Source organism: Arthrobacter sp. YAF16 (genome assembly GCF_052113385.1).
Lineage (GTDB): Bacteria > Actinomycetota > Actinomycetes > Actinomycetales > Micrococcaceae > Arthrobacter.
Genome location: NZ_JBFRDC010000008.1, coordinates 1 through 113,705, shown reverse-complemented (window position 1 = coordinate 113,705; position 113,705 = coordinate 1). Strand labels below are relative to the sequence as shown.

Genomic DNA, 113,705 nt, shown 5'->3' with positions numbered 1-113,705 from the left:
TCCCGGGCGGAAAGGGCCGGCTCGGGCTTCCGGATCCGCCCCAGCAGCCGCGCGGCAACTTCCGGCGCCAGCGCTGTCTGACCCGCAGCGGCAGCCAAGACCGCCTGGCGGATCTGGTCCGGCGGCGCGTCCTTGAGCATGTACCCGCTCGCGCCCGCCTCCACGGCAGCAAGGATGTCCGCGTCGGAATCAAAGGTGGTGAGGATCAGCACGGGCGGCCCTGGCGTCCCGGCCTCGCCGGCCTTGATCCTGCCCGTCGCGGTGACCCCGTCCATGCCGGCGCCCATCTGCAGGTCCATGAGTACGACGTCGACCGGCTCGCCCAGGGTGCGCAGGCGCGCCAGCGCAGCCAGGGCGGCGGCTCCGTCCGCCGCTTCCGCGGCGACGGTGATGCCCTCGAAGTCCGTGAGCATGGCCCGCAGGCCGGCGCGGACGACGGGGTGGTCGTCGACGAGGAGAACGCGGATTTGGTTCACGGTTCTTCCTTCCCGAGCGGCAGCCGGATGGCCACTACCGTGCCGTCCCCGGGCGCGGATTCGAGGTCGATGGTCCCGGCCAGCGCTGCAACCCGGTCCCGCAACGATTTCAGCCCGTAGCCGGATCCGTCGGCCCGGTCCGGCACCGCAGAGGGGTCAAAGCCGTCGCCGTCGTCGAATATGTCCATGGCCACTTCGGTGCCCAAAAAGGACAGGGTTACGACGGCGGTGCGGGCGTCTGCGTGGGCCCACACGTTGGCGAGGCTGGCCTGCGCGGCGCGAAGCAGGGTGGTCCGGTACGGGTTGGGAAGTTCCGCCGGGGTTCCGTCGATTTCCAGGCGGCAGCGCAGGGCCTTGCCCCGGGCGGCCGCCTCTGTTTCGGTCTGTTCGCACAGCCGGCGCAGGCTGTCCACGAGCGGGTTTTGTTCAAGCTCGGGGGGCTGCAGGCCGCGGACAAAGTTGCGGGCCTCGGCCAGGTTGGCGGCCGCGGTTTCCTGGACGGTCCGGAGCCGGTTCCGGGCCGTCCCGGTGTCTCCGGCTTCCAGCGCCTGCTCGGCCGAGCGTCCCATCAGGATGATGCTGGAGAAGCCCTGGGCCAGGGTGTCGTGGATTTCGCGGGCCAGGCGGCTCCGTTCCGCCAGGGTTCCGGCGTCGTGCTGGCTGCGGGCAAGCTCCGCGCGGGTGCGGCGCAGTTCCTCAGCCGCGAGACGCTGATTTTCTGCCTCCGAGTACAGGGCACGGTAGGCCAGGCCGGTGACGACGGCGAATGCTGCTCCGAAACCCGGTCCGAGCAGCATCGGCAGCTGCAGGGCGTTCCCCGGACCGCCGTTGTGGAACCAAAGCGCCGTGACCACCAGCAGCGTGCTGGCGGCGATTGCGGCCAGAGCCGGACCCCTGGGCAGCAGGTGCAGCTGAAGGAAGAACAGCGGGAAGGCGAGCCAGACGAAGTCTGCGCTGCCCCAGACCAGCAGCAGCCAGAGCAGGCAGACAGCAGCCAGCCACCAGGTGGAATAGGGCCGCGGATCGAAGCGTCCCGGCCGGACCGAGTGGCGTTTCTCCAGCGCCGTGCCCGCAAGGTAAACACCGGCAAGGCACAGGACCAGGCCCAGGCTGAGCCAGCCGGCGCCGTGGATCCCGGCCGCGAGCAGCCTGACCAGCGCCACGAGCAGCAGCACGGCGAATCCCACGTGCAGGCTGACGCGCAGGACCCGCAGGATGACGGCCGCGTCCGTGGGGTTCCCCTCCGCCCCGCTGCTTCTGCCGTCCATGCTTTCAGCCTAGCGCCGGGCGGCCTCCCGTTCTCCGAAAACGGGCCGGAACCGGGGCCCGGCGGGCCAGGATCAACCTTTTGGTTGACTGCCGGACCAACCCGACGGCCGCGGCGGACCATCCCCAGGCCTGATGGCACGGCCGCCCCGCGCCGGGAGAGTGGAAGGGAGGCCAACAACCACCAGAAAAAGGACACCCATGTTTCTCGCCATCCGCGACATCCGCTTCGCCAAGGGCCGCTTCGCCCTGATGGGCGGCGTCGTCGCCCTCATCACCCTGCTGCTGGTGATGCTCTCCGGACTGACCGCCGGGCTCGGCAACCAGTCGACCTCCGCCATCGCGGGGCTGCCCGCGGACCAGCTTGTCTTCGGCGCACCCGCCGGCAGCAGCCCCGAGGCCTCCTTCACCGAATCCGAGGTCACCGGCGCCCAAGTTGCCGGCTGGTCCGACCGCGACGGCGTCAGCAAGGCCGAGCCCCTGGGCATCAGCCAGGGCCGGCTGCAGGTCCTCGGTGCCGGGGGAGTCCCGGCCGGGACGGCTAATGTGGCCGTCTTCGGCACCGGCGCCGGCAGCAGCCTCTCCCCGGCCCCGGCGGCCGAGGGCACCGTGGCCGTCGGGGCCGCTCTGGCCAAGGAGCTCGGCCTCACCGTCGGCAGCCGGGTCGCGGTGGGCGGCACCGAACTGTGGGTATCGGCCGTGGTGTCGGAGCAGTGGTACTCGCACACCGGCGTCGTCTGGACCACGCTGGCGGACTGGCGGAAGCTGGCCCACCTTGCCGGGAAAGAAGCCCTCGGCACCGTGATCGCGGTCAGCTTCGACGACGGCGCCGACGTCGATGTCGCCGCAGCCAACCAGGCCGCCGGAACAGTCAGCGCCACCCGGGAGGGCTCCTTCCAGGCGCTTGGCTCCTACCGCAGCGAGAACGGTTCGCTCATGCTCATGCAGGCATTCCTCTACGGCATCTCCGCGCTGGTGATCGTGGCCTTCCTGACCGTGTGGACTGTGCAACGCACGCGGGACATCGCTGTGCTCAAGGCCCTGGGCGGTTCCTCGAACTATGTGCTGAAGGACGCCATGGTGCAGGCCGCGGTCGTCCTCGTGGCCGGGGCAGCCGCCGGAGGCACGGCGGGTGCACTCGGCGGCCTGCTCGCCGCGCGGGCCGCCCCGTTCCTCACCACAGCGCAAACCACCTTGCTGCCGATCGCCGGGATCGTCGTCCTGGGCCTCGCGGGCGCCGCGCTGGCGGTGCGGGGCATCACCCGCATCGACCCGCTGCTGGCGCTCGGCGGCAACTGAAAACCCCGGCGCACACCGCCCTTCCCCGGGCACACGAACATTCCTTGAAAGGCATATGTATGGAAACCGCACTGAAGCTCAGCAACGTCACGCCGGAATACCCAGATGGCGAGGGGGTCTTGCGGGCCCTCGACGACGTCAGCCTGGAGGTGCACCGTGGCGAATTCGTCTCGCTGGTGGGGCCCTCGGGTTCGGGAAAATCGTCGCTGCTGGCCGTGGCCGCCACCCTGGTCCGGCCCACGGCCGGGTCAGTCATCGTGGCGGACCGCGACGCCGGCGCCGTTCCGGATGCGGGGCGGACCGCACTGCGACGGGACAGCATCGGCATCATCTTCCAGCAGCCGAACCTCCTGCCGTCCCTTACCGCGGCCGAACAGCTCGTGATCGCCGCCCACCTGCGGGCCGAGCCGCTCCGCGCTGCGAGGATCAGGGCCGCGGAACTGCTGGGACGGGTGGGCCTCGGATCCGTGCTCGACAAACGCCCGCACCAGCTCTCCGGCGGCCAACGCCAGCGCGTGAACATTGCCCGTGCCCTGATGGCCGACCCCGCGGTGCTGCTGGTCGACGAGCCGACGGCGGCGCTCGACCACGAGCGGAGCGCGGAGATCGTCCGGCTGCTCCGCCAGGTCACGGATGAGTTCGGCGTGGCGACCCTGATGGTCACGCACGACACCGGGATGCTTTCCTACACCGATGCCGTGGCGACGATGCGTGACGGCCGCCTTTCGGCCGCCGGAATGCTCGCGCCGGCACCCTAGGCGGGGTCGGCCGGGCCCTGACTGGCCTCTTGGCGGCCCAGCCCAGGGACCGGCATCCCGAAGATGTCTTTCAAGGCGTGCCTGGCGGCGTGGAGGCCGGGCATGCCGGTCACTCCCGGTCCGGGCGGCGTCGACGAGGAACAGAGGTACAAGCCCGGAACTGGGGTCCGCCACGGCACCGGGCTGAGCACCGGCCGGCGGAACATGCCCCGCAGGTCCATCGCCCCGGCACTGAAATCGCCGCCGACATAGTTCTCGTTGTACTCGGCGAGTCCCGCCGCCGTCGTCACGCGGCAGGCCACCACCAGCTCCCGGAAGCCGGGGGCGAAGCGTTCCAGCTGCGCGGTGACGGCCTCGCCCATGTCCACCGTGGACCCGGCCGGAACGTGGCAGTAGCTCCAGAGGATGTGCCGGCCGGCGGGGGCGCGGCCGGCATCGAAGCGGGAGGGCTGCGAGACCAGGACATACGGCCGTTCCGGGTGCCGGCCGGCGGCCACAAGGTGTTCCGCCTCGGCGGTTTCGGCCCGGGTGCCGCCCACGTGGACGGTGCCGGCGTCGGCGAGTTCCGCAGCGGCCCACGGAACCGGACCGGAGAGGATGAAATCGACCTTGCACGCGGCGTTGCCGAAGCGGAACGACTCAAGGGCGCGGGTATAGCCGGGCGGCAGGCGGTTGCCGGCAATCCGAAGCAGTCCGGGCGGTGCCACGTCCAGCAGGGTGGCCCGGACCGGAGGCAATTCCGCCAACGAGCCGATCCGCACCCCGGCCTGCACCACGCCGCCGTGGGCCTCGATGTCCGCCACCATCGCCCGCGCGATGGCTGCGGATCCGCCCACCGGGATCGGCCAGCCGCCAGCGTGCCCCAGCGCACCCAGCAGCAGGCCTGCGCCGGCCGCGGGCAGCGTCGGCAGGGGGGCCACGGCATGCGCGGCGACCCCGCTGAGCAGGGCCGGAGCCAGCTCGTCCCGGAACCTCGCGCCCCACCAGCGGGTACCCTGCTCGAGGGTGCGTAGTCCGAACATGGCGGCCGCCACCGGCTGCCGCGGTATCCGCAGCAGCTGGTTCAGCGTCAGATCGGAAACGCCCTCGAGCCGGTCCACCAGCGGGGACATGAGCCGCCGGTAAGCTTCGCCGTCGCGGCCCAGGGCCGCCACCGTCCGCTCCAGCGAGCGGTAACCCAGCGCCGCCCGGCCGCCGTCAAGCGGTGCACCATGGGAGAGTTCGGGTACCTCCAGCCGGATCCGCCCGGACAGCTCGAACTCGCGGAAGAAGGGCGAGGCCAGGGCCATCGGGTGCACGGCCGAGCACACGTCGTGGAAGTGTCCGGGCTCGATGAGTTCCGTGGTCCGGAGGCCGCCGCCAACGGAAGGAGCCGCCTCGTAGACGTGCACCGCGAGCCCCGCCCGGGCCATTGTCACTGCTGCGGCCAGCCCGTTGGGACCGGAACCGACGACGGCGACGTCAGGCACGGGACTCAGCGTCCGCATGGGCGCGCCGCCACGGCAGCACGGACGCTGCGGGGCGCCGCACGTCCAGCCGCAGCCAGTCGGCGGCGCCGTCGAAGGGGCCGCCGTGCGGGTCATCGGTGCCGCCGCGGCGGACGACGTCGTAGCTCGGGTCGAGGATGTCCCACACCACACGCGCCATGAGGTAGCCGGTGGCGAGCATGTGGGCGAGGACGGCAAGGACGTAGTACGGCATGTCGATGTTGTGCTGTGTGGCGCCGCCGCTGGTCACCTGGCCGAGGTACATCCAGATGGCGGCCCAGTGCAGGCCCTCAATGGACTGCCAGATCAGGAAGTCCCGCCATCTGGGCCGTGCCAGCGCCAGCAGCGGGATCAACCAAATCACGAACTGCGGCGAATACACCTTGTTGGTGAGGATGAAGGCGGCCACGATCAGGAACACCAGCTGGGCCAGCCTCGGCCTCTGCGGCGCCGCGAGGGCAAGGGCGGCGATCAGCACGCAGGCGAACAGGAAGAGGTTGAGGGCCAGGCCGTTGATGACCTCGGCTTCCAGCGGCTTCCAGCCCAGGCGTCCGGCCACCAGGTTGTAGGCGAACCAGGGTGAGCTGTAGCCCGCCGGGCGTGATTCGGTGAACTGGTAAAAGTACTTCCAGCCGGCCGGGTCACCCGCGGCGGCCGGGATGTTAACGGCCAGCCAGGTCGCGACGGCGGCGCCGGCGGTGACCAGGAAGGCGCGAATTTTGCCGGTGCGGAGCGCCAGCAGCAGGACCGCGCCCAGGATCAGCAGCGGGTAGAGCTTGGTCGCGGTGCCCAAGCCAATGAATAGGCCGGCAAGAAGCAGCTTGTTCCTGGAGAAGAAGTACATGCCCAGGGCCAGTAGCGCGACGGCCCACATGTCCCAGTTGATGAAGCCGGCGAGGACGATGCCCGGGGCCAGGGCCACCATGGCGGCGTCCCAGGACCGGCGTCGGGCGGTGCGGGCGGTGGCCAGCACGGTGACGATCCAGACGGCGGCGATCAGGGTCGCGTTGACGTCGAAGTAGGCCAGGATGCGGGAATTGCTGACGCCCTCACCGGGAACCAGGAGTGCAGTGGCGCCGGCGATGAAGCCCATCAGCACGGGATATTCGAAGAAGCTGCCTGCGGTGACAAATGGGAAAGCCCCGTCGCCCAGACCGCGGTTCTTGAACAGCTCGGGGAAGTCCGAGTAGCAGGTCGCGTAGAACTGGCCGGGGGATTCCCAGCCCTTGCTGCGGCAGTACCCCTTCAGCAGCAGCCCCACCAGGGCGGCCAGGACGGTGAGCAGGACGAGGACCCGTTCCACGGTGAAGAGCCCGGGGGAGACGACGCCGGGGGCCGTGCGGCGGCCGAGCGGGCCACCGATGAGTTCGGTGAAATTCCGCAGCAGCAGGTCGCTGCGGCTTGGGACTACCAGTCGGGTCCGCTTGCGGTTCTCCGGCGGCATTGTCTCCTGCATGCCTCGAGCTTACCGGGGCCGCCGGACTGTGCGGCGGCAGGACCCGGATGCAAGTCCGTGGATGGCCACGGCGGCAAGAACGGCGGTTAAATGGGGGAGCCCACGCGTCGCCGCGTGGGCTCCTTGCGGATCGGTTCCGATGCTTGTCATCAGCGGATCAGTCCCATCTGGTGCATGGCGAGGAAGATGTCTTCGCGCCGCTGCTCAAGCAGCTGGGCGTTGAACTGCGTCTTGTCCTTGCGCACCGGGTGCGAGTTGAAGATCAGTACGTCCTGCAGTTTTCGGATCATGGTGGTCACCTCCCCTCGGAAGTCATGGTGGAGACGTTGGTTCCGCGGGCCACGACGGGTGGCGGCGCGGGCGGTGGAGCTCGTTGCGATAGTCACGGTTGACCTTTCGTTGCTTTCGGAAATGGAAAGTAATTGGGCATGACAATTAAGGTCCCTGAAAATGGAAGAATAAGACCCTAATTAGGCAAAGAAATGCCCGGTATTAATTGAGGGATTCCGCAAAGCGGAAGAATGGCCCCTGGCCGCATGGCGCCGCAACCCCAACAAGAAGCTGGGTTCCGAACTATGGGGATGTTGCGCAACCGCGTGGTTCCGCTGGGTCAGACCGTTCCGTACAGGCCACCCCGGAGGGATGGCCTGGCAATCCTTCTGCGCCGGCTTCAGGCCGGGAGCGCGGAAATCAGCAGGCGGGCAGTCCGACTTTCGGGCGCGCGGCAGCGACAGAGGCCGGGGTGGCGGTGAAGGTGTACATCCATCCGCTAGTCAAAGTAATCATTTTCCCAACCTCCTTTTCTGTTCTGCCGTGGCTCCGGCTGACTGGCCGGGCGACGCGCGCCGTGACCCCGGCAAGTCGCTCTGGGGTCAGGAATAAAAATACATCATGAATGTGCCCGTTGGCCACCGAATTCATAAAGATTCTGCAAAAACTTTTCCAAGCGGGGTTTTATAGTCCCCATCTGACGACGGCGGGTGTCTTTTTGTCCCAGCCAAGCGTGCAGACTTTCGCGGTTCCAAGCACAAAGTGCCGGCCCTCGTGGGCGTCGAGTCCCAGCCAGCGGGCGGTAAGGATCCGGGAGAAGTGTCCGTGCGCCACGATCAGCACATTGTCCAGGCCGGACTCGAGCACGCGGGCCACGATCTTGTCAGCGCGGGCGGCTACGTCGTCGAGGGACTCCCCGTTGGGAACCCCGTGGGTCCAGATCAGGTAGTCGGGATTGTCCTTGCGGATCAGGTCGGAACTGATGCCCTCGTACTCGCCGTAGTCCCACTCCACGGCCAGTGGCTCCTGCTGGGCATCCGGGAATCCCGCGAGTTCCGCGGTCCGTCGTGCCCGGCGCAGCGGGGAGGTCAGGACGAGGTCGAAGTCGACGGCGTCGAGCACCTTCCGCGCCTCCACGGCCTGTTGCTCGCCTTCCACCGTGAGCGGAAGGTCGGTCAGGCCGGTGTACTGCCCGCTCTTGGACCACTCCGTTTCGCCGTGGCGCAGGATCCAGAGCTGCGGGCGGGGGGCGTTGGAAGGTGCAATCACTTAGGACTCCTCTGTTGGGGAAACGTCGACGGCGGCAGCTTCCGGCTGCGCCGCCCACCATTCGTGCAGCTTGGCTTCGGCCACGGCTGGCTCCAGCGGTCCGTGTTCCATCCGTTCCTCCAGCAGGAACTTGTAGGCCCGCCCCACCACGGGCCCCGGTTTGAGCCCCAGCAGCGCCATGATCCGGCCGCCGTCGAGGTCGGGGCGCACGGCCTCGAGGGACTCCTGCTCGCGCAGGGCGGCGATGCGCGCCTCAAGGTCGTCGTAGGCGAAGGCGAGCCTCTCGGCCTTGCGCTGGTTGCGGGTGGTCACGTCCGAGCGGGTCAGCCGGTGCAGGCGCTCCAGCAGCGGGCCGGCGTCGGTGACGTAGCGGCGGACCGCCGAGTCGCTCCAGCCCGCATCGCCGTAGCCGTAGAAGCGCATGTGCAACTCCACCAGCTTGGCCACAGCCTTGATGGTGTCGTTGTCGAAGCGGAGCGCCTTCATCCGCTTCGAGGTGAGTTTGGACCCCACCATGTCGTGATGGCGGAAGCTCACCGCCCCGCCGGGCTCGAAGCGGCGCGTGGCGGGCTTCCCGACGTCGTGCATGAGGGCAGCGAACCGCAACACGAAGTCAGGGCCGGGCACCGGCCCGTCAGCCTCCGATTCCAGCGCCGCGGCCTGTTCCAGGACCTGCAGGGAGTGTTGGTACACGTCCTTGTGGCGGTGGTGCTCATCGGATTCGAGGCGCAGGGCGGAGACCTCGGGCAGCACGAATTCCGCCAGCCCCGTCTCCACCAGCAGGTCCACGCCGGTCCGGGGCCGGGCGGCGCAGATGAGCTTGACCAGTTCGTCCCGCACGCGCTCGGCGGAGATGATCTTGATCCGCTCGGCCATTTTCGTCATCGCCTGGCGCACGTCCGGGTGCACGCTCACGCCCAACTGGGCGGCGAAGCGGGCGGCGCGCATCATCCGCAGCGGGTCATCGGAGAAGGAGTCCTCCGGCGAGCCGGGAGTCGCGAGCGTGGAGGAGTGCAGGTCCCGGACGCCGCCGAACGGATCCACTAGCTCCAGCGTCGGCAGCCGCAGGGCCATGGCGTTGATGGTGAAGTCGCGGCGCAGCAGGTCATCGGTGAGCGAGGATCCAAACGCCACCACGGGCTTGCGCGATTCCGGATCGTAGGCCTCCGCGCGGTAGGTGGTGATCTCGATCTGGAACCCGGCTTTGCGCATGCCGATCGTCCCGAAGGCGCGCCCGATCTCCCAGTAGTTGTCCGCCCACTTCTTGATCAGCGCAACCGTCTGGTCCGGCGTCGCGTCCGTGGTGAAGTCCAGGTCCGGCGAGACCCGGCCTAGGAAGAGATCGCGGACGGGTCCGCCCACCAGGGAGAGTTCGTGACCGGCGTCGACAAAGCGCTGCCCAAGCTCGAGGACCACCGGATCTACCTGGAAATCGACAGTGTGGGAGTCAGTCTGGTGATGTGCGTGCGCCATAGTCTCTTAAGCTTGTCAGAAATCCCGGCCAGCACCACACCATGGCGGTCCTCGATCCGCCGGTGGCCACGGTGCGAAGAGGCGGATGCGTCAATCCAGTTTTCCGCCCGGCCACTTTCCTGTCATGTTTAGGTCATCAAGTCCGGGCAAGAGTCGTTAGAGTGGACTTCATGGCCCATCCCGTACCGAGCGCTCCCGGCAGGAGGACAAACGCACCGTTGCCATCGGCAATCGGTGCCAACGTCGCGCCTGCGCAGCACCCGGGACAGGCTTCCCTGCCGACCGTCGAGGAAATCTCCGCCGGCGGCGTCGTGGTGGACACCTCCGACGCCGAGTTGCGGGTCGCCATCATCGCGCGCCTCAACCGGGGCGGCCGCCTCGAATGGTGCCTGCCGAAGGGCCACCCGGAGGGCAAGGAAAGCAACGAGGAAGCCGCGGTTCGTGAAATTGCGGAGGAAACCGGGATCGAGGGCAAGATCCTCGCACCGCTCGGCAGCATCGATTACTGGTTTACCGTCAGCGGGCACCGCGTCCACAAGACCGTCCATCACTATCTGCTGCAGTCCACCGGCGGGGAACTGACGATCGAGAACGATCCGGACCAGGAAGCCGTGGACGTCGCTTGGGTCCCCATCCACGAGCTCGCCCGCAAGCTCTCCTTTCCGAATGAGCGCCGCATCGCGGACCTCGCCCGGGAAGTCCTGCCCGAACACCGCTAAGGCTTCCGGCTGCGGCCTCTCCGCGCCGGACCACCGGCGGCCGGACGGCCGGCAACCCGCGCCGCCCGGGAGGCCGGATTACGCACAAAGGCGCGCCCGGGTGAGACGATGAAGATAATGTCTGCCGCCAAGCCCCATTCCGAAAAGTCCGTCACCTCCGGTCCTGCCGCCCCTCAGGCCGCCCACGCCGGAGAGGCGCGGTCCAGCGCCGTCATGGCCGCCGGAACCTTGGTTTCGCGTTTCCTGGGCTTCGGCAAGACCTGGATGCTGGGAGCCGCCCTGGGCCTCGGCTCCACGGTCACCGACACCTTCATCAACGCCAACAACCTGCCAAACCTGATCTTCCTGCTGGTGGCCGGCGGGGTGTTCAATGCCGTCCTGGTGCCGCAGATCATCAAGGCCAGCAAGGCGCCGGACCGCGGGGCGGACTACATCAGCCGCCTGCTGACCCTGGCCGTTGTCGTGCTGCTTTCCCTGACGCTGCTGGTGACCCTCCTTGCGCCGTGGGTGATTGAACTGACCACACAGGGCTATTCGCCGCAGCAGAAGTCGCTGGCTGTGGCCTTTGCGTTCTGGTGCCTTCCGCAGATCTTCTTCTACGGCCTGTACGCCCTGCTCACCCAGGTACTCAACGCCAACGGCGCCTTCGGTCCGGCCATGTGGGCGCCGATCCTGAACAATATTGTCGCGATTGCCGGCCTGGGCATGTTCATCGGAATCCTTGGCGCCAACGAAATAAATCCGCACACGCTCGACAACTGGGGCTCTTTCCAGACCTTCCTGGTGGCGGGGTTCTCCACGATTGGCGTGGTGGCGCAGACCGCTATCCTGCTGGTCCCGGTCTTCCGGCTGCGGCTGGGCCTGCGGCCGCGTTTCGGCTGGCGCGGGGTGGGCCTGGGCCAGGCAGCGAAACTGAGTGTGTGGACGCTGGCCACCGCGGCCGCGGGGCAGCTGGCGTTCCTCTATGTCATGCGCATCGCCACGATCCCGGGTGCCGAGCGGCTCCGGCTGGAACGCGCGGGGGACCACGCCACGGCGGCAACCCTGCCCGGCAACGCCGTGCTCGAAGTGGCCAGCCAGCTTTACCTGCTCCCGCACTCCATCATTGCGCTCTCGCTGGCCACGGTGCTGTTCAACCGCATGACCCGCGCCTCCCAGGACGGCAACCGGGCCGAGCTCCGGCGGGCCTTGTCCCATGGCCTGCGCACCATGGCCGTCGCCACGGTCTTCGGCGCACTGGCGCTCTTCGCCCTCGCGGGACCGCTGGGCATGTTCTTCTCGGGCGGCCACAAACAGGACGGCGTCATGCTGGCCCAGACGCTCACCATCCTGGCGCTCAGCACCCCGTTCATGAGCGCGAACTTCATGATGTCCAGGGTGTTCTACGCGAACGAGGATGCGCGGACCCCGTTCTTCATCCAGCTGGTGCTGGCCCTGGTCAACGTGGTGTCGGCGTTCTTCATCCAGTTCCTGCCCTTTGACCAGATCATCTTCGCGATCGCGGTTCTCTACACCGGCGGCAACATCCTCTCGGTCATGGTCAGCGCCTTCTTCCTGCGCCGGCTCCTCGGGCACCTCGACGGTCCGCGTGTGGCCAGCTCCTATATCCGCATGGGCTACGCCGCGCTCGGCTCGGCCATCGCCGGCGCTGGCGCCCTGTGGCTGATGGGCAGCTACCAGGCCGACGGCTTCGCCTGGAGCAGCCGGCCCGCAGCCCTGGTGACGGTCGTCGTCGTCGGGCCCGTCATGCTGGCCGTCTACTTTGTCCTGCTGAAAGTCCTCCGGGTTACGGAACTGCAGGACCTGCTGCAGCCGCTGCTGGGCCGCCTGCGGCGCACTCCCGCCGCCCCCGGCCCGGAAACCGCGCCGGAGCTTGGAGCCGAAGCGGGCGCCGGTGAAGCCGTCGCGCGCGAAGTTCCGGCACCGCCCCGCCCGGCGCCGGAACGCGCCACCACATCGGTGGATACCGGCCTGATTCCCCGGATCTCGGGCGAATTCGACGCCGCCTCCTTCCGTGCCGGCCCCGACCTGGGTAGCGGGGATGTCCGGGGCTGGGCGGCCGACGGCGGTTACCTTCCCGAGGAGGAACTCCCCGGCACCGCCCAGGGCAGCCAGGGCCGTGCCGAAATTCCGCTGCCGGGGCGCCGGACCTACCAGGGCCAGGCCGGTCACAACCCTTACTTCCCGTTCGACCGGCGAAGGAAGAAATGACGCCTTTCATGCGCCCGGCGCCGGGATCACGCGGCGCGGACACTGCATCGGCTAGGATCGAAGACTAACAAGGGGAGTTGCAGACCAAGGGTCAACCGGCTTTACCGGGGGCCTTAGGTGACTGACGAAGTCGCCGAGGCCGGCAGTTCCCGGACAGTCTAGGAGGAGCCCGTGTCCCACCCGATCGATGTCGGATCAGTACTTGGCGGCCGCTACAAGGTCACTGCCATGGTTCTGACCTCGCATGACCAGGATCTGGTGCTGGACGGAGTGGATCAGGTACTGAATCGGCCGGTGAGCATCCTCGTAGCCGGCCCGGGCAACGCCGACCAGGTCGCCCAGAGCGCCCGCGAAGTGGCGACCGGCGAGCGGCCCGGCCACGTCCAGATCCTTGACCTTGGAGTCAGCGACGCTGCCACCTACCTGATCACCAACCACACTTCGGCCGCGGACCTGCTGGACCTCGTGGTGAGTTCCAACCCGCCCTACGTCGAGCCTTTCTTCACCGACACGCTGGGCAGCGAAATCTTCGGCCAGCCACGCTCCAACGAACCTGAGACCTACGACGGACTCTACGACGACGAGGAAGTCGACGCCGGGTACATCAACTACGGAGAGCAGCAGCGCCAGGCCGGGCAGCTGCCCCCGACGTCGGCGGCGCCCGCGCAGCGCGTTCCTGCTCCGCCGACGGCCTCGCCGGCCGCCGGCGCCCGTGGTGCCGGAGCGGCAGCTGCCGGGGCCGCCGCCGGTGCTGCCGCGGCCAACGCTTCGAGCTCCCCGAAGACTGCGCCGCAGGAAGCTACCGCGCAGCCAACGGCCGCCCAGCCCGTTCAGGCCGCACAGCCCGTCCCGAGCGAGGCCGCCCCCGAGGCGCCGAAGGTCTCCCGCTGGGAGGACGACGACTACGACGACACCCAGCCTGATCAGCGGACGATGGCGATGCAGGCAGCCAGTGCGAAGGGCGCCGGCGAAGGTCGCGCGGCGGGAAGCTTCCCGGCTTTCGCGAAGAAGAGTGCCTCCGAGGACCGCTACGACGACTACGACAACGATGATGACGACGACGCACCCCGGCGCGAACCGCGGTCCCTGCGCTGGCTCGTCGGCGCCCTGCTGGCCGCCGTGCTGGTCATTGGCTTGATCTTCGCCGTCACCAACCTTGGCGGCCTCTTCAAGGGCAGCACGCCCCAGGCCGCCAAGACCACGGCGTCCACCAGCGCGCCTACGAAGTCGGACACGCCCTCCGCCACCCAGAGCGCGCCGCCGGCCGCGGTTCCCCCCGCTATCGAGTCAGTCACCCGGCAGGGCAACTTCGACTTCGCCGCTACCTACGACGGCGACCTGGTCAAGACCTACGACGGCAACGCCGCCAGCTACTGGTCCGACATGGAATTTGCCACCGACGGCTGGGGCGGCTTCGCTCCCGACGGCGTGCCGCTTGTCGTCAAGCTGAAGGGCCCGGCCCAGATCTCCTCGGTGACCTTGAGCCAGCTCGGCGCGTCCGGCGGCAACATCAGCATCTTCACCAACGACCGTCCCACGCTCGACGGCGCCAAGCAGGTGGGCAGCAACAGCTTCACGTCCCCCGAGCTCACCATGCCGCTGCAGGAACCGGTCAAGGCACAGTACGTGATCGTTGCCATCAAGAGCCTGCCCAAGCTGGCCGCACCCAAGACCCGCTACGGCTACGGCCTGCGCCTGGCCGAGATCAAGATCCAGTAACTGCCCCACGTTCCAGGCCGTAACCGCAGGAAAGCAAACGGTCCGAACCCGTGGCTACCGGTACCCTGAGTGGTGGGCGCGGCTGTGCCGCGCCCGGTGTGGGTGGAATATTCAGCTGCCCACATTAGTTGTGCCATGTGGCCGGCCACCCAGGCGGGCGCATCGACAAAGGAAGAGGTTCACCGTTTAGTGAGCAACGCAGAAAACACCGCGTCCGAAGTACGTGATGTCATCATCGTCGGCTCCGGGCCCGCAGGCTACACCGCCGCGGTCTACACGGCGCGCGCCAACCTGAAGCCGCTGCTCCTGGCAGGTTCCGTTACCGCCGGTGGAGAGCTGATGAACACCACCGACGTCGAGAACTACCCCGGCTTCCCGGATGGCATCATGGGCCCGGACCTCATGGAAAACTTCGAAAAGCAGGCCGAGCGCTTTGGCACGGAAATCCAGTTTGAGGACGTCACCGAACTGGATCTCGAAGGCGACATCAAAACCGTGACCATCGGCACGGGGGAGACCTTCCAGGCGCGGTCCATCATTCTGTCGACCGGCTCTGCCTACCGCGAGCTTGGCCTTCCGAACGAAAAACGACTCTCGGGCCACGGCGTGAGCTGGTGCGCAACCTGCGACGGTTTCTTCTTCAAGGATCAGGACGTTGCCGTCATCGGCGGCGGTGACTCGGCAATGGAAGAGGCGCTGTTCCTGACAAAGTTCGCGAAGTCCGTCACTGTGGTTCACCGCCGCGACACCCTCCGCGCTTCGAAGATCATGGCCGACCGCGCCCTCGCCCACGAGAAGATCAACTTCATCTGGAACAGCGGCGTAGAAGACGTGTTGGGAGGCGACAAGGTCACCGGCCTGCGGTTGAAGAACCTCATTGACGGCACCGAAACCGAGCTCGCCGTGACTGGAGTCTTCGTTGCGATCGGGAATGATCCCCGCACTGACCTCGTCAAAGGCAAACTGGATCTTTCACCCGAAGGCACCATTGCCGTCCAGGGCCGTACTTCCAAGACGAGCGTCAAGGGGGTCTTCGCTGCCGGTGACGTCATCGACCCGACCTACCGCCAGGCCATCACCGCTTCGGGTTCGGGCTGTGTCGCCGCGCTCGACGTCGAACACTACCTCGCAGACCTCCCCGCCTGATCGGCGAACGGCAAGCATCTAAGAGAAAGACAAGGTTATGAGCAACGCTAAAGATGTAACAGACGCTAGCTTCAGCACCGACGTGCTGGGAGCCGACAAGCCCGTCATCGTGGACTTCTGGGCCGAATGGTGCGGTCCCTGCCGCAAGCTTGGGCCGATCCTCGACGAGATCTCGGTCGAGTACAGCGAGAAGGTCAACGTCGTCAAGGTGAACGTCGATGACAACCCGGCCATCGCTGCTGAGTACGGCATCACCTCCATCCCGGCCGTGTACCTGTTCCAGGGTGGGGAAGTGAAGAGCACAGTCATCGGCGCCAGGCCGAAGCAGTTCTTTGAAAAGGAATTCGCAGACGTGCTGTCCTAGCCTGTAACGAACTTCCGGCCGGCCCGATTATGGGGCCGGCCGTAACGCTGGCCTCCACTCACTGAGTAGGGGCCAGCGTTTTTTGGTTCCCGGCACTGCGGGGCTCCGCACTGTCCTGTGCCGGCCAGCCGGATTGAAGGGCCGAAGCTCGGGACGCCGCGTCTGACGGGGTAACCCACTCTGCGGCTGAGTGCCGGAGGGAGCAATTACTTGGGTGCGTGCGGCGATCAAGATCCTGGGCTTATGCCACGGAGTCTTGGCGGCAGGTAGATGCCCGGGCGGGCGGGGATTGGGCGGACAGAGGACCAGGTCGGCCGTTGGATGGCCGGGCCGAGTCTGCATCAGGCCTAGTCCGTCGGGCTGACTAGGCGGCCAGGCGGACTAGGCCGCCGGGCGGACTAGACCGCCGGGTGCATGCCGGAGTTGGGCAGGGTTTGCCTGCCGCCGCCGGAGCTGCCCCTCTTGAGGAGTTCGCCCGTATACCTCCGGACCGCCCCGGGCCTGTCCCACGCCACCTCCGTGCCGATCTTTGCGCCTACTGCTGGAAAGCAACATTATCCCGTTGATTGATGCGGTGGTTTTAGCCTAAACAGCACGCGAATCTGTGCACGTGCCGGCCCAACCAGGGGTAGGCGCGATATTGCTGTTCGAATGGTTCATCCGGGGGGCCGGCAGTGGCTGGCCGACCGCGCGGGCTCGGAATCCCAATGTTGTGTCGGCGCCTCCGACCCCGAGCTGCGCGACGTCAAGCTGCGGCATCCTCCGGCTAGATCAGCAGTGTGCTTGGTGACTCGTGTGAATGGAGCGCTTCCCGCATTGCGCGGTACGAATTCGTGCGCCGTGGGCAATGTTTCACGTGAAACACGACCTTCACGTGCCGGTGGGGCGGGTGTGGTGCAAAAGAAACCAATCCGGGTCGGGATTGGCCCACTGACCGACCCTTCCAACTTCATTTTGATCGGAGCCAAGATTACGCAGCCCCGTACTCTACACGAAATGCCACCGCCGCCGAACATGGGTATGTTTCACGTGAAACCGACGCTCAGCTGCTGGTTCCAAGATGTGTCACGTTTTGCGCCTCTTCGTCGCGCCACCCGCGAATCCCTGCGCTGCAGGGTCTCTATTGCACCGGACGCCAGGACGTTGGAGAAGGACAGAGATGCTGTCCAAAATTGGCGCTCCCGCATCTCAACAAACTGTCACCGCACGCAGCCCTTCCGCCGGTCGTAGCGCGGAAACGGCGATCTGTCTCCCTGATGAAGGTGTTGCTAACCGATGGCACAGGGCCGAAAACCTCGTGACGGGCCCCATGTACCGCATCAATGCACGTTCCACGCCGCCGGATCATGTTTCACGTGAAACATGATCCTCCGGACACGTCGAACAATCTATTTCCGCTACCCCAGGAGACCAGAAGAAGAACAAACTTACATCCTTCCGCTCTTCTATTGGAGCTGTAACGGTAGTTCACTATCGATACCTAGCTATGGGTTCTCGGGCGCGTAGTGGCACCGTGCGCTCACCCGCAATGCAGCTCCTAGCCGGCCGCCGGATCGCGGTCCCATCCCACGCGATGCGGCCAACCGCCAGCGAAAGCGAAACAAGCAACACCCAGCGTAGTGACCCGTCTACGCAGCAAATTGCCCACTGAGCTTCCTTCCCTCCGCGTTGCGGATGTACCTCAGCGCCGATCACAGGCATCCCACCGCTTCGCAACCCTAGGCCCATCCGACGATGTTTCACGTGAAACGCCCGCTCGCCCACCCCCACTACCACCGCCTAGGAACCCCTTGGCAGTTCTCTTCCGCCCATTGGGTCTCCGCCAGGGCAGCAACGAGCAGCCGCCATGGGTCGGCCAGCAAACGCATTCCACGACGCACAGCCTCTAGGATGAATCGCCGAAGAGACCTTCCGGCTACCGGTCAGCTTCGGGGTGGTAGCGCTCAAGCGACCGCCCTACGTTCGACACCTCCTAGGCTCCTTGGATAGGCGGATGAATATCTTGCTGGGAAGACACCTGCCCTCGGCGCCAGGGGACTACGGTCCGTTCGGTCCCATTCCTGCGCAGCACCATCCGCACCCTGGCAGGCGCTATGTTCACCGCAAGGCTATCGATGGGGATATGACGCGCTGGCCTGCCACTCGGGCAGGAAACTCTGGGGAGGGCCCGCTGACAGGACGGACATGATCGGAAGGCGGGGCGCGCAATGATTTCCGGCGACACTCCGGAGAGCGGGCCGTGGTGGCTGCGGAAGGCATCTTCGGCGCTTGGCTACCTGCGTTCGCAAGCACCGTGAGGGATCCGCGGTCTGACTCAAACCAATCGACCGGCCGTTATAGTCCGACGATCTATACCAAATCTCGCAGCCAGAATCTGGACTCAACGAAGAAGACTATGGCCACTACCGGGAGCCAGGCCCGAAAGCTCACCAGGACAAGTGCAAGCTCGGATCGCTCTGGTCAGCTGGGCGACTGCGGCCCTCCGGCACGGGCCCGGACGCCAGCCCGATGACGTGCATTGAATTGCTCCCGGAGGACTTCTGTACGGCGAAGCAACAGCGCAGGCATCGCCCAGTGCGCCCTCGCGTACGCGGCCGGCACGGGGCTCACATGCTCGTCGGGAAGCAAGTATACGACGCCAGACACTGGGGACGTCATCCTTGGGCGGAAGCCGGAGCAATCCCTCCGTCAAATGGCCAGCCCAGAGAGGTACGAGCGCAGGAACCGTGCTAGAGGTCTGGAGTGTCCGTGTGCAGTAGGACCTATGGCGAAGCGACCGTTCCTGCCGGGCGGGGTCCCACGATCTGTCATAGCCCCTACGGGACCGAGAGCGTCCCTACGATCGAATTGGGACAGCAGCTGCGGACGCTGTCCTACCTGGCTGGGCGTGCCCGTGATCTTGAAATCCCGATCGCTGTACTACTGACCGGGTGTTGAGAGAGGGCGAGCGAGGGAGTTCACAGCTTCTTCCCCACAGAAGTTATGCACACAGTTATCCACAGGGCACTGAGACATTACACAGCGCTATCCACAGGGCCTTGGGCACCAGCCTCTGGGCTGTCAAGGCTCACATGTAGGCGTCGACAGGCACCCTGCCTTCAGCACGCCAGATCCGCAGACGTCGGGCAGCCTGCTTCACGACTCAGCGTTGCGTGGGACGGCCGTAAATTTAACCGGACTATGTGGATTTTGTAAGCATTCTCGGTCTTCATCCGTGGCGGCCGCATGTGGAGCGCCGTGTTTCACGTGAAACAATATGGCCAAACACGGTGGGCCATCGACCGGCGCATTATGTGGCCAAGACGCAGACCTGCCTCCAGGTCCCACCGTCCACTGGCGCCGGGGTCTAATCCACAAAGTTATCCACAGCGATATCCACCGCTCCAGTTACAGCGTGCGACGACTGCCAGTGCACCGCCAGCAGTGGAAACGCCGACCGGAGAACCATCAATTAGAGCACTAGCCCTGCCGGGAACGGCATTGGGGAGATTGGACCTACGATGGCTTCGCAGCCCGCATCGAGGAATGCCGACCGACTCACAGCGGATATACGCGATCCAGGAATATGCCCGGCCGTGCCAAGAGGGTGTCTAAGAGATGCATTGCTCCCGCTCCAGCCGGACGCGACATTGGCTTTCGACCCGGCTTCGCGGCTGTCCGACGGGACAGACCACGGTGCGATGGGGAGGACGGGGGAGTCAATAGCTACTGCCCGCACACCGCGCAGTATCGTCCCACACGTCCAGGCGGTGCCGTCACCACAGGTCGCCACCGCACCTGGGAAGCCTAGCGGCTGCCTGAATCCGGGGCATCTCCGCCTGCCGTACTGGACGATCCAGCGAAGACAGCAGCCACCTGCCGTCTACCGGCGGAGTGGGGAGCTTCGTCATGGCCAGGAAGAACACGCGGTAGGGCCGGTGAGGTCTCACGACACGCACGACCCCATACCGCCGAAAAGCTTTTCCTGCGGCGGGGTTCGTTCGGCGGCACACACGCACCTCCTACGACGGGATCCTTGGGCCGGCGCAAATGCATCTTGTACTACGGGGTCCTTGGGCGAACGCAAATGCATCTCCCACGGCCGGGTCCGTGGGTTGGCGCATGTCTAATGCGGCCAGCCAGGAGCTCCCAGCCCAGGCGCTTTGGCGCCACCTCGACGGATTGCGCCATGCTCACCGACGTTCGAGGGGCACTAACGTATACCCAGGTTCCGGTACGGGAGGGGGAGTGCAGACGCGATCGAGCACGTTACCCGGCCCCAATGCGGCTTTCGGGCCAATTCTCGGCTGAGCTCGGGCCGCGTTACGTCCAGGCCGCCCTCAAAAGTGATGCCACCCGGACGTGGGGGTAGTTGCCGTCGGTGTGATTCCATCAGCTGACACTATGTCGTCCGCGAAGCTGATCGAGCCTTCGGTATGAGGAGTCCGCATCCTCGGAATGTTTCACGTGAAACACCCGAAGATAATGGAGCGACGGCGGCCAACGTCCGATCCCATCTGTGGCGCTCCTACCGTGATCTGTGACTGCCGGCGAGAGCGGCCGCGGCTCACTACTACTGCGGTTAGGAGGCTGCGCCAGCCGCCCAACGTGGACCGAGCAGCGCAACGGAGATGCCCACCTTGGGCTGCTAGGGGAACAACAGCAAGACAATCAAACAGGCAAGCCGCTGCGGTTGAGCCCCCATCATGGCATCCATGGGGAGGCCAAAACAAGCTCGTAAGGACGGCAGGACGCCGATCCGGCCATGTGATCGGCTCGCAGCGACCACACCGGGGCCGTTGGTCCGACTTGGGCGTATCCAACTATTGCCACCCGCCCACACAGGATTTGCTAGCGTCGCGACATACTGCCGAAAGTGCCGCCAACGCGGTACTTTTGGTGGTCCGCCTTGCCCCGTTCGTCCCACACTGCTGGACTGCGCGCATCGCTACTACATTGCCCGTCTCGTCCCACGTGGTTTCACGTGAAACATACTGTATGGGCCCGCGAAAATATGTAAACCCTCCACCTGCCAGCTGAGGTCATTGCGGCGCGTTGCTGTGCATGCAAGGGGACAGCCTCCTGGCCGGCGCGCTCGACAACCGGGCCCAATGAACGACCGAAGGCGCTATAGGGACCATCACTCCCGCCCCGCAAGCGCTTTACGTACGTTGCTCCGCTCTGCAGTGCATCCTGCGTTCTGCGGCACCTTGGCCCGTACTTGAGACCATCCCAGAGCATCCTTTGGGGCAATGGAGACGTCCCAGCTGCCGCCGAGCACACGCGGGGCTCCACAAGCGGAACCGACGGGCCCTGCGGGGCCACGGGAGGGCCAAGAGGGGTCCGCGGGCCGGCCCCGCCAGCGTTGGCAGGTATCTGTGGGTGGACGATCCACACCTGGAACTCCCAAATGCACACAAACCGAGCGGTTGCCCAGAATGGCAATTCGGGAAACTGTATGCCATCAAACACACAAAAAAGGGCCTGTTTCACGTGAAACAGGCCCCATCTTGAGCAAGTGTGCTGAGAGTTAGCTCGGTGCCCCAGGGGTGAGAACGTCCATGATCCGGTTCAGATCCTCGACGCTGGCGAATTCGATGCTGACGCGGCCTTTACGGGCCCCCAGGGAAATCTTCACATTGGTGTCCAGGCGGTCGGACAACGAAGACGCCAGGTAATCGAGTCGTTCGTGGCGTGCCCCCGGACGGGGGATGTTGTTCTTCGTCGGCGCAGCGGGGCTCTGGTACAGCGTCACAGCCTCTTCCGTGGCGCGGACCGACATACCCTCTGCCACGATCTTCTGGGCAAGCCGTTCCATCGCAGCGGCGTCAGGAAGAGCAAGGAGGGCACGAGCGTGGCCGGCCGAAATCACGCCGGCGCCTACACGACGCTGAACAAGCGGCGGGAGTTTCAGCAGGCGGAGGGTGTTCGAGACCTGGGGCCGGGAGCGGCCGATCCGATCAGCAAGCTGCTCATGGGTGGTTCCAAAGTCCTCCAGCAGCTGCTGGTACGCCGCAGCCTCTTCCAGGGGATTCAGCTGGCTGCGGTGGAGGTTCTCGAGCAGGGCGTCACGAAGCAGGTCATCATCAGTGGTGTCGCGGACAATCGCCGGGATGGTGTCGAGTCCGGCGGCCTGTACGGCACGCCAGCGGCGCTCACCCATGACGAGCTCGTAGGGTTCGCCACCTTCTTCGGTTGATGTACGCACCACAATTGGCTGGAGCACGCCGATTTCACGAACCGAGTGCACCAGCTCCGCCATATCGTCCTCATCGAAGACGGAGCGCGGCTGTTTGCGGTTGGGGTGGATGTCCGAAACAGGGATTTCCGCGAAACGGACGCCAGGAACTTCAATCAGATCAACGCCGTTGTCATCGGCAACCGCGTCCGCCGCGGGCATCGGCCGGGAGTCGTTCCGGGCTGCGGAGTCCTTGGGCGCTGCGGCCTTCTTCGCAGCCGCGCCGCCGGTCTGGGCCGGGCCAGGCTGGTTCTTTGTCGCAGCCTTTGTCGCAGGCTTCGTCGCAGTCTTCGTCCCGGAGCGAACCGGCTCAGGCTTTCCAGCCGGCGCAGCGGTTTCGTCCGTGCCGGCAGTTTCGTCCGGGGCAGCCGTAGCCGCGGCAGCGGTCGCAGAAGAAGACGCCGTCGTCTTGTCTGCAGCGGCTTCCGTCGCTTCCGGGGTCTCTTCCGTCAGCATTGTGTCGGGGGTCCGCTTCCTGGCCTCAGGAAAAAACAGATCCACCGGCCGGGACGGGGCAGAACCGCTTCCGGAGGCGTTAGCCGAGGCGGAACTTGGAATCAGTGCGCCAAGTCCACGGCCAAGGCCGCGTCGCTTATCGCTCATGGATAAATCCCTCCAGTGGAAGAGCCCGGCTCAACCCGGCTCTGGCTAGTGCAATGTTGAGAAGATTCTAACGTTCAGCAATTTCCGCTGCGGCTTCCAAATAGGAAAGAGCGCCGCTGGAGGAAGGATCATAAGTCATCACGGTCTGCTGATAGCTCGGCGCCTCGGAAATTCGCACCGACCGAGGAACCACAGCTCCGAGCACCTGCTCCGGGAAGTGTTCACGGACTTCCGCTGCCACTTGGGCCGCGAGATTGGTACGCCCGTCGTACATCGTCAGCAGGATGGTGGAGACCACCAGATCGGCATTGAGGTGCTTCTGGATCATTTCAATGTTCTTGAGCAGCTGGCTCAGTCCCTCAAGGGCGTAGTACTCGCACTGGATCGGGATGAGGACCTCACCGGCCGCGCAGAAGGCGTTGACTGTCAGAAGTCCCAGGCTCGGCGGGCAATCAATAAAGATGTAATCGAGGCGTTCCTCGCCGTTCTTGGCGCGTTCCTTGGCGTAGACATCGATGGCCCGCCGGAGTCGCTGCTCACGGGCGACCAAGCTGACGAGCTCGATCTCAGCGCCGGCAAGGTGGATGGTGGCCGGCGCGCAAATTAGTTTGTCGATGTCCGGGCACGGTGCCACGACGTCCTGCAGCGGCACATCGTTGATGAGGACGTCATAGATGCTGTCGACGTCGGCGTGGTGTTCTATACCCAAGGCGGTAGAGGCGTTACCCTGCGGATCGATGTCGATCACCAGCACATTCAGGCCAGCGGCAGCCAAGGCAGCGGCGATGTTGACCGTGGTGGTTGTCTTACCCACCCCGCCCTTCTGATTGGACACGGTGAAGATGCGGGTCTTCTCCGGCTTCGGCAGTTCACGGCCCAGCAGTCGTTCCCGACGCTTGTTCTCATGCGCAAGCTCGCGGGCAATCGGGCTGGAATCGTCGATCGAGTCCAAGACGTTGCCGACGGACGCGACGGAGGTTTCACGTGAAACGCCGGCGGCGACAGTGACGTCCGCAACCGATTTAGCTTGTTTGGACGAGATATTGTGAGCGACCGCGGGCGCGGAAAAGGCCCGTGCTGACCCCAGGGACACAAACGGGGGGATCCGTTGTGTGGAGGCTTCGCTACTGCTCACTTGACACTCTCGCTCTCATTCGGCTTTTGCTGCCGGTTACTAGCCTAACCTCTTCCTAAACAAGACCGAGGGCACCGGGCGGGTGCTACGCAATCTTTCGAGGCTTGTTCACAACGATTCGGACTACGGTCGTGGGTTCCTCGAGGAGGTCTTCGCCGACGATCACAACAGAGGTCTCCACCCCGCCGAGTTTCCGGATGACCTTGGCGGCCTTCTCGATCTCTTCGCCGGCGCTACGCCCCTTGATGGCGACGACCTCGCCCTTGCCTCCGAGCAGCGGAATGGTGAGTCCGGCGAGGTTGGAGAGGGCAGAAACAGCCCGGGCAGTGACGACGTCGGCGCTCACGTGGCCCACGGCCAGTTCCGCACGGGTCCGCATCACGGTGACGTTTTCGAGCCCCAGGTCATCGACGACTTCCTGCAGCCAGATCACCCGCCGCTCCAGCGGTTCGATCAGCGTTAGTTCCAGGTCCGGCCGCGCAATGGCCAGGCAAAGACCCGGGAGCCCGGCCCCGCTGCCGACGTCGGCAACGTGGCTTCCCTGGGCAATCTCGCGTTCAATAACGGCACAGTTAAGCACGTGCCTGCTCCACAACCTGGGCACTTCGCGGGGCCCGATCAGCCCGCGTTCGGTGCCGGACGTGGCCAGGTGCTCAACGTAGCGTTTTGCCAGTTCAAGCCGGTCGCCAAAAATAGACTCTGCGGCCTTCAGTTCGGCCGCGGTAATTTCCACCATCAAGCTACTCCGCGGATTCAGTCTGCGGAGACAACGATGTGCCGGTCAGCGCCTTCGCCTTCGGATTCGCTGACGAATCCGAGATCGGCAACGGCGTCGTGAACAATCTTGCGCTCGTACGCGCTCATCGGTGCCAGCGCGACGGATTTGCCAGTGTCCTTGACCGAAGCGATGGCGTCTTCGGCGATCTGCTGCAGGTCACCGGCGCGGTCGGCACGGTAGCCGTTGATGTCCAGCACGAGGCGGGAGCGGTTCTCCGTGGCGGAGAGCACCGCAAGGCGGGTGAGTTCCTGAAGGGCTTCGAGCACCTCGCCGTCGGCGCCAACGAGGCTCTCCAGTCCCGAGGAGTCTTCCTCGGCAACGATGGAGATGTAGGTGCGGCCGTTTCGGACCTCAATATCGATGTCGCCGTCGATGTCGGCGATGTCCAGGAGCTCCTCGAGGTAGTCCGCGGCGACGTCGCCCTCTTCCTCCAGGCGGCTTGCCGAGGTGCCCTTTCCGGAACCGGCAGCGGCGTCCTGGGACTCGTCCCCGGCTTCCTGGTTGCTGTCTACCTGCACGTCGTCCTGGAAAGTGTCCTGATCGGGGGCTTCGGCGGAAATAGCGTGTTCGGTGCTCTCGGCAGACATTACTTCCTCTTCCTGTTCTTGCGCTGGGGCTGGATGCGCTGGCTCTTCGCGGCGACGGCGGCCGCCGCGGCGGCCGCTTCAGCCTCGGCGTCGGCCTTCTTGGCACCCATCAGGGGCAGGGACGGCAGTCCCTTGGCGGCACGGCGCTCGGCCAGGGCCTTCGCGGCGGGGGAGCCCGGCGTCGGCATCCGGCGGATCACGAAGAACTGCTGGCCCATGGTCCAAAGGTTCGTGGTGGTCCAGTAGATCAGGACACCGATGGGGAAGTTGATGCCGCCGACGCCGAAGACGAGCGGCAGGACGTACAGCATCATCTTCTGCTGCTTCATGAACGGGCTCGCCATGGCCTCTTCGGACATGTTCTTCGCCATGATCTGCTTCTGGGTGATGAACTGCGAGGCTGTCATCGCCAGGATCATCACGATCGAGAGGATCCAGACCGCCATCTGGTTGCCGCCACCGCCGTGCAGCAGGGATGCCGAAAGCGGGGCACCGAAAATGCTGGATTCGTCGAATTGCACCACCTGGTCGTGGCTCAGCGCGCCGATGCCCTTGCCGGTGGTCTTGGCGTTACTGATGCCGGAGAGAACCTGGAAGAGCGCGAAGAAGAATGGCATCTGGATCAGCATCGGCAGGCAGGCCGAGAACGGGTTGGTGCCGTGCTTCTTGTACATGGCCATCTGTTCCTGTGCCATGGCCTGGCGGGAGAGCTGGTCGGTCTTGCCCTTGTACTTGTCCTGAAGCTTCTTCAGGTCGGGCTGGAGCAGCTGCATGCCGCGCTGGGCTTTGATCTGCTTGACGAACACGGGGATCAGGGCGGCGCGGATGACCAGCACCAGCCCGATGATGGACAGCGTCCAGGTCCAGCCGTTGGCGGCCGGGAGGCCGATGGCGCTCAGTCCATCGTGGAAGCCCACCATAATGATGGAAACCAGCCACTTGAACGGAAACATGATTGTTTCAAAGAAGTCCATACGATATCCCTATTCGTCAGGCCGCCGAGCGGCCTTCTCCATCAGACTGAGCAGCCAGGTACTTATCCGGGTTGTTCAGCACAACAATTCTGGGGGTGTGGCCATCCGGCCACTCCCGGTGCCCGGCGGGGACGTGGTCCACTCCACCGGAATTCCATGGGTGGCAGCGCGCCAGGCGCCGGGCCGCGAGCCAGCTTCCCTTGACGGCGCCATGCACCGTGACCGCTTCCAGCGCGTACGCCGAGCAGCTGGGGAAAAACCGGCAAACCTGCCCGTACAGCGGCGAGACCACCTTGCGGTAGGCCATCAGCAGCAGGATCAAGATGTTGCGGGGCAGGTTCCAGACCGCAAGGCCGAGCCAGGCTACGGCCGCTTTGACGCGGGATTCAGAAACAGGGACGACGGCGGCAGTCGAGTTACGCACGCGGGGTCCCTTCCTGTGTTGTCTCGTAAGAAACTGTAGAAGCGGCCTGTGGAAGGCGGCTGCCCAAGCGTTTCATGGTCGTCTCCAAAGCGGCGTCATAGTCGCTGCACAGATCATCCCAGCCGGCGGCCGCAGAGGCGGGCAGTGCCCGGACCACGATAGCGAACCCGCTGGGATATTTCTGCAGCGACAAGGCGCCGGCTTCTCTTAGTCTCCTCTTAACGAGGTTCCTGACAACAGCGTTCCCAACACTCTTGGAAACGATGAAACCGATCCGGCTTGGTTCATCGGCAGCGAGAGCTGCCGTATATAACACTAAGTTCCGGCGTCCATTGCGGACGCCGGAACGTACAGTTGTTGAAAAATCGGTAGGGGTCCTCAGACGGTTCCGGGTGGCTAGCACCGTTCAACTCGCATAGGGATGGTGACCGACGAGTCAGTTATTTAGGCCGACAGCTCGGTGCGGCCCTTGCCACGACGGGCTGCCAGGATGGCACGGCCGGCACGGGTACGCATACGAAGGCGGAAGCCGTGCTTCTTGGCTCGACGGCGGTTATTCGGCTGAAAAGTCCGCTTGCTCACGTTAGTTACTCCAGTGGATCAAAGGTGCGCCCACCCGATCAAAAAAGGGGAAGAACTGGCCGACGCTAAGTTTTGTATGTGCCGCTACCCTCGACTCGCAAGACGCAGGCGTCGGGGAGAGATTCAATGAGGCGAAAAGCGGACACAAAGGACTTCACAACGTTAGGGGAAAAGCGCCCCCAGAGTCAAACCGGGAGGTGTTCAGCCGCCTGTCCCCAGCTGTGGTTAACCCGGTCGCCAGCCTGTGGATGAAGTGGGTCACGCCCCCGCATTTGGAACCACACCAGTGTAATTATCCACAGGGCTGATCCCAGCTATCTTCTAGTCTTTTCATCCCCTAGAGTGTCCCAGTAGCCGATTATCCACGGACTGTGCACAACCCTGTGGATTAAGCCGGGGCCAGCAGTCTGGTTCAGGCCTCGTGGCTGCAGGTAACGCAGGCAAGCAAGGTTTGAGGAACTGATTGATGACGGTAGACGAAGCCAACCAAGCAAACACCGTCGGAAGTTCCTGGCGGCGGGTTGTCAGCCTTCTTGAGAACGACCACCGGGTCACTCCCCGGCAGCGTGGCTTCGTGATCCTCGCCCAGGCCCAGGGACTGATCGGCTCAACCTTGCTGGTGGCCGTACCCAACGAACTCACCCGCGAGGTACTCCAGACCCAGGTCAAGGAAGCCCTCGACGACGCCCTGCGGGATGTCTTTTCCGACGAAATCCGCTGCGCGATCGACGTCGACACCGATCTGGTGCCACTGCATGTCGAGCCCGAACCAACGGCCGAACTGTCCCTGGTCGCCGACCCCATGGTGGAACTGAAGCCGCAGCCAATGCTGCCGAGCACTTCCCACGAATTCGGTCGGCTCAATCCGAAGTACGTCTTCGACACCTTCGTGATCGGTTCCTCCAACCGCTTTGCCCACGCGGCCGCCGTCGCCGTCGCCGAAGCGCCTGCCAAGGCGTACAACCCGCTGTTCATCTACGGGGACTCAGGTCTGGGCAAAACCCACCTGCTGCACGCGATCGGCCACTACGCCCGCCGGCTCTACAGCGGCATCCGGGTCCGCTATGTGAACTCCGAGGAATTCACGAACGACTTCATCAACTCCATCCGCGACGATGAAGGCACCAGCTTCAAGACCACCTACCGCAACGTGGACGTTCTGCTGATCGATGACATCCAGTTCCTGGCCGGCAAGGACCGGACGCTGGAGGAGTTCTTCCACACTTTCAACGCCCTGCACAACAACAACAAGCAGGTCGTCATCACCTCCGACCAGCCGCCCAAGCTGCTCGCCGGCTTCGAAGACCGCATGAAGTCCCGCTTCGAGTGGGGCCTGCTGACCGACATCCAGCCGCCGGAACTGGAAACGCGCATCGCTATCCTGCGCAAGAAGGCGCTGAGCGAAGGCCTGTCCGCCCCGGACGACGCACTGGAGTACATCGCTTCGAAGATCTCCAGCAACATCCGCGAACTTGAGGGTGCGCTGATCCGGGTCACGGCGTTCGCGAGCCTGAACCGGCAGCCGGTGGATGTGGCCCTGGCCGAAATGGTGCTCAAGGACCTGATCACCGACGACGGCGCCCAGGAGATCACCTCTGCGCAGATCCTCACCCAGACGGCCGACTACTTCAAGCTCAGCATGGAAGAACTCTGCAGCAAGTCCCGCACGCGGACCCTGGTCACCGCGCGGCAGATCGCGATGTACCTGTGCCGGGAGCTCACCGACATGTCCCTGCCCAAGATTGGCCAGGAGCTCGGCGGCCGCGACCACACCACGGTCATCCACGCGGACCGGAAGATCCGCGAACTGATGGCGGAGCGCCGCGTGATCTACAACCAGGTTACTGAACTGACCAACCGGATCAAGCAGCAGCAGCGCAATTCCTGAGTATCGGCGCCGCGCACTCTTACCTTATTAACAGGGGCCTGTGGACAACCCTGTGGATACTTAAGGGGACAACCGCGGTTAATGGGCTTAAAACCCTTAAGGCGCCTGTGGATCGGCGCAACGCCCGACAATGTTGTCCCCATCCACACCCTGTTTAAAACCTGCTCCACCCACAGTCCATGAACAGGGCTTAACCCCGGAAACGCACGGCCAGACCGAGTTATCCACAGTTTCCACAGCAGTTATTAACACTACTAATCCCAAGAAAATGAAATTCCCTCAAACAACAGTTTCCTTCCGACCCCCCACCTGCCAGCACAGGCCCTCCGGAAGCCCGGCCCGGAAGCCCGCTCCGGAACCACACTGGTGTAACCCGGGGATGGGAGAACTAGGATCTTGGGGCTAAGCTGTCTGCAGTGCGTCCGTCCCGGACACTCTCTTGTCATTCGCAACCCGGAAACGGACAGCGGCGGAGAAAGACCTGGAGTGCATGCACTTACCTTTTTGGCGGATCCGGCAGCGCGCCGGGGTCGCCATGGCCCTGTGAGTTTTAGCTTTTGTCAGCAGCAATGAAAGGCGGCACCCTTCCGTGAAGTTCAGAGTCGAACGGGACGTCCTGGCCGAAGCCGTGACCTGGACCGCCCGGTCGTTGTCTCCGCGGCCGCCTGTTCCCGTGCTTTCCGGTTTGCTCCTCAAGGCAGAAGCCGGCACTGTCAGCCTCTCCAGCTTTGACTACGAGACCTCGGCACGCCTGGAAATCCCCGCTGACATCACCACCGAGGGCACGATCCTGGTCTCCGGCCGCCTGCTCGCGGACATTTGCCGCAGCCTGCCCTCCGCCCCGGTCGAAATCGAAACCGACGGCAACAAAGTCACCCTGACCTGCCGCCGGAGCAGCTTCCACCTGGCCACGATGCCGGAGGCGGAATACCCGCCGCTGCCCGCGCTGCCCCCGATCAGTGGCACCGTGCCAGGCGATTCGTTCGCGCAGGCCGTTTCCCAGGTGATTATCGCGGCCAGCAAGGACGACACGCTGCCCATTCTCACCGGCGTCCGGATGGAGATCGAGGACGACCTCATCACGCTGCTCGCCACCGACCGCTACCGCCTCGCCATGCGCGAAGTGCCCTGGAAGCCCGCAACTCCGGGCATCTCCACCAGCGCCCTGGTGAAAGCCAAGACCCTCAACGAAGTGGCCAAGACACTCGGCGGCAGCGGCGATATCAACCTCGCCCTCGCCGATGACGACAGCCGGCTGATCGGTTTCGAGAGCGGCGGCCGCACCACGACGTCGCTCCTGGTCGATGGCGACTATCCGAAAATCCGGTCGCTGTTCCCGGATTCCACCCCGATCCACGCCACCGTGCAGACCCAGGAACTGGTCGAAGCCGTCCGCCGCGTCTCGCTTGTGGCCGAACGCAACACCCCGGTCCGGCTTGCCTTCACCCAGGGACAGCTGCACCTTGACGCCGGAACCGGTGAAGACGCGCAGGCCTCAGAAGAGCTCGAAGCCCAGCTGACCGGCGAAGACATCACCGTGGCCTTCAACCCCCACTACCTCATCGAGGGCCTGAGCGTCATCGAGACCAAGTTTGTGCGGTTCTCCTTCACCACGGCGCCAAAGCCGGCGATGATCACCGCCCAGCAGGACGCCGACGGCGAGGACCAGGACGACTACCGCTACCTGGTCATGCCGGTCCGTCTGCCCAACTAGTCCCCACCGCCACCCTCGCCTCGCAAGCTCGGCCAGGGAACCCTGGCGGCGTGGGCCCAGGCAGTTGTTGTCGTTCTGGGCCCCAAATCGACAACCGACACCCAATGCAGAAAGAGAACCCGCACTATGCACATTGGACTGATCGGCCTTGGAAAAATGGGTTTCAACATGCGCGAACGCCTGCGCAAGGGTGGAATCCAGGTCACCGGTTTCGACCGCAATCCGGATGTCACCGACGTGGCCACCGTTGACGAGCTGATCGCCGCACTGCCGGCGCCGCGTCTGATCTGGGTCATGGTTCCCGCCGGCGAGATCACCGACGCCGTCATCAGCGAGCTCGGCAACAAGCTCGACGCCGGTGACCTGGTGATCGACGGAGGCAACTCCCGCTTCACCGAGGACCAGAAGCACGCGGCTGCGCTGGCCGAAAAGGGCGTCCGTTTTGCGGACTGCGGGGTGTCCGGCGGGGTCTGGGGCCTGCAGAACGGCTACGGACTGATGGCCGGCGGTGATCCTGCCGACATCGAACGGGCACTCCCGGTCTTTGACGCACTCCGCCCGGAAGGCGACCGCGCGGACAGCTTCGTGCACGTGGGCGGCGTCGGCGCCGGACACTACGCCAAGATGGTGCACAACGGCATCGAATACGGCCTGATGCAGGCCTATGCGGAAGGCTACGAACTCCTTGCGGCGAAGGACATCGTGACCGACCTGCCCGGCACCTTCCGGGCCTGGCAGAAGGGCACCGTTGTCCGCTCCTGGCTGCTGGACCTCATGGTCAAAGCCCTGGACGAGGATCCCGGACTGGAATCCATTGACGACTACGTCGAGGACTCGGGCGAGGGACGGTGGACGGTGGAGGAAGCCATTGCCAACGCGGTGCCGGCCCCGGCCATCACGGCGGCGCTGTTCGCACGCTTCTCCTCCCGCGAAGACAGCTCGCCTGCCATGAAGATGGTGTCCGCCCTGCGCCACCAGTTCGGCGGCCACGCCACCCGGCCGGCCAAGTAGTCCCTGGAATCCTGCAACCGGCGTGTACCTCGAACAACTTTCGCTGACAGACTTCCGCAGTTACGCCCAGGTTGACCTCAGCCTGGAACCCGGTGTCACGGTGCTTGTGGGCTCCAACGGCATCGGCAAGACCAACCTGATGGAAGCCATCGGCTACTTGGCCACGCTGAGCTCGCACCGGGTCAGCACCGATGCCCCGCTGCTGCGGTTCGGCACCGAGCGTGCAATGATCCGCGCCAAACTGGTCCGCGGCGAACAGTCCACCGTGCTGGAGCTGGAAATCAACGGCGGCCGCGCCAACCGGGCACGCATCAACCGAAGCAACCCGGTCCGGGCCAGGGACATCCTGGGGATCTGCCAGACGGTTCTCTTTGCCCCGGAAGACCTCGCCCTGGTCAAGGGCGATCCGTCCAACCGGCGCCGTTTCCTGGATGAGCTCCTGGTCAGCCTCGTTCCCCGGCACGCCGCCACGCGCGGCGACTATGACCGGGTGCTGAAACAGCGCAACGCGCTGCTCAAATCCGGCCGTTCCGGCAAGTTCACCGCCGGCCACGAGGCAACGCTTGATGTCTGGGACCAGCACATGGCTCGGGCCGGAGCGGAACTCCTGCACGCCCGGCTTGAGCTGGTGGAACTGCTGCAGCCGCATCTTAGGAACGCCTACGCCCAGCTCACTGACGGGTCCAAGGAGGCCGGAGCGGTCTACCGCTCCACCTTGCAGGGGGTGCTCGACGACGACGGCGAAGCGTCAGCGGGCGGAGCCGCTGACGCCCCGGCCAGCCTCGAGGACCTCCGCCGGCTGAGTGTGGAGGAACTCACCGAACGCTACATCCAAGCGTTCGCGGCCTCGCGCCGCAAGGAACTGGAACGCGGAATCTCGCTCGTGGGCCCGCACCGCGACGAGCTGGAACTGGTCCTGGGGCAGGCACCCGCCAAGGGGTATGCCTCGCACGGGGAAACGTGGTCCATGTGCCTGTCCCTGCGCCTTGCCTCGTACTATGTGATGCTGGACGACGCACGCACCGGCGGCTCCGCTCCGATCCTGATCCTTGATGACGTTTTTGCCGAACTGGACGTCCAGCGGCGGCGTAAACTGGCGGCAATAGTATCCGGCGCGGAACAGGTCCTGGTGACCGCCGCCGTCGAGGAGGACATCCCGGCAGAATTGGCCGGACGGCGGGTGAAGGTCATTCCGGGAGGAATCGATGAGCCGGACATGCGATGAATAAGGATACCGACGGCGGCCTGCAGCCGGGCCGCGACCCCGATGACATCGACGCCGCCCAGGCAGCTTTGAACCGGATGCGCGATGCCGCGGCAGCCCGGGGAGAAATCCGCCGGAAGGCGCCCCCAAGGCCGGGCAGCACCCAAAAGCCGGCCCGCAGTGCCGGCACCCGCGGATTCAGCCAGTTCCACGGCACCGGACGGGACCCGCTGGGGCTCGGCAAGGTGGTGGGACGGCTCGTCGCGGAACGGGGCTGGAGCTCACCTGTGGCTGTCGGTTCCGTAATGGCGCAATGGCCGGCCCTGGTGGGACCGGAAATTTCCGCACACTGCACACCGGAGAGCTTTACCGACACGACCCTCCACGTGCGCTGCGATTCCACGGCCTGGGCCACCCAGCTGCGCCTGCTCAGTTTGAGTCTGCTGGAAAAATTCCGCATAGAACTGGGTGAGGGCGTCGTGACCAGCTTTCAGGTGCTCGGTCCCGCGGCGCCAAGCTGGCGCAAGGGTGCCCGGACGGTCAACGGCCGCGGCCCGCGCGACACCTACGGATAGCCCGCGGCGCGGTCCGCGGTCCAGTCAGCACCGCCGGGTATGAAGCACTTCTTCCAAGACTATTGAAAAATCCGCAAGCGCCGTGTAGGGCGCTCCAACGCCCCAGACGCGTATAGGAACCCAACCGGAGGACCCCGGGAGCCGTGCAGCCGGAGCCAACGGCCTCTCAGCGGCACTTTAGCTGCCGTTTGGGCCTCTGGAATGCGGGAATCCGTCCTATAACACGGTAGAATCGTGGTAGATAACTGGGCGCCGGTGAAACGTCGACTGAGTCCGTTTCCGACGCAATTTCTTTGCGCGGAATTGGCTGAGGCGATCCATGCAGCGGTGCCAACAGTGACGTGCCTGTTGGCGGTAACCGTTCCTCTTCGGAAGCGGCGACGGCCGGCCTTCAACGAACATAGAGGAGTCGAAAGCGCCTGTGGCTAACGACAATACAGATTTCCCGGCAGCGGACCCAGCGGCGGAAGGTGCTTCAGCGGCCACCCCTGCGGAGGCGGTGACCCCCCGCGAGTACGGCGCCAGCGACATCACGGTGCTTGAGGGCCTGGAGGCGGTTCGGAAACGCCCCGGCATGTACATCGGTTCCACCGGTCCGCGCGGCCTGCACCACCTGGTCTATGAAGTCGTGGACAACTCGGTCGATGAAGCGCTGGCCGGGTACTGCACGCACATCGAGATCGTCCTGCAGGCCGACGGCGGCGTCAAGGTCGTCGACAACGGCCGCGGCATCCCCGTGGACATGCACCCCACCGAGCACAAGCCCACGGTGGAGGTTGTCATGACCATCCTGCACGCCGGCGGAAAGTTCGGCGGCGGCGGATACGCGGTCTCCGGCGGCCTGCACGGCGTCGGTATTTCGGTGGTGAACGCGCTCTCCAGCCGCGTTGACACTGAGGTGCGCCGGCAGGGCCACGTCTGGCGGATGTCCTTCGCCGACGGCGGCAAGCCCCAGGGCAGCCTGGTCAAGGGCGAGGAAACCCAGGAAACCGGAACCACCCAGACGTTCTACCCGGACGGCACCATCTTCGAATCCACCGAGTTCGATTTTGAGACCCTGCGGGCCCGCTTCCAACAGATGGCGTTCCTGAACAAGGGACTGCGCATCACGTTGACCGACGAGCGCCGCGCGGCCGCGGAGCCGTCCGACGATGACGACCTGGATCTCGACGTCGTCGAGACCGAAGGTGAAGTCCCCGCGGAGTTCCACACCGTGGTGTACCAGTACGACGACGGCTTGCTGGACTACGTGAAGCACCTGAACTCCGGCAAAAAGGTCGACGTCGTCCACGAGGACGTCATCGCCTTCGAAACCGAGGACACGGAACGGCACATCGCCCTGGAAATGGCGATGCAGTGGACCAACGCCTATTCCGAGAGCGTCCACACCTACGCCAACACCATCAACACCCACGAGGGCGGAACCCACGAAGAGGGTTTCCGCGCCGCGATGACCTCGCTCATCAACCGCTACGCGCGGGAGAAGAGCATCATCAAGGAAAAGGACGACAACCTCACCGGCGACGACATCCGCGAAGGCCTGACCGCAGTCATCTCGGTCAAGCTCGCCGAACCGCAGTTCGAGGGTCAGACCAAGACCAAGCTCGGCAACTCCGAGGTCAAGGGCTTCGTGCAGCGCGTCGTCACCGACGGTCTCGGCGACTGGCTGGAACGCAACCCCGGCCCGGCCCGCGACGTGATCCGCAAGGCCATCTCCGCGGCCCAGGCCCGGATGGCCGCCCGCAAGGCGCGCGACAACGCGCGCCGCAAGAGCCCGCTGGAATCGTTCGGCATGCCCGGCAAGCTGTCCGACTGCTCCTCCAAGGACCCGCAGAAGTGCGAGGTCTACCTCGTGGAGGGTGACTCGGCCGGCGGGTCGGCCAAGCGCGGGCGCAACCCCGAGACCCAGGCCATCCTGCCGCTGCGCGGCAAGATCCTGAACGTCGAGCGTGCCCGGCTCGACAAAGCCCTCGGCAATGCCGAAGTCCAGTCCATGATCACCGCGTTCGGCACCGGCATCGGCGAGGACTTCGACCTGGCCAAGCTCCGGTACCACAAGATCGTCCTGATGGCCGATGCCGACGTCGACGGCCAGCACATCACCACGCTGCTGATGACGCTGCTGTTCCGCTACATGCGCCCGCTGATCGAGAACGGCTACGTCTATCTGGCCCAGCCGCCGCTGTACCGGATCAAGTGGTCCAACGCCCCGCACGACTACGTCTACAGCGACCGGGAACGCGACGCGAAGCTGGTCTCCGGCCAAGCCGCCGGCCGCCGTATCCCCAAGGACAACGGCATCCAGCGCTACAAGGGCCTCGGCGAGATGGACTACACGGAACTCTGGGACACCACCATGGACCCGGACCACCGCACCCTCCTGCAGGTCACCATGGACGACGCCCTGGCGGCGGACCAGACCTTCTCCGTCCTGATGGGCGAGGACGTCGAATCCCGCCGAAACTTCATTCAGCAGAACGCCAAGGACGTTCGGTTCCTCGATATCTAGCGGCCAAGGCCCTAAATATTCCAGAACCGATATATACCTGAAACGGAAAATATAGACTATGAGTGACGAAACACCCGAGGTTCCAGCCGCATCCGGCGCGGAACCCGTGCTCGAAGGCACCGTTCTTGACACCGATGTGCTGACCGACCGCGTCGAACAGGTTGACCTGCAGACCGAAATGCAGCGCTCCTACCTCGACTACGCCATGGCCGTCATCGTCGGACGAGCGCTGCCGGACGTCCGCGACGGACTCAAGCCCGTCCACCGCCGCGTGCTGTACGCGATGTTCGACGGCGGCTACCGCCCCGACCGGTCCTTCAACAAGTGTGCCCGCGTGGTCGGCGAGGTCATGGGCCAGTACCACCCGCACGGCGACACCGCGATCTACGACGCCCTGGTCCGCCTGATCCAGGACTGGACCATGCGCTACCCGCTGGCACTCGGCCAGGGTAACTTCGGTTCGCCCGGCAACGACGGCGCCGCGGCTCCCCGGTACACCGAAACCAAGATGGCACCGCTGGCCATGGAAATGGTCCGGGACATTGATGAGGAAACCGTTGATTTCCAGGACAACTACGACGGCAAGAACCAGGAACCGACCATTCTGCCGGCGCGTTTCCCGAACCTGCTGGTTAACGGTTCGTCCGGCATCGCCGTCGGCATGGCCACCAACATTCCGCCGCACAACCTCCGTGAGGTTGCCGACGGCGTCCAGTGGTACCTGGCCAACCCGACCGCCAGCCGCGAAGAGCTGCTCGAAGAACTGATCCAGCGGATCAAGGGTCCCGACTTCCCGACCGGCGCCACGATCCTGGGCCACAAGGGCATCGAGGACGCTTACCGGACCGGCCGCGGCTCCATCACCATGCGCGCCGTCGTCAACGTCGAGGAACTCCAGGGCCGCACCTGCCTCGTGGTCACCGAGCTGCCGTACCAAGCCAACCCGGACAACCTGGCGATCAAGATTGCCGAACTCGTCAAGGACGGCAAGATTTCCGGCATCGCCGACCTCCGCGACGAGACCTCGGGCCGCACCGGCCAGCGCCTCGTCATTGTGCTCAAGCGCGACGCCGTCGCCAAGGTGGTGCTGAACAACCTCTACAAGCACACCCAGCTGCAGGACAACTTCGCGGCGAACATGCTTGCAATCGTCGACGGGGTTCCGCGCACGCTCAGCCTCGACGCGTTTATCCGGCACTGGGTCACGCACCAGATGGACGTCATCGCCCGGCGCACCCGGTACCGCCTGCGCAAGGCGGAGGAGGAAGCGCACATCCTGCGCGCCCTCCTCAAAGCGCTGGACGCGCTGGACGAGGTCATCGCCCTGATCCGTGCCTCCACCACCACCGAAGCGGCCCGCGACGGCCTGATGGAACTGCTGGACATCGACGAACTGCAGGCCCGGGCCATCCTGGATATGCAGCTGCGCCGGCTTGCCGCCCTGGAGCGGCAGAAGATCCAGGACCGCCACTCGGAACTCGAAGCCCTGATCGCCGAATACAACTCGATCCTTGCCTCCGAGGAGCGCCAGCGCGAGATCATCAGCACCGAGCTGGCCGAAATTGTGGCCAAGCACGGCGACGACCGCAAGACCAAGGTCCTGATGGGCTACGACGGCGACATGTCGATCGAGGATCTGATCCCCGAAGAGGAAATGGTCGTCACGATCACCCGGGGCGGCTACGTCAAGCGCACCCGCAGCGACAACTACCGGTCGCAGCAGCGCGGCGGCAAGGGCATCAAGGGCGCCCAGCTGCGCGGCGACGACGTCGTGGAGCACTTCTTCGTCACCACCACGCACCACTGGCTGCTGTTCTTCACGAACCTGGGCCGCGTGTACCGTGCCAAGGCGTACGAACTGGTGGAAGCGGCCCGCGACGCCAAGGGCCAGCACGTGGCGAACCTGTTGGCCTTCCAGCCGGACGAGCACATCGCCCAGGTGCTGGACCTGCGCGACTACCAGCACGCCCCGTACCTGGTGCTCGCCACCAAGCGCGGCCTGGTCAAGAAGACGCGGCTGGAGGACTACGACACCAACCGCTCCGCCGGCGTGATCGCCATCAACCTGCGCGACGGCGATGAGCTGGTCTCGGCACAGCTGGTGTCCGAAACGGATGACCTGATGCTGGTCTCCCGCAAGGGCCAGTCGATCCGCTTCACGGCCACGGATGAGGCACTGCGCCCGATGGGCCGGGCAACGTCCGGCGTCACCGGAATGAAGTTCCGCGAGGACGACGAACTGCTGGCGGCCGACGTCGTACAGGACGGATCGTTCGTCTTCATCGTCACCGAAGGCGGCTTCGCCAAGCGGACCGCGGTGGAGGAATACCGTCTCCAGGGCCGCGGTGGACTCGGCATCAAGGTCGGCAAGTACCAGGAAGAACGCGGACACCTCGTCGGTGCCCTGATCGTCAACGAGGAAGACGAAGTCCTGGTGGTCATGGAAGGAGGCAAGGTGGTCCGCTCCTCCGTGACCGGGGTCCCCGCAAAGGGCCGCGACACCATGGGCGTGATCTTTGCCAAACCGGACAAGAACGACCGCATCATCGCGGTGGCCCGCAACAGCGAACGCGGCCTCGAGACCGACGAAACAGCCCTCGAAAGCGGCGATGAAAGTCGGGCTACGGAGCAGGATGACGTAACGTTGGCTGGAGAGACCGGATCACACGAGGGGTCCGCAGAGACAGAATCAGTACCGGCCCCGGAGTCAGATGAGTCATCAGGCCATGCCGAGCTGGACGAAGACAATACCGGAGGTAACGCGTGAGCAATTCCGACTCATATCCCAAGTCGAGCAGCGGCCCCGGCGGGATGCGGCAGCCGGCTGCCGCCCCGCGGGTGAACGCCCCGTCGCGTCCGCAGCAGCGACCGGCCGGCGCCGTCCCCGGCCAGCGTCCCGCTGTCCCAGGACAGCGGCCGGCCGCTCCGGGCCAGCGTCCCGCAGCAGCCGGACAGCGACCGGAAGCCTCCGGCCAGCGCCCTGCCCAGGGAACTCCGGGACTGGTTAAGCCGGCGCCGAAGGCGAAAGTCCGCCGCGCGCGCCTGCTGATCAGCAAGGTCGACCCCTGGTCCGTGCTCAAGATGGCTTTCCTGCTCTCGGTGGCGCTCGGCATCGTGACCGTCGTCGCCGCGATCGTGCTCTGGACCGTCCTGGACCTGACCGGCATTTTCGACCAGGTGGACGGGCTCCTCGGAACCCTGGCCGGCTCCGAAAGCGGCGGCTTCGAACTGAAGAAGGTCGCCTCCCTCGGCCAGGTTGCCTCCTTCGCGGTGATCATCGCGGTGATCAACGTGGTGCTGCTGACGGCCCTGTCGATGCTTTCGGCGGTGCTGTACAACATCGCTGCCACCCTCGTGGGCGGCATCGGCGTCACCCTTACGGACGACTAGAACCCGTAGTTTTCCCGGATATTCTCCGGGGAAATGCCTCGATTTGAGATCGGGCCGGGATGTGCTGTAAAGTCATATCTCGGCCCGATGAGGCATCGGGGCGTATAGCTCAGGCGGTTAGAGCGCTTCGCTGATAACGAAGAGGTCCCAGGTTCAAGTCCTGGTACGCCCACGGAACCTGTACTGGTTCCTGTAAAGGTCCACGTGAAACTGGACCGGAACGGGGTGCATGTGAAGAAGTTGCTGGTTGTTGCAGCCACGATCGCAGGCGTCCTGCTCTACAGGAAGGTGCAGGAATCCGAAGCCCGGAAGGCAGTCTGGAGCGAGTCGACCGACACGGTTGATTAGCCCGGAACCCCGGCAGGAAAGCTGGCAACGGCTCTCCGGCAGCGGGGTATGATTGACGGGTTGCTTCTTATGGGGGCATGGCGCAATTGGTAGCGCACCTGCTTTGCAAGCAGGGGGTTCGGGGTTCGAGTCCCCGTGCCTCCACCATAGGAAAGGTCCCGGCCAGCGGAAACGCTGGCCGGGACCTTTTGCGTTAAGCCCTCGAGGCTTCCCGTAACGGGCCGGCGCGGAACCTGGACGCCCCCGCCGGCACACTACTGTTGGAGCGTGAACTTCTTCCTCGCCGCCCTCGGCGTGCTGGGTGTCGCCTCCTCCGGCCCGTTGATCGCCGCCACCCTGGGCGCCACGTCCGTCAGCGCCCTCGCAATCGCTTTCTGGCGCAACGCCATCGGAGCGGCCGTGATGGCCGGGCCCGTGCTGGTTCGCCAGCCCCGCCAGTTCGGCCGGGTCACGGGCAGCGAGTTCCGCTGGTCGCTGGCGGCCGCGGTGGCACTGGCACTGCACTTCGCCTGCTTCATCACGTCCCTGCAGCTCACGTCGGTGGCGGCAGCGACCGCCCTGGTCTGCCTGCAGTCGGGCTGGATCGCCGTGTTCCAGCTCTTCCGCGGGGTCCGGCACCGCTGGCAGGTCCTCGCCGGCCTCGGCCTCGCTTTCGGCGGTGTTGTGGCCATCACCGGCTTTGACATGGGCAGCTCGCCGCAAGCCCTGGTTGGGGATCTTCTCGCCGTTGCCGGGGGCGTGCTGGCGGGCATCTACACGCTGGCCGGCGGCAAGGCCCGCCAGACCATGGGCACCGGCGTCTACACGACACTCTGCTACGGCATGTGTGCCGCCGTCGTGGCGGTGCTGGCCCTGGCCACCGGGCAGCCGCTCGCGGGCTTCGACGCGACCGGCTGGCTGGGCATCCTGGCCATCACCGTCTGCGCGCAGCTGGTGGGCCACACGGCGTTCAACCACCTGCTCGCCACGATGAGCCCGTTGCTGGTTTCAATGATCATCCTGCTGGAGATCCCGGGGGCGGCGCTGCTGGCGGCGGCCTTCCTGGGCGAGACGCTGCCGGCCGGAACCTATGCCGGCCTGGGCATGATCCTGGTGGGACTCGCCGTCGTCGTGATGGGCCAGCGACGCTCCCGCGCGGTGCGGCGTGCTGCCGCCCGGCTGGCGGAGCTGGGGACGGACTGACGACGGCGGCGGCCGCGGGTGCGCCGGCGAGCCTTACGGGCCCTACTGGCCGCCGCGGCGGGCCGGCTGGGCCGTGTTGACGGTGTGGATGGCGCGCAGCAGCTTCGCCGGGAAGTACACCGAGAAGAAGACCACCATGGGCGCTTTCAGAGCCATTTTCTTGACGTTGTGCGCCTTGTAGGTGCGGTCGAAGCGTGTGACGTAGTAACGGTAGTCGCGGGGCGAATCCTCGAGCCGGCGCGCTGACATCCCGGACACCATCTGCGGCCAGTACTGGATCCGCAGCTCGTGGTCGGCAAGGTGAAGGGAGAGATCGATGTCCTCATGCATCTCATCCTTCTCATCGCGGCAGGTCTCCAGCCGAATGGTCTCCCACGCGGAACGGCGCAGGGCCATGTTGGAGCCGAAGAGGAAGTGGTACTGGTGTTTGGCCAGCTTGAGCATGAGCTGGCGCATCTTGTCGTCGGCCTTAAGGCCGAAGCGTCGCATTGGCATGTCGTAGTAGACAACGGGCCCGGTGGCGGCATGCACTGACGCGTCCGCGAAGGCCTGCTGGACCTGTTCCACCCAGTCCGGTTCCAGCACCGAGTCGGCGTCGATCCTGCCCAGGACATCCCCGCTGGCGTGGTCCAGGCCGAAGTTCCGGGTCGGGATGAGGCCCTGGTCTGTGTCCTGGCTGAGCAGGATGATCGGGCTCTCCGGGTACTCCAGCTGCATCTGGCGGACGATCTCCGCGGTGCGGTCCTTAGACATGTTGTCCACCACGATGATCTCGTGCGCCGGGACGGACTGGTAGACGGCGGCAATCAGGCACTGCCGGATGACGCTTTCCTCGTTGTACGCCGGAATAACGATGGAGACAGCCGGGGGCTGCTCAGCATCGTGTGGGGCATCCACAGAGGGTTCATCGGGTGACATCCCCCCAAATTTAGCACCTGCACCGTTCTTGCGGCCTGTTGACGGGCATCCCGGGCGGCTAAAGGCAAACCAAAAGGAGGGACCCCGCCGGCAGCGGAACCCCTCCTTGAAGTGCAGTCCTCAGGCTGCCGGCTGGTTCACCGGCAGACCAGGAGCTACTTGGTCTTGTCGTCGCCGTTCAGGCTCGCTGCGATATTGCGAACCGCGGTCTTGGCGTCGGTCGCAACCTTCGCGGAGGAATCCCCCGACTTGGCTGCAGCGGCGTCAGCGGCATCCGCCGAAGCCTCGGCCGCCTTGTCGGCTGCGGCAACCGTCGCGTCGGCGGCGTCGCTGACGCTTTCCTTCACGGTCTCCTTGACGTCGCTGACCGTAGTGGCCGGAACTGGGGCCGGAGTCACGGGCGTGACCGGGGCCGGCGTCTTCCACGGGTCCTCGATCGGCTTGGATGCCTTCCAGGCGGCGACGCCGGCGGCCACGGCCGCGGCGATGACGCCGAAGATAAGGAAGCCGCGGTGCTTGGGCTTCTGCGGCTTGCCAAGCTCACCGGTGACGGCACGGCTGGCTTCGGCGGCGGCGGCCTTGATCTGCTGGCCGGCGGACTGCGCCTGCCCCTGGATGTTGTGGACAACACCGGAGTCAACCAGCCGCTGTGCCACAGCGTCCACGTGTGCCGGTGCGCCTTCCAGGGTGCGGTGCACGGCGTCGGAGGCGTGGCCGATCTGGTCCGAAAGCTTGGGCAGGTATTCGACGACGACGCGGTCACGGGCGTTGGCGATCACCGGGGTGGCCTTGTCCAGGGCATCGTGCAGCCGGGGGGTGGCGCTTTCGACGGCATCGTGGATCTTCGGCGCCAACTGGGCCAGCCCGTCCTGAATGCGGGGGGTCACAGTGGCCACGCCGTCGGCCAGGTTGTGGGCCGCCGACTTGAGGCCCTCCTGGATCTTGGGAGAAGCGGTGTCCAGGCCCTGCTGCAGACGCGGAACAGCCCAGTCGACTGCTGCTTCGACCCGCGGGCCTGCCCAGTCCTTGGCGTTTTCTACTGCGGTGCTGACTGACTGCTCCAGCTCACGGGCAATACGATCCGTTTTCTTCACAACTACCTCCCGATTAATGTGACGGTTCTGCAGTTAGCCTACGTGTCCGGGACCCCACCGGCTATTCTCAGGCCCGATTTCGGCTGGATTTCACCCAGCGCGGAACTGACTCTGCGGCCCTGTGCGCGAACCCCTGCCGTGGAAGAATAGGGCCATGACTGCCATCGCAACCGCAAAAGCAACCATTCACACGAGCCTGGGCGACATCGTCGTCAACCTCTTCGGTAACCACGCGCCCAAGACCGTCAAGAACTTCGTCGGCCTGGCCACCGGTGAGCAGGCCTGGACCCACCCGGAAACCGGTGAGGACAAGACCGGCACGCCGCTCTACAACGGCACCATCTTCCACCGCATCATCAAGGACTTCATGATCCAGGCCGGCGACCCGCTGGGCCGTGGCGTCGGCGGGCCGGGCTACAAGTTCGACGACGAAATCCACCCGGAGCTGACCTTCAACGAGCCCTACAAGCTGGCCATGGCCAACGCGGGCATCCAGATGGGCCGCGGCACGAACGGATCCCAGTTCTTCATCACCACCATCCCGACCGGCTGGCTGCAGGGCAAGCACAGCATCTTCGGCGAGGTCGCGGACGATGAGTCCAAGAAGGTCGTCGACGCCATCGAAGGTGTCCGCACGGGCATGGGCGACCGCCCGGTCGAGGACGTCGTCATCAACAGCATTGACGTAGAACAGCTCTAGCCCACGCCATGAGCTACGGAATTCCGGCGGCAGAGCCGTCCGCGCAGATCCCGGTGTGCCCCCGGCACCCGGACCGGCCCGCCTACGTGCGGTGCCAGCGGTGCGGGCGCCCTGCGTGCCCCGACTGCCAGCGGGCGGCCGCCGTCGGATTCCAGTGTGTTGACTGTGTCAACGAAACCAAACGTACGACGCCGACGGCCCGCTCGGTCTACGGCGGCGCCGCCGCCCTGGGGAAGCCGCTGGCCACCTTAGGGATCATCGCAGCCTGTGTCCTCGTCTACGTGCTGCAGTGGATAGTTCCCAACGACGGGATCTACCAGAACTTCGCCTTCGCCACGGTCTACGCCAACCCCGCCTACGGCGCCTTCGAACCTTGGCGGATGCTGACCTCGGCCTTCCTTCACTCGCAAGGCTTCATCCTCCACATCGTGCTCAACATGTACATGCTGTGGATGTTCGGCCAGGCGCTGGAACCCCTCCTCGGGCGTGTCCGCTTCCTGGCGCTCTATCTCTTGTCAGCCGTTGGCGGATCCGTAGGCTATCTGCTGCTGACACCGGCCTACGCACCGGGCCAGGCCCTCACCGGCGTTGTCGGTGCCTCCGGCGCCATCTTCGGCCTTTTCGGCGCCATGCTGGTGGTCCAGCGCCACCGCGGCGGCGACACCAGGCAACTATGGGTCCTGATCGCCATCAACGGCGTCATTGGCTTTGTCATCCCCCAGATCGCCTGGCAGGCCCACCTTGGCGGCCTCATCACTGGAGCGCTGAGCGCCGCGGTGATCGCCTACGTTCCGCGGGGCCGTCGCCAAGGGCTCCTTCAGGCCGCCGGACTTGCCGTGGTGCTGTGCCTGCTCGTCGCAGCCACCGCCCTGCACGCCGCGGCCACCTCGCTGCCGGCCTAGGCGACCCGCTCTGCGCTAGGGCCGTGGGTTTCCGCTACGGTTCCGGACGGAGGCGCCCCGGGTCCGGGATGCGCCGGTCCAAAACCGCCGCGCTTTTCCGTAAGCCCTGCCCCCGTATGTTACGCGCCATCTCCGGCGTGAAACTTTTCCACAGGGGTTATCCACATTGTTGGTAACTTACATGCCTGTAGTTCAACCGACGATGCCGGATCTGACCGCCACAGCTGGCAAATCCCGCGCAGCCCACCCGCCACTCTCCACACCTGTGGATAACTTGCTGGGGACCGCCTGTGGTTAAGTGGACAACCTCCGGCCGGACCCAGCGCGCCCGGGGACTCTCCGCGCGGACCCGCCACAACCGTCAGCCCAGGCGGACCCGTCTCCCCCGGCCAGCCCCTGCTCCAGCCGCTGCTGCCGCCGTCAGCCGCCAGGGCCGGAAACACCCTTCCAGGCCCTCCCAGTCCTGCACGCCAGGGGAGCCTAAGCGACTGCGATCGCGGGAGGGGTCCTATTTATCTGATTTATAGGCCGTTATTCACAGGGTTGTTCACATTGTTAATAACTTGATCCTCTGAGTTTCGCCGTGGAAAACGCGCCATTCCGGGCTTTTCCGGGGCTGCCGGGCGACGGCCAGCGGCCACTTATCCCCAGCTGTGGATAAGTTGTGGGTAGCGGCCTGTTATTAAGTGGACAAGTATCCCAAGGCACACCCGATGCAACCCGGTGCACAGAGTGGAGAGCTGGGCGACGGCGCAACCGGCCTGGCAATGGGTCGAAGGCGGCCACACTCGGCTCCGACTGCGGTTATCCACAGACCGTCCACAGTGTTAATAACTTACAGGTCTGTGATTCAGCGGAGGGACCGGGTCTCTATCCCCTGATTTGGGTGCGCGGGCGGGCCAGCGCGGACCGTTTTCCCCGGGCCGCGATCCGCCCGGGGTATCAACAGGCTGTGGATAACTTTGGGCTGCTTGTGCACAGCTGTGGACCCGGTGGGCTGCGACTAGCGGAGCCAGACGCCCGAGGTGCCGCGCCGGTGGCTGTCGAGCAGATGGGTGTCGACCATCCCGATGGCCTCCATCAGGGCGTACATCGTGGTGGGGCCGACAAACACGAAGCCGCGCTTGCGCAGGGCCTTGGACAACGCGACCGACTCCGGGGAGCTCGTGGGAATCTCTGTCAGGGCCGTCGGCTCCGGGGTGCTGTCAGGCTGGAAGCCCCAGACGAAGTCCACCAGCCCCCCGTCGTCCCTGAGGTCCACAGTGGCCTGGGCATTGGTGATCGTTGCCCGGATCTTGAGCCGGTTGCGGACAATGCCGGCGTCCTGCAGCAGGCGCTCGACGTCGTCCTCGGTAAAGGCGGCCACTGTCTCAGGGTGGAAGTCGGCGAACGCGGCGCGGAAGGCGGGGCGCTTGCGGAGGATCGTCGCCCAGGACAGGCCGGCCTGGAACGCCTCGAGGCTGATCCGTTCGTAGAGCCCCTGTTCGTCCCGGACCGGGAGCCCCCACTCGCTGTCGTAGTAGTCGCGCAGGAGCGGGTCTGTGGCTGCCCAGGCCGGCCGGGTCAATCCATCGTCGCCGATGATGCAGCCACTGACGTCGGGGGTCATCTGGAATCCTTTGCTGGAGAGTTTGCCTTCCAGCATTATCGCCCGACCAGCCGACGCTAACGGCGCGGGCTTAACGCAGCAGGCCGGCACACTCTGTGTGCCGGCCTGCTGCGAAGGGGAATGCGGGGTTCAGGAACGCCAACGCGTGGTCATCAGGAAGCCGACGATGGCGATGCCGAATCCGGCGACGATGTTCCACGACGCCCACTCCCTGACCGGGAGGGTGCCTTCGCTGATGTAGAAGGTGATGATCCACAGCAGTCCGATGATCATCAGGCCGAACATCACCGGCTTGAACCAGACGGGGTTGGGCTTATAGGCCTGCGTCGCAGAAGTCTGCTGCGCGACGCTGGCAGTCCTCTTTCGCGGCTTCGACTCGGGCACGGGTCCTCCTTGGCGGGCTGGATGAGGAGCGGGTGCCTCGGCTTGATATCCTGCAAGAAAAGGAACAGCCGGCGGTCAACGCGCTCTTGGTGGAGTTTGAAATCCTAATCGCAGCCAATTCTAGCTGTAGTTAAGGCCACACTCCGCCCGCTGCGAACGCCCAGAGGAGAGGCCACGGTGCTGCAGGAGAAGGCGGAATCCCTGGCCGCGCCTGCGCGGGGCGGCGGCGAAGTTCCGCGGAGCGCGGTGTCCCGCGCCCTTCAAGTTGCCGGGGAGTTGCTCCTGACGGCAGGGGTGGTCCTGCTGCTGTTTGTCGCCTGGCAGCTTTGGTGGACCAACCTCGACGCCGATGCCCGGCAACGCGAGGTCGTCAAGGATTTCGCGCGGGAGCTAAACGGACCGGGCGCCCCCCGGCCCAGTGGCGCGAGCACCGGCGTGGACGGTTCGGCCGGCCCTGCCTCCGCCGGCCCGGGTCCAGCCCCTGTCGCTTCCGAGCCGGCAGCCGGCACTACGATCGGCGTCGTTTACGTGCCGCGCTTCGGCGCCGGGTACACGCGGCCCGTCGTGCAGGGAACCACGCCCGAGGTACTGGACTCGCTGGGGCTCGGACACTACGACGGCACCGCGATGCCCGGCGCGGCGGGAAACTTTGCGCTGGCGGGGCACCGGCAGACCCATGGAGCTGTCCTGGACAATATCGACTCCTTGGTCCCGGGCGACAGGATCTACGTGCAGACCCGGGAGGGCTACTACGTCTACCGGTTCCGCAACAGCGAGATCGTTCTGCCTTCCGCCACGGACGTCCTGCTGCCTGTCCCGGCGCAGCCCTCGGCCAAACCGACGGAAAGCTACCTCACCATGACCAGCTGCAACCCGCGCTTCGGTTCGCAGGAGCGGATCATCGCCTATTCCCTGCTGGAGCGCTGGCAGCCCGCTTCCGCGGGGCCACCGGCCGAAATAGCAGCCCAGGTGGCCCGCACCCTCGGGGAGGGTTAGACGATGTACGGATGGATCTTCCGCGGGCTTCCCGGACCGCTATGGCTGCGTATCGTCACATCGCTGGTGTTGCTGGCCGGCGTGCTGGTATTGATGGTTCAGTTCCTTTTTCCCTGGATGGCGCAATTCAGCCCGTTCACTGATTCGACGATTGGCTTAGCAAGGCACCCATGAGCACAACCAAAATCTTGGTCGTAGACAACTACGACAGCTTTGTCTACACCCTGGTCGGCTACCTCCAGGAGCTCGGCGCGGAGACAACCGTGGTCCGCAACGACGACGTGACGCTTGCCGAGGCGATCGAGATGGCCGAAGCCCGCGACGGCGTCCTGGTCTCGCCCGGACCCGGTGCGCCGGCCGACGCAGGTGTCTGCATCGAGCTGATCAAGTGGTGCGGCAGCCACAACAAGCCCATGCTGGGCGTCTGCCTCGGACACCAGGCGCTGGCGGAGGCCTACGGCGGGCGCGTTACGCACGCCCCCGAACTGATGCACGGCAAGACCTCGCTCGTCGAACACCACGGGACCAGCGTCTTCAGCGGCCTGCCGTCGCCGTTCACGGCGACGCGGTATCACTCCCTCGCCGCCGTGCGGGAAAGCATCCCGGAGATCCTGGAGATCACCGCTGAGACGGCCACCGGCGTCGTGATGGGACTGCAGCACCGCGCGGCACCGCTCTGCGGCGTCCAGTTCCACCCCGAGTCGGTGCTCACCGAGGGCGGCTACCTGATGCTCGGGAACTGGCTTGAGTCACTGGGCATGGCGGGGGCCGCGGCGCGGGCGGCGGCCCTGAGCCCGCTCATCCAGCACTGAACCCGGCGCGCTGCTAGGCGCCGGGCCCCAGCAGCTTGCCGACGCCTTCCGTGACGTCCGTCTGGGTCGGCGAAGGTGTGGGCGAAGGGGTCGGCGTCGGCGGGGGCGGAGGCGGCGGGGCCTTTGCCACGGTTACGGTAATCGCCTTGCCCTGCTCGACGGCGGCTTGCGCGGCGTCGCTTTGCGCCGTCACCTTGCCCGGCTGGACCTGCGTGTTTTCGACTTCCTTGATGATGGCGAGGAGGCCGACTTTCTTCAGTGCAGCCTGCGCCTCCGCCTTCGGAAGGCCGATGAGCTGCGGCACCGCAACCTTGCCGGTGGACACGATGAGTTCCACCGTGCTGTCCACGGCCACGGTCTGCGCCGGCGCCGGGTTGGTCGTGATGACGATGCCCGCCGGCACATTGGGGCTGTTGTCCAGGGTGGTTTTCGGGGCACCGGTCAGCCCTATCCGGCGCAGCTCGTCCCGGGCATCCGCCTCGGTCCGGCCCGGCAGGTCCGCGGGGATGGTGATCACACTGGGGCCCTCGGAGATATTGAGGGTGATCTCGGAATTGCTTTCCAGCGAGCTCCCGGCCGTGGGCACGGTGCCGACGGCGATGCCCTTGGGGACGGTCTCGTGCTGGATGCGCTTCAACTGGGGCTTGAGCCCGGCGTTGTAGAGCCTTTGCAGCGCCTCGGATTCGGTCAGCGACGTCACCGCGGGGACGTCCACCTTGGCTATGGGCGCAGGCCGCTGGTTGACCATGTTGTAGAGCCACAGGCCGCCTCCGGCCAATACCAGCAGCGTGAAGATCAGCAGCGTCGCCGTCCACATCCGGCGGCGGGACTTTTGCCGGGGGGTGGGTTCGCGTTCGGCCGGAAGGCTCAGCTCGAGACTGTCGGTGTCGGGGTGACCGTGCGGGGCCGAGCCGGACTGGGCGAGTGCCTCGTCCTCCGCGGCGGTCTGTTGCGGCGTGATGCGGCCGGAAGGGACGTCATCGAGGAACTTGGCCCCGGTCAAGGCGAAGGCGGCCGTGGGCGGCGCCTGCTCCGTGCCCGCGACCGTGTTGTTCGGGTCTGTCGGCGCCTCACTGGCCGGCAGGGCCGCCACGGCGACGCCGCTGCGGGCCGCCCGGAGCGCGCGCCGGAATGCAGCCGCGTCCTGGAACCGGTCGGCCCGGTTCTTTTGCAGGGCTTTGGCCAGCACGCTGTCCAGCGCCGCGGAAACCTCAGGGTTCAGGCTGCTGGCCGGTTCCGGAATCTCACGCACATGCTGGTAAGCGACCGAGACCGGGCTGTCGCCGACGAACGGCGGGCGTCCGGTCAGCATCTCGTAGAGCAGGCAACCGGCCGAGTACAGGTCGCTGCGCGCGTCGACTGTTTCGCCGCGTGCCTGTTCGGGAGAGAGGTACTGGGCCGTTCCCACCACGGCCTGCGTCTGCGTCATGGTCGCAGAGGAGTCGGCCATGGCGCGGGCAATCCCGAAGTCCATCACCTTCACGCTGTTCGAATCCGGGCAGAACATGACGTTGGCCGGTTTGATGTCGCGGTGCACGATCCCGGCCTTGTGGCTGTAATCGAGGGCGGCCAAAACCCCCAGCGAGAAGTCTATGGCCTGGTCGATCGTGACTTCCTTGGCCCTGATCAGGTCGCGGATGGTCTTGCCCGAGACGTACTCCATCACGATGTACGGCACCCGCACGGTGTCGTCGTGGCCACCGGGGACGGCATGGTCCCCGGTGTCGAAGACGGCGACGATGGAAGGGTGGTTCAGCGCCGCGACGGCCTGGGCCTCACGCTTGAACCGGGCCTGGAACTGCGGGTCCCGCGCCAGGTCCGGGCGGAGCAGCTTGATGGCCACGGTTCGTCCCAGCCGGGTATCAATCCCGCGGAACACGTCTGCCATCCCGCCGCGGCCAATCAGCTCACCCAGCTCATAGCGCCCGCTGAGGACGCGCTGGGCCGACGCCGGGCTGCTGTCCTCCCGGTGCGATGGAGTGCGGGGTGAAGTGGACACGGGCGCCTACTTGGTGGTGCTGACGCTCGGCGAGGGAGAGTCCGAGACGGGCGCCGGCGCGGTGGCAAGGTGATAGGTGACCACGGAACCGGCGGGGACCTTCTCGCCTGATCCCGGCTCGGAACTGACAAAGGTGCCCTCCTGCTGCGTTCCGTCGCCTTCGACCGGAGCACCCTTCTGCCAGCGCAGCCCGGCCCCCTCGATCGCGCGCTGGACGGCTGCCTCGCTGGCCCCCGTTTCCAGCGTCGGAACGGTAACCTTCTCCGGTCCCTTGGAGTAGCTCACCGTGATGGTTTCACCCGGCTGTACGGGGCCGGAGGGATCGATGTCGATCACCGTGTCGGGGGCGGAGGGGTCCGCGATGGGGTTGCCCTTGACCTGAAGGCCCAGGCCGTTCAGCTCCGCCCGGACATCGTTATAGGGGCGGCCCTTGTATGCATCCGGAATCAGGTTGATGGCGGCCGGCGTCGACTCGGTTGGCGTGGCCGAGCTGCTGGAGGGGCTGGGGCTCGGGCTCTTGGACGTCGGCGCGGCGCTTGTCGTACTGGCCTTGGCGCTGGAGCTGGTGGCGGCCGGGGACGAGGGGAACAGGATCCCGGCCTGCGACAGGACCACTCCCACCAAGGCAAACAGAACGAGCAGGATCAGGGCGATCAGCGGCCAGGTCCAGGGGCTGCGGCCTTTCCGCCGTGGCTCTTCCTCTTCCGGTTCGTAGCCGTCATAGTCCTCTTCCTCAGGTATCCAGCTGCGTTCCGCGGCCAGCGCATCCGCGCGGGACAGGGCACTGCGTGCGCCGTGTCCGCTTGCCGCGGCGGCCCCGGCCGCCAGCCCGGCTGCGGCACCCGCGCCGGCGGCGCCGATCACCGGCAGCGCCGACGTCGACTTGTCCTCAGCCGCGCTGGCGCCGATGACACCCGTCGCTGCGGTGGGGACGTTCACCGGTGCGGTAATGGGGCCGGTGGCTGCTTCGAAGAGGAGCATGCCCGGAACGGCCGCGTGCGCGGCCGCGATGTCGCCGTTGCGGATGGCATCGGACGCTTCGGCGAGCTTGATCGCATCGGCCGGGCGATTCTTGGGGTCCTTGGCCAGCATCGACATCAGGAGCGCGCGGACCGGCCTGGGCAGGCTGTCCGGCAATGGCGGCGGGGCGTCGTTGACCTGGGCCAGCGCAATCGCAATCTGGGATTCGCCGGAGAACGGACGGTGCCCCGTGAGGCATTCGTAGCCGATCACGCCGAGCGAGTAGATGTCGGAGGCGCCGGTCGCGGTCTGCCCGGTGGCCTGTTCCGGGGCGAGGTACTGGGCCGTGCCCATCACCTGGCCCGTCTGCGTCAGCGGAACCTGGTCGGCCAGCCGCGCGATGCCGAAGTCGGTGACCTTGACCCGGCCGTCCGGGGTGATGAGCAGGTTGCCTGGCTTGATGTCCCGGTGCACCAGGCCCTGGGCGTGGGCGACGGACAAGGCCCGTGCCGTCTGGGAGATCATCGACAGGGTGCGGTCCGGTGAGAGCACCTGCTCATGCTCGATGATGCTGCTGAGCGGCTGTCCGGGAACGAGTTCCATGACGAGATAGGCGGAGCCTTCTTCCTCGCCGTAGTCAAAAACGTTGGCGATGCCCACGTGGTTCAGCAGGGCGGTGTGCCGCGCTTCGGCCCGGAAACGCTGGAGGAAACCCGGGTCGCCGGTGTATTCCTCCTTGAGGACCTTGATCGCGACGATCCGGCCAAGGATCAGGTCCTTGGCCTTCCAGACTTCTCCCATGCCGCCGATCGCAATGCGTGTGGTCAGCTGGAATCTGCCGCCGAGGGTGATTCCCGATGTAGGCCTCACTTATTCAACACCGCCTCAAAAATCTTCTTCGCGTTCGGACTGGTTAGATTTGCGCCGGTGGTGATGTCCACGCCCTGCATGACAATCGTGACGGCCACTTGCGGGTCATTCGCCGGGGCGAACCCGGTAAACCATGAATTGTTCAGGCCCGTGCCGAGCTCGGCCGTGCCGGTCTTGCCTGCCACCTCGACGCCGGGCACCGCGGCGCCGCGGGCGATGCCTTCGCTGACGACGCTGGTCATCCATTCGCTGATCTGGCGGGCGATTTCCGGGCTCGTGGAGGTCCGGAGTGCCTCGGGCTTGGGCTCGTTGAGAATCCGCAGATCGGGGGACCGCAGGGCCTTGATCAGGTTGGGCTTCATCTGAACGCCGCCGTTCGCGATGGCCGCGGTCATCATGTTGATCTGCAGCGGCGTGGCACGGACATCCCGCTGGCCGATGGCCGACTGCGCCAGCCCGGCGTCGTCCAGCGGCTCGCTCGGGAAAGTGCTCTTTGCCATCTGGAGCTTCAGCTGGTTGCCGAAGTCCTGCCCGAAGCCGAACTTGCTGGCTTGTTCTTCGATCGCCTTCTGGCCCAGGTCGATAGCGATGCTGGCGAACGGGGTGTTGCAGGACTGCTGGAGGGCGAACGCGAACGAGGCGGTGTTCCGGGTGTAGCAGTTGCCGCCGGCGTAGTTCGGCAGCTTGTACTGGATCCCCGGGAACGGCATCTCGGCCGGGTTGGGCAGCACGCTGTCCTTGTTGTACTTGCCGGAACCCAGGGCCGCCGCCGTGTCGATGATCTTGAAAACGGACCCCGGAGCCAGCAGCGCGCCGGTGGGACCGCTCACTGACTGGTTCAGGTTGATGCCCGGGATCTTGTTCAGCTTGGTGATGTTCGCCGCTTCGGCGTCGGAATCCTGGGTGGCCACCAGATTGGGGTCATACGAGGGCTTGGACACCATGGCCAGGATCGCACCGGTCTTCGGGTTGGACACCACGATCGATCCGCGCTGGCCCTCGGGGATCAGGTCATAGGCAAGCTTCTGGATTTTCGGATCCAGGGTCAGCTCGACTGAGGCGCCCTTGGGCTGGTTGCCGAGGAACAGCTGGCCGACCCGGTCCAGGAACAACTGGTCCGAGCTGCCGGCGAGCTGTTCGTTCATGGCCAGTTCCATGCCCGTCAGGCCGTAGTTCTTCGAAAAATAGCCGGTGATGCCGGCGTAGAGCTCCGGCTGCGCGTAGCTGCGCTGGAACTGGCAGCTCTCGCTGCCCGCCACGGACTGCGCCACCGGCTTGCCGCCGACGATGATGGCACCGCGGTCGTTGCAGTAGTTCTGCAGCAAGGTGCGCTTGTTCCACGCGTTGGCTTTGAGTTCATCGGCGCCCACCACCTGGACATAGCTGAGCGCACCGAAGATCAGCGCGAACATCGCGATCGCGGCGATCCAGGAGTTGCGAATGGCCTGGTTCACGGGAGTTTCACCGCCTCGGTGGGAGCGTCTGGACTGGTGCTGGTGCCGCGGGCCGGTGCCGTGGCAGGCTTCGGCGGCATGGCCGGAGTCTCATTCTGCAGCCCAGGATCCTGGCCCGGCGGGAGGGGCGTGGTGTCCACCGGCCCGCGTGCGGTGTGCGAGATCATCAGCAGCAGGCCAACGATGATCCAGTTCGCCAGCAGGGAGGAGCCGCCGGCCGCCAGGAAAGGCGTCGTCAGGCCGGTCAGCGGGATCAGGCGCGTGACGCCGCCGATCACCACGAAGCACTGCAGGGCGATGGCGAAGGACAATCCGGTGGCGAGCAGTTTGCCGAACGCGTCCCGGGTTCCGAGCGCGGCGCGGAAACCGCGGGTGAAGAGCAGCAGATACATCAGCACGATCGCAAAGACGCCGATCAGCCCGAGTTCCTCGCCGAAGGAGGCGACGATCATGTCGCTGTTGGCGAACGGGACGAGGTTGGGGCGGCCCTGGCCGAGGCCGGTGCCGACGAGGCCGCCGTTGGCCATGCCGAAGAGCCCTTCGACGATCTGCCGGCTGCCGCCGAATTCCCGCCCGTAGACCTCCTCGGTGAACGCATTGAGCCAGCCGTCGATCCGCAGTGCCACGTGCGAGAAGACCTTGGACGCCACGAAGCCGCCGGCCACCATCAGGACGACGCCGATGATCACCCAGCTGATCCTGCTGGTGGCGACGTAGATCATCACCAGGAACAGGCCGAAGAACAGGATCGAGGTGCCGAGGTCGCGCTGGAAGATCAGCACGCCAATGCTGCCCAGCCAGGCGGTGATCATGGGGCCCATGTCCTTGAACCGGGGGAACTGAAGGGGCCCGATCTTGCGTCCGGCCAGCAGGATGAGGTCCCGGTTGGAGGAAAGGTAGCCGGCGAAGAAGATGGCAAGGGTGATCTTCGCTATTTCGCCGGGCTGGAAGGTCATGGACCCGAGTTTGATCCAGACACTCGCGCCCAGAACCTCGCCGGCGGAGATCCCCGGGACCAGCGGCAGGATCAGCAGCACCGCGCTGACCGCGAGGGAAATGTACGTGAAGCGGCGCAGGATCCGGTGGTCCTTCAGGAACCAGATGACGGCGATGGCCACGGCCATCGCCACCAGGGTCCAGCGCAGCTGGTTGTTGCCGGTGTCTTCCCCGACGCGGTCGAGGCGGTGGATCATTGCCAGGCCAAGGCCGTTAAGCGCGACGACCAGGGGAAGTATTACCGGATCGGCATATTTTGCGCGGATGCGGAGCACCAGATGGAAGGCCAGCGCCGCGGCCGTGAGCAGGCCGGACTGGAACCAGAAATCGGTGTCGAAGGCCTTCTGCCGGTCGACGCCGACGAGGGCGTTGGCACCGATCCCCACCGCGAGGGCAAGGACCAGCAGCACCAGCTCGGCGTTGCGGCGCGGCTTGGGCGTGGGATCGATCGGCGTCATTTGCCCCCCTCGCAGTAACTCGGCGACGGCGAGGGCGTCGGGGTCGGGGAAGCCGATTTGGAACGGGCGGCCGCGCCGGATGTGGCCCGCCCGGTCGCGCTGGCGCTCGGCGTGGGGGAGGGGGTCAGGCACTCGTCGGCCGGCGCCGTCGTGCCGGTGCGCTCAAGGTTCTTGACGATCCGTTGAGCGTCGTAGAGGTCCCGCGCGGGAACGGTCTGGCGTACACGCTGCTGCGAGAACTCTGGCAGGTCAGACATCCGGATATCGGTCACCGTCTCGAGGGTGGAAAGCGGAATGGGGCCCAAGCGCTGGGAAACCCCGTTGAAAATGGCAACTCGCTGATCGTGCTCCCCGATGTAGTACCGGGTCTGCGTCCAGGCATAGCCAAGCCAGAGGCCGATACCCAGCACGGCCACGATCGCCGCGGCGATGGAGATTGTCAGCCAGCGCCGGCGCCTGACCGGCGGTTTGTACTCGTCGGCGTCTTCCCTGTCCGGCTCCGCCTTGTGCGTCAACACCGTTGCGGCCCGGCGGGCCACCGTGCGGCCAGCGATGGAGGGGATGGAGCCGGAGGCCGCGGCGGAGGCCGCCGCGCCGACGAGTTCATGCGGACGGGTTGAGAGTTCCTCACGCAGGACTTCGGCGGACAGGTGCTCGCCGAGATGCGGATCGGTGGAGGGCTCTGGCTCCTTGGCCGGGCCGGCGGCCTCCTCCGGGGTTTTGTCTGATCTGCCGGCCGAGTTGTCGTCTTTGGCGCTCTCGGAAGCCTTGCCGGCATAGGTGCTGCCGGTGCTGCCGGCACTGCCGGCCGGTGGTGCGGTCTTCGATGCCAGTGCTGTCGCGGCGACAACTGCCGGGACGACCTGGACGGCGGCGGTGTTCACGTCGTCGGGCGTCTGTTCCGCGATGTCCACCATGACGACCGTCACGTTGTCCGGGGAGCCGGCCTCCAGGGTGAGGTCTACAAGCTTTTCGGCGCACTCGCGCAGGCTCTTGGTCTCCCGGACCGTGCGCTCAACGACGTGGCCGGCAACGTAGTTCAGCCCGTCGGAGCAGAGCAGCCAGCGTTCCCCGGGTTCGACGTCGAGGACGTCCAGATCGAGTTCCGGGCTGGCGTCGACGTCGCCGAGGACACGCATGAGCACGTTCTTGTGCGGGTGCGTTTCGGCCTCTTCGGGGCGCAGCCGGCCCTCGTCGATGAGCCGCTGGACGAAGGTGTGGTCCACGCTGACCTGCTCGAACTTGCCGTTGCGCAGCCGGTAGGCGCGCGAATCGCCGATGTGCGCGAAGTGGAGCTTGCCTCCGGCCAGCAGCAGCGCGGTCACGGTGGTCCCCATGCCGGCGAGTTTCGGGTTCATGTGCACCAGCTCGGAGAGGAGCGAGTTGGCGGTCTGGATCTCGTCAGCCAGGACGGTGTCGGCCTCGCCGGCCTCCGCGTCGTAGTCATCGCGGTCCAAATGGATCATGTCCAGGACGGTGGCGGCGGATGCCACGTCACCGCCGGCGTGCCCGCCCATGCCGTCCGCGACGACGGCGAGGTGGCGGCCGACGTAGGCGGAGTCATCGTTTTTCGCGCGCACGCGGCCGACGTCGGAGCGCGCGGCGTAGCGCATGATGAGCGGCCGCTTCGGGGCAGTTGCTGCCTTGTCTGCGGGGGATTCGGGGGCAGCCATGGCTACGGCCTCAATTCAATGACCGTCTTGCCGATTCTCACGGGGACACCCAGCTCCACCGGAAGTGCCCGGGTCAGCTGTTGATCTGCCAGATACGTGCCGTTGGTGGAACCGAGGTCCTCGATGAACCAGCGGCTGCCCTGCGGGAACAGGCGTGCGTGCCGGCCGGAGGCGTAGTCGTCCTCCAGGACCAGGGTGGCTTCCTGTGCCCGGCCCAGCAGGATGGGGCTCGCGGCCAACGGAAGGGTGGTGCCTTTCAGCGGGCCTTCGGTGACGACGAGCTGGCGGGCCTGCTGCTTCACCGGGGCCGGGGCAGGTTCGGCCAGTGCAGGGTTCCGGCGCACCTGCCGTGCGGTGGGGGCACCGGCGGCGGCTTTGCGGCCGATCATGAGGTCGCGGCGCATGGCTGAGACGATGCTGAAGATGAGCACCCAGAGCAGGATCAGGAAACCAAAGCGCAGGGCGGTGATGGTCAGTTCACTCACGGGCGGCCGCCCGGGTTGGCGGGCATCAGGCGGAAAATGATTTTGGTCCGTCCCATCGTGATCGTGGCGCCGTCGGTGAGTTCCGAACTGCCCACCACTTTGTGGCCGTTCACGTAGCTGCCGTTCGTTGAGCCCAGGTCGATGGCCTGCGCTGCGCCCTGGCCGGTACGGATCTCCAGGTGTCGGCGCGACACTCCAGTGTCGTCGATCAGGATGTCCGCTTCGGAGGAGCGGCCCAGGACCACCGAGGGTGCATTCAGCGAATACCGCTGGCCGTCGATGTCCAGCACCGGCTGGAGGCGGCCGGGCTGCCGGGTCGGGGCTGCGGGCATAGTGCCCTGGCCGCCGGGCTGGGCGGGGGCTCCACCGGCCTTTTCGGTCCGGGACGTGATTTCGAAATCGCCGGCCCGGCGGTCCTCGTCGCGGCGGAAGCTGATCCGCACCGGACCCTGGAGGGTGTATCCCTGGCTGCGGACGTGGTTGATGACGACGTCGCACAGTTCTTCCGCGAGCGGGGTTCCCCACTCCTGGGCCCGCTGGAAATCGTCGCCGCTGAGCAGGACATCGAAAACGTTGGGTGCAAGGGTGCGTCCCGCGGCGACGGTGAGGGCCTTGTTGTCCACTTCGCGGCGGAGGTGGCTGGCGATCTCGACCGGCTCAACCTGGGCGCGGGAACCGGTGGAGAAGACTCCGCGGACGGCCTTTTCGATGCCGCGCTCGACTTTGTCCAGCAAGCCCATGGTCCTTCTCCTTTCCTGGCAGCTGCGGGGCAGCGTTTGTTCCGGAACTCGGTTTCCAACATTCGCAGGAGTCCGCCGTAACCGGGCACTCCTACATCAGATACTACTGGGCAAGGCTGGGAATGGCCTTAATGCGGCCCGCCGCTGCGGTCGGGATATTTGCGTCTGACCGGCCCTGACGTGCGCGGATGTCCGGGAGCCCACTGCGGGTGGGCTGGCGCCGCGGGGGACTGGGCAGGCGGGTTCCGGGTGCCTTCGTTGCGGCGGTTTGGCGCCCCCGGAGTCCCGATTGGTGTTTTCCCGCAGTTGTCCGTTATGCTTGATCTCGCTGCTTTTACGAGGTTGCTGGTCCGGATTCCGGGCCTCTGCCAGGTGAAAGAAGTTGCGCGCGAGTGGCGGAACGGCAGACGCGCTGGCTTCAGGTGCCAGTGTCCGAAAGGGCGTGGGGGTTCAAATCCCCCCTCGCGCACGCAAATGAAAGAACCCCGGTCTTCGGACCGGGGTTCTTTTTGTTTGATGTCGCGTCTCAGTCAGATTCCGGGCTTCGTTGGGCCGCCCGGCCGGTCCGGCGCCACCGTCCTACCCCCGCAGCGCCCCGAAGCCCGCGATCAGCGCTTCGAGTCCCAGGCCGAAGGCCACGTCCGCCTGGTTCGCGTAGCCCTGCTCGCCCAGGCTGGCGACGGCGGCGGAGAAGTTCGGCGTCTCGGCCGCCAGGCTGCCGGAATCAAAGATGTCCGCCGGTGCCGTCACGTCGTAGGCGGAACCGAAGATGAAGGACTCCAGGGCCACGATTGCCGAGATGATGCGTTCCTGCGGGAACCCTGCCCGGCGGAACCCCGCGCTGACGGCCTCGTACATGGCGAGGGTCTTCGGGGCGTCGGCCACCGGAAGCACCGCAATAACCGGGATCAGCGGGGTGTGCCGCGAGAAGACGTCGCGGTAGCTCCAGGCCCAATCGCGCACCGCCTGGTCCCAAGGCTCGGTCTCGAAGGCCGACACGTCCACGAATGACGTTAGGTGGTCCTGGATGAGGACCAGCACCTCCCGTTTTGAGGACACGTGGTTGTACAGCGCCGACGGCGCCACGTTCAGCGAGCGGGCCAGGGCTGCCATGGTGAAGCCGTCGTAGCCGCTTTTGCGCACCAGTTGCAGGCCGGCCGCGGTGATGCCGTCCTGGTCGAGGACGGCCGAGGGGGGCCTGCCCACCCGGCGGCGCGGTTTGGCGTCGGGTCGGTGCGGATCCGCGGTGGCGCTTTTGGCTGCCGGCATTGCGGGCCTTTCTACTGGGCTGTCCTCTGGACTATTCCACGGATTATTCCACCGGATGCGATCTTGCGCCGGGGTCTTCCCTCTTTCCAACGTTACCGCTATAGTCGTACTAAATGAATGGCATTCATTTAGTGGTTCGCATCACTTCGCGGCCACAGAGAGGACATCATGCTGGAACTTGACCGCGACGTCGTCATCGTTGGAGCCGGGCCGGCCGGGCTGACCGCAGCACGGGAGCTGCAGAAGGCCGGCCTGAGCGTTGCCGTGCTGGAAGCCCGCGACCGGGTGGGCGGCCGCACCTGGACGGACACGATTGACGGCGCCATGCTGGAGATCGGCGGACAGTGGGTTTCGCCGGACCAGACGGCGCTGCTTGAGCTCCTCGATGAGCTCGGCCTGAAGACCTACGACCGCTACCGTGACGGCCAGTCCGTCTACATCGGTGCCGACGGCAAGCGCACGCTGTACACCGGTGACTCCTTCCCGGTCAGTGACACCACTGCCGCTGAGATGGACAAACTGACCGCGCTGCTGGACTCGCTCGCCGCGGAAATCGGCGCCACCGAGCCGTGGGCGCACCCCAAGGCCCGTGAACTGGACACCATCTCCTTCCACCACTGGCTGCGCCAGAACTCCTCCGACGAGGAAGCCTGCAACAACATCGGCCTGTTCATCGCCGGCGGCATGCTGACCAAGCCCGCGCACGCTTTCTCCGCCCTGCAGGCCGTCCTGATGGCGGCTTCGGCGGGTTCCTTCACCCACCTCACCGATGAGGACTTCATCCTGGACAAGCGCGTCGTCGGCGGCATGCAGCAGGTCTCGCTGCTGCAGGCAGCGGAACTGGGCGACGACGTCGTCCTCTCCAGTCCGGTGCGCACGATCAACTGGGATGAGAGTGGCACCGGACACCGGGTGACCGTGGTGTCGGACCGCGCCACCGTGAACGCCCGCTTCGTGGTCATGGCTGTGCCGCCGAACCTCTACTCCCGGGTCTCCTACAACCCGCCGCTGCCCCGCCGCCAGCACCAGATGCACCAGCACCAGTCCCTCGGCCTGGTCATCAAGGTGCACGCCGTCTACAGCACCCCGTTCTGGCGCGAGGACGGACTGTCCGGCACCTGCTTCGGGGCGGACGCGCTGGTCCAGGAGGTCTACGACAACACCAACCATGAGGACCCCCGCGGCACCTTGGTGGGCTTCGTCTCGGACGAAAAGGCCGACGCCATGTTCGAGCTCAGCGCGGCGGAGCGACGCCGGGCCATCCTTGAATCAATCGCCGGCTTCCTGGGCGAGAAGGCCCTCGAGCCGGAGGTCTACTACGAATCCGACTGGGGTTCGGAGGAATGGACCCGAGGCGCCTACGCCGCCAGTTATGACCTGGGCGGCCTGCACCGCTACGGCAAGGACCAGCACGCGCCGGTGGGTCCGATCTACTGGGCTTCCTCCGACCTCGCGGCCGAGGGGTACCAGCACGTGGACGGCGCAGTGCGGATGGGGCGCCGGATAGCCGCCCGGATCACCGCCGCTGCCGACCGCATGCCGGCCGCCCGCTAGCCCCCGAAAAGCACGTCCCTTCAAATCAATCCTTGTCCCAGAACCCTATCCAAGAAGTCAGAGAGGTCGGCCAGATGCGTTACGTAGTGGGGTATTCCGCCAATGCCAGAGGCCGTGATGCCGTCAATCTGGCCGTCTCCCTGGCCCGCGGCCGTGGAGCGAGCCTGGACCTGGTGGTGGCCATCCCGGATGCCGGAGTGTTCAACGCGGCCCACGCGCCCGCCGCGGGCTATGACAGCTACCTGCACCAGCAGGCGGGGGAATGGCTCGACGAAGCCCTCTCCCTCATCCCGGCGGACGTCCCCGCCAAGGCCCATGTGCGCAGCGGGGAATCCGACGCACAGACCCTGATCGAGGCCTGCGACGAGTTCCAGGCCGACATGCTTATCATCGGGGCCACCAGCAGCGGGCTGTTCAAGCGCTTCACCGTCGGCTCCGTGGCCAGTGCGCTGCTGCACGCTGCAACGGTCCCGGTGGCACTGGCTCCGCACGGCTACCACCGCCGGGACGCGCTTACCCGCGTCAGCTGCGGGCTCGGCAGCCGTGCCGGCGCCGAGAAGCTGCTGGATTTCGCCGTCTCCATGGCGGTGAACCGGGAGGTGCCGTTGCGCGTCGTGTCGCTGCTGACCCTGGATGCCGGTGACTCGGACGAGGCGGCAGATGCCGCCCGCGAGTACGCCAACAAGCACCTCGCGGCGGCCCTCCCGGCCGATTCGTCGGGCGCCGCGCCGGCCGCGAAGGCCGACGTCGTGGTGGCCCAGGGCCGCAGTGTCGAAGAGGCCGTGGACCGGCTGGACTGGGAAGACGGCGAGATCCTGCTGATCGGATCAAGCCGCCTCGCCCGGAGCCGCTCCATCTTCCTGGGCAGCACGGCCAACCGCATCCTGCGCGCCCTGCCGGTGCCGATGATCGTGGTCCCCAGCGACTACGAGCTCAAGCACCAGAACCAATCACCGTCGATTGACACCTCCCGAGAGGCACAAGCATGAGCACTGAACACGCGACCGCCAAGGCCGCAGCACACAGCAAGCAGGACCACGGCCTGAGCGAGAAGGGACTGAAGGCCGGATCGGTGGGGCTGATTGGCGCCGTCGTCATCGGCGTCTCCTGCATCGCACCGGCGTACACCCTGACCGCGGCCCTGGGCCCGACGGTTTCCGAGGTCGGCGTCCACCTTCCGGCGATCTTCCTGGTGGGCTTCCTTCCCATGCTGCTGGTGGCCTTCGGGTACCGCGAACTGAACAACGCCATGCCCGACGCCGGCACCTCGTTCACCTGGGCCTCGCGGGCTTTCGGCCCGTGGATCGGCTGGATGGGCGGCTGGGGGCTGATCGCGGCGACCATCATCGTGCTGTCCAATCTGGCCGCCGTCGCCGTGGACTTCTTCTACCTCATGCTGGCCCAGCTTTTCGGCAACCCGGAGCTGGCGGACCTGACCACCAACCTGCCGCTCAACATCGCCACGACGCTGGTCTTCATTGCCCTGGCGTGCTGGATTTCCTACCGGGGCATGGAAACCACCAAGACCGTCCAGTACGTCCTGGTCGCCTTCCAGCTGCTCGTGCTGGGCTGGTTCGCCGTTGCGGCCTTCAGCCACGTGGCGAACGGCACGGCTTTTGACGCCACCGCCATCGCGCCGGACTGGTTCAACCCCTTCGCCGTCGAATCCTTCTCCGCCTTTGCGGCCGGCGTTTCGCTGTCCATCTTCATCTACTGGGGCTGGGACGTCACCCTGACCATGAACGAGGAGACCCGGAACCCGGAGAAGACCCCGGGCCGCGCGGCCACCGTGACGGTGCTGGTCATCGTGATCATCTACATGACCGTCGCGCTGTCCACCCTGGCCTTCGCCGGCGTCGGGACCGAGGGCCTCGGCACCGGCAACCCGGAGAACCAGGGCAGCATCTTCGCCGTCCTCGCCGGACCCGTGATGGGCCCCTTCGCGATCCTGATGTCACTGGCCATCCTGAGCAGCTCGGCCGCATCGCTGCAATCCACCTTCGTTTCCCCGGCCCGCACCCTCCTGTCGATGGGCCACTACAAGGCGCTGCCGCACAAATTCGGCAAGATCAGCCCCAGCTACAAGTCCCCGAGCTACGCCACCATCGCCTCGGCCGTGGCCGCCGCCGTGTTCTACGTCGTCACCCGGACCCTCTCCGAAAATGCGCTGTGGGACACCATCACGGCCCTCGGCATGATGATCTGCTTCTACTACGGCATCACCGCCCTGGCCTGCGTCTGGTTCTTCCGCGCCCAGGCCTTCAGCGGAGCGCACTCCTTCTTCTTCAAGTTCCTCGCTCCGCTGCTGGGCGGCGTCATCCTGCTGGTGATGTTCTTTAAGACCGCTTACGACTCGATGGACCCGGAGTACGGCTCCGGTTCATCCGTCGGCGGCCTGGGCCTGGTGTTCATCCTCGGGATGGGCGTCATCCTGCTGGGTGCGGTGCTCATGCTGGTGATGGCCAAACTCCGCCCCGAGTTCTTCAAGGGACAGGTCCTGACCCGCGGCAACTGACCAGAAGTAAGCCGGAACCCGGACAGTCGAAGGTCCTCCTTCCACCAGCCCTGCGTGTGCGCCTTGAAAAGTAAGCACACTTATCAATAGGCTGGCGGCAGGAGGACCTTCCTCCGTTGGATCAAGGACGAGGTGAGCGCATGTCGGACGCACAGGACATCAGCAAGGTGACGGACATCATTAACGATTCGCGGATCGGGATGTTCACCACTATCAACGAGCAGGGCGCCCTCGTCAGCCGCCCGCTGGCCGTCCAGGACGTCCAGGACGACGGCGACATGTGGTTCTTCACCTCGGAGGGCACCTCGCAGGTGGCACACGTCAAGGCCAACCCCGCGGTGAATGTGTCCTTCGGCAAGGGCACCGAGTGGGTGTCGGTGGCCGGTACGGCGGAAGTGGTCACGGACCGGCAGGCCATCCGCGACCGGTGGAACCAGGCTGTCGAGGCATGGTTCCCGGACGGGCCGGACACCCCCGAGGTGGTACTGCTGCGCGTGGACTCCGATTCGGCCGAGTACTGGACCAGCCCGGGCGGAACGGCCGCGACTGTGCTGCAGTGGGTGAAGTCGAAGGTCACCAACAGCCGGATGAGCGTCGGCGAAAGCGGTACGGTCGAACTTTAGGCCGGCCCGGCCGGCGGCGCTGCTCAGCCGATCATCTCAGTCGATGATTTTGAGCGCCGTCCCCCAATTGAAGGATTCATAGGCCGGGTTCAGCTGCAGGCCGATCACCAGCAGCTGCATCCCCTCCAGTTCGCGGGCGTGCCGCAACGCCCCGACCTGGAGGGGCCGGAGTCCTGCCGCGGCGACAAAGGCCGCCACCTCATTGCTGGCCGCCTCTGAGTCGGAGGCGATAAAGACATCCAGCGCCATGCCCTTCGCCGAGCCCTCCGCCAGGGTGCCCGCGAACGTCGTGTTGAAGGCCTTCACCACACGGGCTCCGGGCAGCAGCCGGGCGATCTCTTCCGCCGCCGAGGTCCCCGGTTCGACCTCCAGCGAGTCCCCGGTTTCCATATTGACCGGGTTGCTGATCTCGATCACCGTCTTGCCGCTGAGCGTGTCGCCGTAGTGGGTTGCGACTTCCTTGGCCGGTTCGAAGTAGAGGGCCAGGACCACAATGTCGCCCTCGGGCACATCGCCGAGGCCGCCCGACGTCGTAGCCGGACCCAGCTCCGCCGCAAGCTTGGCGGCGTTGTCCGGACTCCGGTCCAGGACCTGGACGGAGCGTCCGGCCGCGACCGCCCTCAGGCCAATCGCCCGGGCCATGTTGCCGCTGCCGATAATCGTGACGTCAGTCATCGTGCCCCTTCAGTGGAAACCTGCAACGCGCCGGCGGCGCGCTCTGCCTCCGCCAGTGCCTGTTCCAGCCGGTCGACGGCGGTGCTGTAGCCGCCGGGTGCCTGACCGTCCGGGCCGGATCCGTGGCGTAGCCGTTCGGCCGCCTTCATCGCCTTCAGCATCGCGGCGGTTTCCGGCCGGGCCGGATCGCTCATGGCCGGGAAATCGATGCAGAATGCGGGATCCAGTTCGTAGCGCTGCCACCGTGCGAGGACCGCGCGGTGCCGGATGGCCGCGGCTGCATCGGCGGCTGCGGCGCCCCGCGCCGTACGCCTTGCTTCCTGCCAGCGGAACAGCCTAGGCGTCCAGCGGTAGCTGGCAGCAGCCGTCATAACGGCCACGGCTGCGAGCATGAGCCCGGTCCACGGGGAAACCAGCGATGGCAGGAGCACAGCGGGGGCGACGATCGCGATCCCTGCGAAACCGTCCCAGAACACAGCGTCCGGTAGCCCGCCGTCGGACGCCCGGTGCTTCCGGACGAGGTAGACCGTGCCGGCCACCGCGGCCGCGACGAGGAAGGCAAGGGACGCGAACTGCCACGCCCCCAGCGGGGCGGAGCCTGATAGTGACGGCATGGCGCACCTCCTGCGGAACCCGTCCCGGGCGGGTGCAGTTCCGCTGCTTCCATTGGAATCCATCCCGCGCAGGCCGTCAATGGCCGGTTCCCACGCGGTTCCCACCCGGGTGCGTCCCGGGTAGCCTAGGGCCCATGCGACTGAAGATGTGCAGTATCCACGTCAAGGACCCGGCGGCGGCCCACGAGTTCTATACGGGAATCCTGGGGTTCGAAACGCTCATGGCGCTGCCGGAACAGAACCTTTACATCATCAAGGACCCCGGCGGCGGAGAGTCCGCGGGGCTGTTGCTGGAGCCCAGCGACAACCCTATCGGCGCCGCGTATATGAATGCGGTTCACGACGCCGGTCTGCCCGCGATCGTGCTCGGCGTACCGGACGTGCGGGCGGAGTACGAGCGGCTGACGGCCAAGGGTGTCATCTTCCAGGCGGAACCTTCAGACGGACCCTGGGGTACGAGCGTGGTGCTCGACGACGGCTGCGGGAACTACGTCCAGCTGCACCAGGACTAAGCGACGGCAGCGCCGTTTCGACGGTTGTCTGCCGGCAGCGCGGTTAGCGGCGTCGAGTGGGCGCGGAACCGTCGAAACGGCAGCGGCTACTCGGCCTTGGCGCGGGCCTTCTTGGCGTCCTTCTTGGCAGCCTCGTCCTTGACGCGCTGGGCTTCGGCGCGGACCGCGGCGTGGGTGGCGCGCTCGGCGACCAGCCAGGCCGGGGGAGCCTGCAGTAGCGCGGTGATTTCCGCCGTCGTCAGCGCCTCCTCGACGCCGCCGCGGGCGAGGCCGCTGATGGAGACGTTGAGTTTCTGCGCGACGACGGGGCGCGGGTGCGGGCCCGTGCGGCGCAGTTCGGCGAGCCACTCCGGCGGATTGGCCTGGAGCTCGGCGAAATCAGCGCGGGTGATAACCGAATCCTGGAACTCCTGGGGTGTCGCGGGCAGGTAGATGCCAAGCTTCTTGGCAACGGTGGCCGGCTTCATGGACTGGGAGTTTGCAGAGGTCATGGTTCAAGGGTATCCGGCGGGGCGCCCGCAGGGCACCAACGCAGCATCAAAGCAGCAACCAGCAGCCGTCGGGGCGGGAGCATCCTGCGGCACTGACGGTACTGTGAACCTGTGCCCGCAGAAGAAGAAACAGCCCAGCCCCACGACGAATCGGTACCCGAGAGCCGGGAACTGCGGTTCGCGTATGTTGCCGGCGTGACTCCCGGTAAATGGATCCGACGCTGGGAAGAGCGGATGCCCGATGTTCCGCTGCACTCGTTCATGTCCGACGAGGGCGCCCAGCTCGCGGTGCTGCGCGACGGTTCGGCGGACCTGAGTTTCGTCCGCCTGCCGGTGGAGCGCGAGGGCCTGAGCGTCATCCCGCTCTACGAAGAGCAACCCGTGGTGGTGGCGCCGAAGGGCCATGAGATCTCCGTCTTCGAGGAGGTCGCGCTGGCGGACCTGGCCGCCGAGACGTTCCTCGATGTGGCTGCCCTTGGCGGACCCGAACAGGCGCTGCAGGTGGTGGCCACCGGTGCCGGGCTGGCCATCCTGCCGATGTCCGTGGCGCGGCACTTCAACGTCAAGGACACGGTGGCCCGGAAGCTTACCGGCGCGCCAACGACCGAAATCGCCCTGGCCTGGCCCAGCGACTCAACGGATGCGGTGATCGAGGAGTTCATCGGGATCGTCCGCGGCCGCACCGCGGCCAGTTCCCGGCAGCCCTCGGCCCAGCAGGAGAAACCCAAGCGCGAGCCGAAGCCGGACCGGCGCGGGCCCGCAGTCAAGAAACCCAAGGTGGCGCAACGGTACGCGCCGAACCCGGACAAGGGCCGCGGCAAAGGATCCCGGAAAAAGGGAAAGCGCTAGCCAGCCCACCCAGCTGGCTCGCAACAACTGCCAGCTACTTGGCGCAGGCGTCCTGTAGGGCCTTGACCGAATCGGCCGGCACCTGGTCGCCCGAATCCGCGATCTGCTTCAGCGGGGTGGTGATCTCCGCAGGCACTCCGGCGCCCTGGGCACCGGCCACCAGGCCGCCAAGGGCCTTCTTGTCCTGGACGCTGACCAGGCCGTCCGCCACGAGGGAGCAGGCCTGCTTCTTGATCTCGCTGCCGGCCGCGGTCGCGACCTGGGAAGCGCCGTCGTTGACGGCCTTCTCGGCGGCCTGCTGCACCTGGCCGCAGCCGGTCAGGACAACCACGAGGACGGCAAGGGAAACAGCGGCGAGGGGACGTTTCATGTTTTCAGCCTAGCAAGCCGCCGGTGCCGGACTTTGGCGGCCGGCATTCGTCCGTGAAAATCGGCCCGCGACGCGGAAAATTCCTGCCGACCCCGGAATTCGGGGGTCGACAGGAATTTTGCGCGACGACGGGTCAGGGGGTGGGGACGGTCGCGGTCCGGGCCGGTTCCTCAGCGGCGCCGGCGGGACGTGCCGCGGGGGGAGCGGCAGTCTCGGTGGCCGGGGGAGTGGTGTTGCGCTTGAAGCGGTTCCCCAGGACGCTGCCCCCGCCGCCGCGGTTCTTGTTGAAGATGTCGAAGCCGACGGCGATCAGCAGCACCAGGCCCTTGATGAGCTGCTGGTAGTCGGTGCCGAGGCCCAGGATGGACATGCCGTTGTTGAGCACACCCATGATGAGGCCACCGATCATGGCGCCCGCCACGGTGCCGATGCCGCCCGTGACCGCGGCGCCGCCGATGAAGGCCGCCGCGATGGAATCCAGTTCGAAGCCGGTGCCGCCGGCAGGCTGCGCGGAGTTGAGCCGCGCGGTGAACACCAGGCCGGCCAGCGCGGCGAGGACGCCCATGTTCACGAACAGGCGGAAGGTGACGGCCTTGGTCTTGATGCCGGACAGCTCCGCGGCGTGCAGGTTCCCGCCGATCGCGTAGGTGTGGCGGCCGAAAACGCTGTTGTTCATCAGGGCGCTGTAGACGATCACGAGGACCGCGAGCACGATCAGGACAATCGGGGTGCCGCGGTAGCTGGCCAGCAGGAAGGTGATGACCAGCATGAGCAGCGCAATGAACGCGGTCTTAATCACGAACCAGGTCATGGGCTCGTTCTCCAGCTCAAACTTCGCGCGGATCCTACGTTCCTTGATGGACTGGATCAACAGGGCCAGCGTGGCTCCGACGCCCAGGATGACGGTGAGCCATTCCAGCACCGAGGTCCCGCCGGAGATGTCGGGAAGGAATCCGCCGCCGAGGGCGCGCAGCTCCGCCGGGAACGGGGTGATCTGCTGGTTCTTGAGCGTGATCAGGGTCAGGCCGCGGAAGATCAGCATGCCGGCGAGGGTGACGATGAATGCGGGGATGCCGACGTAGGCAATCCAATAGCCCTGCCACGCGCCGACCAGCGCGCCGACCAGGAGGCAGGCCGGGATGGCCGCCCACCAGGGCCAGCCCCAGTGCACGATCATGACGCCGGCGACGGCGCCGATGAAGCCGGCGACGGAGCCCACGGACAGGTCGATGTGGCCGGCGATGATGACCATCACCATGCCGATCGCGAGGATCAGGATGTAGCTGTTTTGAACGACTAGGTTGGTGACGTTTTGGGGCTCCAGCAGGATGCCGTCGGTCAGGACCTGGAACAGCAGGACGATCAGGATCAGGGCGACGAAGATGCCAACCTGGCGGAGGCGGCTGGTCAGGAAGCCGAGGGATTCTCGTAGGGCGGACATGTTCGCTATTCCTTCTCTTGGGTCATGTAGTGCATGAGGGTTTCCTGGGATGCCTCGGCGATGGGCACCTCGCCGGTGACATGGCCCGCGGACAGGGTGTAGATCCTGTCGCAGATGCCCAGCAGCTCCGGCAGCTCGGAGGAGATGACGATGACCGCCTTACCCTCGGCGGCCAGCTTGGCGATGATCGTGTAGATCTCGAACTTGGCGCCCACGTCGATTCCGCGGGTGGGCTCGTCGAGGATGAGCACATCCGGATCGGAAAACATCCACTTGCTCAGCACGACCTTCTGCTGGTTGCCGCCGGAAAGCTTCCCGGTGATGGCCGCCACGGAAGGGGCCTTGATGTTCATGCTCTTCCGGTAGCCGTTGGCCACCAGGGTTTCCTTGTTCTTGTCCACCCAGCCGCCCTTGGCAAGCTTGCGCAGCGCGGCCATGGAAATGTTGCGCTTGATGTCCTCGATGAGGTTCAGGCCATAGAGCTTGCGGTCCTCGGTGGCGTAGGCGAGGCCGTGTTTGATGGCTTCGGCAACGGTGGAGGTGTTGATCTCCTTGCCGTGCTTGAACACCTTCCCGGACGTCGCGGTGCCGTAGGAGCGGCCGAAGACGCTCATGGCCAGCTCCGTCCGGCCGGCACCCATGAGGCCGGCCAGTCCCACCACTTCACCCCTGCGGACATTGAGGCTGGCGTTGTTGACCACCATGCGGCTGTGGTCCTGCGGGTGCCGGACAGACCAGTCTTCGATCCGGAGGACTTCCTCGCCGATCACGGGCTCACGCTCCGGGTACAGGCTTTCCAGGTCGCGGCCCACCATCCCGCGGATGATGCGCTCCTGGGTGACGCTGCCTTCGTCGAGGCGGAGGGTCTCGATGGTCTTGCCGTCCCGGATGATCGTGACGGCGTCCGCAACCTTGCGGATCTCGTTGAGCTTGTGGCTGATGATGATGCTGGTGACGCCCTGGCCCTTGAGGTGCAGGATCAGGTCCAGCAGGTGGCCCGAATCTTCGTCGTTTAGGGCCGCCGTCGGCTCATCGAGGATGAGGAGCTTGACCTTCTTGGAGAGCGCCTTGGCGATTTCGACCAGCTGCTGCTTGCCGACGCTGATCTGCTGGACCGGGGTGACGGGATTCTCGCTCAGGCCCACCCGGGCCAGCAGCTTGGCGGCCTCGAGGTTGGTCTTGCGCCAGTCCACCCAGCCGTTCGTGGCCTGTTCGTTGCCGAGGTAGATGTTCTCGGCGATGGACAGGTACGGGCTGAGCGCCAATTCCTGGTGGATGATGACGATGCCGCGCTCTTCGCTGTCCGAGATGTCGGAGAAATTGCAGGGTTCGTTTTCGAAGAGGATCTCACCGTCGAAGGAGCTGTGCGGGTAGACGCCGGACAGCACCTTCATGAGGGTGGACTTGCCGGCGCCGTTTTCGCCGCAAATCGCGTGGACCTCGCCGCGGTTCACCTCCAGGGTGACGTCCTGCAGGGCCTTCACGCCCGGAAAGGTCTTGGTGATTCCTCGCATTTGAAGAATGGGTGTTTTCATCGTCAATTCCCACTGACTGGTCGAAACTGGACCGCTCTGCGGTTAATAAGGGGCCTCTGCACAGCGGGTGCGGCCGGTGGCCCGGCCGCACCCGCTGGTTCGGCTATTTGACGTCGGCGTCGGTGTAGTAGCCGGAGTCGATGAGTTCCTTCTTGTAGTTGTCCTTGGTGATGATCACGGACTTGAGCAGGTAGGCCGGAACAACCTTGACCTTGTTGTTGTAGGTCTTGGTGTCGTTGGTCTCCGGCTCCTGGCCCTTGAGTACGGCGTCGACCATCTTTACGGCCTGGGCGCCAAGCTGGCGGGTGTCCTTGAAGATGGTGGAATACTGCTCGCCGGCGATGATGGACTTCACGGAGCCCTTCTCGGCATCCTGCCCGGTGACGATCGGCAGGCTGCCCTTGGCGTAGCCGCCGGTGCTGGTCAGTGCCGAGATGATGCCGATGGACAGGCCGTCATACGGGGAGAGCACGCCGTCGAGCTTCTTGCCGGAGCTGTAGGCCGCGGTCAGGATGTCCTCCATCCGCTTCTGGGCCACGGGAGCCTGCCAGCGGAGGATGGCGGCCTGCTCGAACTTGGTCTGGCCGCTCGGAACCTTCAGGGCGCCTGCATCGAGGTACGGCTTGAGCGTGTCCATGGCGCCGCTCCAGAAGAAGTTGGCGTTGTTGTCATCCGGGCTGCCGGCGAAGAGCTCCACGTTGAAGGGACCCTTGCCGTCCACCTTCTTGCCGCTCGCGTCGACCAGCCCCAGGCCGGTCAGCAGCGACGTGGCCTGCTGGACGCCCACCGTGTAGTTGTCGAAAGTGGTGTAGTAGTCCACGTTGGGCGAGCCGTTGATGAGCCGGTCGTAGGCGATGACCTTGACGTTCTGCTCCTTCGCCTTGGCGAGGACATCGGTCAGCGTGGTGCCGTCGATCGCGGCGATGATCAGGGCCTTGGCGCCCTTGGTGAGCATGTTCTCGATCTGCGAGACCTGCGTCGGGATGTCGTCGTTGGCGAACTGCAGGTCCGCCTTGTAGCCGAGCTTCGTGACGGATTCGGAGACGTTCTTACCGTCCGCGATCCACCGCTCGGAAGTCTGGGTGGGCATCGAGATGCCGACCAGGGCGCCGGCGGCATCCGAGGCCGCAGCCGACGACGGGGCGGCGGCGCCGCCGCGGCTCCCGCAGCCGGTGGCCCCGGCGGTGATGGCCAGGACGACGGCGAACGCGCCCAGGAGTTTCTTCATTCTCACGATATTCTCCTTCCGCGGACAGCACAGTCCGCGAACTGATACGGGCTCTGGAAGCGCCTGCGCAACTAGAGAGCCCAGTATGGATGAGGTCCGGTTAGCCATGTCCCGACGAGCCTAGATTATGCCCGCTTGTGTTAGCGCTAACAAGTCTGTTTGATGAACGTAGCACCGGCCCGGCTTGTGAGTCAAGTCACAGAATGGGCGCGGCCGAGGGGGCTTCGGCTCCGGCCGTAGGATGTTGACAACACATTGCACAGGGAGTGGAAGATGCCTCAGCCGGGGAACGCTAACGAACGACGTCCGCCACGACTTGAGGACGTGGCCTCGCGGGCCGGCGTGTCCCACCAGACGGTGTCGCGGGTGGTCAACAACCACCCCAACGTCAGCAAGGCCACCCGGGACCGGGTCGAGGCAGCCATCGCCGAGCTCGGGTACCGGCGCAACACCGCGGCCCGGAGCCTGGTCACCCGCCGCTCCCAGACCATCGGGGTCCTCGGCGTCGAGCTCGCGCAGTACGGCCCGGCAAACACCCTGGTGGGGGTCCAGCAGGCCGCCCGGGAGGCCGGGTACTTTGTCAGCATTGCGGCCCTCAAGGACTCCAGCGCGGATTCCATCGCCGACGCCGTCCGGCATTTCACCGACCAGGGCGCCGACGGCATCATCGTGATCGTCCCGCACGGCGGAACAGTCCAGACCCTCGAGAGCCTCAACCTCCAGGTGCCCGTCGTCGTCGTGGGCGCCGGCAGCCCCGGCCGGTTCAGCGGCGCCATGGTGGACCAGAAGCTCGGCGCCCGCATGGCGGTGGCGCACCTGATCAGCGAGGGGCACCGCCGGATCGGGCACATTTCCGGACCGCGGGACTGGATGGATGCCCACGCGCGCGCCCAGGGCTGGCGCGAGCAGCTGGCGGAGATGGGACTCGAACCGGACCTTGAACTGGAGGGCGACTGGAGTGCCGGCAGCGGGTACCGGCTTGGCCGCAAGCTCGCCGCCGACCGCACCGCCACTGCGGTCCTGGTGGGCAACGACCAGATGGCACTGGGCCTGCTGCGGGCCTTCACGGAGGCCGGTGTCAGGGTGCCGCAGGATGTCTCGGTGGTCGGCTTCGACGACCAGCCCGAGGCCGCGTACTTCACCCCGCCCCTGACCACCGTCCGGCAGGACTTCCGGGAGCTGGGGCGGCGCTGCGTGGACGTGATTCTGGCCCAGATCGAGCACGGTGCGCCGAGCGGGAATACCGTAGTGGCGCCCGAGCTGGTAGTCCGCGCGAGCACCGCCAGCATCGCCTAGTCCGCCCCGCCCGCAATCCCCGACTGCCGCCGCCGGCTGCGCACCCAAGCCGGCGCACTCCTTGACAGCCAAAGTGTTAGCGCTCACAATTGAGCTCAGCCCGCGGTCTGGCGGGCACGTAACTGGAGGATTTTATGGACGTCACAGCTGACGGCACCGAAAACTATGTCATCGGGGTGGACTACGGCACCCTCTCCGGCCGGGCCGTGGTGGTGCGGGTGCGCGACGGCAAGGAACTCGGCAGCGGCGTCTTCGACTACCCGCACGCCGTCCTGACCGACACCCTTCCCGCCGAGTTGGCCGGCGCTGACGCCGCCCGTCTGCCGGGGGACTGGGCGCTGCAGGTTCCCGACGACTACCGTGACGTCCTCCGGCACGCGGTCCCCGCTGCCGTCGCCGACGCCGGGATCGATCCGGCCGCCGTCGTCGGGATCGCCACCGACTTCACCGCCTGCACCATGGTGCCGGTCAAGGCCGACGGGACGCCGCTGAACGAACTGCCGGAGTTCGCGAACAGCCCGCACGCCTACGTCAAGCTCTGGCGTCACCACGCGGCGCAGCCGCAAGCGGACCGGATCAACGCCCTCGGCCGGGAGCGCGGCGAGGAATGGCTGCCGCGCTACGGCGGCCTGATCTCCTCCGAATGGGAGTTCGCCAAGGGCCTCCAGCTCCTGGAGGAAGCCCCCGAGGTCTACGCGGCCATGGACCGGTGGGTCGAGGCGGCGGACTGGATCGTCTGGCAGCTCTGCGGAAGCTACGCCCGGAACGCCTGCACGGCCGGCTACAAGGGCATCTACCAGGACGGCAAATACCCCTCGGAGGACTACCTGGCTGCGCTCAACCCGGACTTCAAGGATTTCGTCAGCAGCAAGCTGGAGCACACGATCGGCCGGCTCGGCGACGCAGCCGGCTACCTCACGGCCGAGGCCGCCGCCTGGACCGGGCTGCCGGCGGGGATCGCCGTCGCCGTCGGCAACGTGGACGCCCATGTCACCGCCCCGGCAGCCCGCGCAGTCGAGCCCGGACAGCTCGTCGCGATCATGGGCACCTCCACCTGCCACGTCATGAACGGGACCGAGCTGAGCGAGGTGCCGGGCATGTGTGGTGCGGTCGACGGCGGGATCGTGGACGGACTCTGGGGCTACGAGGCGGGCCAGAGCGGTGTGGGCGACATCTTCGGGTGGTTCACGGGCAACGGCGTTCCGCCCGAATACCACGCAGCGGCAGCCGGACGGGGGCTCGGCATCCACGAGTACCTCACCGAACTCGCCTCGCGCCAGGCGATCGGCGAACACGGCCTGATCGCCCTGGACTGGCACTCGGGCAACCGTTCCGTCCTGGTCGACCACGAGCTCTCCGGCGTCATTGTCGGCCAGACGCTGGCCACCCGCCCCGAAGACACCTACCGGGCCCTGCTGGAGGCGACGGCGTTCGGTACCCGCACGATCGTGGACGCTTTCCGGGACTCCGGGGTTCCGGTCCGCGAGTTCATTGTGGCCGGGGGACTGATCAAGAACCAGCTGCTGATGCAGATCTACGCCGATGTAACGGGGCTGCGGCTCTCCACGATCGGGTCCACGCAGGGCCCGGCGCTCGGTGCGGCGATCCATGCGGCCGTCGCCGCGGGCCGCTACCCCGACGTCCGGTCCGCGGCCGAAGCCATGGGCGCCGAACCGGGAGCGGTCTACACGCCGATCCCGGAAAACGTGGCAGCCTACGAGGAACTGTTCCACGAATACCGGGCCCTGCACGACTACTTCGGCAGGGGAGCCAACGAGGTCATGCACCGGCTCAAGGCGATCCAGCGCAAAGCCGCCGCCCCGCTGCTGTCCGCGGGGGTCCCGGCATGAGCTCCGGAGCGGAAGATCTGCCGGAAACCATCGCCCGGCTCCGCCGGGAAGTCTGCTCCCTGCACGCCGAACTGACCCGGTACGAACTGGTCGTCTGGACCGCCGGCAACGTCTCGGCCAGGGTCCCCGGCCACGACCTGATGGTGATCAAGCCCTCGGGCGTCTCCTACGACGAGCTCTCCCCTGACCTCATGGTGGTCACGGACCTGCACGGCAACCCCGTAACCGCGGCCGCGGGTTCCCCGGCGCAGTGGCAAAACCCGGAGCTCACGCCGTCGTCGGACACCGCCGCGCATGCATACGTCTACCGGCATATGCCGGAGGTGGGCGGGGTGGTCCACACCCACTCCACCTACGCCACCGCGTGGGCGGCCCGGGGCGAAGCGATCCCCTGCGTGCTGACCATGATGGGCGACGAATTCGGCGGCAGCATCCCGGTGGGACCGTTCGCCCTGATCGGCGACGACGCGATCGGACGCGGGATCGTCGAGACCCTGTCCGGCTCGCACTCCCCGGCGGTGCTGATGCAGAACCACGGACCCTTCACCATCGGTGCGGACGCTCGCGCGGCCGTCAAGGCCGCCGTGATGTGCGAAGAAGTGGCCCGCACCGTGCACATCTCCCGCCAGCTCGGCGAACCGCTGCCGATCGACCAGGCCAAGATCGAGGCCCTGCACGCCCGCTACCAGAACGTCTACGGCCGCTAGGGCCCGGACCAGCCCAAGAATTTCCAGGAGAAACCCATGACCCACGCCCACAACACCTCCCTTGAGCCCTACGAGGTCTGGTTCCTCACCGGCAGCCAGCACCTCTACGGCGAAGCCGTCCTAAAGCAGGTGGCGGAGCAGTCGCAGGAGATCGCCCGCCAGCTCAACAGCTCCTCCGACGTCCCGGTCCGGGTGGTCTGGAAACCCGTGTTGACCGACTCGGACGCGATCCGGCGGACCGCCCTCGAGGCGAACTCCGACGACGCGGTGATCGGCGTGACCGCCTGGATGCACACGTTCTCGCCGGCGAAGATGTGGATCCAGGGCCTGGACCTGCTGCGCAAGCCGTTGCTGCACCTGCACACCCAGGCCAACGTGGAACTCCCCTGGGCGGAGATCGACTTCGACTTCATGAACCTGAACCAGGCCGCGCACGGCGACCGGGAATTCGGCTACATCCAGTCGCGGCTGGGCATCCCGCGCAAGACGGTGGTGGGCCACGTGTCCAACCCCGAGGTCACCCGCCAGGTGGGGGTGTGGCAGCGCGCCTCCGCCGGCTGGGCCGCGGTGCGGACGCTCAAACTGACCCGCTTCGGGGACAACATGCGCAACGTGGCCGTCACCGAGGGCGACAAGACCGAGGCCGAACTGCGCTTCGGCGTCTCGGTCAACACCTGGTCCGTCAACGAGCTCGCGGACGCCGTTCACGGCGCCGCGGAGTCCGACGTCGACGCGCTGGTGGCGGAGTACGATCGGCTTTACGAGGTGGCCGCCGAGCTGAAGGCCGGGGGAGCGCGGCACGAGTCGCTGCGCTACAGCGCCCGGATTGAGCTGGGCCTGCGGCATTTCCTTGAGGCCAACGGCTCCGCCGCGTTCACCACCTCCTTCGAGGACCTTGGCGCGCTGCGGCAGCTGCCCGGCATGGCCGTCCAGCGGCTGATGGCGGACGGCTACGGCTTCGGCGCCGAAGGCGACTGGAAGACCGCGCTCCTGGTCCGCGCGGCCAAGGTCATGGGCGCCGGCCTGCCCGGCGGAGCCTCCCTCATGGAGGACTACACGTACCACCTCACCCCCGGCCAGGAGAAAATCCTGGGCGCCCACATGCTGGAGGTCTGCCCCTCGCTGACCGCCTCCAAGCCGCGCGTCGAGATCCACCCGCTCGGCATCGGCGGCAAGGAGGACCCCGTCCGGATGGTCTTCGACACGGACGCCGGGCCCGGCGTCGTGGTGGCGCTCTCGGACATGCGCGACCGCTTCCGCCTGGTCGCAAACGCCGTCGACGTCGTGGACCTGGACGAACCGCTGCCGAAGCTTCCTGTGGCGCGCGCCCTCTGGTCGCCCAAGCCGGACTTCGCCACCTCCGCGACTGCCTGGCTGACCGCCGGCGCGGCCCACCACACCGTGCTGACCACCGCCGTCGGCATGGAGGTCTTCGAGGACTTTGCCGAGATCGCCCGCACCGAGCTGCTGGCCATCGACGAGGGCACCACGATCAAGCAGTTCAAGAAGGAACTGAACTGGAATGCGGCGTACTACCGGCTGGCCGGCGGCCTGTGACCTGGGCCGACCACCGGATCGAGGCGGACGGGTACAGTGCCGTGTTTACCGCGCGGGCCGGCGCCCTGCGCCAGTTGCGGCACGGGGACCGCGATCTGGTGCTCCCGTTCCCGGCCGGCGGCCCGATCCCGGACTTCCGCGGCATCATCGCGGCCCCCTGGCCGAACCGGATTCCCGACGGCCGCTACAGTTTCGACGGCGGAAGCCACCGGTTGCCGGTCAACGAACCCGAACGCCGCTGCGCCCTGCACGGCCTGGGCCTCGGCGAGGACTGGACAGCCGAGGCCCGGGGGGAGTCCTCGCTGGTGCTGGCCTGCACCCTCGGCCCGGCGCCGGGCTACCCCTTCGCGGTCCGGCTCACCGCCAGCTACCGGCTGGACGGGGACGGCCTGCACGCCGAGGTGACCGCCACCAACACGGGGGACCGGGCCGCGCCGTACGGCATCTGCCCGCATCCGTACCTGCTGGCCGGTCCCGCACCGCTGGACGAGTGGACCCTGGAATTTTCGGCCGACACCTTCCTGGCGGCCGATCCGGAACGGCGCCTGCCCCTAGGGCCGCAGCCGGTGCGCGGGCACGCCTTCAACTTCCGCACCCCGCGTCCCATCGGCGCGACGAAGATCGACAACGCCTTCACCGGGCTGGGCTTCGACGACGCCGGCCGCGCCCGGCTGACCGTCCGGGACCCCGGCGGCAACGGCGTCGGAATGTCCTGGGACCGGAGCCTGCCCTGGCTGCAGCTGTTCACCGGCGACACCGAGCCGCGCGCGACCGGCAGGGCCGGGCTCGCCGTCGAGCCGATGAGCTGCCCGCCGGATGCCTTCAACAGCGGACAGGACCTGGTGCGGCTGGAGCCGGGGGCCTCGCACCGGGCCTCGTGGAGCATCTTCGCCGTTTAGCGGCGGCCCGCCCGGCCCCGTTTCGCATCCCGCCTCCCCGATTTCCGCCCTCCCAATTCCGCTTCACCCAATCCGCGCAAGGACGACACCATGACCAGCAGCACCAGCCGGGAAGATGCCCCCGCATCGCTGACGGCGGTCAGCAGCACGCGCCTCGCCGACGGGCGGGAGCTGCTCTACTTCGACGACGGCGCGCGCGCCCAGCAGCGCCGCACGGAAGACTCCCGGGCGCTGCCCGAGCGGGGCCCCTCCGGTGAGCTCCGCTTCGACGCGCTGACCGGGGAGTGGGTGGCGGTGGCGGCCCACCGCCAGCACCGGACGCACCTGCCGCCGGCGGACGAATGCCCGCTCTGCCCCAGCACCCCGGACCGGCCCTCGGAGATCCCGGCGCCGGACTACGACGTCGTCGTCTTCGAAAACCGTTTCCCCTCGCTGGGGCCAGACCTCGCCGCCGCACCGTCCTCGCCCGGCTGGGGAACCCGCGGGACTGCCGGCGGCCGCTGTGAAGTGGTGGCGTTCACCCCTGACCACACCGGCGCTTTCGCCGATCTGGGCACCCGGCGGGTCCGCACCGTGATCGACGCGTGGGCGCACCGTACCGAAGCCCTCAGCGCGCTGCCCGGGGTCCAGCAGGTGTTCTGCTTCGAAAACCGCGGCCAGGACATCGGCGTGACCCTGCACCACCCGCACGGGCAGATCTACGCCTACCCGTACCTCACGCCGCGGGCCGCGGTGATGGCCAGGGCCGCCGAGGCCTTCCTCGCGGACACGGGACGGACCCTCACCGGGCACATCCTGGCCGGCGAACGGGCCGACGGCTCGCGGATGCTGGTCGAAGGCGAGCACTTCAGCGCCTATGTGCCGTTCGCGGCGCGCTGGCCGCTCGAAATCCACCTCGTCCCGCACCGCCAGGTGGCCGACCTCGCGGCGTTGAACGGTGCCGAACGCGACGAGCTGGCCGTGCTGTATCCGGACCTCCTGGGCCGCCTCGACGGTCTCTACGGCACCCCGACGCCGTATATCAGCGCCTGGCACCAGGCTCCGGTGGACCCGGTCCTGCGCCGCTCCGGATACCTCCACCTGCAGATCACCTCGCCACGCCGGGCCGCGGACAAGCTCAAATTCCTCGCCGGCTCCGAGGCCGCGATGGGCGCCTTCATCAACGACACCACACCGGAACAGGTCGCCGCCGCGCTGCGGGACACCGTCCCGGGCAGGACAGGAACGCCATGACACCGACGGAAACCGCGGGACCCGCCGTAAAGCTTGCCGACGCCTTCACCGCGCACTTCGGGCATGCCCCGGACGGGCTGTGGCAGGCTCCGGGCCGGGTGAACCTGATCGGCGAGCACACCGACTACAACGAGGGCCTGGTTCTACCGTTCGCGATCGACCGGGCGACGACGGTCGCGGTGGCCGCACGCAATGACCGCCGCGTGCTGCTGGCATCCGCCTTCGCCGGGGCGGCGCCCGTCGAGTTTGACCTGAACACCTTCGACCCCGCCACCTTCGCACCCGGGCCAGCGGGGGCTTGGTCCGCCTACCCGGCCGGCGTTGCCTGGGAGCTCGGGCGGGCCGGGGTTTCCGTCCCGGGCTTCGAGCTGTTGGTGTCCTCGGACGTCCCGGTCGGCGCGGGGCTTTCCTCGTCGGCGGCGCTGGAGTGCGCCGTCGCATCCGCCCTCGCCGAGCTCGCCGGGGCGAAGTTGGGCGCCACCGAGTTGGCGGACGTCGGGCGGCGGGCGGAGAACAACGTGGTCGGAGCCCCCACCGGGATCATGGACCAGTACGCCTCGATGCTGGGCGCCCAGGACTGCGCGGTTTACCTGGACTGCCGCGACGGAAGCTTTCGCCGGGTACCGCTGGGACTGGAGGGGGCCGGCCTGGTGTGCCTGGTGATCGACACGAAGGTCTCGCATGCCCATGCCAACGGAGGCTACGCGGCGCGGCGGGCCTCCTGCGCCCGGGGTGCCGAGCTGATGGGCGTGGGTGCCCTGCGGGACCTCGACGTCACTGATCTAACCCGCGCCGAAAGTATTCTCGACGGGGAAACCTTCCGGAGGGTCCGCCACATCGTCCACGAAAACGACCGCGTGGCACGGACCGTCGCGTTGCTGGAGAGCCGGGGCGCAGCGGCGATCGGCGAATTGCTGGACGCGAGCCACCGCTCCATGCGGGACGACTTTGAGATTTCCTGCGCGGAACTGGACCTCGCGGTGGACGCCGCCCGCGGCGCCGGGGCCATCGGCGCCCGGATGACCGGGGGCGGGTTTGGCGGCTCCGCCATCGCGCTGGTTCCCGCGGCCGAAGCCCGGGGAGTGGAAGAGGCCGTGCTGCGGGCCTTTGCCGGGCAGGGATTCGGGGCGCCGGAGATCTTTGCCGCGCGCCCCGCCGCGGGAGCCCGGCGGCTCTGAGCCGGGGGTCTGTCGCGGAACCCGCGGGGCCTTCCGGAAGCCCCTCCCCGGGCGTAACCTGTGCGCACTTGCAGGACGCTAGTTGATGGAGGTGGGCACAATGTTGGACAAAAAGCAGGTGCTGGGAGTCGGGGCAGGAGACCTGCAGTTCGCGGTTTCACGGGAGACCGCACGCATCATGCGGGAGGCCAAAGGCGACCGGCTGAAGGCAACCAAAATCATCCTGAACAAGCTCCTGGAGATGGGGCTGATCACGGAAGCGGACCTCCCGGTCCTGGTCCGGATCTGTGAGGAAGGATTTGCCGCCAGCTCCGGCAAGAAGGAGGCATCCGCGGCGTACCACGAGGTCCGGAAATCCTATGACCAATTGCTCCTGCAACCAGGTGCCAGCCCGGTAGCGCTCGCCTTCGCATCGGCGTCGGCCGGCTCCTATCTGTCCGGCGACGTTACGGAGGACGGTGGCGGAGGCAGCACCGGCGTTGTCTACAAAAAGTCCGGCGGGAACTGGCAGGAGACCCTGGCGGGGGCGGGCGCAGCGATCGGCGGCATCCTCGGGGGGGCCGCTGGTGCCGGGCTTGGCACCATCATCGGCGGAGTGGCCGGCAAGATCGTGGACGAATGCCTGTGACATCCGCCTGACGGCCGCCGCCCGGGGACCTCACGCGCCGTGGACGGCGCTCTGCTTCTGTTCCGAGCGGTCGAGGTAGGCCAGCAGGAGCTCCGCTGCGCGGTCAGGCTCGCCGGCTTCCAGTGCGGCGCAGATGTGCTCGTTGTCGTCGAGGTAGCTCCGGTAGAAGTGCGCGTCCACGGTGGCCTTGTGGAAGAACAGCCGCATCTCGGCGAGAACCTGCGACATGATCGTGTCTAGTCGGCGGCTGCCAGCCAGCGCCACGATCGCGCGGTGGAAGTGCTGGTTGGCGGTGCCCAGAGCCTCCTCGTCGTCGGCGGCCGCCGCGGCCTTGCCTTCCTCGACCGCGGCACGGACCGCGGCCACGCGCTCCGGAGTGCCTCCGCCGCGCAGGGCTGCGACCTCGACGGCGCGCCGCACCGTGTACACATCGTGGATGTCGCCGGGGGCCAGGCTGGCCACGAACACTCCGCGGTTGGGCTGCCGGACCACCAGGCGCTCCGCGGCCAGTTCGGCGAAGGCCTCCCGCACGGTGTTGCGTGAGACGCCCAGGTCTTCGGCAATCGTCGACTCGGTCAGCCGGGTGCCCGGCAGCAGCACTCCGTCGGCCAGTTGCTGGCGGAGTTCGGCCGCGACCCGGTCCGCCACGGAGGGGACGGCGATGCGCAGCCGCGCCGCGGCCGCCAGGGCGCGCGGGCCGGCTTCGGAAGTCGTCATAGTGCCGAATGTACACGATTGTCCAAAACAGGAATCGTCGGATTGTTGAACAATCCGACTGGATAGTGCATCCTAAGAGGGGGCCAAGCACTGAGACGAGGATCACAAATGGCACACACCGGGCTAAACACCATCGACCTGAACAGCGACGTCGGCGAGTCTTACGGACGCTGGAGCCTCGGTGACGACACAGCAATGTTCCGCTCCGTTTCGAGCGCCAATGTGGCCTGCGGCTTCCACGCCGGAGACCCCAGCGTCATCCGGCGGACCTGCCGCGAGGCGGTCGCCGCCGGCGTCAGGATCGGCGCCCACGTCGGCTACCGCGACCTGGCCGGCTTCGGCCGCCGCTTCCTCGACATCGATCCGAACGAGCTGGCGGACGACGTCGTCTACCAGATCGGTGCGCTGCAGGCCCTGGCCGCCGCGGAAGGCGGCCAGGTCAGCTACGTCAAGCCGCACGGCGGCCTGTACAACGCGATCGTCGCGCACACCGCGCAGGCGCGGGCCGTCGTCGACGCGGTGAAGTCCGTGGATCCGAACCTGCCCATCCTGGGCCTGCCGGGCTCGGAAGTGCTTCGCCTGGCAGGGGCGGCCGGGATCCGGGCGGTCACCGAAGCCTTCGCGGACCGCGCCTACAACCGCGACGGCACCCTGGTTTCCCGCACCCTCCCCGGAGCCGTGCTGCACGACCACACCGAGGTCACCGAACATGTCCTCCGGATGGCCACCGATTCAGCCGTCCGCACCATCGATGGCTCCATCCTGAAAATCCGGGCCGAAAGCATCTGCGTCCACGGCGACTCCCCGGGAGCCGTAGCCATGGCAGCCGCGGTTCGCGAAGCGCTTAGCGCTGCCGGCATCGGCACCGCCTCATTCATCTAGGAACACCAACAGCCTCACCGGCGCTGCGTCTTGAGCCCGGCGCGACTTCAGCACACCCACCCAGCACAGGCAGCACCCGCATCTGGAGGAACATCATGACCGCACCGCACCAGGCCGCCCCGGCCGCAAGCAAGAGGCCCGGCAAGAGGCCTGGCAAGAGGCCCGGCAAGAGGAACCTGCCCCCTGGCGCCCTCAAGGCCTACATCGCAAGCCTCACCGGCACCTCGCTGGAGTACTACGACTTCGCGATCTACTCCGTGGCGTCGGCGCTGATCTTCCCCAAGATCTTCTTCCCGGTGGGCGACGAGCTGGTCGGCCTGTTGCTGTCCTTCTCCACCTTCGCCGTCGGCTACCTGGCCCGCCCGATCGGCGGCGTCATCTTCGGCCGGCTCGGCGACAGGATCGGCCGCAAGCACGTCCTGGTGGTCACACTGATGCTTATCGGCGTCGCCACGGTACTCATTGGCGCCCTCCCCGACTACTCCGCGATCGGCGTCGCGGCTCCGGCGATCCTGGTGCTGCTGCGCCTGGCGCAGGGCATCGGCGTCGGCGGCGAATGGGGCGGAGCCGTCCTGCTCTCCAGCGAATTCGGCGACGCCCGCAAGCGCGGCTTCTGGTCCTCGGCAGCCCAGATCGGCCCGCCGGCCGGCAACCTGATGGCCAACGGTGTGCTGGCCCTCCTCGCGGCAACCCTCAGTAACGAGGCGTTCCTGTCCTGGGGCTGGCGCGTGGCCTTCCTGGCCTCCGCCCTGCTGGTGGTCTTCGGCCTCCTGATCCGACTCAAGCTCGAAGAAACCCCCGTCTTCAAGGCCATCCAGGCCCACGGCGAGGCCCCCAAGGCCCCCATCAAAGAGGTCTTCACCAAGGAACCCCGCGCGCTGCTGGCAGCCGCCCTGTCCCGCATCTGCCCCGACGTGCTCTACTCCCTCTTCACTGTCTTCGTCGCCCTCTATGCCACCAAGCAGCTGGGCATGACCACCGGCAACGTCCTCGGCGCCATCCTGATCGGCTCGGCTTTCCAGCTCGCCCTGATCCCGGCCGCCGGCGCGCTGACGGACCGCTTCAACCGGCGCCTCGTCTACGGCATCGCCGCCGTTGGCACGGCCCTCTACATCCCGCTGTTCTTCCTGATGATCCAAGGCAAGTCCGTGCTGATGCTCACCATCGGCGTCGTAATCGGCCTTGCCTTCCACGCGTTCATGTACGGCCCGCAGGCCGCCTACATCACCGAGCAGTTCCCGGCCCGGCTGCGCTACGCCGGCAGCTCGCTGGCCTACACCCTCGCCGGCGTGATCGGCGGCGCCATTGCCCCGCTGGTCTTTACGGCGCTCTACGCCGCCACCGGCAACTGGTTCCTGATCGCGGGCTACCTCGCGGTCTCCGCCGTGGTGACGGTGTTAGGCCTGGCGATCGGCCGGAACCCGCAGACAGCCGAGGAAGAGCGGCTGCTGCAGGAAGCCCGCGCCTAAACGGCGCGGACCCTGGAGACGGCGGCAATGATGGAGACAGCAATGGAAACGGTGGCAGCGCGGCAGGCGGCCGTCCACAAAGTGAACGCGGTGCGGGCGGTGGGCACCCGCGCGGTGCTCGCAGAACTCACCGGCACCGAAGGCGTGCTGGCGCTGCAGGCGCTGCTCCTTGAGCACCCGTTGCCCGGGCAACTGGACGTGCTCGCCGCCGCCGAAACCGTCATGGTTACGGCCGACTCGCCCGTCGCCGCCCGCCGGATCGCCGCGCAGCTGCTGCAGCTCGACCTCACCGCCCCGGTGCAGCGCGACGGCGGCCTCGTGGTCATCGACACCGTGTACGACGGCGCGGACCTCGCCGAAGTGGCGGAGCTGACCGGGCTCGGGATCGAGGGCGTGATCGCCGCCCATTGCCGCCAGCAGTGGACGGTGGCCTTCGCCGGATTCGCCCCGGGATTCGGCTACCTCGTCGGGGAGAACGAAGTCCTCAACGTTCCCCGCCGCAGTTCCCCGCGCACCGCCGTTCCCGCAGGTGCCGTGGCGCTGGCCGGAACGTACTCGGCCGTGTACCCGCGCCGCTCACCCGGCGGCTGGCAGCTGATCGGCCACACCGCCGCCCGGATGTGGGACCTGGACCGCGAGCAGCCCGCCCTGGCCGCGCCCGGCCATCGGATCCAGTTCCGCGCGGTCCGGGAGACGGTGGCGCTTGCCCCGGAACCGCAGCCCGAGACCCCCGCGCCGGAGGTGACTTCGGGACTCCGGATCGTCTCGCCCGGCCTGCAGAGCCTGATCCAGGACCTCGGACGCCACGGCCACTCCGGACTGGGTGTCTCCGCCGCCGGCGCCCTGGACCGCGCCTCGCTGCGCCGCGCCAACCGCCTCGTCGGCAACGCGCCCGGCGCAGCCGGTATTGAGACAGTGGCGATCGAGACCGCCGCCGGCAGGCTCACGGTCCAGGCCGTCGGGGACCAGGTCCTGGCCGTCGCCGGGGCGCCGTCGGAACTGGCCATCACCACCCCGGGCCGCCCTGACGCGGAGCCCGACCGCCGTACCGTGCCGATGGCCACCCCGTTCGCCCTGCTTGACGGCGAGACGCTCAGCATCGGCGCGCCGGAGAGCGGCTTCCGCAGCTACCTCGCGGTCCGCGGCGGCGTGGATGCCGCCCCGGTCCTCGGCAGCCGCTCCACCGACACGATGTCCGGGATCGGCCCGGCGCCGCTGACCGCGCGGCAGCTCCTGGCCACCGGCGGCGACTCCGAGTCCGGCGTCGTCGGCCACCCGGAACTGCAGCCCGAGTTCCCCGGCACCGGGGTGACCGTGCTCGACGTCGTCCCCGGCCCGCGCGCTGACTGGTTCGACGCCGAGGCGCTGGAGTCGCTTACCGCCCAGGAGTGGCTGGTCAAGCCGCAGTCCAACCGGGTGGGCATGCGGCTCGACGGAACACCGCTGCAGCGCACCCGGGACGGGGAGCTGGCCAGCGAAGGGACCGTCGCGGGTGCGCTGCAGATCCCGCCCGAAGGCCTGCCGGTGCTCTTCCTCGCCGACCACCCCATCACCGGCGGCTACCCCGTGATCGCCGTCGTCGTCGACTCGCAACTGGACCTCGCCGCGCAGGTCCCGATCGGCGGGACCATCCGCTTCCGCTGGGCGGACTCCGGCACCACCGGCCCCGCCACCTCCGACCGCACCCCCGCCGAAAAAGCCCCCGACGAAGAAGTGAGTAACTGATGCGCAAGGTCCTGATCGCCAACCGCGGCGAAATCGCCGTCCGGATCGCCCGGGCCTGCGACGACGCCCAGCTGGCGTCCGTCGCCGTCTACGCGGACATCGATGCCGATGCGGTGCACGTCTCCGCGGCGGACGAGGCCTTCGCCCTGGGCGGCAATTCGCCCGCCGACACCTACCTGAACATCCCCAAACTGCTGGCCGCGGCCGCCGAATCCGGCGCCGATGCCATTCACCCCGGCTACGGCTTCCTGTCCGAGAACGCCGAGTTCGCCCAGGCCGTCCTCGACGCCGGACTGACCTGGATCGGGCCCGCGCCCGACGCCATCCGGCTGCTTGGCAACAAGATCACCGCCCGTGAAACCGCCGTCCGCGCCGGGGCGCCCCTCGTGGCCGGCAGCGACGGCCCGGTCGGTTCCGCCGCCGAAGCCCGCGCCTTCGCCGAGCAGCATGGACTGCCGATCGCGATCAAGGCGGCGTTCGGCGGCGGCGGCCGCGGCATGAAGGTGGTCCGCGCGCTCGACGAAATCGAGGAGGCCTTCGACTCCGCCGTCCGCGAGGCCGTCGCCGCCTTCGGCCGCGGCGAGTGCTTCGTGGAGCGCTACCTTGACCGGCCCCGGCACGTGGAGGCCCAGGTCCTGGCGGACACCCACGGGAACGTCGTCGTCGTCGGGACCCGCGACTGCTCGCTGCAGCGCAGGCACCAGAAACTCGTCGAGGAAGCCCCCGCACCTTTCCTCACGGAAGAGCAGACCGAGCAGATCTACCGGGCGTCCAAGGCGGTCTGCCGGGAAGCCCGCTACTCCGGCGCCGGCACGGTGGAATTCCTCGTCGCCGCCGACGGCACGGTCGCCTTTCTGGAGGTCAACACCCGCCTGCAGGTGGAGCACCCCATCACCGAGGAAACCACCGGGATCGACCTGGTGCAGGAGCAGTTCCGCATCGCGGCCGGGGAGCCGCTGCGGCTCACCGGGGACCCGGCACCCCGCGGCCACTCCTTCGAATTCCGGCTCAACGCCGAGGACGTGGGCCGCGGCTTCCTCCCCTCGCCGGGCACCGTGACCGGGTTCTCCGGCCCCACCGGCCCGGGGGTCCGGCTCGACTCCGGCGTCCGCTCCGGCTCGTTTGTCCCGCCGCAGTTCGACTCGCTGCTGGCCAAGCTGATCGTCACCGGCGCGGACCGGCAGCAGGCCCTGCGCCGCGCCCGCCGCGCCCTCGCGGAGCTCAGCATCACCGGGGTGGCCACCGTGCTGCCGTTCCACCGGGCCGTGCTGGAGTCCCCGGACTTCACCTCCGAGGCCGGGCTGGGAATCCACACCCGCTGGATCGAGACCGACTTCGCTGACCGGATTCCGGCAGACCCCGGCTATAGCACCACGGCGCCCGACGGCGAACGCCGCACCATCACGGTCGAGGTCGACGGCAAGCGGCTCGCCGTCGGGCTGCCGGCGGATTTGCTGGACGGCTGGGCGCGGTCCGGCCGGGCGCTGCCTGCCGGAGTTTCGCTTGGGGGCTCGCCGGAGGGCTCACCGGGGACCGCGTCCGACGGCGGCGCTGCCGCGCCCGCGGATCCGGGGGAACTGCGGGCCCACATGGCCGGGACCGTGGTGAAGTGGCTCGTCGCGCCGGGGGCCGAGGTCGCGGCGGGGGAACCCGTCGTCGTGCTCGAAGCGATGAAGATGGAAACCCAGGTCGCCGCACACCGGGACGGAACGGTGACCGACGTCCGGGCCGAAGCCGGCGGCGTGGTCACGGCCGGAGCGGTGCTGGCGCTGATCGGGTAGCCGCGGGACATGCCCACCTCCCGAGCCGGCGGGTGGACATAGTGCCACTATGTCCAACCCCGGCGCTCAGGGCTGGGCATGCTCGTCCGTCGAGCGGGCCGCCTTCCGAGCTTTCGGCCGTACCGCCGGGCAGTCCGGCCCTACCGCCACGCGCGTCCCGGGAACATAATCGGCGGTATCAACCCCGTACGGAGAATGGAAGGCGGCAGCCATGTCTGTCTACACGCTTGGAATCTGGCTGGTCCACCCGGGACGCGAGAATGATTTTGTCCAGGCCTGGCGGGATTTGGCGAGGAAAACGCAGGAGGACTATCCCAACACCAAGGCCGTGCTGATGCACGACCATGACGTCAGGAACCGGTTCATCAGCACCGGCCCCTGGGAATCACTCGAACAGATTGAACAGTGGCGGGCATCAGCCACCTTCACCCAGGGGGTGGACGCAATGCGCGAGATGCTGGAGCACTTCGAATCGCGCACGCTCGACGAGGCAGCCAGCATCGGCTGAGGCAGCCGCCGTCGTCAGCTTTGTGCCAGTGCGTCCAGCACGGCAGCCAGCAGCACACCGTCCCGGCCCCAGACGGGGTCGAAAATCTCGACGTACCAGGACTCGGCCAGCACCAGCGCCAGCGATTCGTTGGCCTCGGCGGACCAGTCTTTGAGCTGGTCCGCTTCGATCGGGCTTTCGCTGGTGCCCAGCACGGTAACGATCTCGGCGTCCTGCAGTGTCACGGGAATCGAGGCGCGGCTCATTTCCCCCGGGGCGTGTGCCACCGTCACCAGTTCCGTCCGCGAGGAGAGGTCCAGAAGGCTGCCCGCCGACTCCGGGGTGCAGTAGCCCGTCACGTAGGCCCGCTGGACGTTGCCGCCCTGGCGGAGCCCGGGCTGCGACTCCTTGGTGAACAGCCCGTTCCGGTTGAGTGCCGCCAGCTGGCCGGCGATCGCCTCCGTCTCCGCATCGATGCCGGGGGTGAACGTTCCCGGCTGGTACTGGCTCCGGCCCTCCAGCCAGCGTGCCGTCAGTTCGCCGGCTGCTGGGATCGTGGTGGCCTGCCGCCAGACCTGCCGGTCCGCCAGCAGCCTGCCGAAGCTGTCCCGTTCAGTTGTGTACTGGTCGTCCATGAGCGAGTTCCACCTCCCTGCCGTGCATTGAATCCGGTCTACTTCATCCTGCTGACCCCGAGCTTCCACCGCAAGGCAGGTTTCGCGCCGCGTCACGGAACGGCTGCCGAGCATCGACGTCCGCTCGTCAAACGTCGATTGCTCCGTAACCGCCGTCATGAGGCTTGAAAACGGCGGTTACGGAGCAATCGATGTGAACCGGGAAGGGCCCCGGCGGGAATCAGGCGTCGCGCAGCGGGCGCCGGGCCAGCCAGGCGGCCACGATGGCGCCGGAGATGTTGTGCCAGAGCGAGAACACGGCCGACGGCAGGGCCGCCAGCGGGCTGAAGTGGGCCGTGGCCAGCGTCGCCGCGAGGCCGGAATTCTGCATTCCCACCTCGAAGGCCAGGGCGCGCCGGGCCTTGTCGTCCAGGCGTCCGAGCTTTCCGGCCAGGTAGCCCAGGCCCAGGCCGAAGCCGTTGTGCAGCACCACGGCGAGGAAGACGATGCCGCCGGCGGCCACGATCTTGTTCGCACTGCCCGCCACGACGATTGCCACAATCAGCGAAATGACGACGGCGGAGGCCCAGGGCAGCGCCGGAAGCACCTTGGCGACGACCTTCTTCAGGAACAGGCGGGCCAGCAGGCCGGCGATTACCGGCAGCAGCACGGTTTTGACGATGTCCAGCACCATGCCTGCGGCGTCGATCTGAAGGTAGGACCCGGCCAGGAAGAGCACGAGCAAAGGCGTGACGATCGGGGCGATCAGCGTGGACACGGAGGCGACGGCCACCGAGAGGGCCACATCGCCCTTGGCCAGGAACGCCATCACGTTCGACGCCGTGCCCGAAGGGGCGCAGCCGACCAGGATCAGGCCGACGGCGAGTTCCGGCTCAAGGTGCAGTGCCTGGGCGATCAGCCACCCGGCGCCGGGCATGATGACGTAGTGCGCCACGATGCCCAGCACCACGGCCCAGGGGCGCTTCGCCACGGAGGCGAAGTCCGGCGGGGTCAGGGTCAGGCCCATGCAGAACATGATGATGCCGAGCAGGTACGGCACGCTCGGAGCGAGCGGTTTGAAGGCGCCCGGCAGGAGGAAACCGGCGACGCCGGCCACCACCACCAGGAGCGGGAAAACGGTGACCGCAATGCGGGCGATCTTCGCCTCGGCGGCGAGGGCCGGATTGACCGGGCTGGCCGCGTCAGTGCGGGACTCCGGTGCGGACTGTGGGGATTTGGTTGCCTCAAGCATCCAAGCATGGTGCCACCAGCGTCCGCCATGCGGCCACTTTATGACCAATCGGCGGACGAGTATGTCAGATTTAAAGCCCCGGTGCCGGGCTAGCGGGGTTAGGCGACGGGGTTCGCTGGCCCAGTATGGCGATGAACTCCTCCGCCTGGCGCAGGTTGCGGGCCATCTTGGCGCGCTGGTGTTCGGCCCGTTCCAGGAATTCAGCCAGCCGGGCGTCGGCGCCAGCAGTGTCAGCGGGGCCGGCGGCCTCCGTATTTAGCAGGCCCAGGATTTCGGCCATCTCCTCGAGGGAGAAGCCCAGCGGTTTCATTTGCTTGATCAGCATCAGGCGCGCGGCGTCAGCCTCGGAATAGACCCGGAAGCCGCCCCCGGTGCGGGCCGTCGCGGGGAGCAGCCCGACATCGTCGTAATGGCGAATAGTCCGCAAGGACAGTCCGGTGCGTTCTGCCAGTTCGCCGATGTGCATGGTGCTGCGGCTCGCGTCCGTCAATGGGGACCCCTTCCTTCGTCCAGTTGAAACTCTACCATCACGTTAGGGTAGGGTTTGTGGGGAGTGGTGCGACCGCCAAGGCCGGTCCCGCTCCCTGCCGGCGCAGTGCTGCGCCCCTGCATTCTTCGCAACTGAGGGGCCCTGCCGCGCCTCCTGACCCTGAACGGAGCCAGCGATGGTCGTCAAAACCGCCGGGAATTCCCCGGCCTTCACTCCCGAACAGCTGCAATCGGTCCGGGGCGCCCTGCTGTCCCCTCGGCGGCTGAAGACAGAGGTCCTGGGCGGACTCGTCGTCGCGCTGGCCCTGATCCCGGAGGCGATCGCCTTCTCGATTATCGCCGGCGTCGATCCGCGAATCGGGCTCTTCGCGTCCTTCACCATGGCCGTCACCATCTCCTTCGTCGGCGGCCGGCCGGCAATGATTTCGGCTGCGACCGGAGCCGTCGCCCTGGTGATCGCCCCGCTGGTGAAGTCCCATGGGCTGGACTACCTAGTCGCCGCGGTGATCCTGGCCGGCCTGTTCCAGATCATCCTGGGACTCTCCGGGGTTGCCAAGCTGATGCGCTTCATCCCGCGCTCGGTGATGGTGGGCTTCGTCAATGCGCTGGCCATCCTGATTTTCCTCTCGCAGTTGCCGGAGTTGATCGGCGTCCCGTGGCTGGTCTACCCGTTGACGGCGCTGGGGCTGCTGATCGTGTTCGGGCTTCCCAAGCTCACCAAGGCAGTCCCTGCCCCGCTCGTCGCTATCGTGGCGCTGACGCTCATCACGGTGTTCGCCGCCGTCGCCGTCCCTACCGTGGGGGACAAGGGCGCACTGCCCGATTCGCTGCCCGCGCTCTTCATCCCGAACGTGCCTTTCACGCTCGAGACCCTGCAAATTATCTTCCCCTTCGCCCTCGCCATGGCCTTCGTGGGGCTGCTCGAATCCCTGATGACCGCCAAACTGGTCGATGACATCACGGACACCCGCTCGCCCAAGACCCGGGAGGCCTGGGGCCAGGGCGTGGCAAACGTCGTCACCGGGTTCTTCGGCGGCATGGGTGGCTGCGCAATGATCGGCCAGACCATGATCAACGTGAAGGCCTCCGGCGCCCGCACCCGGATCTCCACCTTCCTGGCCGGTGTCTTCCTGCTGATCCTGGTGGTGGCCTTGGGCGGCATCGTCTCGCTGATCCCGATGGCCGCGCTCGTTGCCGTGATGATTTTCGTCTCCGTGGCCACCTTCGACTGGCACAGTGTCCGTCCGCGGACCCTGAAAATGATGCCCAAGAGCGAAACCGCCGTCATGGTCGCCACCGTCATCGTCACCGTCGCCACCCACAACCTGGCGATCGGCGTCGGCGTCGGGGTGCTGGTCGCGATGGTGATGTTTGCCCGCCGGGTCGCTCACTTCGTTACCGTGCACCGCACCGTGGCAGAGGTCGACGGCGGCCACGTCGCCACCTACCGGGTCGACGGGGAACTCTTCTTCGCTTCCTCAAACGACCTCTATACCCAGTTCGAGTACGCCTTGGACCCCCAGCGCGTGGTCATCGACCTGCATGCCTCACATCTGTGGGATGCCTCCACCATCGCGGCGCTGGACGCCATCACTGAGAAATACCACCAACACGGCAAGGACGTGTTGGTCGTCGGCCTCAACGACGCCAGCGTCCACATGCGCGAACGCCTCGGCGGCAAACTCGGCGCCGGGCACTAGGAACCGGGCACTAGGAACCGGGCGCTACGAGGACGGCTTGGATGCCTTCCCGTCGAGCCAGAGCGTGTCAGACTCGTCGCTGTGCGCGCCGGTGGCGCCAACGTGCTTGCTGCTGATGCCGGGGCCCTGCCGGATGACGTGGACGAGTGCCATCCCGTGGCCGCGGCCCAGCCCGTAATCCGTCTTCAGCCAGTCGAGGATCTCCCCGGCCTGCGCGGGCGCGTCCGCGAAGCCCTTCTGCCGGGCGAGCTCGAGGAGCTGGCGGGGAGTAAGCCCGGTCTTGTCCTCGATCGTGTCGAGGTACGCCTGGAATGACATCCTTGGATTCCCTTCAGCGGTTCTTGGAGTTCCGGGCCACTCTAGGGACCGGGATCGGTTACCGCCAGACCCGTCCGGCCCTAATTTGGGATCCTTCAACCGGATTCCGGGAGGGGCTACGCTCGGGACTATGGCGCAGACATGGGAACCGGGCCAACCCGGTGTGCTCAGTCTTCCTTCCGGACGCCTGATCCGCGGCCGGGGCCTACTGGCACCGTTTCCGTCCGGTCCGCGGCCCGAATTCGGCTTGTACCTGCTGGGCAGCCGCCCGCATCCGACGGAGTGGGACTCCCGCTGGGTCCGCTGGCGGGACCTGCATGTTCCGCCGACGACGCCGATGCCCTCGACGCCTTCCGCGAGGCGTGGCGGCGCGCGGAAACGGAGCGGGTCGAGGTGGCCTGCTGGGCCGGCCGGGGCAGAACGGGCACCGCACTTGCCTGCATCGCGGTGCTCGACGGCGTCCCGCCCGCCGAGGCCGTCGCCTTCGTGCGGCGAAACTATCGGCGCAGCGCCGTGGAAACGCCCTGGCAGCGGCGTTACGTCACGCGTTTCCGCGGGGCAGTTTCCTGAGACGTAAACGTATCCGCGATGCGCAGATTCCCCGCCCCTAGCCTTGGGTCAGCCGGTAGCGCTCGATCTGCTTGAGCCGGCGCAGCAGGCTGTCGCGCCGCGGGTGCGGGACGGCGTCGGCCGGTTCCGCGGTGAGGTCGATGTGCGCCGTGCCGTACTGCCAGAGCAGCAGGTCGTCCAGCAGCCGGTCGGGGCCGGGGGAGTAGCGGTGGTCCAGGGCCTTACGGACCTCGGTGATCCGGTTGGCGCTGAGCAGGCCCGCGAGCTGCACGGTCTGGTTCAAGCCGTGCGCGGCCATCAATTCGGCGGCCCAGCCCCAGTCGTCGTCGACCTTGCGATCCACGTGCGGCAGCAGCGTCCGCCAGACGTCCCGGATCCGGTTGGGGGTGAGCTGCGCGGCGCCCTCGCCGTCCATGTCCCAGTAGCTGCGGACCTCCTCGTAGCGCTCGTGCAGGTCCGCGAAGGCACCCTCCACGGTCTCCAACATGGCGGCCGTGGCGGTGAACTGGCGGTCGAAATGCGGGGTCCACGCCCGGGGATCCTCGGCCTTGAACCGGATGTCGTGCTCGATCTCGCTCCAGGCGTGCGCGAAGACCGTGCGGATCTGGCATTCGAAGAAGTAGCTACCGTTGGGCTGCGCCTCCGGGTTGAAGACCTGCTGGTACTCCTTGACGGCCTCGTTCTGGATGGTCCGCAGGATCAGGTGCCGGCTGGAGTAGCCGTAGGTCCCGGACTCGATCGAACCGATGTCCTTCTCGCGGTCGCCGCGGCAGTCGAAAAGCTGGCGCTGGCGCTTGATCAGGTTGGCGACGACGGCGTTTTCGGCCGGGAGCTTGGTGATGACGCGGATGCCGACCATGTCATTGAGCGTGCGGAACGGGTCCGGAAATTTCAGCACCGGCGGCCCGCCCGGCTCCAGCGGCTCCTCAATGCGGGAAATCTTCTCGCGGAACGACTCCACGGTCTTGGTCCGGCCGGTCACGAACAGCGGCGTCACCTCGGTGCCCTTGAGCATGGCGCGCAGCGTCAGCAGCACCTCGCGGGTGACCAGTTTCAGGGCAGGACGGACCCGCTCATAGAGTTCAACGTTGTCCTGCACGGATTCGCGCAGCGCGGGGTCCAGGCGCTCCCAGTTGCTAGCCATGGGCCTAGCTTACGGCGCAGCTGTGACAGCGGGATCGGCGCGTCGCCATGTGGCGGCAATACAGCGCCGCCTTCAACGGCGCCGCTCGGCGCCCAAGGTAGGCTCTGCAGATGGCTGATGTGCGGCGTCGGACTTTATTCGCGGTCGCAGCGGCGGCGACACTGGGGGCGGTCGCTGCCTGTTCACCGGGCCCCAAGGAGGACACAGTGAAGCGGCAGAAGTACCACTACGGCGACGACCCGAGCCAGTGGGGGGAACTTTTCCTCCCGGACGCGGCCGAGCCGAGGGGCGTGGTGGTGGTGATCCACGGCGGCTATTGGCGTTCGCAGTACGGCGCCGAACTCGGCGAACCGCTGGCCAAGGACCTCGCCGCGCACGGCGTGGCCGCCTGGAACCTGGAATACCGGCGGGCCGGCAACGGCGGGGGCTGGCCGCACACCTTCGCGGACGTCCTCGCCGGAATCGACAAGCTCCGCGACATCGCCGGCGAACACGGCCTCGGCCTGGACCGCGTCGTTGCGCTCGGCCACTCCGCCGGCGGGCACCTGGCCGTCTGGGCGGCCGGCCGCAGCCGGCTCGGCCAGCTCGGCGCCCCGGACGCGGACCGCCAGCTGCAGCGCAAGGACGACGTCGACGGCGCGGTGCACCTCACCGGCGTCGTCAGCCAGTCCGGGCTGCTGAACCTGGCCGAGGCAGAGCGGCTCAACCTCAGCAACGGCGCGGTGAGCAACTTCCTGGGCGGGTCCTCGGAAAAATACCCCAAACGGCATAAGTTCGCCGACCCCATGAGCGCGGTGCCGCTCCGGGTTCCGGTGTACGCCGTGCACACCACCGAGGACGATACCGTGCCGATGAGCCAGTCCGAGGCCTACTCCGCCGCGGCCAAGGCCGGCGGCGCCCCGGTCCAGTTCCTCAAGGTCCCCGGCGACCACTTTGCGCTGATCGACCCGAAGGCGGCCGCCTACCGGAAATGCCGCGAACTCGTGCAGCAGCTGCTGGGCTGAGCCCCGAGGGCAGCCGCGTCATCGCATAGACTGGGTTCAGGTGCGCCGGGAAGTCTGGTCGGCATAGTTCAGTCGACCCAAATTTGAGGACCTCCGCATGAGCCACACACCTCCTCCCGCGCCCCCGTCCGGCACGCCGCGCCTGACGATCTTCGGCCGCGGCAGTTACGCCGAATCCCTGCGCATCGGCGAAATCCTCCGTAAGGAAACCGTCGGCGGAGCCTTGCTCGTGCTCGCGGCCCTCGCCGCGCTGGTCTGGGCCAACTCGCCGGCGTCGGAGAGCTACTTTGCCCTCCGCGACTTCAAGATCGGCTACGAACCCTGGCACCTGGACCTCAGTCTCGGGGCGTGGGCGGCCGACGGGTTGCTGGCCATCTTCTTTTTCCTGGTCGGCCTGGAGCTCAAGCGCGAGTTCGTGGCCGGCGACCTTCGCCAGCTGGACAAGTCGATCGTGCCGGTCGCCGCTGCCGCCGGCGGGGTGATCATCCCGGCGGTGATCTACGCCGTCGTCAACCTCGGCAGCCCGGAAACGCTGCGGGGCTGGGCGATCCCCACCGCCACGGACATAGCGTTCGCCGTCGCGGTCCTCGCGATCATCGGCTCGCACCTGCCGAGTGCGTTGCGGATCTTCCTGCTCACCCTCGCCGTGGTGGATGACCTGATCGCCATCACCATCATTGCCGTGTTTTACTCCAGCGACCTCCAGCTGGCCCCCCTGCTGCTGGCACTGCTGCCCCTGGGCCTGTACACCTACCTGGCGCACCGGTACCGCCGCTTCTTCGGGCTGAAGGCCCCCGCGGCGTGGTTCATCCTGCTGCCCCTCGGCCTGGCCACCTGGGCCCTGGTGCACGCCTCGGGCATCCACGCGACCGTGGCCGGCGTCCTGCTCGGCTTCGCGATCCCGGTGCTCCGCTCCCAAGCCAGCGGGGGACCGGAAGCCGGACCGGGGCTTTCGGAAATCTTCGAGCACCGCTTCCGGCCGATCTCGGCCGGCGTCGCGGTGCCGGTCTTCGCCTTCTTCTCCGCCGGCGTTGCCGTGGGCGGCTGGGACGGGCTGGGCTCGGCGCTGGCGGACCCGGTCGCCGTGGGCATCATCCTGGCCCTCGTCCTGGGCAAACCGGCCGGCATCCTGGGCACCACCTGGCTGCTCACCAAGGTAAGCAAGGCGCGGCTGGACAACTCGTTCAAGTGGATCGACGTGTTCGGCGTCTCGATCCTGGCCGGGATCGGCTTCACCGTGTCGCTGCTGGTGGCGGAGCTCAGCTTCCGCAACGGCAGCCTCCATGACGACCACGCCAAGGTCGGCATCCTGGCGGCGTCGTTGCTGGCCGCCCTGCTGGCGAGCGTGGTGCTCCGCACCCGCAACCGGCAGTACCGGCTGGCGGAGGAAGAGGAACGGCGAGACTCGGACAATGACGGGATTCCCGACGTCTACCAGGAGGGCGGCGCGGAGCGCTGAGACGGCGCGGGCCGCTGAACCGGCGCGGGCCGGCGCTATGCGTGGTGGTCGGTGCCGCGCATCCGGACCGCGACGACGAGCCCGGACGCCGCCGTCAAAGCGGCGACGACGGCGATCGCCACCGGAATGCCGTAGGCGTCCGCGAGTATCCCGGACAGCAGCGCGCCCACGGCAAAGCCGCCGTCGCGCCACAAGCGGTAGATGCCGACCGAACGCGCCCGCCACTGCGGGTGGGCCACATCGCCGATGGCCGCCAGCAGGGTGGGGTAGACCATCGCCGTGCCCACGCCGAGCAGGACGGCCGCGAGGAGCCAAATTTCGAAGCCATGGCCGGCCGCCACGATGGCCAGGCCCACGGCCTGGATAAACATGCCGCCCGCGATCAGCCACTTGCGCCCCAGCCGGTCTGAGGCGGCGCCGGTGATAAGTTGCACCGCTCCCCAAACCGCCGGGTATACCGCGGCGAGGATGCCGATGCGCTCGATCGAGAGGCCGGCGCCGGCGAAGAGAACCGGGAACAGGCCCCAGGCCAGGCCGTCGTTGAGGTTGTTGACCAGCCCGGCCTGGCTCACCGAGGAGAGCGAGCGGTCCCGGAAGCTGGTCAGGGTAAAGATTTCGCGGGTGCTGAGCGCCGCGCCGGCACCGCTGTGCGCGTCGACGTGGTTTGCGGCCTCGGTTTTCGCATGGTGGTGCGTTTCCTTGACGGCGAGCACGGACAGGCCGAGCCCCAGGGCGATGTAGGCGGCGCCGAGCAGGAACGGCGCCGGCCGCAGGCCGTAGGACGCCGCGAGGTAGCCGGTAACCAGGGCCGTGCCGGCCACGCCAAGGTAGCCCGCGGCCTCGTTGAATCCCATCGCGAGGCCGCGCCGGTTCGGGCCGACCAGGTCCATTTTCATGACCACCGTGGTGGACCAGGTAAGGCCCTGGCTGATGCCCAGGATCACGTTGGCGGCCACGATCCAGGACCAGCTGGTGCCGAAGATCAGCAGCAGCGGCACGGGCAGCGCGATCAGCCAGCCGGCCACCAGCACCGGCTTGCGCCCATAGCGGTCCGAGAGCGTCCCGGCGAAGTAGTTGGTGGCTGCCTTGGCCAGTCCGAAGGCCAGGACGAAAGTCAGGGCGCTCGTGTATTTGTCGAGATGGAACACGTCGCTGGCGAGCAGCGGCAGCACGGTGCGTTCCTGGCCGAGGGTGCCCCCGACGAGGGCGTTGACCGCAACGAGCAGCATGAACTGGGCAATATTCTGGCGCAGCCCCAGGATCACGGCGCCGGGCGCGCCGGCGCGGCGGGGCGAGGGCTGGGTGTCAGGGGTGGGCACTCCTTAAGGCTATACCCCTGGGGGTATCGTACCAAAACACCGGTTGGGGCGGCGCCGGGCGGCGTTCTCTGGCAGAGTATGAGCATGCTCACAGTCATTGGTGAGGCCCTGGTTGATGTTGTCCAGCGCTCCTCAGGTATCCAGGCCCACGTCGGCGGCAGCCCCTTGAACGTCGCGGTGGGCCTGGCCCGGCTGGACCACCCGGTGCAGTTCATCGGCCGCTACGGCCGGGACGCCTACGGGGAATCCGTCGCGGCGCACCTCAAGTCCAGTTCGGTGCTGCTCCCGCTGGGTCCGGACGAACTGCCGACGTCGGTGGCAACCGCCTTGATTGACGACGACGGCGCCGCGAGCTACACCTTCGACCTCGCCTGGGAGCTCCCCGGCCTCGCGGACCGGCTGCCGTTCATGCTGCAGGGCAGCACGCTGCTGCATACCGGCTCGATTGCCACGATGCTGGCGCCGGGTGCCGCGGAGGTGCTTGCCGCCGTCGAGCATGCCCATCCTTCGGCGACCATCAGCTTCGATCCCAACTGCCGGCCCAGCATCATTACCGACGCCGACTACGCCCGCCACCAGGCCGAAAAGTTTGTCACGCTCGCGGACGTGGTCAAGGCCTCCGACGAGGACCTCGAATGGCTCTACCCCGGCGTTGATCCGCTGGATTCGGCCCGCCGGTGGCTCTCGCTCGGCGGCTCGGAGGGCCCCGCCATGGTGGTGGTCACGCGCGGCGCGGCCGGACCGTGGGCCGTCAACGCCGCCGGCGAGGCGCGCGTCGCGGCCCCGTCGGTGAAGGTGGCGGACACCGTCGGTGCCGGGGATTCCTTCATGGCCGCGCTGCTCTCCGGTGTCGTGGACCTGGGCCTCAACGGAGCCCAGAACCGCAAGGAGCTGCGCGAGCTATCCGCCGGGAGCCTGCGCGAACTCCTGGGCCACGCCGCCGCGGCGGCCGCCGTTACGGTCTCCCGTGCCGGGGCCAACCCGCCCACCCGGGCCGAACTTAACCGGATGGAACTGGGCCCGGAAAGTGCGGGCCTAACCAGCAATTGAGAGGAAGCCATGGCAGCCTTCAGCCTAAGCAGCGACACTTTCGAGGACGGCCAGATCCTGCCGGCGGCCCAGCGCGGCGCCGCTACCGGTCCCGGCGGCAAGGATGAATCGCCGCCGCTGCACTGGAGCGGCGCTCCGGCCGGCACCCGAAGCTACGCCGTCACGGTGTTCGACCCCGACGCGCCGGGCCACGGCGGCTTCTGGCACTGGGCCGTGCTGGACATCCCGGCGGACGTCACCTCGCTGGCCGCGGGGGCGGGATCGCGGCACGGCGGCGGCCTGCCGCTGGGCGCCTTCCAGCTCCGGAACGACGGCGGTTCCGCCGGCTACCTGGGGGCCGCCCCGCCCAAGGGCCACGGCCCGCACCGCTACGTCATCACGGTGCACGCCCTGAACGTGGAAAAGTCCGGGCTCGACGCCGGCGCATCCCCGGCCAAGCTGGAAGCCAAGCTCGGCCCACACACCCTGGCCCGGGCGAGCCTGACCGGACTGTACGAACGGCACTGACCGGCGTCGTCGTATGCAGCGGAACCAGCCCATCCGCGTCCCCCGTTTCGACGCTTCCCTGCGCCCTCGACGATTCCAACCGCCCTGCGGGCAGGGAACCGTCGAAATGGCGCGGGCGCGGCCAACGTAGACTGGCAGTATGCGGCTGGTAGCAAGTGATATTGACGGAACGATCCTGGGCCACGACGGCAAAATCAGCGACCGGACCGTGCGCGCTTTCCACGCCTGCCGCGACGCCGGGGTGGAACTGGTGTTCGTCACCGGCCGTCCGCCGCGCTGGCTGCACCCCCTGCAGGAACAACTCGGCCACACCGGAACCGTGATCTGCTCCAATGGCGCGGTGGTGTGGGACCTGGAGGCCGACCGTATGGTGTCCGCCCGGGCCCTGGAGCTCGACGCCGTCTTCGAAGCCCGCCGAATCATCCAGCGGCTGCGTCCTTCCGCGTTGTTCGCCGCGGAGACCCTCACCGGCTTCCACCTGGAACCCGGGTTCCTGGGCACCGGTTCCAGCGGACTGCTCGCCGAATTCACGCCCGCCCCGCTGCAGGACACGCTCCGCGCCGACGACGCCGTCGTGAAGTTCCTCGCGGTCGTCCGGGAAGGCACCGCGGATGAGTTCCTCGCCGAGGTTTCGCCCGCTGTCGCGCATCTGGCCGCAGCCACACACTCGGCCCCCAACATCGCGCTGCTGGAGCTGTCGCTGCCCGGCGTCAACAAGGCCGTGACCCTCGCCGAATACGCGGCGTCCCTGGGCGTTCAGGCGCAGGAGGTCGTGGCCTTCGGCGACATGCCCAACGACATCGAGATGCTGCGCTGGGCCGGGCACGGCTACGCCATGGCCAGCGGACACCCGGAAGCCATCCGTGCGGCCGGCCAGCAGGCACCGCATTTCGACGACGACGGCGTGGCCCAGATCCTCGAAGCCAAGCTCGCCGAGCTGGGCGTCCGGCTCCCGTAACCCACGCCGCCCGGCGGACACGGGATTCCCAGCTGACGGACAACTGCCGTTCACCTTGGCCGCCTAGGCTGGCGTGACCGAACGGATCTCTTGACTGATGGTGGGGCAATCATGGCCAGGTACGGCAACCGACATACTGATGACCAGCCGCTCCGACGGGTGGATCCCGACGCGCATTGGAAGAGCCTGCGCCAGGGCGACCGGGTCCGGGTGCGGCTCACGCCCGGGTTCGAGACCGGCGGGTTCGTCGACGCGGTGACGCCGGACCACACCACTGTGTGGGTGGACCTCGACGGCGGCGGCCGGACACTGCTGCACTGCAGCGACGGGGTGGAGATCCTGCCCCACGGCTCCTGAGCCCGCGTTCCGGCAACGGCCGGCCCGGCTCCGGTACGCTTCAAGAGTGACCCTCCCGCACCCCTTCCTCGCCCCCGGCGGCGCTGCCGGCGCGCCCGTGGCGATGGCCCACCGCGGCTTCTCGCCCGAGGGCGCCGAGAACTCGATGGCCGCCTTCCGCGCCGCCGTCGCACTCGGTTACGGCTACCTGGAAGCGGACGTGCACACCACCGCCGACGGCGTCCTGCTGCTCTTCCACGACGAAACCCTCGATCGGGTCACGGACGGCAGCGGCCGGATTTCCGAGCTCCCGGCCGAAAAGGTGGCCCGGGCCAGGATCGCCGGCGCCGAGCCGATCCCGCTGCTGGAGGAGCTCGTCGCGGAGTTTCCGGAGGTCCGGCTGAACCTCGACGTCAAGGACTGGAACTCGGTGGCCACCCTGGCCGCGGCGATCGAGCAGTACGGCCTGCATGACCGCGTCCTGATCGCGAGCTTCTCCGACCGCCGCCGGCGCGCCGTGCTGCGCCGCCTGAGCCGGCCCGCCGCAAGTTCCGCCGGCATGGCCTCCAACGCCCTCTTCGTGCTGCTGGGGCCGCTGCTCCCGGCGACACTGCTGCGCCGGGTGACGGCACGTGCGCTCCACGACGTGCACGCCCTGCAGGTGCCGGTCCGCTACGGGGCCGTGCCCGTGGTGACGGCCGGGTTCGTCCGCCGCGCCCACCGCCACGGCCTGCACGTCCATGTCTGGACCATCAACGAGGCGGCCGAGATGCACCGCCTGCTGGACCTCGGCGTCGACGGGATCGTCACCGACCGCGCGGACGTGCTGAAGGCCGTCCTGCAGGAACGTGGGCAGTGGCCGGACTGAGGCCCTGCCCTGACCAACGGCGGCCGCGCGCACCGCTTAACTGCTGAGTTCCACCATCAGCGCCGGCAGCTCATCGCAGAGCTCGCGCGCCAGATAGCCGAGTCCGCCCAGCCTGCTCGCCAGCCGGTCGCCGGCAGCGGCATGCAGATGGGAGCCCCAGCAGGCGGCCTGCGCATCGGTGGTCCCGCGGGCCCGCAGGCCGGCGATGGCTCCGGCCAGTACGTCGCCGCTTCCGGAGGTGCCCAGGCCGCTGTGTCCGGTGGTGATTTCCCAGAGGTTCCCGCCGGGCTCCGCGATCACCCCCTGGCAGCTCACCACCGCCTGGTACTTGTCGGCGATCCGAGGCACGTCCCGCTGAAGATCCTCAATGTCCCGGCCCAACAGGATGCCGCCTTCGGTGACGTTGGGGGTCAGGATCAGCCGGCCGGCCCAGGGCTGCAGTTCGCCGGCCAGTTCGGGCAGGCAGCCCAGTGCATAGGCATCGAGGACGACGGCGGGTCCGCGCTTCGGCCGCGACCGGCCCGGCAGCAGCAGCGCCCGCAGCAACGACAGGGTCTCGTCCTTGTCGTCCAGGCCGGGTCCGACGAGGATGGCGTCAGCGGCGCCGGCCTCGTCTGCCAGCAGCGACGCCCCGGAGCCCTTAACCGATCCGTGGCCCGTTTCCGGCAGCCCCACGACGCCGGACTCCGGGAACGCCACCGCCAGCTGCACCGCCGTCGACTCTGCCACCGCCAGGGTCAGCCGGCCGGCGCCGGAGCGCAGGGCCGCGACGCCGGCGAGGAGGGCGGCCCCCGGCGTCTTGCGGGCGCCTCCCACCACCAGCACCGAACCGCGGTCGTCCTTGCCGGAGCCGCCGCCGGGCAGCGGCCAGCCGCGCAGCAGAGTGGGTGTCAGCTGCACCGCGGGCGATGACTTAGCGCGGGTGGACATCGGCGTCCCCTGCGTGCTCGGTGACGGGAACGCCCTGCTCCGCCAGATGGTCTGCCATGTTGAAGCTCTCGAGCTCCCACGCCCCCGTCCCGTCGGTGCGGACAAAGCGGCTGACGGAGGCGTTCAGAATGCTGGTCGTGGCGGCAATGTCCAGCAGCTCGGACTCCGAGAGGCCCTGCAGAATGTAGCGGAACAGCACGATCAAGGCATCGTGGCAGACCAGCAGAACCTCTTCCCCGGCATGGTCACGATGCAGGTCGGCCAGCAGCGAGCGGAGCCGCAGCACGACGTCGGCCCATGATTCGCCGCCCGGCGGCCGGTAGTAGAACTTCCCCAGCCACCGCCGTCGCTGGGCTTCCTCCGGCAGCCGCGCCTCCACGCCCGCGGAGGTCAGCATGTCCAGGATGCCGAGTTCGCGGTCGCGGAGCCGCTCGTCCAGCCGGATCTGCACCCGCCATCCGCCGGTCTGGACTGCGAGTTCGGCGGTCTGCCGGGCGCGGGCGTAGGGGGAGGACCATACGGCGGTGCGGCCCGGCTCGGGGACGCGGGCCAGCAATCGGCCCAGCGCCAGCGCTTGTTCCCGGCCGGTGTCCGAGAGTCCGACGTCGGCGTCGCGCGCCGGGACGTTTATGACCTGCGCCCCGGCCTGATACGCGAGGGTGGCGGCAACGTTGCCTTCACTTTCCCCGTGCCGGACCAGTACGAGTCCCGTGATGCCCGGCAAGCTGCCGCCGGTGTGTCCGATGTTGCTCACCGCTACCTCCTGCTCGCCGGCCCGCGGGGCGGGCCGGAACTGCCACGGCCGTCCGCGGGAGGATCCCGGGCGGCCCGGAAGTGCCCACGTTACTCCGGCGCTCCCGGCCTTGTCTCGGAAAGTAATTGTCGGCGCGGGCTGGCAGGATGGAGCCATGCGTATCCTGATCGCCCCTGACAAGTTCAAGGGCTCCCTGACTGCCGCCGAGGCCGCCGCCGCCATTGCCGAGGGCGCCCTGCGCGTCTACCCCGAGGCCGAGGCCGTCCAGTTCCCCGTGGCCGACGGCGGCGAGGGCACCTTGGAGGCGGCGGTCGCTGCCGGGTACGAGGAGCGCCTGAACGCCGTCGTCGGGCCGATTCTGGCGCCGATCGGCGCGGCCTGGGCGATCCGCCAGGACGCCTTCGGCGGGGCGACCGCCGTCATCGAGACGGCACAGGCGTCCGGGCTCGCACACATGGAGCCGACGCCGGCCAACGCCCTGCGGGCCCACAGCTACGGGTGCGGACAGCTGATCGCGGCCGCGCTGGACGCCGGCGCCACCGAAATTGTGCTTGGCGTGGGCGGCTCGGCCATGACCGACGGCGGCAGCGGCGCCCTGCGCGCCCTGGGCCTCAAGCCGGTGGACGCCGCCGGCAATGTGGTGCCGCTCGGCGGCGGCTCGCTCGGCGACGTGGCCGCCGTGGACCTCAGCGGACTGGATCCGCGGCTGGCGGCCGTGAAGTTCAGGATTGCCGTGGACGTGCAGAACCCCCTCTACGGCGCCGACGGCGCCGCGCACGTCTTTGGCGCCCAGAAGGGCGCCGACGCGGAGGCCGTGGAGGTGCTCGACGCCGGGCTGCGCAACTGGGCCTCGGTGCTGCGGCAGGCCACCGGCCGTGACGTCAACGTCCCCGGCGCGGGCGCCGCCGGCGGCTTCCCGGCGTCGTTCCTGGCCTTCAGCAACGCTGCGCTGGAGGGCGGCTTTGAACTTGTCGCGGGGCTAACCGGGCTTGCCGCGAAGCTCGCGGACGCGGACCTGGTGATCACCGGGGAGGGCTCCCTGGATTCCCAGTCGCTGGCCGGGAAGGCGCCGATTGCCCTGGCCGACGCTGCCCGCGACCTGGGCATCCCGGTCATCATGGTCGCCGGCCGGATTCTCGTCACCCCCGAGGACCTCGACCGCCACGGGGTGGTCGCCGCCGCCCAGTTGCTGGACGTGGCGCCCAGCCCCGCCGATGCCATCGCCAACGCCGCGAAGTACCTGGCCTGGGCCACCAGCCAGGTGCTCGAAGGGGCCTGAGCCGCGAAGCCGGAGAGCCTCCGCCCTAGGCGCCGGTTTCGTAGTGCGGCTCGGCCACTGGCTTGGACTCCGGGGATCCCTTCTCCCGCAGATACACGGAAGCGCCGACCAGCACCGCGACGGCCAGGAACTCGCTCTGCCAGTTCTGGAATGACTCGAACCAGAACCGGCTCGTCGTGAGGTAGCCCAGCACGGTGACCGGGGGCTGGCCATGGGCCTGCTGCTCCTGGCTGTACTCCTCGCTGCCGCCTACCGCGTGGAGCGCGACTGACATCAGGAACAGCAGCAGGAACATGATCGAGAGGGAGTGCTCATAGATTTTCAGCACCCAACCGCCGCGGCGCACCGGCCACGGCGTCGCCGCCTTGATCGTGGCCTCCCGCGGATCCTCGTCCTGCGGGGCCTTTTTCCCCATCGGCTTCGACTCGGAGGAACCCTTCTGGAAGAGGAAGACCGTCAGGATGACGTACATGCCCATCTGCAGGAACTCCGACTCCCAGTTCTCGAAGGTCGCCTCCAGGAACGCTCCGGTCCCCAGATACTCGAAGATTCCGACGGCGGCCTGGCCGTGGGCGAGCTGGTCCTCGCTGTAGTCGGCGGCCCCGCTGATGACCATGCCGCCGAAGAAGACGACGAAAAGTCCGATGTTCGCCAGCAGCAGTCCGTGTTCCTTGGCCCACTTGCGCATTCTTGCTCCCGATTCTGGGTGGATCGTGTGAGGTGCAGTTCCGTTCATGGCCTACCCCCGTCCGGTCTTGCGGCGGAGCCTGTTGGGAATCAGCACGAGCAGGATCAACAGTACGGCCAGCAGCGCGCCGCCGGCGGTAAGTCCGGCGGTCCGTCCCGCTGTCACGTCAAAGACCAGCGCAGAAGTACCCACGCTCAGCAGTGCGACGCCGGCCAGGGCCACTTTCGCGATCCGGTCCGCACTGGCCACGAGGGTATCCTTGAGCCCCTTGCGGAAGAGCCGGCGATGCGCGCTCACCGGCAGCAGGATCAGTGCGGTGGTTAGGGCTGCCAGGACAACGTTGGTGAGGTAGAGGGTCAGCTGGAACCCGTCCAGCGTCTCGAAGCGTGATTGGAACGGCAAGGTCAGCAGGAAACCGGCCAGGATCTGGACGCCGGTCTGAAGAACCCGCAGCTCCTGCAGCAGTTCGGCCCAGTTGCGGTCCATCTTCTCGTCGAAGGTTTCGTCCCGGCCATCGTTCCGGGTTTCTTCGGCGTTGGGCATCGTCGCTCCCTTTCAAGTTTCACCTGCGACCCCCTTGCGTGCGCCCGGCACGGGATGGCGGTCAACTTGGCCCGAAACACAAATTCAGGTCGGTACTAAGCTTACTGAGGATTTTTCGGGTACGGTGGAAAACACGGAAAGGCTGCGCTCCCGGGCGCGGCTGGACTCCAGATCCGATCATCCAGATTCGACCGGCCGAATGCCAGAAAGCAGGAGGAACGACGTGACTCAGGACCAGCAAGGACGCCCCATCGAAGAGGAAGCGGGCGGCTACGGAACCCCCACCGCCGAGCAGGAACTGCCAGGCGGGGACGCGAAGACGTTTGCACAGCCCCGCGATGAAGAGGCCTTCGATGCCGCGGGCCTCAACCAGGACAGCCCGGACGGCGAGACCTACCCGGCGGGGACGCCGGACCTGAGCCAGTTCGGGGCCGAAGACCAGGACAGTGCAGGAGAACCCGGAGCCGGACGCTTCGGAGGAACAGAGGAACAGATGAACGCGGAAAACGAAAGCAGCGAAGCCGGATTCGAGCAGGGCAACGAAGCGGCAGCCGAAAGCGGCGGCGCGGTGCCCTCCTCGGACGCGGAGATGGACGCGGCCAACACGGAGGAACCGGAGCCGGGCCGGCCGTTCTCCTCGGAGTCCGGCCAGGACGCCGCCGGAATTCCGGACGGCAGCGGCACGGACCTGCCGGATGAGAAGTCACCGAAGGATCGTGACAGCGAAGACAAGGAATCGTTCGACGCCGGCTAGACCGCCGCGGACACGCCGAAGGCCGGCGCCCTGCCACCGCATGGTGGGAGGGCGCCGGCCTTTTGTGCAGCGGGTTGTGTGCCTGCCGGCGGCTAGCGGCGCTTCTTCGGAGAGCGCTTCGCCGCGGCGTTGACGGCAGCCCGGGCCGCTGCGACGGGCGCGGCGTCTTCGGTCTCCGGTTCGGCCACGGTGCCGCGGGCCTTCGCGATGGCCTTCATGCCGTGGTAGATCACCAGGGCGGCCGCGGAGCCCAGGGCGATGCCGGTGAACTTGAGGTCGCCGATGGTCCAGGTGTAATCGGCGATGCCGACAATCAGGGCCACTGCGGCGGTGGTGAGGTTGATCGGGTTGGAGAAGTTGACCTTGTTCTGCACCCAGATCTTCACGCCCAGGACGCCGATCATGCCGTAGAGCATGGTGGCTGCGCCGCCGAGCACGCCGGCCGGGACGGTCGCGATGAGTTCGCCGAACTTCGGCGAGAAGCTCAGCACGACGGCGAAGATGCCGGCCACCCAGTAGGCCGCCGTCGAATAGACCTTCGTTGCGGCCATGACGCCGATGTTTTCGGCGTAGGTGGTGGTACCGGATCCGCCGCCCAGGCCGGCGAGGACAGTCGCGGCGCCGTCGGCCATCAGTGCGCGGCCGGACACGCCGTCGAGGTTCTGCCCGGTCATGGCGGAGACCGACTTCACGTGGCCGATGTTCTCCGCCACCAGCACCAGCACCACCGGGACGAAGAGGCCGACGACGCCGAGGTGGAATTCGGGGGTCTGGAAGTGCGGGAGCCCGACCCAGGCGGCGGCGTCGACCTTGTCGAAGTTGATCTCGCCGCGGATCATCGCGACGAGGTAGCCCACCACGACGCCGACCAGGATGCTGAGGCGGCCAAGGATGCCGCGGAAGAAGACGCTGACCACGATGATCACCGCGAGGGTGACCAGGGCGGTGATGGGGGCGGCGTCGAAGTTGTTCTTGGCGGCGGGGGCCAGGTTCAGGCCGATCAGCCCCACGATGGCGCCGGTGACGATCGGCGGCATCAGCCGGTTGATCCAGCCCGCGCCGAACTTCTGCACAATGGCGCCGATGATGGCCAGCCCGACGCCGGCCAGCACCACGCCGCCCAGCGCGCCGGGAATCCCGTACTGCTGTTGGGAGGCCATGATCGGGGCGATGAACGCGAAGGAGGAGCCGAGGTAGCTGGGCACCCGGCCCTTGGTGATGACCAGGAACAGCAGGGTGCCGATGCCGGAAAAGAACAGCGTGGTGGCCGGCGGCATGCCGGTGATGATCGGCACCAGGAAAGTGGCGCCGAACATGGCGACAACGTGCTGCATGCCCACGCCGATTGTCAGGGGCCACGCGAGGCGCTCATCCGGCCTGACGACCTCGCCGGGGCGGATGGACTTGCCGTTTCCGTGGAGCTTCCATTTGGTGCCGAGCATGCTCATTGCAGCGAGCCTTTCAAGAATGTGTGGCGGGACCGGGAAGGAATCTTCCGGTGACACTTTACCGCGCCGGCCGGACGGCATTGGTGCCGGAAGCATCGATATAGTGCCGGTATGCCAGCCCTGACTGTTCCTTCTCTAGGTTTGCGCGCCGCCTGGCTTGAGGCCCACGCCGAGTGGGGGCCGGGTCACGAGGATGGCTTCGGGCTGCTGCCGGACGACGACGTTGAGTCTCCTTCCGGTTTCGAGGCGTGGTTGGAACGACTGGCTCAGGAGTCGGCCCGTTGCACCTACCGATGGATCATCGAGGACGGACGGGTGCTCGGCGGGATCGCACTGCGCCACGCGTCCACCGGGTCCGAGGATCGGACCGGGCACATCGGCTACGGCATCCGGCCGTCCGCGCGCCGGCGCGGACTGGGAACCTGGGCGCTCGGGAAGATGGTCGACGAGGCGCAGTTGCTCGGCATGGACCGAGTCCTGCTGGTCTGCGCCGCCGGCACCGTCGCCTCAGCGAAAACTATCGAGCGTCAGGGCGGAGTGCGTGAGAATGTCAGCAAGGCCGGACCTAGTAGGGTCTGGCGCTACTGGATCAGCGTAAGACAGTCCGCCGCAGGGTACTAAGGGACTGCCGCTGCGGCTGGGGCGTCCGGTTTGCCCATAAGGAGCATTGCCTGCGGGTGTTTTTCGCCTTCCCGTGCGGCCCGGACAAGTTGCACCTCCAGCGCGAAGCCCTGCTCCGTGAAGCGGCGGACGACGTCGTCGGGACTGTGCAGTTCTGCCCGGAGTACGACGTCGTGCCCGTAAGCGCGCTCGATGGTGCGCTGGCCGCTGGCCGCTGCCCGCCTGGAAGGCGATGAGGGCCCAGCCGCCGGGGCGGAGCGCCCGCCAGAACTCCTGAGCGATCTGCCGCAGCTCCGGCGGGGAAGCGTGGATGATCGAGTACCAGGCGAGGATGCCGTGTGCGGCAGCGTCGGCCGCCGGGAGAGCTGTCAGTTCGCCCACTTCGAATGCGAGCCCGGGATGGCTTCGTTGTGCCACCCGGACCATCCCCGGTGAGAGATCCACGCCTGTAACGTCGAGCCCCGCTTCGGCTAAGCGGACACTCAATCGTCCGGCGCCGCATCCGGCGTCGATCACTTTCCGTCCCGGGGCAGCGCGAAGCCGCGCGCAGAAGTCGTTGGTCATCGCCATATCGAGCCGCGTTTCAAAGCTGGTGTCCGGGAGCGCCTCTGAATAAGCCTCGGCCACCGTGTCATATGCGGTTCTTACGCCGGCCAGGTTCTCGGAGTTTCCCATTGCCCGAGCGTACCGACCCTGGGTCTTCCCGGCGGGCCGTCACTCTCCCAAAAACCGGCCGCGCCTGCCTGCTACGGCGTGTGGTCGGAATGGTCGCTGCTGCCGGTGCTCGCCGCGTCCGCCACCCGGTACCGGACCGACATACCGGCGGTCAGATGGTCGTTGACGTGGCAATGAAAGAGCCAAGTACCCACGTCGTCGGGAACCATATCGGCCACCACCATGCTTGCCGGCAGCAGGCTCACGACGTCGGTGCGCATACCCAGCGCCGTCGCGGTGTTTCCGTGCCAGTGCGGTGTGTGCAGGTCCACCTCGGTACCCATGCCCATCAGGTACCAGCGGACCCGTTCGCCCTTTTTCATAGTCAGCGCATCTAACGGCAGATTGCCGTACACGTACCCGTTGATGGAGTGCATCAGATTGCTCTCGACGAACTCTTCATCAGCCGGCGCCACCGAACGCGGGTCGCCGGCGAAGCGGTCGATATTGCGCTTGAGGTACGGGCTGGCGTTTTCGTTACTGACTTTGAACTGGACAAAGAACTCGCGGTCCACATCGTTCGGGGTACCGTCCGCGCGGGCGGCGCCGGTCTTGGTGATGACCATCGGACCGACTAGGCCGGCGTAGTCGTCTCCGACTTCGTCCTTGTGCGAGTGGTACATCCACATCACGGAACTCCCGTCCATCGGGCCGGGACCGGCCCGGTCCGGCACTTTGTAGCTGTAAATGTAGGAGTGTCCCGGAGGTACGGCGTCGTCCCCGTGGTCCGCCGCCCCGGTGCCGTCGTCGTACGGGGCGCCCTCGCTGGCCTTGTCGTAGAACACGCCGTGGACGTGCACGGAAGCCGGACGGTCGAGGTTGTTCTTGAAGACCACCTTGATGGTGTCGCCGACGACGCCCCGGATGACCGGGCCGAGCATGCCGAGATGCCGTTCGGCGGCGCTGCGCGGCTTGAGCTTGGTGAAGGACGCGTCCGTGTACTCCCGGTACAGCGCCTTCACGTAGGTGGCGCCAATGCGCCGGGGGCCGCGCTGGGTGAAGACGGCCGCTGTTTTGTCGAAGGCTGCGCCCGTGACCTGGTTCATTCCGGACGGCGCATAGTTCCAGTCGACCTCGTCCGCCCCGATGTAATACGTCCGGGTCTGCGGAACGTACTGTCCCTTCGCGGACGTTGCCATCGCCGTGCAGCCTGCGAGGGCAACAACCGTCGCCAGTGCCGCGGCCATTGCGGCGTGCAGCGCAACCAGAATCCTTCGCGGCCAGAAGAGAGGGCCCCGGTGCACTTGCTCCATTGCCATGAGATGACTGCCCATTGGGTGGCCCACCTTCGAATCCATGCCGAGCGGAGAGACTTGAGCCTTAGGCTCTTAAGCGTAGGACGGAGGCCACAATAAGCGTAGGGCCGGGGCCGAGGATTTTCCTTGCGGGATACCCCTGACGGAGCGTGCTGCTTTCCCTCCGGACTCCGCCAGGACGCTGCTGCGGTTTCGGTCAGCGCCTGCAGGTGCCGGGCCGGGATCGGATCCTAGCTCCGTGCGGCGAGGAAGGCGTCTTCAGCGGCGTAGTCGGTGAGGTGGTCGAAGAACGGCTCCGCGGGGCCCGGCTGGTTGGCCGGGTTGGCGAGTAGCCAGTCGATTTCCGCAGTGACAGTTTGGGCGTAGGTTCCAACGGGCTGGTAGCCGAGAGCCGTGGACGCCTGCGTGTCGAGGATCAGCGGCGGAGTGAAGTTCCAAGGGTGCGCGCCGAGGTCCGGATGGGCGTCGGAATCGAGGAGGATTTCTTCCCACTCGTGGTCAAGGCGGTCCGCGATCGTGCGGGCGATGTCCAGACCGGTAGGGGCGTCGGGGTCCGCGCTGTTGAGGATCCGTTGGCCGGGGCGGGCTGCGATCGTTTCGACCAGGGCCGCTGTGTTGACGGCGGCTGTGGTGTGGTCGCCTCCGGCCCCTTTGGAAGCCAGGAACACCGCAGGCCGTCGGTCGAGGACCCGCTTGACGAACATCCATTCCCGCGGCCGGGCAGCTCCATCGCCGTGAACCTTCGAGGCGCGGATTACAGTCACGGGATAGCCGCTGTCCAGGAGGACGTGCTCGGCAGCGACCTTGTTGGCGCCGTATCCCTCGCGGGATTCGTAGTCACCGTTCCCCGGCTGCATGGTCGCTTGGTCTTCCCTGATAGGAAGCGGGAATCTTGGCGCGACGTCGGAATTCACGTGATTGCCGGCGTCGTCGATGTAGACGGCTTTGCTGGATAGCATGACCGCCGACCCGACCGCGGCCAGATGGGGGAGTAGCAGGCGGGCGTCCGTCGCCGTGTAACAGGCCGCGTCCACCAAGAGGTCCGCTCCGTTGCCCACGGTTCGTGCAAGGTCTGCGTCGTTCCTCCGGTCGGAGGACTCGAATGTGGCCCCCGCCTCGCGCAGCACTGCCGGCATCTTCGACGCGTCCCGGCCCGTGATTTCCACCTGCCAACCGGCATCCAGCAGGCGTCGCGCGATGGCCCGTCCCAACACACCTGTACCCCCAAGAATGACCGCTCGCTTCATCACGCCAACCCTAGCGGGCGATGACCACGAATCCTGCCATCAGATCCAGTGACGCGGCCCGTAACTGCGGCGCCGCTGTAGCCTGAGGTCCGATGACGAATTTGAAACTCCTTACGGCGTACGATCAGCAACTCCGCACCGATGCGGAGACCCCTAGTGCGGTCGCCGTCGAGCGTTTGGGCCCGCTGCGGCTGGTGACCTTCGCGGGCGGCCGCGGATTCGTGACCTATCAGGATCTGGCCGGAGCCGACGCGTCGAAGATCGCGCGGTGGGTGGCAGAAACGGTGGCGTTCTACCGCGCGGATCCGGAAATCGTGCGGGTCGAATGGAAAACCCGGGGCCACGACAATGCGCCCGGGCTGCACGAGGCGCTGCTCGAGAACGGGTTTGAGCCAGACGAGACAGAATCGGTCATGATCGGGGATGCCAGCGCGCTCGACGTCGACGTGGACCTGCCGCGCGGGGTGAGCCTGCGGCGGGTTACGGACGAAACGGACATCCGCGCCATGAGCGCCATGCAGGACGAAGTCTTCGGCAGCCCCGCCTCTGACGGAAACGCTGAAGCAATCCTGCGCCGAATGGCCCGCGGCGACGGGATGGAGCTGTGGGTCGCCGAGCACCAAGGCGTGATCGTCAGCGCCGGCCGCCTGGAACCGGTGCCGGACACCGACTTCGCCGGCATCTGGGGCGGCGCCACACGCGAGGAATGGCGCGGCCGGGGAATTTACCGAGCGCTCACCGCAGCCCGCGCGCGGGCGGCGATATCCCTCGGCAAGACGCTCATCCACAGCGACTCCACCGAATATTCGCGGCCTATCCTGGAGCGCTACGGCCTGGTCCGGGTGTCCACGACGACGCCGTACCGCTGGCGCCGCTGACCGCGGAAGACGTCGGCGACCGCCGTAGCAGACTGATTCCGTGACCCACGGACCGGACTATGCTGCGTACGCCGCCAAGATGCGCGGCCCGGCCGTCTCTGGTTGCAGCACCGCCGACGGCCCGGACGGGATTTTCGTCCTCGACACGTGATACCGCGCCGCGTGCCCCGTTTCACCGCCGACGTCGGCTGCGTGGTTCAGCATCTGAAGTAGTGGTTTCTTCGGGGTGTTTGGCGTGGGTCGAGGTGGGGTGGCGGGATGAACCAGGGGATCCCGGCACGGATCTGGATGGTCCATTGTTCTTTGTGGGTCAGGTGGTGATGGTGGGAGCAGAGGAGCGTTCCGTTGTCGGTGGATGTGGTGCCGCCTGTGGACCAGTAGTTGATGTGGTGGGCTTCGCACCAGGGTGCGGGGATGGTGCAGCCGGGGAAGGCGCAGCCCTGGTCGCGGGCGGTGATGGCTTTGCGGAGGTGGGGCGGGAAGATCCGGGTGGTGCGGCCGATGTCCAGGATCCGGCCCTGGGATCCGAGCAGGACGGGGATGATGTCCGCGTCGCAGGCGATTTTGCGGATGATCGCGGCGGTGACGGGGCCGGTGAAGGCCAGCGTCCCGGTGCCGGTGAACTCGAGCGGGACTGTCCCCGCGGCGTGTTGGCCGGCCCCGTCGGCGGCGGTGCCGGTGTCTCGGTGGAGGCGTTCGAGGAGGTCGCGGTAATCGATGGTGACCATGACCTGGGGCCGGAGCCCTCCGGTGGCGGGCAGTGCGCCGGAAGCCAGGGCCACTTTGCAGGCGCCGACCAGGCCGTCGAGGGATTTCTGCGGCCTCGACCGCCGGTC

The 113,705-nt window shown here is 67.1% G+C and carries 104 protein-coding genes, 3 tRNA genes and 1 pseudogene (1 of these 108 running past the window's edge); 58 read left to right on the top strand and 50 right to left on the bottom strand.

Going from position 1 to position 113,705, the window contains the following annotated elements; genetic code table 11:
- Nucleotides 1-476: the 5' portion of a response regulator transcription factor gene (locus tag AB4Y91_RS14615; protein WP_441419153.1), read on the bottom strand. The gene continues 181 nt to the left of window position 1, outside the view; only the first 476 of its 657 coding nucleotides appear in the window; the start codon lies at nt 474-476; its stop codon lies beyond the left edge, outside the window.
- On the bottom strand, nt 473-1,744 hold the full coding sequence (locus AB4Y91_RS14610) for a sensor histidine kinase (protein WP_441419152.1): 1,272 nt from the start codon (nt 1,742-1,744) through the stop codon (nt 473-475). Before AB4Y91_RS14610 ends, AB4Y91_RS14615 begins: the two co-directional genes overlap by 4 nt.
- A 199-nt stretch (nt 1,745-1,943) precedes the next feature.
- Here AB4Y91_RS14610 and AB4Y91_RS14605 point away from each other — a divergent pair, with 199 nt between their 5' ends.
- Together AB4Y91_RS14605 and AB4Y91_RS14600 are read left to right on the top strand one after the other, a co-directional pair.
- The gene (locus tag AB4Y91_RS14605) at nt 1,944-3,041 is read left to right on the top strand and encodes an ABC transporter permease (protein WP_441419151.1); all 1,098 of its coding nucleotides are present in this window, start codon (nt 1,944-1,946) and stop codon (nt 3,039-3,041) included.
- A gap of 59 nt (nt 3,042-3,100) precedes the next feature.
- Nucleotides 3,101-3,799 carry an ABC transporter ATP-binding protein gene (locus AB4Y91_RS14600; protein WP_441419150.1) on the top strand — a complete coding sequence of 233 codons (699 nt, stop codon included), beginning with the start codon at nt 3,101-3,103 and terminating at the stop codon, nt 3,797-3,799.
- Here AB4Y91_RS14600 and AB4Y91_RS14595 read toward each other — a convergent pair.
- The 5 genes from AB4Y91_RS14595 to AB4Y91_RS14575 form a co-directional block, all read right to left on the bottom strand.
- On the bottom strand, nt 3,796-5,268 hold the full coding sequence (locus tag AB4Y91_RS14595) for a phytoene desaturase family protein (protein WP_441419149.1): 1,473 nt from the start codon (nt 5,266-5,268) through the stop codon (nt 3,796-3,798). The two genes, AB4Y91_RS14600 and AB4Y91_RS14595, sit on opposite strands and share 4 nt — an antisense overlap.
- Nucleotides 5,261-6,742 (bottom strand): glycosyltransferase family 87 protein, encoded by a 1,482-nt coding sequence (locus AB4Y91_RS14590; RefSeq protein ID WP_441419148.1) that lies wholly within the window; start codon nt 6,740-6,742, stop codon nt 5,261-5,263. Before AB4Y91_RS14590 ends, AB4Y91_RS14595 begins: the two co-directional genes overlap by 8 nt.
- 149 nt (nt 6,743-6,891) lie before the next feature.
- On the bottom strand, nt 6,892-7,032 hold the full coding sequence (locus tag AB4Y91_RS14585) for a hypothetical protein (RefSeq protein WP_441419147.1): 141 nt from the start codon (nt 7,030-7,032) through the stop codon (nt 6,892-6,894).
- A 664-nt stretch (nt 7,033-7,696) separates the two neighbouring features.
- Nucleotides 7,697-8,281, bottom strand: coding sequence for a histidine phosphatase family protein (locus tag AB4Y91_RS14580; RefSeq protein ID WP_441419146.1), 585 nt, complete (start codon nt 8,279-8,281; stop codon nt 7,697-7,699).
- Nucleotides 8,282-9,754 (bottom strand): CCA tRNA nucleotidyltransferase, encoded by a 1,473-nt coding sequence (locus AB4Y91_RS14575; protein ID WP_441419145.1) that lies wholly within the window; start codon nt 9,752-9,754, stop codon nt 8,282-8,284.
- A gap of 170 nt (nt 9,755-9,924) precedes the next feature.
- Between AB4Y91_RS14575 and AB4Y91_RS14570 the strand changes: the two genes are divergently transcribed.
- The 5 genes from AB4Y91_RS14570 (at nt 9,925) to trxA (ending at nt 15,913) form a co-directional block, all read left to right on the top strand.
- A complete protein-coding gene (locus AB4Y91_RS14570) occupies nt 9,925-10,473 on the top strand; it encodes an NUDIX hydrolase (protein WP_441419144.1) in 549 nt (182 codons plus the stop codon).
- Nucleotides 10,474-10,590: 117 nt separating this feature from the next.
- Nucleotides 10,591-12,684 carry a murein biosynthesis integral membrane protein MurJ gene (murJ, locus tag AB4Y91_RS14565; RefSeq protein ID WP_441419181.1) on the top strand — a complete coding sequence of 698 codons (2,094 nt, stop codon included), beginning with the start codon at nt 10,591-10,593 and terminating at the stop codon, nt 12,682-12,684.
- Nucleotides 12,685-12,855: 171 nt separating this feature from the next.
- Nucleotides 12,856-14,403 (top strand): ABC transporter substrate-binding protein, encoded by a 1,548-nt coding sequence (locus AB4Y91_RS14560; protein WP_441419143.1) that lies wholly within the window; start codon nt 12,856-12,858, stop codon nt 14,401-14,403.
- Nucleotides 14,404-14,592: 189 nt separating this feature from the next.
- On the top strand, nt 14,593-15,549 hold the full coding sequence (trxB, locus tag AB4Y91_RS14555; protein ID WP_441419142.1) for a thioredoxin-disulfide reductase: 957 nt from the start codon (nt 14,593-14,595) through the stop codon (nt 15,547-15,549).
- 37 nt (nt 15,550-15,586) lie between these two features.
- Nucleotides 15,587-15,913, top strand: a complete 327-nt coding sequence (gene trxA / locus AB4Y91_RS14550; protein WP_441419141.1) for a thioredoxin — start codon at nt 15,587-15,589, stop codon at nt 15,911-15,913.
- Nucleotides 15,914-21,422: 5,509 nt separating this feature from the next.
- Here the strand turns inward: trxA and AB4Y91_RS14545 are convergent.
- From AB4Y91_RS14545 to rpmH, 8 genes are all read right to left on the bottom strand, one after another.
- Nucleotides 21,423-22,733 carry a ParB/RepB/Spo0J family partition protein gene (locus AB4Y91_RS14545; RefSeq protein ID WP_441419140.1) on the bottom strand — a complete coding sequence of 437 codons (1,311 nt, stop codon included), beginning with the start codon at nt 22,731-22,733 and terminating at the stop codon, nt 21,423-21,425.
- Nucleotides 22,734-22,800: 67 nt separating this feature from the next.
- A complete protein-coding gene (locus AB4Y91_RS14540; protein ID WP_441419139.1) occupies nt 22,801-23,868 on the bottom strand; it encodes a ParA family protein in 1,068 nt (355 codons plus the stop codon).
- Nucleotides 23,869-23,953: 85 nt separating this feature from the next.
- A complete protein-coding gene (gene rsmG, locus AB4Y91_RS14535; RefSeq protein WP_441419138.1) occupies nt 23,954-24,604 on the bottom strand; it encodes a 16S rRNA (guanine(527)-N(7))-methyltransferase RsmG in 651 nt (216 codons plus the stop codon).
- 17 nt (nt 24,605-24,621) lie between these two features.
- Nucleotides 24,622-25,233 carry a Jag family protein gene (locus AB4Y91_RS14530; protein WP_441419137.1) on the bottom strand — a complete coding sequence of 204 codons (612 nt, stop codon included), beginning with the start codon at nt 25,231-25,233 and terminating at the stop codon, nt 24,622-24,624.
- Nucleotides 25,233-26,207: a membrane protein insertase YidC gene (yidC, locus tag AB4Y91_RS14525; RefSeq protein WP_441419136.1), complete on the bottom strand. Its 975-nt coding sequence runs from the start codon at nt 26,205-26,207 to the stop codon at nt 25,233-25,235. Before yidC ends, AB4Y91_RS14530 begins: the two co-directional genes overlap by 1 nt.
- A 16-nt stretch (nt 26,208-26,223) precedes the next feature.
- Nucleotides 26,224-26,631, bottom strand: a complete 408-nt coding sequence (gene yidD, locus AB4Y91_RS14520) for a membrane protein insertion efficiency factor YidD (protein WP_441419135.1) — start codon at nt 26,629-26,631, stop codon at nt 26,224-26,226.
- The gene (rnpA, locus tag AB4Y91_RS14515; protein ID WP_175323036.1) at nt 26,624-27,034 is read right to left on the bottom strand and encodes a ribonuclease P protein component; all 411 of its coding nucleotides are present in this window, start codon (nt 27,032-27,034) and stop codon (nt 26,624-26,626) included. The genes yidD and rnpA overlap by 8 nt, the downstream gene beginning before the upstream one ends.
- 41 nt (nt 27,035-27,075) lie before the next feature.
- Complete coding sequence (gene rpmH, locus AB4Y91_RS14510; protein ID WP_003800212.1) at nt 27,076-27,213, bottom strand: 50S ribosomal protein L34; 138 nt, start codon at nt 27,211-27,213, stop codon at nt 27,076-27,078.
- 466 nt (nt 27,214-27,679) lie between these two features.
- Between rpmH and dnaA the strand changes: the two genes are divergently transcribed.
- The 12 genes from dnaA (at nt 27,680) to AB4Y91_RS14450 (ending at nt 41,034) form a co-directional block, all read left to right on the top strand.
- Nucleotides 27,680-29,101: a chromosomal replication initiator protein DnaA gene (gene dnaA, locus AB4Y91_RS14505; protein WP_441419134.1), complete on the top strand. Its 1,422-nt coding sequence runs from the start codon at nt 27,680-27,682 to the stop codon at nt 29,099-29,101.
- 589 nt (nt 29,102-29,690) lie between these two features.
- A complete protein-coding gene (gene dnaN, locus AB4Y91_RS14500) occupies nt 29,691-30,815 on the top strand; it encodes a DNA polymerase III subunit beta (protein ID WP_175323034.1) in 1,125 nt (374 codons plus the stop codon).
- 126 nt (nt 30,816-30,941) lie between these two features.
- Complete coding sequence (gnd, locus tag AB4Y91_RS14495; protein WP_441419133.1) at nt 30,942-31,826, top strand: phosphogluconate dehydrogenase (NAD(+)-dependent, decarboxylating); 885 nt, start codon at nt 30,942-30,944, stop codon at nt 31,824-31,826.
- A gap of 22 nt (nt 31,827-31,848) precedes the next feature.
- Nucleotides 31,849-33,051, top strand: coding sequence for a DNA replication/repair protein RecF (gene recF, locus AB4Y91_RS14490; RefSeq protein ID WP_441419132.1), 1,203 nt, complete (start codon nt 31,849-31,851; stop codon nt 33,049-33,051).
- Complete coding sequence (locus AB4Y91_RS14485; RefSeq protein ID WP_441419131.1) at nt 33,048-33,605, top strand: DUF721 domain-containing protein; 558 nt, start codon at nt 33,048-33,050, stop codon at nt 33,603-33,605. Before recF ends, AB4Y91_RS14485 begins: the two co-directional genes overlap by 4 nt.
- 421 nt (nt 33,606-34,026) lie before the next feature.
- A complete protein-coding gene (gene gyrB / locus AB4Y91_RS14480; protein WP_441419130.1) occupies nt 34,027-36,114 on the top strand; it encodes a DNA topoisomerase (ATP-hydrolyzing) subunit B in 2,088 nt (695 codons plus the stop codon).
- Between the two features lie 58 nt (nt 36,115-36,172).
- A complete protein-coding gene (gyrA, locus tag AB4Y91_RS14475; RefSeq protein ID WP_441419129.1) occupies nt 36,173-38,881 on the top strand; it encodes a DNA gyrase subunit A in 2,709 nt (902 codons plus the stop codon).
- Entirely contained in the window at nt 38,878-39,504 is a 627-nt protein-coding gene (locus tag AB4Y91_RS14470; RefSeq protein WP_441419128.1) for a DUF3566 domain-containing protein, read from the top strand. Before gyrA ends, AB4Y91_RS14470 begins: the two co-directional genes overlap by 4 nt.
- A gap of 98 nt (nt 39,505-39,602) precedes the next feature.
- Nucleotides 39,603-39,676 (top strand) — tRNA-Ile (locus AB4Y91_RS14465).
- A 32-nt stretch (nt 39,677-39,708) separates the two neighbouring features.
- Nucleotides 39,709-39,852 carry a DLW-39 family protein gene (locus tag AB4Y91_RS14460; RefSeq protein WP_175322972.1) on the top strand — a complete coding sequence of 48 codons (144 nt, stop codon included), beginning with the start codon at nt 39,709-39,711 and terminating at the stop codon, nt 39,850-39,852.
- A 71-nt stretch (nt 39,853-39,923) separates the two neighbouring features.
- Nucleotides 39,924-39,999, top strand: a tRNA-Ala gene (locus AB4Y91_RS14455).
- A gap of 120 nt (nt 40,000-40,119) precedes the next feature.
- Nucleotides 40,120-41,034 carry a DMT family transporter gene (locus AB4Y91_RS14450; RefSeq protein ID WP_441419127.1) on the top strand — a complete coding sequence of 305 codons (915 nt, stop codon included), beginning with the start codon at nt 40,120-40,122 and terminating at the stop codon, nt 41,032-41,034.
- A 42-nt stretch (nt 41,035-41,076) separates the two neighbouring features.
- Here AB4Y91_RS14450 and AB4Y91_RS14445 read toward each other — a convergent pair whose 3' ends face one another.
- Nucleotides 41,077-41,952: a glycosyltransferase gene (locus tag AB4Y91_RS14445; RefSeq protein WP_441419126.1), complete on the bottom strand. Its 876-nt coding sequence runs from the start codon at nt 41,950-41,952 to the stop codon at nt 41,077-41,079.
- A 155-nt stretch (nt 41,953-42,107) separates the two neighbouring features.
- Entirely contained in the window at nt 42,108-43,046 is a 939-nt protein-coding gene (locus tag AB4Y91_RS14440) for a hypothetical protein (RefSeq protein ID WP_441419125.1), read from the bottom strand.
- Nucleotides 43,047-43,200: 154 nt separating this feature from the next.
- Here AB4Y91_RS14440 and AB4Y91_RS14435 point away from each other — a divergent pair, with 154 nt between their 5' ends.
- Nucleotides 43,201-43,746 carry a peptidylprolyl isomerase gene (locus AB4Y91_RS14435; RefSeq protein ID WP_441419124.1) on the top strand — a complete coding sequence of 182 codons (546 nt, stop codon included), beginning with the start codon at nt 43,201-43,203 and terminating at the stop codon, nt 43,744-43,746.
- Between the two features lie 8 nt (nt 43,747-43,754).
- Nucleotides 43,755-44,648 carry a rhomboid family intramembrane serine protease gene (locus AB4Y91_RS14430; RefSeq protein ID WP_441419123.1) on the top strand — a complete coding sequence of 298 codons (894 nt, stop codon included), beginning with the start codon at nt 43,755-43,757 and terminating at the stop codon, nt 44,646-44,648.
- A gap of 1,003 nt (nt 44,649-45,651) precedes the next feature.
- On the opposite strand, the gene AB4Y91_RS14425 is transcribed toward AB4Y91_RS14430, so the two are convergent.
- Nucleotides 45,652-46,257, bottom strand: coding sequence for a DNA-3-methyladenine glycosylase I (locus tag AB4Y91_RS14425; RefSeq protein WP_441419122.1), 606 nt, complete (start codon nt 46,255-46,257; stop codon nt 45,652-45,654).
- 129 nt (nt 46,258-46,386) lie between these two features.
- Nucleotides 46,387-46,641, bottom strand: coding sequence for a cell division protein CrgA (locus tag AB4Y91_RS14420; RefSeq protein WP_441419121.1), 255 nt, complete (start codon nt 46,639-46,641; stop codon nt 46,387-46,389).
- 180 nt (nt 46,642-46,821) lie between these two features.
- Here AB4Y91_RS14420 and AB4Y91_RS14415 point away from each other — a divergent pair, with 180 nt between their 5' ends.
- The 3 genes from AB4Y91_RS14415 to AB4Y91_RS14405 are packed head-to-tail and all read left to right on the top strand — an operon-like array spanning nt 46,822 to nt 48,449.
- Entirely contained in the window at nt 46,822-47,637 is an 816-nt protein-coding gene (locus tag AB4Y91_RS14415; RefSeq protein ID WP_441419180.1) for a class E sortase, read from the top strand.
- Nucleotides 47,638-47,640: 3 nt separating this feature from the next.
- A complete protein-coding gene (locus AB4Y91_RS14410; RefSeq protein WP_441419120.1) occupies nt 47,641-47,811 on the top strand; it encodes a hypothetical protein in 171 nt (56 codons plus the stop codon).
- Entirely contained in the window at nt 47,808-48,449 is a 642-nt protein-coding gene (locus AB4Y91_RS14405) for an anthranilate synthase component II (RefSeq protein WP_441419119.1), read from the top strand. The genes AB4Y91_RS14410 and AB4Y91_RS14405 overlap by 4 nt, the downstream gene beginning before the upstream one ends.
- Nucleotides 48,450-48,462: 13 nt before the next feature.
- Here the strand turns inward: AB4Y91_RS14405 and pknB are convergent, their stop codons facing one another.
- Genes pknB through AB4Y91_RS14370 form a run of 7 tightly spaced genes read right to left on the bottom strand, consistent with a single transcriptional unit; the run spans nt 48,463 to nt 58,084 of the window.
- Nucleotides 48,463-50,448, bottom strand: a complete 1,986-nt coding sequence (gene pknB / locus AB4Y91_RS14400; protein ID WP_441419118.1) for a Stk1 family PASTA domain-containing Ser/Thr kinase — start codon at nt 50,446-50,448, stop codon at nt 48,463-48,465.
- 6 nt (nt 50,449-50,454) lie between these two features.
- Complete coding sequence (locus AB4Y91_RS14395) at nt 50,455-52,278, bottom strand: protein kinase domain-containing protein (RefSeq protein WP_441419117.1); 1,824 nt, start codon at nt 52,276-52,278, stop codon at nt 50,455-50,457.
- Nucleotides 52,275-53,732 (bottom strand): peptidoglycan D,D-transpeptidase FtsI family protein, encoded by a 1,458-nt coding sequence (locus AB4Y91_RS14390; RefSeq protein ID WP_441419116.1) that lies wholly within the window; start codon nt 53,730-53,732, stop codon nt 52,275-52,277. The genes AB4Y91_RS14395 and AB4Y91_RS14390 overlap by 4 nt, the downstream gene beginning before the upstream one ends.
- Complete coding sequence (locus AB4Y91_RS14385) at nt 53,729-55,186, bottom strand: FtsW/RodA/SpoVE family cell cycle protein (protein ID WP_441419115.1); 1,458 nt, start codon at nt 55,184-55,186, stop codon at nt 53,729-53,731. The genes AB4Y91_RS14390 and AB4Y91_RS14385 overlap by 4 nt, the downstream gene beginning before the upstream one ends.
- Nucleotides 55,183-56,859 carry a PP2C family protein-serine/threonine phosphatase gene (locus tag AB4Y91_RS14380; protein ID WP_441419114.1) on the bottom strand — a complete coding sequence of 559 codons (1,677 nt, stop codon included), beginning with the start codon at nt 56,857-56,859 and terminating at the stop codon, nt 55,183-55,185. Before AB4Y91_RS14380 ends, AB4Y91_RS14385 begins: the two co-directional genes overlap by 4 nt.
- Before the next feature lie 2 nt (nt 56,860-56,861).
- Nucleotides 56,862-57,344: an FHA domain-containing protein FhaB/FipA gene (locus AB4Y91_RS14375; protein ID WP_056736728.1), complete on the bottom strand. Its 483-nt coding sequence runs from the start codon at nt 57,342-57,344 to the stop codon at nt 56,862-56,864.
- Nucleotides 57,341-58,084, bottom strand: a complete 744-nt coding sequence (locus AB4Y91_RS14370; RefSeq protein WP_441419113.1) for an FhaA domain-containing protein — start codon at nt 58,082-58,084, stop codon at nt 57,341-57,343. Before AB4Y91_RS14370 ends, AB4Y91_RS14375 begins: the two co-directional genes overlap by 4 nt.
- Nucleotides 58,085-58,470: 386 nt before the next feature.
- Here AB4Y91_RS14370 and AB4Y91_RS14365 point away from each other — a divergent pair.
- A tRNA-Leu gene (locus AB4Y91_RS14365) sits at nt 58,471-58,553 on the top strand.
- Between the two features lie 110 nt (nt 58,554-58,663).
- Here the strand turns inward: AB4Y91_RS14365 and AB4Y91_RS14360 are convergent.
- Nucleotides 58,664-59,353, bottom strand: a complete 690-nt coding sequence (locus AB4Y91_RS14360) for a TetR/AcrR family transcriptional regulator (RefSeq protein ID WP_441419112.1) — start codon at nt 59,351-59,353, stop codon at nt 58,664-58,666.
- Between the two features lie 168 nt (nt 59,354-59,521).
- Here AB4Y91_RS14360 and AB4Y91_RS14355 point away from each other — a divergent pair, with 168 nt between their 5' ends.
- The 4 genes from AB4Y91_RS14355 to AB4Y91_RS14340 all read left to right on the top strand — a co-directional run bounded on the left by AB4Y91_RS14355 (nt 59,522) and on the right by AB4Y91_RS14340 (nt 64,045).
- Nucleotides 59,522-60,907, top strand: a complete 1,386-nt coding sequence (locus tag AB4Y91_RS14355) for a flavin monoamine oxidase family protein (protein ID WP_441419111.1) — start codon at nt 59,522-59,524, stop codon at nt 60,905-60,907.
- 74 nt (nt 60,908-60,981) lie between these two features.
- Nucleotides 60,982-61,896: a universal stress protein gene (locus AB4Y91_RS14350; protein ID WP_441419110.1), complete on the top strand. Its 915-nt coding sequence runs from the start codon at nt 60,982-60,984 to the stop codon at nt 61,894-61,896.
- On the top strand, nt 61,893-63,422 hold the full coding sequence (locus tag AB4Y91_RS14345; RefSeq protein ID WP_441419109.1) for an APC family permease: 1,530 nt from the start codon (nt 61,893-61,895) through the stop codon (nt 63,420-63,422). The genes AB4Y91_RS14350 and AB4Y91_RS14345 overlap by 4 nt, the downstream gene beginning before the upstream one ends.
- 140 nt (nt 63,423-63,562) lie before the next feature.
- Nucleotides 63,563-64,045 (top strand): pyridoxamine 5'-phosphate oxidase family protein, encoded by a 483-nt coding sequence (locus tag AB4Y91_RS14340; protein WP_441419108.1) that lies wholly within the window; start codon nt 63,563-63,565, stop codon nt 64,043-64,045.
- A gap of 36 nt (nt 64,046-64,081) precedes the next feature.
- Here the strand turns inward: AB4Y91_RS14340 and AB4Y91_RS14335 are convergent, their stop codons facing one another.
- The gene (locus AB4Y91_RS14335; RefSeq protein ID WP_441419107.1) at nt 64,082-64,720 is read right to left on the bottom strand and encodes an NADPH-dependent F420 reductase; all 639 of its coding nucleotides are present in this window, start codon (nt 64,718-64,720) and stop codon (nt 64,082-64,084) included.
- Nucleotides 64,717-65,334 carry a hypothetical protein gene (locus tag AB4Y91_RS14330; RefSeq protein ID WP_441419106.1) on the bottom strand — a complete coding sequence of 206 codons (618 nt, stop codon included), beginning with the start codon at nt 65,332-65,334 and terminating at the stop codon, nt 64,717-64,719. The genes AB4Y91_RS14335 and AB4Y91_RS14330 overlap by 4 nt, the downstream gene beginning before the upstream one ends.
- A 134-nt stretch (nt 65,335-65,468) precedes the next feature.
- On the opposite strand from AB4Y91_RS14330, the gene AB4Y91_RS14325 reads away from it, so the two are divergent.
- Nucleotides 65,469-65,846 carry a VOC family protein gene (locus AB4Y91_RS14325; protein ID WP_441419105.1) on the top strand — a complete coding sequence of 126 codons (378 nt, stop codon included), beginning with the start codon at nt 65,469-65,471 and terminating at the stop codon, nt 65,844-65,846.
- Nucleotides 65,847-65,932: 86 nt separating this feature from the next.
- Here AB4Y91_RS14325 and AB4Y91_RS14320 read toward each other — a convergent pair whose 3' ends face one another.
- Nucleotides 65,933-66,337 (bottom strand): DUF5997 family protein, encoded by a 405-nt coding sequence (locus tag AB4Y91_RS14320; protein WP_138767873.1) that lies wholly within the window; start codon nt 66,335-66,337, stop codon nt 65,933-65,935.
- Between the two features lie 111 nt (nt 66,338-66,448).
- Between AB4Y91_RS14320 and AB4Y91_RS14315 the strand changes: the two genes are divergently transcribed.
- Nucleotides 66,449-67,186 carry a LysR family substrate-binding domain-containing protein gene (locus AB4Y91_RS14315; RefSeq protein ID WP_441419104.1) on the top strand — a complete coding sequence of 246 codons (738 nt, stop codon included), beginning with the start codon at nt 66,449-66,451 and terminating at the stop codon, nt 67,184-67,186.
- A 34-nt stretch (nt 67,187-67,220) separates the two neighbouring features.
- On the opposite strand, the gene AB4Y91_RS14310 is transcribed toward AB4Y91_RS14315, so the two are convergent.
- The 4 genes from AB4Y91_RS14310 to chvE all read right to left on the bottom strand — a co-directional run bounded on the left by AB4Y91_RS14310 (nt 67,221) and on the right by chvE (nt 71,760).
- A complete protein-coding gene (locus AB4Y91_RS14310) occupies nt 67,221-67,556 on the bottom strand; it encodes a hypothetical protein (RefSeq protein WP_441419103.1) in 336 nt (111 codons plus the stop codon).
- Nucleotides 67,557-67,689: 133 nt separating this feature from the next.
- On the bottom strand, nt 67,690-68,997 hold the full coding sequence (gene mmsB, locus AB4Y91_RS14305; protein WP_441419102.1) for a multiple monosaccharide ABC transporter permease: 1,308 nt from the start codon (nt 68,995-68,997) through the stop codon (nt 67,690-67,692).
- A 5-nt stretch (nt 68,998-69,002) separates the two neighbouring features.
- On the bottom strand, nt 69,003-70,532 hold the full coding sequence (gene mmsA, locus AB4Y91_RS14300) for a multiple monosaccharide ABC transporter ATP-binding protein (protein ID WP_441419101.1): 1,530 nt from the start codon (nt 70,530-70,532) through the stop codon (nt 69,003-69,005).
- Between the two features lie 103 nt (nt 70,533-70,635).
- A complete protein-coding gene (chvE, locus tag AB4Y91_RS14295; RefSeq protein ID WP_441419179.1) occupies nt 70,636-71,760 on the bottom strand; it encodes a multiple monosaccharide ABC transporter substrate-binding protein in 1,125 nt (374 codons plus the stop codon).
- Nucleotides 71,761-72,033: 273 nt separating this feature from the next.
- On the opposite strand from chvE, the gene AB4Y91_RS14290 reads away from it, so the two are divergent.
- From AB4Y91_RS14290 to AB4Y91_RS14255, 8 genes are all read left to right on the top strand, one after another.
- Nucleotides 72,034-73,056: a LacI family DNA-binding transcriptional regulator gene (locus AB4Y91_RS14290; protein WP_441419100.1), complete on the top strand. Its 1,023-nt coding sequence runs from the start codon at nt 72,034-72,036 to the stop codon at nt 73,054-73,056.
- Between the two features lie 134 nt (nt 73,057-73,190).
- On the top strand, nt 73,191-74,906 hold the full coding sequence (gene araB / locus AB4Y91_RS14285; protein ID WP_441419099.1) for a ribulokinase: 1,716 nt from the start codon (nt 73,191-73,193) through the stop codon (nt 74,904-74,906).
- Entirely contained in the window at nt 74,903-75,613 is a 711-nt protein-coding gene (locus AB4Y91_RS14280) for an L-ribulose-5-phosphate 4-epimerase (protein ID WP_441419098.1), read from the top strand. The genes araB and AB4Y91_RS14280 overlap by 4 nt, the downstream gene beginning before the upstream one ends.
- Before the next feature lie 36 nt (nt 75,614-75,649).
- Nucleotides 75,650-77,170 (top strand): L-arabinose isomerase, encoded by a 1,521-nt coding sequence (araA, locus tag AB4Y91_RS14275; protein ID WP_441419097.1) that lies wholly within the window; start codon nt 75,650-75,652, stop codon nt 77,168-77,170.
- Complete coding sequence (locus AB4Y91_RS14270; protein ID WP_441419096.1) at nt 77,167-78,069, top strand: aldose 1-epimerase family protein; 903 nt, start codon at nt 77,167-77,169, stop codon at nt 78,067-78,069. Before araA ends, AB4Y91_RS14270 begins: the two co-directional genes overlap by 4 nt.
- A 90-nt stretch (nt 78,070-78,159) precedes the next feature.
- Entirely contained in the window at nt 78,160-79,302 is a 1,143-nt protein-coding gene (gene galT / locus AB4Y91_RS14265) for a galactose-1-phosphate uridylyltransferase (RefSeq protein WP_441419095.1), read from the top strand.
- Nucleotides 79,299-80,480 (top strand): galactokinase, encoded by a 1,182-nt coding sequence (gene galK / locus AB4Y91_RS14260; RefSeq protein ID WP_441419094.1) that lies wholly within the window; start codon nt 79,299-79,301, stop codon nt 80,478-80,480. The genes galT and galK overlap by 4 nt, the downstream gene beginning before the upstream one ends.
- 100 nt (nt 80,481-80,580) lie before the next feature.
- A complete protein-coding gene (locus AB4Y91_RS14255) occupies nt 80,581-81,108 on the top strand; it encodes a hypothetical protein (protein WP_441419093.1) in 528 nt (175 codons plus the stop codon).
- A 30-nt stretch (nt 81,109-81,138) separates the two neighbouring features.
- On the opposite strand, the gene AB4Y91_RS14250 is transcribed toward AB4Y91_RS14255, so the two are convergent.
- Nucleotides 81,139-81,825 (bottom strand): GntR family transcriptional regulator, encoded by a 687-nt coding sequence (locus AB4Y91_RS14250; protein WP_441419092.1) that lies wholly within the window; start codon nt 81,823-81,825, stop codon nt 81,139-81,141.
- Nucleotides 81,826-81,933: 108 nt separating this feature from the next.
- Between AB4Y91_RS14250 and AB4Y91_RS14245 the strand changes: the two genes are divergently transcribed.
- From AB4Y91_RS14245 to AB4Y91_RS14225, 5 genes are all read left to right on the top strand, one after another.
- Nucleotides 81,934-82,707 (top strand): LamB/YcsF family protein, encoded by a 774-nt coding sequence (locus AB4Y91_RS14245; protein ID WP_441419091.1) that lies wholly within the window; start codon nt 81,934-81,936, stop codon nt 82,705-82,707.
- Nucleotides 82,708-82,802: 95 nt separating this feature from the next.
- Entirely contained in the window at nt 82,803-84,176 is a 1,374-nt protein-coding gene (locus tag AB4Y91_RS14240; protein ID WP_441419090.1) for an MFS transporter, read from the top strand.
- Nucleotides 84,177-84,206: 30 nt separating this feature from the next.
- A complete protein-coding gene (locus AB4Y91_RS14235) occupies nt 84,207-85,901 on the top strand; it encodes a 5-oxoprolinase/urea amidolyase family protein (protein ID WP_441419178.1) in 1,695 nt (564 codons plus the stop codon).
- A complete protein-coding gene (locus AB4Y91_RS14230; RefSeq protein WP_441419089.1) occupies nt 85,901-87,682 on the top strand; it encodes an ATP-binding protein in 1,782 nt (593 codons plus the stop codon). The genes AB4Y91_RS14235 and AB4Y91_RS14230 overlap by 1 nt, the downstream gene beginning before the upstream one ends.
- 211 nt (nt 87,683-87,893) lie before the next feature.
- Nucleotides 87,894-88,190, top strand: coding sequence for an antibiotic biosynthesis monooxygenase family protein (locus AB4Y91_RS14225; RefSeq protein WP_175322995.1), 297 nt, complete (start codon nt 87,894-87,896; stop codon nt 88,188-88,190).
- Between the two features lie 14 nt (nt 88,191-88,204).
- Here AB4Y91_RS14225 and AB4Y91_RS14220 read toward each other — a convergent pair whose 3' ends face one another.
- The 3 genes from AB4Y91_RS14220 to AB4Y91_RS14210 all read right to left on the bottom strand — a co-directional run bounded on the left by AB4Y91_RS14220 (nt 88,205) and on the right by AB4Y91_RS14210 (nt 90,525).
- Nucleotides 88,205-88,804 carry a DUF6919 domain-containing protein gene (locus tag AB4Y91_RS14220; protein WP_441419088.1) on the bottom strand — a complete coding sequence of 200 codons (600 nt, stop codon included), beginning with the start codon at nt 88,802-88,804 and terminating at the stop codon, nt 88,205-88,207.
- A 220-nt stretch (nt 88,805-89,024) separates the two neighbouring features.
- Complete coding sequence (locus tag AB4Y91_RS14215) at nt 89,025-90,035, bottom strand: bile acid:sodium symporter family protein (RefSeq protein WP_441419087.1); 1,011 nt, start codon at nt 90,033-90,035, stop codon at nt 89,025-89,027.
- A gap of 70 nt (nt 90,036-90,105) precedes the next feature.
- Nucleotides 90,106-90,525, bottom strand: a complete 420-nt coding sequence (locus tag AB4Y91_RS14210; protein ID WP_441419086.1) for a MerR family transcriptional regulator — start codon at nt 90,523-90,525, stop codon at nt 90,106-90,108.
- Nucleotides 90,526-90,700: 175 nt separating this feature from the next.
- On the opposite strand from AB4Y91_RS14210, the gene AB4Y91_RS14205 reads away from it, so the two are divergent.
- Nucleotides 90,701-92,224, top strand: coding sequence for a SulP family inorganic anion transporter (locus AB4Y91_RS14205; protein ID WP_441419085.1), 1,524 nt, complete (start codon nt 90,701-90,703; stop codon nt 92,222-92,224).
- Nucleotides 92,225-92,248: 24 nt separating this feature from the next.
- Here AB4Y91_RS14205 and AB4Y91_RS14200 read toward each other — a convergent pair whose 3' ends face one another.
- The gene (locus AB4Y91_RS14200) at nt 92,249-92,542 is read right to left on the bottom strand and encodes a DUF4287 domain-containing protein (RefSeq protein WP_441419084.1); all 294 of its coding nucleotides are present in this window, start codon (nt 92,540-92,542) and stop codon (nt 92,249-92,251) included.
- A 282-nt stretch (nt 92,543-92,824) separates the two neighbouring features.
- Here AB4Y91_RS14200 and AB4Y91_RS14195 point away from each other — a divergent pair, with 282 nt between their 5' ends.
- Complete coding sequence (locus AB4Y91_RS14195) at nt 92,825-93,112, top strand: protein-tyrosine phosphatase family protein (RefSeq protein WP_441419083.1); 288 nt, start codon at nt 92,825-92,827, stop codon at nt 93,110-93,112.
- Between the two features lie 37 nt (nt 93,113-93,149).
- Here the strand turns inward: AB4Y91_RS14195 and AB4Y91_RS14190 are convergent, their stop codons facing one another.
- Entirely contained in the window at nt 93,150-94,256 is a 1,107-nt protein-coding gene (locus AB4Y91_RS14190) for a GTP pyrophosphokinase (protein ID WP_175322988.1), read from the bottom strand.
- A gap of 206 nt (nt 94,257-94,462) precedes the next feature.
- Here AB4Y91_RS14190 and AB4Y91_RS14185 point away from each other — a divergent pair, with 206 nt between their 5' ends.
- Nucleotides 94,463-95,260, top strand: coding sequence for an alpha/beta hydrolase (locus tag AB4Y91_RS14185; protein ID WP_441419082.1), 798 nt, complete (start codon nt 94,463-94,465; stop codon nt 95,258-95,260).
- A gap of 97 nt (nt 95,261-95,357) precedes the next feature.
- On the top strand, nt 95,358-96,719 hold the full coding sequence (gene nhaA / locus AB4Y91_RS14180; protein WP_441419081.1) for a Na+/H+ antiporter NhaA: 1,362 nt from the start codon (nt 95,358-95,360) through the stop codon (nt 96,717-96,719).
- A 35-nt stretch (nt 96,720-96,754) separates the two neighbouring features.
- Here nhaA and AB4Y91_RS14175 read toward each other — a convergent pair whose 3' ends face one another.
- Nucleotides 96,755-97,948, bottom strand: coding sequence for an MFS transporter (locus tag AB4Y91_RS14175; RefSeq protein ID WP_441419177.1), 1,194 nt, complete (start codon nt 97,946-97,948; stop codon nt 96,755-96,757).
- A gap of 174 nt (nt 97,949-98,122) precedes the next feature.
- Here AB4Y91_RS14175 and AB4Y91_RS14170 point away from each other — a divergent pair, with 174 nt between their 5' ends.
- The 5 genes from AB4Y91_RS14170 to AB4Y91_RS14150 all read left to right on the top strand — a co-directional run bounded on the left by AB4Y91_RS14170 (nt 98,123) and on the right by AB4Y91_RS14150 (nt 101,757).
- Nucleotides 98,123-99,088 carry a carbohydrate kinase family protein gene (locus tag AB4Y91_RS14170; RefSeq protein ID WP_441419080.1) on the top strand — a complete coding sequence of 322 codons (966 nt, stop codon included), beginning with the start codon at nt 98,123-98,125 and terminating at the stop codon, nt 99,086-99,088.
- A gap of 9 nt (nt 99,089-99,097) precedes the next feature.
- The gene (locus tag AB4Y91_RS14165) at nt 99,098-99,595 is read left to right on the top strand and encodes a YbhB/YbcL family Raf kinase inhibitor-like protein (protein WP_441419079.1); all 498 of its coding nucleotides are present in this window, start codon (nt 99,098-99,100) and stop codon (nt 99,593-99,595) included.
- Between the two features lie 139 nt (nt 99,596-99,734).
- Nucleotides 99,735-100,553 (top strand): HAD family hydrolase, encoded by an 819-nt coding sequence (locus AB4Y91_RS14160; protein WP_441419078.1) that lies wholly within the window; start codon nt 99,735-99,737, stop codon nt 100,551-100,553.
- Nucleotides 100,554-100,664: 111 nt separating this feature from the next.
- Nucleotides 100,665-100,910 (top strand): hypothetical protein, encoded by a 246-nt coding sequence (locus AB4Y91_RS14155; protein WP_441419077.1) that lies wholly within the window; start codon nt 100,665-100,667, stop codon nt 100,908-100,910.
- Nucleotides 100,911-100,956: 46 nt separating this feature from the next.
- A complete protein-coding gene (locus tag AB4Y91_RS14150; RefSeq protein ID WP_441419076.1) occupies nt 100,957-101,757 on the top strand; it encodes a glycerophosphodiester phosphodiesterase in 801 nt (266 codons plus the stop codon).
- Between the two features lie 36 nt (nt 101,758-101,793).
- Here AB4Y91_RS14150 and AB4Y91_RS14145 read toward each other — a convergent pair whose 3' ends face one another.
- Together AB4Y91_RS14145 and AB4Y91_RS14140 are read right to left on the bottom strand one after the other, a co-directional pair.
- Nucleotides 101,794-102,687 carry an NAD(P)H-hydrate dehydratase gene (locus AB4Y91_RS14145; RefSeq protein WP_441419075.1) on the bottom strand — a complete coding sequence of 298 codons (894 nt, stop codon included), beginning with the start codon at nt 102,685-102,687 and terminating at the stop codon, nt 101,794-101,796.
- Nucleotides 102,671-103,441 carry a histidine phosphatase family protein gene (locus tag AB4Y91_RS14140; RefSeq protein ID WP_441419074.1) on the bottom strand — a complete coding sequence of 257 codons (771 nt, stop codon included), beginning with the start codon at nt 103,439-103,441 and terminating at the stop codon, nt 102,671-102,673. Before AB4Y91_RS14140 ends, AB4Y91_RS14145 begins: the two co-directional genes overlap by 17 nt.
- A gap of 154 nt (nt 103,442-103,595) precedes the next feature.
- Between AB4Y91_RS14140 and AB4Y91_RS14135 the strand changes: the two genes are divergently transcribed.
- Nucleotides 103,596-104,720, top strand: coding sequence for a glycerate kinase (locus AB4Y91_RS14135; protein ID WP_441419073.1), 1,125 nt, complete (start codon nt 103,596-103,598; stop codon nt 104,718-104,720).
- 25 nt (nt 104,721-104,745) lie between these two features.
- Here AB4Y91_RS14135 and AB4Y91_RS14130 read toward each other — a convergent pair whose 3' ends face one another.
- Both AB4Y91_RS14130 and AB4Y91_RS14125 read right to left on the bottom strand, forming a co-directional pair.
- Nucleotides 104,746-105,408, bottom strand: a complete 663-nt coding sequence (locus tag AB4Y91_RS14130) for a DUF6766 family protein (RefSeq protein WP_441419072.1) — start codon at nt 105,406-105,408, stop codon at nt 104,746-104,748.
- A 51-nt stretch (nt 105,409-105,459) separates the two neighbouring features.
- Nucleotides 105,460-105,951: a DUF6328 family protein gene (locus tag AB4Y91_RS14125; protein WP_441419071.1), complete on the bottom strand. Its 492-nt coding sequence runs from the start codon at nt 105,949-105,951 to the stop codon at nt 105,460-105,462.
- A gap of 223 nt (nt 105,952-106,174) precedes the next feature.
- On the opposite strand from AB4Y91_RS14125, the gene AB4Y91_RS14120 reads away from it, so the two are divergent.
- Entirely contained in the window at nt 106,175-106,705 is a 531-nt protein-coding gene (locus tag AB4Y91_RS14120; RefSeq protein WP_441419070.1) for a hypothetical protein, read from the top strand.
- Between the two features lie 92 nt (nt 106,706-106,797).
- Here AB4Y91_RS14120 and AB4Y91_RS14115 read toward each other — a convergent pair whose 3' ends face one another.
- On the bottom strand, nt 106,798-108,153 hold the full coding sequence (locus tag AB4Y91_RS14115) for a uracil-xanthine permease family protein (protein WP_441419069.1): 1,356 nt from the start codon (nt 108,151-108,153) through the stop codon (nt 106,798-106,800).
- Between the two features lie 111 nt (nt 108,154-108,264).
- Here AB4Y91_RS14115 and AB4Y91_RS14110 point away from each other — a divergent pair, with 111 nt between their 5' ends.
- On the top strand, nt 108,265-108,774 hold the full coding sequence (locus AB4Y91_RS14110) for a GNAT family N-acetyltransferase (protein WP_441419068.1): 510 nt from the start codon (nt 108,265-108,267) through the stop codon (nt 108,772-108,774).
- Nucleotides 108,775-108,830: 56 nt separating this feature from the next.
- Nucleotides 108,831-109,010, top strand: coding sequence for a hypothetical protein (locus AB4Y91_RS14105; protein ID WP_441419185.1), 180 nt, complete (start codon nt 108,831-108,833; stop codon nt 109,008-109,010).
- 16 nt (nt 109,011-109,026) lie between these two features.
- Here AB4Y91_RS14105 and AB4Y91_RS14100 read toward each other — a convergent pair.
- The 3 genes and pseudogenes from AB4Y91_RS14100 to AB4Y91_RS14090 all read right to left on the bottom strand — a co-directional run.
- Nucleotides 109,027-109,338 (bottom strand): annotated as a pseudogene (locus AB4Y91_RS14100) (class I SAM-dependent methyltransferase); the annotation flags it as partial.
- Between the two features lie 182 nt (nt 109,339-109,520).
- Nucleotides 109,521-110,747, bottom strand: coding sequence for a multicopper oxidase domain-containing protein (locus tag AB4Y91_RS14095; RefSeq protein ID WP_441419067.1), 1,227 nt, complete (start codon nt 110,745-110,747; stop codon nt 109,521-109,523).
- Nucleotides 110,748-110,974: 227 nt separating this feature from the next.
- Nucleotides 110,975-111,991, bottom strand: coding sequence for an NAD-dependent epimerase/dehydratase family protein (locus AB4Y91_RS14090; protein WP_441419176.1), 1,017 nt, complete (start codon nt 111,989-111,991; stop codon nt 110,975-110,977).
- 92 nt (nt 111,992-112,083) lie between these two features.
- Between AB4Y91_RS14090 and AB4Y91_RS14085 the strand changes: the two genes are divergently transcribed.
- On the top strand, nt 112,084-112,869 hold the full coding sequence (locus AB4Y91_RS14085; RefSeq protein WP_441419066.1) for a GNAT family N-acetyltransferase: 786 nt from the start codon (nt 112,084-112,086) through the stop codon (nt 112,867-112,869).
- Nucleotides 112,870-113,066: 197 nt separating this feature from the next.
- On the opposite strand, the gene AB4Y91_RS14080 is transcribed toward AB4Y91_RS14085, so the two are convergent.
- The coding region (locus tag AB4Y91_RS14080; protein WP_441419065.1) for a DUF222 domain-containing protein at nt 113,067-113,705 on the bottom strand (639 nt) is incomplete at its 5' end.

Excerpts from the sequence above, each read along its gene's own strand:
- AB4Y91_RS14610 (WP_441419152.1), bottom strand. The coding sequence starts at position 1,744 with ATGGACGGCAGAAGCAGCGGGGCGGAGGGGAACCCCACGGACGCGGCC.
- AB4Y91_RS14605 (WP_441419151.1), top strand. The coding sequence starts at position 1,944 with ATGTTTCTCGCCATCCGCGACATCCGCTTCGCCAAGGGCCGCTTCGCC.
- AB4Y91_RS14600 (WP_441419150.1), top strand. The coding sequence starts at position 3,101 with ATGGAAACCGCACTGAAGCTCAGCAACGTCACGCCGGAATACCCAGAT.
- AB4Y91_RS14590 (WP_441419148.1), bottom strand. The coding sequence starts at position 6,742 with ATGCAGGAGACAATGCCGCCGGAGAACCGCAAGCGGACCCGACTGGTA.
- AB4Y91_RS14585 (WP_441419147.1), bottom strand. The coding sequence starts at position 7,032 with ATGATCCGAAAACTGCAGGACGTACTGATCTTCAACTCGCACCCGGTG.
- AB4Y91_RS14575 (WP_441419145.1), bottom strand. The coding sequence starts at position 9,754 with ATGGCGCACGCACATCACCAGACTGACTCCCACACTGTCGATTTCCAG.
- AB4Y91_RS14570 (WP_441419144.1), top strand. The coding sequence starts at position 9,925 with ATGGCCCATCCCGTACCGAGCGCTCCCGGCAGGAGGACAAACGCACCG.
- murJ (WP_441419181.1), top strand. The coding sequence starts at position 10,591 with ATGTCTGCCGCCAAGCCCCATTCCGAAAAGTCCGTCACCTCCGGTCCT.
- trxA (WP_441419141.1), top strand. The coding sequence starts at position 15,587 with ATGAGCAACGCTAAAGATGTAACAGACGCTAGCTTCAGCACCGACGTG.
- AB4Y91_RS14545 (WP_441419140.1), bottom strand. The coding sequence starts at position 22,733 with ATGAGCGATAAGCGACGCGGCCTTGGCCGTGGACTTGGCGCACTGATT.
- rsmG (WP_441419138.1), bottom strand. The coding sequence starts at position 24,604 with ATGGTGGAAATTACCGCGGCCGAACTGAAGGCCGCAGAGTCTATTTTT.
- AB4Y91_RS14530 (WP_441419137.1), bottom strand. The coding sequence starts at position 25,233 with ATGTCTGCCGAGAGCACCGAACACGCTATTTCCGCCGAAGCCCCCGAT.
- yidC (WP_441419136.1), bottom strand. The coding sequence starts at position 26,207 with ATGGACTTCTTTGAAACAATCATGTTTCCGTTCAAGTGGCTGGTTTCC.
- dnaA (WP_441419134.1), top strand. The coding sequence starts at position 27,680 with ATGACGGTAGACGAAGCCAACCAAGCAAACACCGTCGGAAGTTCCTGG.
- gnd (WP_441419133.1), top strand. The coding sequence starts at position 30,942 with ATGCACATTGGACTGATCGGCCTTGGAAAAATGGGTTTCAACATGCGC.
- AB4Y91_RS14485 (WP_441419131.1), top strand. The coding sequence starts at position 33,048 with ATGAATAAGGATACCGACGGCGGCCTGCAGCCGGGCCGCGACCCCGAT.
- gyrA (WP_441419129.1), top strand. The coding sequence starts at position 36,173 with ATGAGTGACGAAACACCCGAGGTTCCAGCCGCATCCGGCGCGGAACCC.
- AB4Y91_RS14445 (WP_441419126.1), bottom strand. The coding sequence starts at position 41,952 with ATGTCACCCGATGAACCCTCTGTGGATGCCCCACACGATGCTGAGCAG.
- AB4Y91_RS14435 (WP_441419124.1), top strand. The coding sequence starts at position 43,201 with ATGACTGCCATCGCAACCGCAAAAGCAACCATTCACACGAGCCTGGGC.
- AB4Y91_RS14430 (WP_441419123.1), top strand. The coding sequence starts at position 43,755 with ATGAGCTACGGAATTCCGGCGGCAGAGCCGTCCGCGCAGATCCCGGTG.
- AB4Y91_RS14425 (WP_441419122.1), bottom strand. The coding sequence starts at position 46,257 with ATGACCCCCGACGTCAGTGGCTGCATCATCGGCGACGATGGATTGACC.
- AB4Y91_RS14410 (WP_441419120.1), top strand. The coding sequence starts at position 47,641 with ATGTACGGATGGATCTTCCGCGGGCTTCCCGGACCGCTATGGCTGCGT.
- AB4Y91_RS14405 (WP_441419119.1), top strand. The coding sequence starts at position 47,808 with ATGAGCACAACCAAAATCTTGGTCGTAGACAACTACGACAGCTTTGTC.
- AB4Y91_RS14385 (WP_441419115.1), bottom strand. The coding sequence starts at position 55,186 with ATGACGCCGATCGATCCCACGCCCAAGCCGCGCCGCAACGCCGAGCTG.
- AB4Y91_RS14380 (WP_441419114.1), bottom strand. The coding sequence starts at position 56,859 with ATGGCTGCCCCCGAATCCCCCGCAGACAAGGCAGCAACTGCCCCGAAG.
- AB4Y91_RS14370 (WP_441419113.1), bottom strand. The coding sequence starts at position 58,084 with ATGGGCTTGCTGGACAAAGTCGAGCGCGGCATCGAAAAGGCCGTCCGC.
- AB4Y91_RS14360 (WP_441419112.1), bottom strand. The coding sequence starts at position 59,353 with ATGCCGGCAGCCAAAAGCGCCACCGCGGATCCGCACCGACCCGACGCC.
- AB4Y91_RS14355 (WP_441419111.1), top strand. The coding sequence starts at position 59,522 with ATGCTGGAACTTGACCGCGACGTCGTCATCGTTGGAGCCGGGCCGGCC.
- AB4Y91_RS14350 (WP_441419110.1), top strand. The coding sequence starts at position 60,982 with ATGCGTTACGTAGTGGGGTATTCCGCCAATGCCAGAGGCCGTGATGCC.
- AB4Y91_RS14345 (WP_441419109.1), top strand. The coding sequence starts at position 61,893 with ATGAGCACTGAACACGCGACCGCCAAGGCCGCAGCACACAGCAAGCAG.
- AB4Y91_RS14340 (WP_441419108.1), top strand. The coding sequence starts at position 63,563 with ATGTCGGACGCACAGGACATCAGCAAGGTGACGGACATCATTAACGAT.
- AB4Y91_RS14335 (WP_441419107.1), bottom strand. The coding sequence starts at position 64,720 with ATGACTGACGTCACGATTATCGGCAGCGGCAACATGGCCCGGGCGATT.
- AB4Y91_RS14330 (WP_441419106.1), bottom strand. The coding sequence starts at position 65,334 with ATGCCGTCACTATCAGGCTCCGCCCCGCTGGGGGCGTGGCAGTTCGCG.
- AB4Y91_RS14325 (WP_441419105.1), top strand. The coding sequence starts at position 65,469 with ATGCGACTGAAGATGTGCAGTATCCACGTCAAGGACCCGGCGGCGGCC.
- AB4Y91_RS14320 (WP_138767873.1), bottom strand. The coding sequence starts at position 66,337 with ATGACCTCTGCAAACTCCCAGTCCATGAAGCCGGCCACCGTTGCCAAG.
- AB4Y91_RS14310 (WP_441419103.1), bottom strand. The coding sequence starts at position 67,556 with ATGAAACGTCCCCTCGCCGCTGTTTCCCTTGCCGTCCTCGTGGTTGTC.
- mmsB (WP_441419102.1), bottom strand. The coding sequence starts at position 68,997 with ATGTCCGCCCTACGAGAATCCCTCGGCTTCCTGACCAGCCGCCTCCGC.
- mmsA (WP_441419101.1), bottom strand. The coding sequence starts at position 70,532 with ATGAAAACACCCATTCTTCAAATGCGAGGAATCACCAAGACCTTTCCG.
- chvE (WP_441419179.1), bottom strand. The coding sequence starts at position 71,760 with ATGAAGAAACTCCTGGGCGCGTTCGCCGTCGTCCTGGCCATCACCGCC.
- AB4Y91_RS14290 (WP_441419100.1), top strand. The coding sequence starts at position 72,034 with ATGCCTCAGCCGGGGAACGCTAACGAACGACGTCCGCCACGACTTGAG.
- araB (WP_441419099.1), top strand. The coding sequence starts at position 73,191 with ATGGACGTCACAGCTGACGGCACCGAAAACTATGTCATCGGGGTGGAC.
- AB4Y91_RS14280 (WP_441419098.1), top strand. The coding sequence starts at position 74,903 with ATGAGCTCCGGAGCGGAAGATCTGCCGGAAACCATCGCCCGGCTCCGC.
- araA (WP_441419097.1), top strand. The coding sequence starts at position 75,650 with ATGACCCACGCCCACAACACCTCCCTTGAGCCCTACGAGGTCTGGTTC.
- galT (WP_441419095.1), top strand. The coding sequence starts at position 78,160 with ATGACCAGCAGCACCAGCCGGGAAGATGCCCCCGCATCGCTGACGGCG.
- galK (WP_441419094.1), top strand. The coding sequence starts at position 79,299 with ATGACACCGACGGAAACCGCGGGACCCGCCGTAAAGCTTGCCGACGCC.
- AB4Y91_RS14255 (WP_441419093.1), top strand. The coding sequence starts at position 80,581 with ATGTTGGACAAAAAGCAGGTGCTGGGAGTCGGGGCAGGAGACCTGCAG.
- AB4Y91_RS14250 (WP_441419092.1), bottom strand. The coding sequence starts at position 81,825 with ATGACGACTTCCGAAGCCGGCCCGCGCGCCCTGGCGGCCGCGGCGCGG.
- AB4Y91_RS14245 (WP_441419091.1), top strand. The coding sequence starts at position 81,934 with ATGGCACACACCGGGCTAAACACCATCGACCTGAACAGCGACGTCGGC.
- AB4Y91_RS14240 (WP_441419090.1), top strand. The coding sequence starts at position 82,803 with ATGACCGCACCGCACCAGGCCGCCCCGGCCGCAAGCAAGAGGCCCGGC.
- AB4Y91_RS14235 (WP_441419178.1), top strand. The coding sequence starts at position 84,207 with ATGGAGACAGCAATGGAAACGGTGGCAGCGCGGCAGGCGGCCGTCCAC.
- AB4Y91_RS14230 (WP_441419089.1), top strand. The coding sequence starts at position 85,901 with ATGCGCAAGGTCCTGATCGCCAACCGCGGCGAAATCGCCGTCCGGATC.
- AB4Y91_RS14225 (WP_175322995.1), top strand. The coding sequence starts at position 87,894 with ATGTCTGTCTACACGCTTGGAATCTGGCTGGTCCACCCGGGACGCGAG.
- AB4Y91_RS14220 (WP_441419088.1), bottom strand. The coding sequence starts at position 88,804 with ATGGACGACCAGTACACAACTGAACGGGACAGCTTCGGCAGGCTGCTG.
- AB4Y91_RS14215 (WP_441419087.1), bottom strand. The coding sequence starts at position 90,035 with ATGCTTGAGGCAACCAAATCCCCACAGTCCGCACCGGAGTCCCGCACT.
- AB4Y91_RS14205 (WP_441419085.1), top strand. The coding sequence starts at position 90,701 with ATGGTCGTCAAAACCGCCGGGAATTCCCCGGCCTTCACTCCCGAACAG.
- AB4Y91_RS14200 (WP_441419084.1), bottom strand. The coding sequence starts at position 92,542 with ATGTCATTCCAGGCGTACCTCGACACGATCGAGGACAAGACCGGGCTT.
- AB4Y91_RS14190 (WP_175322988.1), bottom strand. The coding sequence starts at position 94,256 with ATGGCTAGCAACTGGGAGCGCCTGGACCCCGCGCTGCGCGAATCCGTG.
- nhaA (WP_441419081.1), top strand. The coding sequence starts at position 95,358 with ATGAGCCACACACCTCCTCCCGCGCCCCCGTCCGGCACGCCGCGCCTG.
- AB4Y91_RS14175 (WP_441419177.1), bottom strand. The coding sequence starts at position 97,948 with ATGCTGCTCGTTGCGGTCAACGCCCTCGTCGGGGGCACCCTCGGCCAG.
- AB4Y91_RS14170 (WP_441419080.1), top strand. The coding sequence starts at position 98,123 with ATGCTCACAGTCATTGGTGAGGCCCTGGTTGATGTTGTCCAGCGCTCC.
- AB4Y91_RS14165 (WP_441419079.1), top strand. The coding sequence starts at position 99,098 with ATGGCAGCCTTCAGCCTAAGCAGCGACACTTTCGAGGACGGCCAGATC.
- AB4Y91_RS14160 (WP_441419078.1), top strand. The coding sequence starts at position 99,735 with ATGCGGCTGGTAGCAAGTGATATTGACGGAACGATCCTGGGCCACGAC.
- AB4Y91_RS14155 (WP_441419077.1), top strand. The coding sequence starts at position 100,665 with ATGGCCAGGTACGGCAACCGACATACTGATGACCAGCCGCTCCGACGG.
- AB4Y91_RS14145 (WP_441419075.1), bottom strand. The coding sequence starts at position 102,687 with ATGTCCACCCGCGCTAAGTCATCGCCCGCGGTGCAGCTGACACCCACT.
- AB4Y91_RS14135 (WP_441419073.1), top strand. The coding sequence starts at position 103,596 with ATGCGTATCCTGATCGCCCCTGACAAGTTCAAGGGCTCCCTGACTGCC.
- AB4Y91_RS14130 (WP_441419072.1), bottom strand. The coding sequence starts at position 105,408 with ATGCGCAAGTGGGCCAAGGAACACGGACTGCTGCTGGCGAACATCGGA.
- AB4Y91_RS14125 (WP_441419071.1), bottom strand. The coding sequence starts at position 105,951 with ATGCCCAACGCCGAAGAAACCCGGAACGATGGCCGGGACGAAACCTTC.
- AB4Y91_RS14115 (WP_441419069.1), bottom strand. The coding sequence starts at position 108,153 with ATGAGCATGCTCGGCACCAAATGGAAGCTCCACGGAAACGGCAAGTCC.
- AB4Y91_RS14110 (WP_441419068.1), top strand. The coding sequence starts at position 108,265 with ATGCCAGCCCTGACTGTTCCTTCTCTAGGTTTGCGCGCCGCCTGGCTT.
- AB4Y91_RS14095 (WP_441419067.1), bottom strand. The coding sequence starts at position 110,747 with ATGGCAATGGAGCAAGTGCACCGGGGCCCTCTCTTCTGGCCGCGAAGG.
- AB4Y91_RS14090 (WP_441419176.1), bottom strand. The coding sequence starts at position 111,991 with ATGAAGCGAGCGGTCATTCTTGGGGGTACAGGTGTGTTGGGACGGGCC.
- AB4Y91_RS14085 (WP_441419066.1), top strand. The coding sequence starts at position 112,084 with ATGACGAATTTGAAACTCCTTACGGCGTACGATCAGCAACTCCGCACC.